Raw genomic sequence first — 103,204 nt, 5'->3', positions numbered from 1 at the left:
TATTATTAGATGCAATAATTCCCCGCACCAGCAATAATAATTTTCATTAATTCTTAAACTCACTTATTTCAAGTTTATTTAAATTAATAAACTCAACATCTTTTTCCTTATCAAGAATTTTAAACTCTCCAGTCGCTCTAGGAGGGGTTCCCTCATATCTAACAGCAATCATTCGCTCTCCATATCTCTTCACAACTGCGAAATCCGGCGCTGCTTTTAGAACAACAAATCCCTTCTGGATTTTTGCATGAGTTGCCCCTGCCGCAAAAGCAATTAATAAAGCAAAATTAATCAATACTATATAAAAAGAAAATTTCACAACGATAGTATTTTTATTATTTTTGTCTTTTAAGTATTCCTCACTGATCATATCTTCCGCCATAGAAATACGATCACGAATTGGTCCGGAAAACAATATCATCGGAAAAATATAATCAAGGAAAGGAATTATTGTAGAAATAATCAGAATAGTCTTTGAAGTCCAGCTAGATAAATCTCCAACCAGTAGCGCGAAAGTCCACATAATAGCAACTACAACAATTCTATTTCTAAGCTTCACCCATGGAATTTTTTTTATCATGGCACTAGGAAATTGACTTAAGCTGAAAATAAATACACTTGCCACTGAGATAATTAGTGCCGACAATAAAACTGTTCCTGTCGAAGGTTCAACCAAGAACCCAGGTATCCCAAAATATTTACAATACCCATATTCAAATACAAAAGTCACCATATACAGCGCGGCAGTTGCACCAGCGACGATCAACCCTTCCGATATAAATGATCTAGATTCCTTCTTTTCATTCAAGGCTTGTATTTTTATACGCTGAAATCTTGCCAAAATATTCTCCTTTATTTAAATTCTAGAATTTAGTCAATTAATTAAACATCCGAGCAGCAAGATCCTCTGCTCTAAAGCTGGCATACCTCTGTGCCATCTTGCTGCCAGATGCCCAACCCATAATGCGATGAATCTCCACCTCGCGGAACATCCAGCCTCCCGTCCGGGTGCGCATCTCGAACCACAGGCACGTCGCTTCATGCCGCAGATCATGTTCTGTGAGCCCGTCGCACTGTGAATAGGCGAATAGACTGGCGAATCGATTGGAGAGCCGTGAGGAGACCTTGGTCAATTCTTGCGCATCCTCAACACCATTCCACCAGGGGAAGACCAGCTGCTGCTCCCCTTTATCTGGTAGGGCCTGCAGATAGACCTCCATCACGCCGAACAACTCTGGCCGCATGGGCACCTCGCGGTACTTGACCTTGCCGTGCCACTGCTTGCTGGCCTTGGCCCGGATCACCCGCGTCGCCAGGCTGAACTGCCCACGCCGGAGCGTGTAGGCCTCGCGCAGCCGCAGCCCTGTGTACAGGATCAGCAACAACATGGCGCGCAGGGCTGGCGCGTCGTCCAGTTTGATCGTGCGCTCGCGGTCCGGTCGGCGTTCGCCCGCCAGCACCCGCTCGATGCGGTCCAGCTCGCCAGGCAACAGCCGACGCTCGCGCTGAACATCTTCCTTGGCCACCTTTGGTTTGGCTTGTTCGCTGGCCGCCGCGTTGAGCGCCTCGATGTCAACGCGATCCTTTGGGGTGTATGTGGCAAACCCCTTAGGCAACAGCCGCAGCGGGTTGCCCACCATGACATCGGGATGCTGCCGCAGCCACCAGTCTAGGCAACGGGAGAGGGAGCCCACGCGTTTGCGAATGGTGCCTGGCGCGAAATTGCGCTCCAGCTTGAGGCTGCGCACCCAGGCCTCGGCCCATTTGTAAGTCAGGTCTGCAATCAGCACCTTGCCCAACTCGGCTACTAGCAGGTCAAGGACAGGAGTATCGGTGGCCGCCGGCTGTCCAGTGTTGATCCAAGCGATAAGCACGAATCGGAGCCGCTCGGTGGGCTTGGGCGCGGAAGCATTCTGCTGCACCAAGCCTGCAGGCACCACGCCGGCAGCGAGCAACTGGTCGACTTGGTGGCCGTACTGCTGGGCCTCGGCCTGATCATCGAACGTCATGTAGACGGGCTTGGGCAGCAGCTTGCTGCGGATGGTCAGCTCATAGCGCCCGCGGGGCGTCTTGCGCACACTCGACACACTCACCTCCCATTGATGCTCGGGCGGAGTGTACTCACCTCATCGACAAACTACGAAGATTAGGCGTGGTTCGACCGCTGTTTCGGCGCGGTTTGAGGTCGATTGAGCCTGTATTGAGGCAGGCCGGAAATGAAAAAAGGCCCCGAGGGGCCTTATAAGTACTTGATTTTCTTTAAAATTCTTGGAGGCGCGAACCAGAGTCGAACTGGTCTAACCGGATTTGCAATCCGGGGCATAACCGCTTTGCTATCGCGCCAAGATCACTATCAAACAACTACAGCATTGCTGCAGCTTTTAGAAACTGGAGCGGGAAAACGGGTTCGAACCGTCGACCTCAACCTTGGCAAGGTTGCGCTCTACCAACTGAGCTATTCCCGCAAAAATTCAAGCAACTACCCGTCACCTGAATCGAACGTACACAAGGCACATTCAAAACTGGAGCGGGAAAACGGGTTCGAACCGTCGACCTCAACCTTGGCAAGGTTGCGCTCTACCAACTGAGCTATTCCCGCTTGAATCATCCATTCTGGCAGCCAACCGCCACCAGAACCGAACACACCCGAAACGGCATGTTCAAAATCTGGAGCGGGAAAACGGGTTCGAACCGTCGACCTCAACCTTGGCAAGGTTGCGCTCTACCAACTGAGCTATTCCCGCATTTCTATCGAAGCCTGACATTCTACAACGTCGTTTGCTGCGATGGGATGAATTGTAGCGTAGTTCTTGGAGGGTTCAGGAAAAACGCTACATTTTTTCATCTTCAGTGCTTGACTGCAGGCTCCACAGCCTTGGTTTCCGCCGGGGCCACGGCGGCGGCCTCCTCGTCGGACAGAGGCTCTGGCACGCGTTCCAGCGCCACCTTGAGGACCTGGTCGATCCACTTGACGGGGATGATTTCCAAGCCGCTCTTGACGTTGTCGGGGATCTCCTGGAGATCCTTGACGTTCTCTTCGGGGATCAGCACCGTCTTGATGCCGCCACGCAGGGCCGCCAGCAGCTTTTCCTTGAGGCCGCCGATGGCGGTGACCTCACCGCGCAGCGTGATTTCACCAGTCATGGCGACATCGGCACGCACCGGGATACCCGTCAGCGCAGAGACGAAGGCCGTCGTCATGGCCGCACCCGCGCTGGGGCCGTCCTTGGGGGTGGCGCCATCGGGCACGTGCACGTGGATGTCCTTCTTCTCGAAGGCCTCGTCCTTGATGCCCAGCATGCGCGAGCGGCTGCGCACCACGGTGCGCGCGGCTTCGACCGATTCCTTCATCACGTCGCCCAGCGAGCCGGTGCGCGAGATCACGCCCTTGCCGGGCATGATGGCGGCCTCGATGGTCAGCAGATCGCCGCCGACCTCGGTCCAGGCAAGACCCACGACCTGGCCGATCTGGTTGTTCAGTTCGGCACGGCCATAGGTGTACTTGCGAACACCCAGGTAGTCAGGCAGGTTGTCGGCAGTGACGACGACGGTGGGCTCCAGCTTCTTGAGCTGCAGGCCCTTGACGACCTTGCGGCAGATCTTGGACAGCTCGCGCTCCAGCGAACGCACGCCGGCCTCTCGCGTGTAGTAGCGCACGATGTCGCGGATGGCGGATTCCTCCACCCGCATCTCGCCTTCCTTCACACCGTTGTTGGTGATCTGCTTGGGCAGCAGATAGCGGATGGCGATGTTGACCTTTTCGTCCTCGGTGTAACCCGACAGGCGGATCACTTCCATGCGGTCCAGCAGCGCGGGCGGGATATTCATGGAGTTGGAGGTCGCCACGAACATCACGTCGCTGAGGTCGAAGTCCACTTCGACGTAGTGATCGCCGAAGGTGTGGTTTTGCTCGGGGTCCAGCACTTCCAGCAGGGCGCTCGACGGATCGCCACGGAAGTCCATGCCGAGCTTGTCGATTTCGTCCAGGAGGAACAGCGGGTTGCGCGTGCCGACCTTGTCCAGGCTTTGCAGCACCTTGCCCGGCATGGCGCCGATGTAGGTGCGGCGGTGGCCGCGGATTTCCGCCTCGTCACGCATGCCGCCCAGCGCCATGCGGACGTACTTGCGGCCCGTGGCCTTGGCGATGGACTGGCCCAACGAGGTCTTGCCCACGCCCGGAGGACCGACCAGGCACAGGATGGGCGCCTTGACCTTGTCCACGCGTTGCTGCACGGCAAGATATTCAAGGATGCGGTCCTTGACCTTTTCAAGGCCGAAGTGGTCGGCATTGAGCACCTCCTCGGCATTGGCCAGGTCGTGCTTGATCTTGGTCTTCTTGCTCCAGGGCAGGCCCGTGAGCACATCGATGTAGTTGCGCACCACGGTGGCTTCGGCCGACATGGGCGACATGAGCTTGAGCTTCTTGAGCTCGGCCTCGGCCTTCTTGCGCGCCTCGGCGGGCATGCGAGCGAGCTTGATCTTCTTTTCGATCTCTTCGATGTCGGCGCCGTCCTCGCCCTCGCCCAGCTCCTTCTGGATGGCCTTGACCTGCTCGTTCAAGTAGAAGTCGCGCTGGTTCTTTTCCATCTGGCGCTTGACGCGACCACGGATGCGCTTGTCGACATTGAGGATGTCGACCTCACGGTCCAGCTGCTCGAACAGGTTTTCCAGGCGCTCCTTGATGTCCACCAGGTCGAGCACGGCCTGCTTGTTCTCGAGCTTGAGCGGCAGGTGCGCGGCGATGGTGTCGGCCAGGCGGCCGGCATCGTCGATGCTGGCGATGGAGGTGAGGATCTCGGGCGGGATCTTCTTGTTGAGCTTGACGTACTGGTCGAACTGCTGCGTCACGGCGCGGCGCAGGGCTTCGATCTCGCTGGGCTTGTGGGTTTCGGCCTCGGGCGCCACGGGCACGACGGAGCCCACGAAGTGGGTCTCTTCATCCATGACCTGCTTGACCAGCGCGCGCTGCTGGCCTTCGACCAGCACCTTGACCGTGCCGTCGGGCAGCTTGAGCATCTGCAAGATGGTGGAGACGCAGCCGACGTCGAACATGTCGGCCGCCGTGGGTTCGTCCTTGGAGGCGGTCTTCTGGGCCACCAGCATGATGCGGCGGTCGCCTTCCATGGCCAGCTCCAGCGCCTTGATGCTCTTGGCGCGGCCCACGAACAGCGGGATCACCATGTGGGGGAACACGACCACATCGCGCAGCGGCAGCAGCGCCAGGTCTAGGGGGGTGGAAGGCAAAGGGGTATGTCCTGACATGGGAATCCTCGGTTTGTCAGCGGAAGATGGTCCGCCCACCGGTGTATTTCAACCCCGCAGCCCGAAAGGATTTCGGGCCACAGGGACTTGCGCTGCCGGACCTTTGCAGGCAGCGGCGCATCAGGCTTTCTTGGCCGCCTCGCGGTAAACCAGCAGCGGTACTTTTCCGTCTTCGATGGTGGACTCGTCCACCACCACCTTCTCGACATTGTCGGCATTGGGCAGTTCGTACATGGTGCCGATCAGCGATTGCTCCAGGATGGAGCGCAGGCCACGCGCACCCGTCTTGCGCGCCAGCGCCTTGCGGGCGATGGCCTTGAGCGCGGCGGGCCGGATCTCCAGCTCCACGCCTTCCATGGCCAGCAGCTTGCTGTACTGCTTGACCAAGGCGTTCTTGGGCTCGGTCAGGATCTGCACCAGGGCGTCTTCACCCAGTTCGGCCAGGGCCGTGACCACGGGCATGCGGCCGACCAGCTCGGGGATGATGCCGAACTTGATCAGGTCTTCAGGCTCGATCTCCTGGAACACTTCCGAGATGGAGCGCTGCTTCTTGCTCTTGACCGTGGCGCCAAAGCCGATGCCCGACGCCTCGGTACGGTTCTCGATGACCTTCTCCAGGCCCGCGAACGCGCCACCGCAGATGAACAGGATGTTGGTCGTGTCGATCTGCAGGAAGTCCTGGTTCGGATGCTTGCGGCCACCTTGCGGGGGCACGCTGGCCATGGTGCCTTCGATGAGCTTGAGCAGGGCCTGCTGCACGCCCTCGCCCGACACGTCACGCGTGATGCTGGGGTTGTCGGACTTGCGCGAGATCTTGTCGATCTCGTCGATGTAGACGATGCCGCGCTGCGCACGCTCGACGTCGTATTCGCAGCTTTGCAGCAGCTTCTGGATGATGTTCTCGACGTCCTCGCCCACGTAGCCGGCCTCGGTCAGCGTGGTGGCATCGGCCATGACGAAGGGAACGTTGAGCATGCGCGCCAGCGTCTGCGCCAGCAGCGTCTTGCCGGAGCCCGTGGGACCGATGAGCAGGATGTTGCTCTTGGCCAGCTCAATCTCGTCCTTGCCGGCCTTGTCCTTGTGACGCAGGCGCTTGTAGTGGTTGTATACGGCGACAGCCAGCGTGCGCTTGGGCAGGTCCTGGCCGATCACGTAGTTGTCCAGGTTGGCCTTGATTTCGGCGGGCGTGGGCAGGTCGCCTCGGCCGTCCTTGGCCTCGGTGCTGGGCTGCTCGTCGCGGATGATCTCGTTGCAGAGATCGATGCACTCGTCGCAGATAAAGACTGACGGACCCGCGATCAGCTTCTTGACCTCATGCTGGCTCTTGCCGCAGAAGGTGCAATAAAGGTTTTTTTCGCTGGAGGAGCCTTTTTTCTCGGCCATGGGGTCGGTGCCTTGTTACAGAAATATGGAAAAGGATGATAACCAAATGGAAAGCGGCGTTTTCCGTAGGGGGAAAACGCCGCCCATTCTCATACAGCCTCCGGGCTTCAGGAGCGCTTGTTGATCACCTGATCGACCAGGCCGTAGTCCTTGGCTTCGTCGGCGGACAGGAAGTAGTCGCGCTCGGTGTCGTGCTGGATCTTTTCCAGCGGTTGGCCCGTGCGCTCGGCCAGGATCTTGTTCAGGCGCTCGCGGGTCTTGAGGATCTCGCGGGCGTGGATCTCGATCTCGGTGGCCTGGCCCTGCATGCCGCCCAGCGGCTGGTGGATCATGACCTGGGAGTTGGGCAGCGCAAAGCGCTTGCCCTTGGTGCCAGCGGCCAGCAGGAAGGCGCCCATGCTGGCTGCAATGCCGGTGCACAGCGTGGACACATCGGGCTTGATGAAGTTCATCGTGTCGAAGATGGCCAGGCCAGCGCTCACGGAGCCGCCGGGGCTGTTGATGTAGAACGAAATGTCCTTGTCGGGGTTTTCGCTTTCAAGGAACAGCAGCTGGGCCACGACGAGGTTGGCCGTCTGGTCATTGACAGGACCCACCAGGAAGATCACCCGGTCCTTGAGCAGGCGCGAGTAGATGTCGTACGACCGCTCTCCGCGGCCGGACTGTTCGATGACCATTGGGATCATGCCCAAACCCTGAGTTTCCAATGCGCTCATGTTTTCTCCAGTACTAGGGGGCTACTTTAGCCGTATCCGGAAAGAAAATGGGGCTTGTGCGCCAAAGCACAAGCCCCGCAGATGCCAACCCGCCCGCCGATCTCACGAAGCGGCAGGCAGGCGGTGCTCAAACCCTCAGGCCTGGCCCATCAGTTCGTCGAAGGACACGGCCTTGTCGGAGACCTTGGCCTTGCCCAGCACGAACTCGGTCACGTTGTTTTCGATGACAACGGCTTCGACTTCAGCCAGGCGTTGGCGGTCGCCGAAGTACCAGCGTGCCACGTCTTCGGGCTTTTCGTAGCTGGCGGCCAGCTCTTCCACGTGGGCCTTGATCTGCTCGGGCGTGGCGTGCAGCTCGTTGGCGCGCACCAGCTCGGCCACCACCAGGCCCAGGCGCACGCGGCGCTCGGCTTGGGGCAGGAACACGTCTTCAGGGATCTCGGCCTTGTCGGCGTCCTTGATGCCGCGCTGCTGCAGCTCGGCGCGGGCGCCTTCCAGCAGACGTGCGACTTCAGCCTGCACCGAGGCCTTGGGCAGTTCCAGCTCGGCCTTGGACACCAGCGCGTCCATCACGGCTTGCTTGTTGCGGCCCTGGACGCGGAACTTGACTTCACGCTCCAGGTTCTTCTTGATGTCGGCGCGCAGGCCTTCGACCGTGCCTTCAGCCACGCCCAGGGCCTTGGCAAAAGCCTCGTCCACTTCGGGCAGGTTGGCGGCCTCGATCTTCTTGACCGTCACCAGGAAGTCTGCGGTCTTGCCGGCCACGTCCTTGCCGTGGTAGTCGGCGGGGAAAGCCAGGGGGAAGGTCTTGGACTCGCCGGCCTTCATGCCGCGCACTGCGTCTTCGAATTCCTTGAGCATCTGACCTTCGCCGACCAGGAACTGGAAGTCTTCAGCCTTGCCGCCGGAGAAGGTCTCGCCGTCGATCTTGCCTTCGAAGTCCACGGTCACGCGGTCGCCGTCCACGGCCACATCGGCCTGGGCGCGCTGCGCGAAGGTGCGGCGCTGCTTGCGCAGGATGTCCACGGTCTTGTCGATGGCGGCGTCGTCCACTTCGGCGGTCAGCTTCTCGACTTCGGCCGAGGTCAGGTCACCGATCTTGACTTCAGGCATCACTTCGAAGATGGCTTCGAACTGGGCCTCGCCCTCGGGAGCGCCTTCCTTTTCGGAGATGCGGGGCTGGCCAGCCACGCGCAGCTTGGCTTCGTTGACGGCCTGTGCAAAAGCCTCGCCAACCTTGTCGTTGAGCACTTCGTACTGCACCGAGTAGCCATAACGCTGGGCCACCACGCTCATCGGCACCTTGCCGGGACGGAAGCCGTCCATCTTCACGGTGCGCGCCACTTGCTTGAGGCGGTTCTCGACTTCGCTCTGGATGGAGTTCAGGGGCAGGCTCAGCGTGATCTTGCGCTCGAGCTTTTCAAGGGTTTCAACAGTAACGGCCATGTTTGTTCCTATGAGGGATTGGACCGTGCCGGCTGCTGTACAGCCCGCACCGTATTGCGCAAAAGTCACGGTGCAACGCGAGCCAAAGCCAGTCGGCCGCGCGGCACCTCAGATTTCAAGGGCTTACATCACATGCGCCTGGCCGCTGGGGACCGCACATGGTTCGCTCAACCCGTGATGTAAGCGAAGCCGGACATTATAAACGAGGCGGTTTTAACCTCCGGACGCACCCACTTGCGGGGAATCCCCCAATCCGTTTGCAAACGGGCCGTCCCTACAGGAAGCGGGCTTGAGCAGTGTTCGCCGCAGTTGAGCGGCGTTGGTGCGTGGTGCGCGGGGGGCGGGTCGTCAACCATTCAAAAACAATCACTTGCCTTCACAGCGCGGGATTCGCGCGGGCCGTTCAAAAGCCTCGAGGTGCACTCTGCACACCCCAGGTCGACATGTACACGACCTGATCAAAACCCCGCTTGCCGTCCTCAATCAGCAGATGAAACAGGGTCACTTCAAATTGAAACATCTGCCCATTCGACCTATACTGTATGCGCATACAGTAGAAAGAAGACGTGATGCAGCACCAGATTGAGACGGTCAGGGACGATGTGGAAAGCGCCAGCGAGCAAGTGGCCGCCATCTGCGAGCTGCTGGCTGCAGCCCGGGGCACGGCCGTGCACGCCTCGGCCATTACCGCATTGCTGCTGCCGGTGTCACGCAAGCTCAGCGCGGCGGCGGGCGACCTGTCCGACCATCTGCATCGCAGCCAGGCAATTGGCAGCAAGCGCAGCTAGCCCAGCCCACCTTCGCCTCGACAAGGCCCCGCCCTGCGGGGCCTTGTCGTTCCTGCACCGGATACGCCGATGGTGTGCCAGGTTTGCGCACAGGCTTCGGCGATTGCCCGGCTGGCGCCCCTGGGCAAACATGGCATTCATCCCCGGCCCGCGCGCCGGACCCGGCATACCGCCTGCCCGGTGCCTCCGTGATCCGGTGGACTGAGGCGTTCCCGGCATCCGCAGCCACATGCATGGCGGGTGCACCAGGAACAGGTCCATGCGGGCCGGCCCACGAGGAGCTTCAGTGAGTCTTGCCATTCCCTTTCCCGCGCCGGATCAGGCGATACCGCCACCGGCCCGTGCCGCCGCTCCCGCCGACCCTGCATACAGGGAGTGCGACTGATGCAGGCCATCGCCCGTGAATACGAAACGCTGGACGAGCTGTGCATGCGCCAGCTGGGCGCCACGCGCGGCGTGGTGGAAGCCACACTGGAGCGCAACCCGGGCCTGTCGGCCCACGGGCCCCACCTGCCCGCCGGCCTGGCTGTCGAGCTGACCGAACCCACCCAGGCGCCCAGCCTGCCCTTGATCAGTTTCTGGGATTGACATGGACCGAGAAACCATCGTCAAGACCGCCGCCCTGGAAGGCGCCAAGGCCGCGCCTCCCGTCACCGTCGTGGCCGCGAACGTGGCCAATGGCTGGACCATGACCCATACCGCCACCGCGCTGACCATCGTCTACGTGCTGCTGCAGGCCGCGTATCTGCTGTGGCGCTGGCGCAATGAACGCGAGGACCGGCGCGCGCGCCAGGCCGAGGACGCTGCGCGCAGGAAGGCGTCTTCGACCGCCACAGACACCGGAGCGGCCCCATGAGCACAGCGCGCATGCCAGCGGCAGGTCTGGGCATTGGCGCGGCCATCGTTGCTGCCTGGATTGCCGCAGAAGGCTTCAGTGCGGCGCCCATCATTCCCGTGCAGGGCGATGTACCCACCATCGGCCATGGCGCCACGCGCTACGAGGACGGCACGCGCGTGACCCTGGCCGACCCGCCCATCACCCGCGAACGGGCGCGCGAGCTGGCCATCAACCTGCTGGAGCAGCAGTACGGCGCCTGCGTGCGTGATTCGCTGGGCGACACGCGGGTGCACCCGGCCGAGTTCGCCCAGGCGGTGGACTTCGCAGGCCAATACGGCTGCGGGGCCTGGCGCGGCTCCTCGATGCTGGCCAGGACGCGGGCTGGCGACTACGCCGGCGCCTGCCAGTCCTACCTGTCCTGGCGATTCATGACCAGCAGCCAGCCTTTGCAGGGCTTCAGCACCTATCGATGGGATGGCGCAGGCCGGCCCACGCGCTGGCGCTTCGACTGCTCGGCTCCCGGCAACAAGGTATGCCGCGGCGTGTGGACACGCCAGCAGGCGCGCCACGCGGCCTGCATGGAGGCCCAGCCTTGATGGACCGCCTGCAAACCCATGCCTGGCAGCTGCTGGCCCTGCTGCTGGCGGCACTGCTGGTCTGGCAGTCGCTGGCGCGGCTGGGTGCCGAGCGCGATGCGGCGCAGGCACGCACGGATCTGGCGACCGACCGCCAGGCCGCTGCCACCGCCGCCCTGCACGCATCCGAACGCTATCGACAACGGGAAGGAGCCTACCGTGAACGCCTCGACTTTCTTGCACGCGACACGGACCTGGCCCTGGCGCGCGCTGCGGCGGATGCCGATGCTGCCCGCGCTGCTGCTGGCCGGCTGCGCGGCGACCTCGCCGACTACATCACCGCCCACCGTGCCGCCGCCCAGACTCGCGCCGCTGCCGGACAGTGCGCGCCAGACACCGGCGCCCTCGATCTGCTCGCCGAGCTGCAGCGCCGCGCTGACGAGCGAGCGGGAGCGCTGGCGCGCATTGCTGACGACGCCCGCCACCGAGGCAGCGCCTGCGAGCGCGCCTACGACGCCGGGCTCGCGCTGACGAGTGAAGCGCGCATTCCCCATATTCCCCGGAATCCATCGGGCCCTGCAGGCGACAGGCATTTGCCGGGCCTTTCAACCAAACCATCTACCCCCTGAAGGAAAACTCTCATGACCATCGAAACCCGAATCGTTGCACTTGCGCAAGCCATCGGCGCCGACGTAAAGGCTTTGCGCTGCGCGCAGGGCAATCTGTGCCTGCTGCCCACAGCGGCAAAGAACAATCTTGTGGCAGCCATTGCCGAACTGCATGGCATGGTTACAACGGGCGGCGTCGTCATTGACGACAGCGTCGGTAACGGCGACACCACAGTCACCTGGTCTGCAGACAAGATCTTCGACAGCATCGAGACAGCCATGCAGGCCTTGAAGAGCGAACTGGTCGATGGTGCCGGAGCCGCCTTGAACACCCTCAAGGAGCTATCCGATGCACTGGGTACCGACCCCAACCTGGCTGCGACGCTGCTGGTCAGCCTTGCGAACCGCGTGCGTTTCGACGAAGCACAGGCACTGACCAATGCGCAAAAACTGACCGCCCGGAACAACATCGGTGCGGCAGCCGCAACCGATCTGGTCGCGCTGGCCGCAGCAATGGGCAATACAGACCACAACTACGCTGCCGCATACGGCGCGGCCAAATGCGGATGCCAATGTGGCAGCAACGGCAACGGCAACGGCAACGGCAACGGCAACGGCAACGGCACGACGCTGCCACGCCAAAACCTGCTCTACAACGCAAGCTTCCAACTGAATCAGCGCGTCGTGGCCCCTGGCAGCTTCGCAGCCGGTGCATACACACTGGATCGCTGGAAGGCCGGTGCCAGCGGCTGCACACTGGCTTTCGCCTCGGACGCAGCGCCCAAATCCGTGGAGATCACTGCAGGCAGCCTGCTGCAGATTCTCCCGACAGAGGACCTGGTATCCGGCAAGGTCTACACGCTGTCCTGGACAGGCTCGGCACAAGCGCGTATCGGCGAGGGGCTCTACAGCGCTTCGCCCATCACCTTCACCCATGCCGGCGACAACCTGCAGCTTGAATTCACGGGCGGAGTGGTGGCCGAGCCCATGCTCAACCAAGGCTCGCTGGCCGGCCTGTACGAGCCAGAACCGCTGCCCCTGAATTTGCACCGCTGCGCACGCTTCTTCTTCGTCTACAGCGGATCGCGCGGCATCAACCCATGGGCCGGACTGTTCTTCCTGCGAGCCAACAGCGCCACGGCAGCGTCCTGGCTTGCACCAGCGCCAACGCTCATGCGGGCCAATCCGACCGTGACCGCCACGGGCTCTCTCGCGTTCTCGTTCTCCGGGGTTGCGACGCTGTTCACGCCGGCAAACATCACCTTTACGGCATACAGCCGTGGGCCCAGCTACATCGAGGGTGATGTGTCTGGCTCAGGATTTCCCGCCAACACCATGGGCTTCATGCGCGGCAACGGCAACGTCAACACTGCCACGCCACGCATCCTTTTCGCGGCCGAGCTGTGAGCCTCTATCAACTGCTACCCAATGGGGCATATCGGCGGATATCAGACCAGGCCGCCATTCCTGTGGATCCGGCAAACCGGGACTACCAGGAAGTGCAGGCCTGGCTTGCGGCGGGCGGCCTTCCACTGCCGGTGGAAAAGCCTACAGCCCAGGCCATGGCTGCTGCTTTGCGGCAAGCCCTGGCCACCGAGTACGCACAGCGCGTGCAGCTCATTGCTGCACCGTACGACGCGTTTGAGCGTGAGAGCTGGCATGTGCAGATCCTGGAGGCCATGGAGCTCCAGGCAACGCCAGATGCTTCCGCGCCCTGGATCACTGCTGCAGCCACCGCACGCGGAGTGGAACGCCTGGAACTGGCACAACGCATTCGCACCAAGGACCAGGCCTACCGCAAGGCACACGGCCTGCTGACAGGGAACCGCCAACGCATCAAAACCGCCATCGATACGGCGGGGACGGATCTGACCAGGCTATCCGGGATCGATGTGACCGCGGGCTGGCCAGCCGCTTCAGGCCTCGCCCCCCACTGACGGTACCAGCCACGGCGGCAAAGCGAATGGCCTCCCCGGCCAGCAGCCGCGCCGCCGTAGTCGAGCGCCCGGCTCGCCCACGGGCATCGCGGCAAATCGCTCCGATGCCGCCTACCCCAACCTTGATGGAGAGCTCTTGCCATGCTCAAGCCCGCTAGCCTGCGCGACGCGCTCGTCGCTGCCCTGCCCCAGCTGCAACAGTCGCCGGGGAACATCCGTTTCACCATCCAGAGGGGCCGTGTGGTCAACACGGGCACGCCGTCCCTTTCCTGGGAATACCGCTACACGCTGAGCCTGGTGATTGCGGACTTCACCGGCAGCATCGATGCCGTGACCGTGCCGCTGCTGGTCTGGGCGCGGCGCCACCAGCCCGACCTGTTCGACCATGCCGAAAAGCGCGAGCAGGCGATCCGCTTCGACATTGCACCTCCTTCCACGGACCCTGCAGCCGCCTCGCAGCCGCTGCAGCTCGCCATCGAGATCGACCTGGTGGAGGCCGTGCTGGCGCGCCCGCGCGAGGGCAGCTCCAGCGCCTTCGACCTGATCTACAAGCCCGAGCCGCCGGGCCAGCTCGACATTGCGCAGCGCCAGTTGTGGGAGCTGTTCCTGTTCGGCGAGAAGGTGGCCGAGTGGAACTACGACCCGCGCTGAGGCGTGGCCCTGCTCCATGCCGGGCTGCATGCCGGGCTGCATGTGGCAGCGTGCGCCACGCCCGGCACACGGCGACACGCAAGGGCCCGGCCGGCACCATGAACGCCATGGATTCGCCCGTCGCACAAACCGAGAGCCCGTACGAGATCATCCGCCGCCTGGAAGGGCTGATCCGCACGGGCACCATCGCCGCAGTCCGCCATGCGCGCCCTGCGCGCTGCCGCGTCAAGACCGGCAACCTGACCACCAACTGGATTCCCTGGCTGGCCCTGCGCGCCGCAGGCGAGAACGCCAGCGTCTGGTGGCCACCGGCCGTGGGCGAGCAGTGCGTGCTGCTGTCGCCCGGCGGCGACCTGCTGGGCGCCGTGGCGCTGACCGGCATCTACAGCAGCGCCGCAGCCCAGCCCAGCGACCGCGAAGGGGTATGCCACACGCAGTGGAGCCCCACCGATTTCATGGAGCACGACAGCACCACGGGCCGTCTCAACATCAACGTGGCCCATGGCATCACGCTGCGCGTGGGCAACTCGGTGATCAGCATCGACGAGCAAGGCATCAGCCTGCAGGCCGGTGGCGGTTCGGCCACCGTCAATGCGCAAGGCCTGGCCGGCGCGCCCGATGTGACCACCGGCCCCATCAGCCTGCTGCGCCACCGCCACGGCGGCGTCAGGGCGGGCGACGCCATCACGCAGGGGCCGCTATGAACCGCCATACAGGCCGCCGCATCGAGGGCATGGAGCATCTGCGCCAGAGCGTGGCCGACATCCTGTCCACGCCCATCGGCTCCCGCGTGATGCGCCGCGACTATGGATCGCTGGTCCCGGCGCTGCTGGACCAGCCCGACAACAACGCCACCCAGGCGCGCCTGCGCGCCGCCGTGGCCAGCGCGCTGATGCGCTGGGAGCCGCGCATCCGGCTGACGCGCATCGTGATCGAGCGCGATCCGGCCACACCCGGGCGCGCCGACCTGACGCTGATCGGCACCTTCAACAACACGCGCCGCCCGGCCCCGCTGAGCCTGCAGATGCCCATCGCCCGCACCCTTTCATGAAGCAAGACATGACCCCTGCACTGGACGCCCTGCCGCCGCCCGGCGTCGTCGAGACGCTGGATTTCGAGCGCATCCTCGACGCCCACCGCGCCGATCTGCTGGCGCGCCACCCCGAGGCCGCCGAGGTCCTGGCGCTGGAGAGCGAGCCGCTCAACAAGCTGCTGGAGGCGCACGCCTACCGCGAGCTGCTGTACCGGGCGCGCGTCAATGATGCGGCGCGTGCGCACCTGATTGCGTTCGCCCAGGGCTCGGACCTGGACCACAAGGGCGCCTTCTACGATGTGGCCCGACTGCCCGGCGAAAGCGACGAACGCTACCGCCAGCGCATCCTGCTGCGCGTGCGCGCGCTGGCCGGCAGCGGCACGGCAGAGCACTACGAGCACCTGGCCATGACGGCCAGCACCAATGTGCACAGCGCCATCGCCACGCAGCCCCAGCCCGGCCGCGTGAGCGTGCAGCTGTGGCTGGTCGAGCCCGCACAGGCCGAAGAGACCCTGGCCATCGTGCTGTCGGCCCTCAATGCGCCAGGCGCACGGCCGCTGGGCGTGCCCGTGTCGGTATCGCTGGCGCGCCCGCACCCCATCGACATCACGGCGCACCTGCTGCGCGAGCCCGGTGCGCCCGTGGACATCGTGGCGCGCCTGCAGGCCGGCCTGGCCGCCCAGATCGCCGCCTACGCGCTGCTGGGCCGCGATGTGCCGCGCTCGTGGATCACCACGCGCCTGCATGTGGACGGCATTGCCCGCGTCACCTACCCCGACGCCCAGGCCCCGGCCGAGCTCACGCCGCTGGCCGCCGACGAATACCCGGTGCTGGGCCGAGTGCAGCTGGTGGACGAGGGCCTGCAGGCATGAGCACCGCCGCCATCGTCCCGACGGCGCCCCGCCGCCACGTGCTGCCGCCCAACGCCACGGCGCTGGAGAAGGCCGTGGACCAGGTCGTCCCGAATTGGGATGGCCTGGCCGGCGCCTTTCCCGCGCCGGCCCAGGGCGAACCCGCGGCCTTTCTGCCCTGGCTGGCGGCCGAATGGGGCATTGCCCAGTTCGACCGCTACTTCGACGATGTGCCCGCCCTCATCGCCAACGGCCTGCCCTGGCTGCGCGAGCGCGGCACGGCCGCTTCCATGCAGCGCGCGCTGGGCTGGCTGGGCTATGACGGCGCGCAGCTCGACGAGGATGGTGCCTGGCTGCACCTGGACCTGGGCCGCATCATCGGCGACGCAGAGCTGGCCAGCGTGGCCCATGTGGTGCGCGCCAGCCTGCCGGCGCATGTGCGCTTTTACCGCGTCTTCCACGGCCACGACCTGCGCCCGCTGCGGCTGGACCACGGCCCGGGCCTGGACGCCGGCATGCTGGACAACGACAGCGGCACCTGGATCGATGTGTCGCCGTATGGCGAACCCGTCAAGCTCAGCCAGGGCCTGCCCCGCCGCACCGGCACCGAGGCACCGCCCTCGGACGGCGTGCTCACGGCCCAGCTGTTCCGCGTCACCACCATCGCCACCTATGCCGACCGCATGCTGCTCGATGCCTGGACGCTGGACAGTGAGATCCTGATCGACGCCAGCCTGGGCATCACCGAAGTCAACGCCACCACCACGGGCGAGCCCGCCTACTACGCGCCGCTGCGGCCCATTCCCGCCCAGGCCATGGCCACCCACAGCGCCTGGACGGCGCCCGCTCCGCTGGCCCTGGCCAGCCTGCACCCCTGGGCCAGCACCGAGCGCCCGCACGACAACACCCGTACCTGGACCGGACGCTGGGACAGCACGCCCTGGCGCCGATCCTTCGAAACCCGCACCACCACCACCGAAGAACCCGAGGAACCCTGAACATGGCAGTTCTGCAGCAAGCGGGCCGCATCGCCCTCGCCAAGGCCGTCGCCGCCCAGACCATCCACATCGCCTGGGGCCGCGGCCTGCCCGCCTGGGACGCCGCGCCCGAGCCCGAACCCATCACCGCCAACGCCCTGGTCGACGAAATCGGCCGCCGCCTGGTCACCGAGGTGCGCTTTGCGCGGCCCGACGACAACGGCGAGATCGAGCTGCCCAGCGGCGCGCGCTACAGCGTCAGCGACACCCCCACCACCTTCGTCTACCTGCGCGCGGCCTTCGGCTTCGACGACGCCAAGGGCGAGGACGTGCGCGAGATGGGCGTGTTCTTCGGCACCCAGGTCGCCACGGACGTGCCGCCCGGCCAGCGCTGGGTGCTGGCCAGCCAGCTGACCGGCAAGGGCGAGCTGTACACGCTGGAGCGCCGCCCCCGGATCCTGCGCAGCGGCAGCGTGCGCCAGGTCGAAGAAATCATCCTCCCCTTCTGAACGGCACCCCATGAGCCAGACCAAGATCTACGACCGCTTCGACGCCGGCAAGCGCTACGACAGGCTGCAGTTCGCGGCCGACCGCGTGCTGCAATCGGCCGAACTCAACGAGCTGCAGAGCATGCAGCAGCACCGCCTGCGCGGCATCACCGATGTGCTGTTCAAGGAGGGCGACATCGTCCGCGGCTGCCAGTGCATCACCTCCGCCGACACGGGTGCCACCACCATCGAGGCCGGCGCGCTCTACGTGGCCGGCGCTGTGCGCGGCATCACGCCGGGAACGCTCACCGTGGCCACCGTGGGCACGGTCTACGTGGGCGCCTACCTGCAGACCGATACCGTCACCGAGCTGCAGGACCCCGAACTGCTCAACCCCGCCGCCGGCACGCGCGGCTATGGAGAGCCCGGGGCGCTGCGCGAGCGCGTGACCCTGGTCTGGGGTGCGCAGGGCGACGGCACGGCCGGCACCTTCTATCCCGTGTGGACCATCATCGACGGCTCCGTCATGCCCAAGGAGCCGCCGCCCAACATCGACGCCGTCACCCAGGCCCTGGCCCGCTATGACCGCGACAGCGCGGGCGGCACCTACGTCGTGCGCGGCCTGGACGTGATCATGGGCGAGGACCTGGCCACCGGCCAGCAGGTCTACACCGTGCGCGAGGGCGCCGCCCGCGTCAACGGCCATCCGCTGGAACTGGGTGCCAGCCGCCGCCTGGTCTACGAGGCCAAGCCCGACCTGTTCTTCGTGGACAGCGAACCCCACACCTCGGCCGGCACGGCCGCCCAGCGCATCCGCTTCGACCGCCAGCCCGCTGTCGGCACGCCCCAGGTGCGCGTGCAGGCCCGCAAGACCGTCACGCTCACGCATGGCGGCTTCACGGGCGCGGCCGACCCGCTGCCCGACAACGCCGTGCTGGCCGTGGACAGCGTGGTCCAGGCCGGCACCACCTACGTGCAGGGAACGGACTGGAAGCTGGTCGGCGGCCAGATCGACTGGAGCCCCTCGGGCGCCGAGCCCGTGCCCGGCAGCACCTACCAGGTCACCTACCAGTACATGCTCAACGCCACGCCCACGGCCGTGGACTCCACGGGCTTCACCGTGGAAGGCGCGCTCAAGGACACCCTGGTGCTGGTCAGCTACCACTACGCGCTGCGCCGCTACGACCGCCTCGTGCTCAACAGCGAAGGCCAACTGCAATGGGTGCCCGGCGTGCCCGCCGCCTGGTCGCCCAAGGTCCCGGCCGCACCCAGCGGCACCCTGGCCCTGGCCTCGGTCTACCAAAGCTGGGACAGCAACCGCCGCGTGGACCAGGACGCCGTGCGCGTCGTGCCCATGCAGACCCTCAAGGCCTACCAGGACCACATCCAGACCATCTACGCCGACCTGGCCGAGCTGCGGCTGTCGGTGGACGTGTCGGGGCGGCACAGCGGGGTCAAGAAGGGGTTGTTTGCGGATCCGATGCTGGACAACGGCCTGCGCGATGCGGGGCGCAGCCAGAGCGCCCATATCCTGGGCGGACAGCTGCAGTTGCCCATGAACGCCGCGCTGCACCAGATCGGCACCGACATCACCGCTCCCCAGACCACGCCCTACCAGCCTGTGGTCGTGCTCGACCAGTTGGGCCGAACCGGCTCCATGCTGGTCAATCCCTATGGCGCCTTCGATGTGCTGCCCAGCGCAGCCACCCTGACGCCGGCCGTGGACTACTGGACCGATGTGCAGACCCAATGGGCCAACCCCATCATCCTGCGCCTGACGCCCAGCCAGGCGCGTCCTTCGGAAACCGAAAAGCTACTGTCCGAATCCACCAAGGCACTGGAGAAGCTGCGCCAGATCGATGTGCAGTTCTGGCTGGATTTTCCGGTGGGCGAAACCCTCACCGAGCTGATCTTCGACGGCATTCCCGTCACGCCCCAGCCCCTGACGGGCGGCACGCTCGTGGCCACGGCGCAGGGACTCAAAGGCACGTTCAAGATCCCGGCGGGCGTGCCCTCGGGCACCAAGAGCGTGCACTTCACTGGACGCGCCGGCAGCCATGCCGAAGCCGTCTTCACAGGCCAGGGCCAGTTGCTCGAGCGCAGCGTGGCCAAGATCACGGTCCAGCTCTACGACCCGCTGGCGCAGACCTTCACCCTGGGCACCACGCGCGAGATCTGCGGCACGCGCCTGTGGTTCGCCGCGGCGGGCGACAAGGATGTGCAGGTGCAACTGCGTGAAGTCACCAGCGGCGTGCCTTCGCGCAGCATCCTGGCCGAATGCGTGCTCAAGCCGGCCCAGATCAACGCCGACATCGCCGCAGCCAAACCCACGCAGGCGCAATGGGCGCCGGTGCTGCTGGAGTCGGGCGTGGAATACGCCATCGTCGTGCTGACCAACGACGCCACCACCGCCCTGGCCGTGGCCGAGCTGGGCGGCTGGGACGCGGCGCGCGCGCAGTGGGTCACCAGCCAGCCCTACAGCGTGGGCGTGCTGCTGTCCAGCAGCAATGCCAGCACCTGGACGCCCCACCAGACACGCGACATGACCTTCGAACTGCTGGCGGCCGAACACACGGCCACCACGCGCACCATCGAGCTGGGCAGCATCGCCGTGCAGGACGCCACCGACCTCATGGTGCAGGCCGGCGCCATGCTGCCCGCAGCCGACGCACAACTGGTCTTCGCCATGCAGCTGGAAGACGGCAGCACGCTGGAGGCCGCACCAGGCCAGGCCGTGCAGCTGGCCAGCCGCTACAGCGGCAACGTGGCCGTGCGCGCCAAACTTTCGGGCAACACCAACCACGCAGCCCACCTGCTGCCCGGCATGCAGCTGGTAGCCGGCAGCCTGCAGGCCACGGGCGACTACATCAGCCCCGCCATCACCGCCGGCAGCAACGTCACGCTCAACGTGGTGGCCGAGGCCGTGCTGCCCGCCGGCAGCGCCCTGGCCGTGCAGATGCAGGCCGAAGGCAGCAGCGCCTGGACCAACGTGCCCTACCTGAGCACCAGCCCCCAGACCGCAGGCGTGCTGGAGCTGAGCTACCGCCTCACCGGCATCAGCACCGAGCGCCTGCGTGTCCGCCTGGTCCTCACGGGCAGCCACGGCGCCCGTCCCCAGGTCACCAACCTGCGAGCCATCGTGATATGACATTGCACGACGACAAGACAGCGCAGGGCTGGCCCCTGCCCCACCCCGACAACCGCCTGGAAGACGACGTGCTGCGCCTGCGCCAGGCCGTGCAGGACGTGGACCAGGCGCTGACCAACGCGCGCCAGCTCATCGACACCAAGGCCAGCTCCCAGGGCGTGCAAGACGCAATGGACGTGGTGGCTCACCGCATAGAGCAACTGGAGACCGCCGTCCAGTCGCTGAGCACCGGCAAGGTGGCCAGCGTCAACGGCGTGGCCGGCGTCAACGTCAAGCTCAACCCCGAGCACCTCGCGCTGGGCCCGGCCAACGGCGCCACCAGCGAAAGCTTCGGCTACGACGCCCAGGGCCGCATCAGCAGCATCACGCGCAGCGTCAACGGCTTCAGCGCCACCACCGCCGTCAGCTACGACGGCGCCGGCCGCGTCTCCCAGCAGCAGACCAGCTACCGCGGGCGCGTGCGCACGGAAACCTATGCCTACGACGCCGCCACGGGGCGGGTGTCTGGGGTCAATGCTACGGAGGTGCAGGGATGAGTTTCGACGCAGTCAACTACGCCGAGTTGCGCCGGCTGGCCGACAGCGTGCAGCAGGCCGCTCAGAAGGTGGACTCCGGCCGCAATGAAGCCGCGGGACACAAGGCCGAAGTACTGGCCGCCATGTCCGGCAAGCTCAAGTTCACGGAGTTCCGGAGCAGCGGCTACTTCTACCCTTCAGCCAAGCTGCTGGCCAACGGCGGCCAGGTATTCATACTGGCCGTTGGCGGCGGGCAAGGTGGAGCCCGTGGGGGATACAACGGCAACAGCGGAGGCGCCGGTGGAGCGGTGCGCTTCGAGATTGGCGGCGTCGGCGGCCCTACCAGCGTAGTCATCGGCGCAGGCGGAAGCGGACAGACTGCAGCCTATATGAGCCAGGCCGCCAATGGTGGAGACACCTCGTTCGGAAACCTGCTGGCCATGGGCGGGCGTCAGTTCAAAAGTCCCACAGGTGTCGGCGACCCGTCCCCGCGCGGCTCGGCTGCCGGCCGCTCTTTCGGCGTCAGTGGATATGGTGGCCCCGGCGGCGCAGGAGGATTCGGCAGTTCGGGAACAGGCAATGCTACCCAGCCGGGCGCCGATGGTGTGATCGGCGGACTGGCTATGGGCAATAGCTCGACCGGGGACTACGGAAACGTCGTGCCCGGAGATCCCGGCTACAGCGGTGGCGGCGCCGGAGGCACGGGCGTCGCCGGCAGCGCGACACGGGGAGGCCACGCAGCACCCAACTCCGGCGGAGGCGGAGGAGGCGGCGGTTCGTCCGGGATCGGTCAGCATGCCGATGGCGGCAATGGCGGAAGCGGCTTTGTACGCGTCTGGTGGTACGAATGAATAAGCAGGACCTGCATTTCGCACTGATCAAGGCCGACCGCGTGCACAACATCATCGTTGCGGACGAGGAATTCATCGCCGAGTTGCAGACGCGCCAGCCATCACTGTGGGACAGCATCGAGCCAGTGGCAGGCGACTGCGCGATCGGCTCCGTCAGAGCAGGCACAGGCTGGCAGATCTCCACCGAAGATCAAGCGCCTGCGCCCACAAACACGCCCATAACCGAACCCGACGAATCGGCCGCAGGGCGCGTGTCGGCGGTCAATGCCACGGAGGTACAGGGATGAGTTTCGATCCCATCACGAATGCAGGCGTCAAGGCGCTGCAGGGTCAGGTCAACACGGTGCAGGCGCAGACGACTGCGCTGACGACGAAGCTAGCGCAGATCGAGAGTACGTTGGCCGGTTTGGGGACGGCCGCTGCGCGAAAGCCGCTCAGGGTAACCATCTACACCTGGGGCGCCGGCACGCATACGTTTCTGCCCGAGAGCAGCTACCAATATGTCTGGTTGATAGGTGCCGGGGGCGCCGGAGCTGTTGGCTACTCGTACTCCAACACAAGAATGCGCATCGGAACGGGTGGAGGTGCGGGCGACGAACTCTATCGGCGAATCACTCTCACAGGAAGTGCGACCTACGAAGTTGGCGCAGGCAGTTCGGGGCGCGGAGGCAATACAAGACTCGGGCAGCTCTCAGTGGACGGGGGGCCTCCAGGCCAGACCGGTGATTTCGACTTTCCAGCCTATCCGACCACGCAATCGACGCGGCGAGGCCATGGCATAACACCCGGCAATGTGGGAGCACAGGCTGGGGGCTCTTCCAGCATGGGAGTTGGGGGCGTCTGCGGCAACAACACCGTCGATGCTACGTATCCCACGGGATACGGCGCAGGAGGAGGCGGAAGCTACCCTACCCGCGCGGCGACCCCTGGTGCTGGTGGCTACATTCGCATCGAGGAGTATTGACCATGGAACGCTATGCAAAAGTCATCGAATCGGTAGTAGACAACATCGTGCTTTCCGAGACTGTTCTACCGGATTGGATCCCGTGTGGCGACGCCTCTCCAGGCTGGCTGCATGACGCCAACACGGGCCTGTTCACCCCTCCGCCCACGGCGGTGTCCACTTCTGCCACACGCCACATCACCCCCCTGGCACTGCGCCGCCGCTTCACCCTCGCCGAACGCTCGGCCATCGAATGGGCAGCCGTGGACCGTTCCGACACCAGCGAGAAGCAGCGCAAGGATGCCGCCATGCTGCGCGCCTGCCTGAAGGATCAGGAGCAGGCCGGCTTCATCGACCTGGACGATGCGGATGTGGCCGCCGGCATGCGGCTTATCGAGGACCTGCAACTGATCGCACCAGGCCGCGCAAGCGAGATCCTCGGGGCACCCGTCCAGCCCGGCGAACGCCCCTGACATATCCACCTGCAAAAGCCCCGGCGCCCGTTGAGTAGCCGGGGCTTTTCCTTTCCTGGTCGGCACCCCGAACCAGCGCCAAACCAAGCCTCTGTGCAGCCCTCCGGCACAGCCAAGGTCGCTGGCGCCCATGCCCATGCCGCGAGAACATCAATGCAACCCGGGCACAGCGCCAGCGGCCGTGCAGGCGGCAGGCGCCAAGCCCTGCAAGGACAACCAGGCCGCCTTCGCTGCATGAACTTCAGCATGACACAAACCATCACTGTCGATCCCGCCAACACCGCAGCTTGCGCGAAGGTGCCTGCATGAGCCTGGATGCCGTCATCAGTGCCGATCTGGTGAAGACGCGAGCGGAGATTGCTGCGTTGAGCAGTGCCGTGGCAAGTGCACGCAGCGAGATTGCAGGCTTGAACAGTCAGGTCAGCAACAGCAGTGTTCTAAAGAGCTTGCAAAGACTTCGCGTTCAGCCTAGCGGCAGTGCGCCTTACTACTCAGACGTTGCTATCGCGGCCATCAACCCTCAGAAAACCACAGTACTAATAAGGCAGGTGAATCCAAATGTCAGTGCAATGGTCTTCGATTGCGAGATCCTGAGTCCAACAGTGCTCCGCTGCTGGAACTACTTAATGGGCTCCGACTACAAAATCTACAGCGCAGGAGTGATAGATATCCAAGTGGTGGAGTTCAAGTAATGCCCCACCACTACGCCCAGCTCACCCCCGCCGGCGTGGCCTTCGCCATCACCGAAACGCACGCCGAGCTCAACGCTCCCGACCTGCTCCCCCTGCCCCGCTACGACACCTCGGTGCTCGGCCGCCGCTGGACCGGCACGCACTGGGAAGACGTGGCGCAGGCCTTGCCTGACGAACAGGCAGCGTCCAACGAATCCGCCCCCCGCCACATCACCCCCCACGCCCTTCGCCGCCGCTTCACCGTGGTCGAGCGCACGGCGTTGGAGTGGGCCGTGGTGGACCGTGCCGAGGCGGGCGAGGCCGATCGGCTCAACGCGGCCACGCTGCGCTCGCTGCTCAAAGACATCGAGCAGGCGCGGCAACTCGATCTTGACGACCCCGAACTGGCCGACAGCCTGCGCCGGTTCGAGGCCTTCGGACTCATCGCCGCGGGGCGTGCCCAGGAAATCCTGGACGGCCCCGTACAAGCCCACGAACAGCCGTGACCACCCCTTTTTGACGACAGCCCCACGGCCCAACCACCCCCCAACCCGGAGAACACCATGGCGACAGCCCCGTTCCATCATGGCATTCGCGTCACGGAAGTGAGCGAAGGCATCAATTCCATCCGCATCGTGTCCACGGCCGTGATCGGCCTCGTGGCCACGGCCAGCGACGCCGATGCGGCCACTTTCCCGCTGAACCGCCCGGTGCTGGTCACCAAGGTCGATGCGGCCATCGGCAAGGCCGGCACCAAGGGCACGCTGGCCCAGGCGCTGAACGCCATCAAGGAGCAGTGCCGCCCGGTGCTGGTCGTCGTGCGCGTGGCCGATGGCGAAGGCGCCACCGAGGCCGAGCGCCGCACCGACCAGGACGCCAAGGTCATCGGCACCACCGCCGGCAACCAGTACACGGGCCTGCAGGCGTTGCTGGCGGCCCAGGCCCAGCTCGGCGTCAAGCCGCGCATTCTGGGCGCACCGGGCCTGGACAGCCAGGCCGTGACCGACGCGCTGGCGTCCGTGGCCATCAAGCTGCGCGGCTTTGCGTATGCAGCGGCCATCGGCAACGATGTGGCCGAGGCCCAGGCCTACCGCGAGCACTTCGGCCAGCGCGAGCTGATGCTGCTGTGGCCCGGCTTCAAGGCGCTGGATCTGTCCACCGCCGCCGTGCAGGACGCCTCGCCCGTGGCCTACGCCCTGGGCCTGCGCGCACGCATCGACCAGGAGCAGGGCTGGCACAAGACGCTGTCCAACGTGCCGCTGTCCGGCGTGCTGGGCATCTCGCGCGATGTGCACTGGGACCTGCAAAGCCCCGATACCGAGGCCGGCATCCTCAACCAGGCCGGCATCACCACGCTGATCCAGAGCCAGGGCCACCGCTTCTGGGGCTCGCGCACCTGCACGGACAGCGAGCTGTTCCGCTTCGAGTCCAGCGTGCGCACCGCGCAGGTGCTGGCCGACACCATGGCCGAGGCGCATTTCTGGGCCGTGGACAAGCCCATGCACCCCAGCCTGGTCAAGGACATCCTGGAAGGCATCAACACCAAGTTCCGCGAGTTGAAGGCCCTGGGCTACATCCTGGACGGCAAGGCCTGGTACGACGAAACGGTCAACGAGACCGCCACGCTCAAGGCCGGCAAGCTGGTGCTGGACTACGACTACACGCCCGTGCCTCCGCTGGAGGACCTGGGCTTTCGCCAGCGCATCACCGACCGCTACTTCGCCGACTTCGCCCTGCGCGTGGGCACCGGCCAGTAAACGGCGGCCGCACCCGACACACCCAATACACCGAACACACCGGATACACAGGAGAAAAGCACCATGGGACTGCCCCGCTCTCTCAAGAATTTCGCCACCTTCGTGGATGGCAACTCGTACATCGGCGACATGCCCGAAGTGGGCTTGCCCAAGCTCACCCGCAAGATGGAGAAGTACCGCGCCGGCGGCATGAACGGCGAGGTCAGCCTGGACTTCGGCATGGAGGCCATCGAGGCCGACCTGACCGCTGCCGGCTACATGAAGGAGTTGATCTCCACCTGGGGCACGCTGCGCCACGACGGCGTGCTGCTGCGCTTCGCCGGCGCCCTGCAGGGCGATGACAGCGAAGGCGTGGACTCGCTGGAAGTGGTCATGCGTGGCCGCTTCTCGGAGTTCGACCCCGGCAAGGCCAAGGCCGGCGACAAGACCGAGATCAAGTACAAGCTGGCCGTCAGCTACTACCGCCTGTCCATCAACGGCCAGGTGCTGATCGAGATCGACCCGGTCAACTTCGTCGAAGTCGTCAACGGCATCGACCGCCTGGCCCAGGTCCGCGCCGCGCTGGGCATCTGAGCCTGGCTCAACTGACCGGGCCGGCCGGCCCGGTCCTCCTCTTTTCTTCACCCGAACGCTGACACATCATGGACACCACCAAGCCCCAGGAAGACCTCCAGAACCAGGCTGCCGCCAACGCGGCCGCCCTCGCATCGGGCGATGCGCGCGAGATCACGCTCGACGTGCCGCTCAAGCGCCCCGGCGGCGACCTGGCCCGGGTGCTGGTGCGCCGCCCCAATGCCGGCGCGCTGCGCGGCCTGTCGCTGGTCGAGCTGCTGCACATGAACGTGACCGCGCTGCAGACCCTGCTGCCGCGCGTGACCGAGCCCATGCTGCACAAGGCCGAGGTGCTGCAGCTGGACCCCGCCGACCTGGTGACCCTCGGTACGGAGGTGGCCTCTTTTTTGGTGCCGAAGGCGCAGAGGGAGCAATTCCCGAGCGCGTAGAGGACGCCATGGCCGACCTGGCCATGGTCTTCCACTGGCGGCCGGCGGACATGGAGGACATGTCGCTGGCCGAACTCGGCCAATGGCATGAACGGGCGCGCGAGCGCTACGAAAGCCAGGACTGAGCCAGGACTGAGCACCACCTCCACTCCATTGCCCGCCTCTCGCCCCTGTCTTGCACGCCCCTTGCCCATGACCTCCACCCAACGCCAACACCGCACCGGCCAGGGAGCCCTCCATGGCCGTTGACACCCTGCGCCTGGACGAGGTGCTCAAGCAGGCCGAGCGCGTGCACCAGCCCCTGGCGCTGCTGGGCAGAACCAGCAGCAACACGGCCCGGGAACTCAAGGAAACGGTCGACCAGTTGAAGAAGCTGCAGCAGCAGCAAGCCCAGCTGGGCGACTACCGCGCGCTGCGCAGCGGCCTGGCCGACACCACAGCACGGCTGCGCGGCGCGCGCCAGCAGATGGCCCAGCTGCGGCTGGAATCGGGCGCGGGCGAGCAGCCCTCGCGCGCCATGCTGCGCGCGCTGCGTTCGGCCCAGGTCGAGGAGGAGCGCCTGGCGCTGCTGCGCGCCACGCAGCGATCGCGCCTGATGGACATGCGCGAAGGCCTGCGCGGCGCGGGCGTGGACACGGGCAACCTGTCCGCGCACGAGCGCAAGCTGCACAACGACATCCGCGCCACCACGGCCCAGATGGAAAAGCAGCGCAAGGTGGTGGCACCGGCCGCCCAGCGGCTGGAGAGGATCGACGCCCTGCGCGAGCAGAGCAAGACCCTGGCCGATCGCGGCCAGGCGCTGCGCGAGACGGGCGGCAAGATGCTGGCGCCCGTGCGCGCCGTGAGCCAGGCCTTCATGACCGACGACCAGGCCGCCGCACAGCTGCGCGCCACCATGGCGGGCAGCAATGGCAAGCCGGGCGCCGATTACCAGCAGGTGCTGGACTTGGCCAAGAGCCTGGGCACCGACATGCCCGGCAGCACGGCCGACTACATCGCGATGATGAACCAGCTGCAGCGCCAGGGCGTTTCCTCGCAGGATGTGCTGGGCGGCCTGGCCCGGCAGGCGGCCAACCTGGGCGCGGTGCTGAACATGCCCGCCAAGGAGGCCGGCGAGTTCGCGGCGCAGCTGCAGCAGGCCACCCGCGCAAGCGCGGGCGACATGGCCGCACTGGCCGACACGGTGCAGCGCACCTCCCACCTGGGACTGGACCCCACAGGCATGGTCAAGGGCCTGGACGCCATCGGCAAGGCCCTGCCGCAGCTGGGGCAGCAGGGCGCAAGGTCGGGACAGATGTTTGCGCCGCTGCTGCTCATGCTCAACGACGCCAGCATCAGCGGCGAGGCCGCCGGCAAGGCCGTCGGCAACCTGGTCAAGAACTCCATGGACCCGGCCAGGCTGGGCCAGGTCAACAAGATGCTCGCGAGCCAGGGCGTGTCGCTGGACTTCAAGGACGCCAGCGGCCAGTTCGGCGGCACCGAGCAGATGATGGCCCAGCTGCAAAAGCTGCAGAGCCTGGGCAGCGACAAGCTGCGCGCCGCTGCGCTGGACAAGCTGGCGGGCGGCGATGCGCAGACGCGCAAGGCCCTGGAGGCGCTGCTCCAGCAGGGCCCTGGCGGCTACCAGCAGATCGCCTCCCAGCTCAAGTCACAGGCGGATCTGGATGGGCGCGTGGCCATCCTGAAGGACTCGGTCTCGGCCCAATACGAGTCCGTCAAGGACAGCTACAACGGCCTGTTGAGCGACATGGGCTCGACCATCGAGTCCGACCTCAAGGCCGTGCTGGGCACGCTGCGCGAGATGACCGAAGGCATGCGTGCCTGGGTCAAGGAGCATCCCCAGATCGTGCAGTGGACGCTGCGCATCGTGGCCGTGCTGGGCCTGCTGATCGCAGGCGTCGGCGTGGTGAGCAGCGTGCTGTTCGGCCTGCTGGCGCCGCTGCTGCTCACGCGCACCGTGTTCGGCCTGCTGGGCGCGGCCATGGGCGCAGGCAGCGGTGCGTTGGGCGTGCTCAGGCGCGGCCTGGCGGCCGTGGTCCTGTCGCTGGGCATGATGGGCGGTGGCGGCAGTGCCATGGGCCTGTTGGCCGGCGGCTTGCGCATGGCCAGCAACGCTGCGGGCGTGCTCAGGCGCGGCGTGGGCGCCGTGGTCCTGTCCCTGTCCATGATGAGCGGCGGTGGCGGAGCCATGGGTCTGCTGTCGGGAGGCTTGCGCATGGCCAGCAACGCTGCGGGCGTGCTCAGGCGCGGGCTGGGAGCCGTGGTCCTGTCGCTGGCCATGATGGGCCGCGGCGCTGCCATGGGCAGCATAGGCACCGCCCTGGCCGGCGCGGGCCGCGCTGCAGGCCGCATCTTCGGCGGCGGTGCAGGCAAGGGCCGTGCGGGCGCCGTCATGGGCCTGCTGGGTGCCGGCCTGGGTGCCGCAGGCGCCGTCGGCGGTGGCCTGGGCGGTAGTCTGGGTGGTGCAGCCGCATCGCTGATGGGCCTGGTGCGCATGACACCCATGGGCCGGCTCGCAGGCGGCCTGATGGGCGCGGGCGGCTCGATCATGCAGAACTGGGATGGCCTTTCCACCGCCTTCAAGGCCGGCGACTGGAAGGGCGTCGGCGGCACGCTGCTGGACGCCGGCAAGGCCGGCCTCGATGGCGCCACGGGCGGCCTGTTCGGCGTGGTCTCTGACCTGGCCGGCAAGGGCATCAGCGGCCTGGCCTCGTCGGTGGGCTCATGGTTCAAGTCCGGCGATGCGTCGGCACCCGACCAGGGCCGCGCCGGCGCACTGCGCCAGGGTGTCGCTGCTGCAGCCACGGCGGCCACGCTGGCCACGGGCGCCATGCCGGCCCTGGCCGACACGGGCGCCGTGCGCATCGACAGCCGCCCGCCGCTGGCCAGCGCTGCTGCACCCGCGCCGGCACCGGCCCCGGTGGCCGGCGCCACCATCCATATCACCGTCAACGCTGCGCCCGGCCAGGATGCGCAGGCCATTGCCCGCGCCGTGGCCGCCGAGCTGGACCGCCGCGACATGGCCAAGCGCTCCAGCGTGCTGTCGCAGCTGTCGGACATCGACTGAGGAGCATGAGCATGCTGATCACACTGGGCCAGTTTGCCTTCGGCATCGACACACTGGCATTCGACAAGCTGGTGCGCAGCAGCACCTGGCGCCACCCAAGCAACAGCCGCGTGGGCGCGCGCCCCGCCCGCCAGTCGCTGGGCCCAGGCGATGAAACGCTGGGCCTGACCGGCGTGCTCGCACCCGAGTTCCGGGGCACGGCCAAGTCGCTGGACGACCTGCGCGAAATGGCCGACCAGGGCAAGGCATGGGCCCTGGTGGGCGGCGAAAGCATCCTGGGCGCCTGGGTCATCGAGAGCCTGCAGCAGACCGGCACGCACTACACACCGGGCGGCAAGCCGCGCCGCATCGAGTTCGATCTCAAGCTGGCCCGCGTGGACGACCACCTGGCCGAAGGCGGCGGCGGCGTCGATCCCTGGCCCGATGACGACTTCTGGGAATGGTGGATCTGATGGCCACACAGGAATACCTGCACGCCAAGCCCCAGTACGAGATCGTCCTGGACGGGCGCAACATCACCAGCCAGGTGGACACGCGGCTGATGAACCTGACGCTGTCCGAATCGCGCGGCGAAGAGGCCGACAAGCTGGACATCACGCTGGACGACAGCGATGGGCGCCTGGCCCTGCCAGGCAAGGGATCCAAGATCGCGCTGAAGCTGGGCTGGGCCGGACATGGCCTGGTCGACAAGGGCACCTACGAGGTGGACGAGGTGGAGCACCAGGGCGCGCCCGACAGGATCGTGGTGCATGCGCGCTCGGCCGAGCTCAAGCGCCAGCTGCGCACGCGCTCCGAGCACAGCTACCACAACAGCACGCTGGGCCAGATCGTGCGCAGCATCGCCCAGCGCAACGGCCTGCAGGTGCGCGTGGACGCGCAGTTCGAGAACCTGCGCGTGGACCACATCGACCAGACCCACGAAAGCGACCTGAACTTCTGCAGCCGCCTGGCGCGGCAGTACGACGCCGTGTGCACGGTCAAGAAGGGCAAGCTGGCCTTCATCGCCATCGACAGCAAGATCACCGCCGGCGGCCAGGCCGTGGAGGCCGCCACGCTCACGCGCGCCGAGGGCGACAGCCACGCCTACCACACGGCCGCGCGCAACGACTACAGCGGCGTTCGCGCGTACTGGAACGACGCGGATCGCGCCGAAAAACGCAGTGCCACGCAGGGCGCCGAAGACAACGAAAAGCGCCTGAAGGACACCTACGGCAGCGAGGCCGAGGCGCAGGCCGCCGCCAAAGCCGAGATGGGCCGCATCAACCGCGCCAAGGCCACCATGGGCCTGAAGCTGGCGCTGGCGCGGCCCGACCTGATGCCGCAGACGCCGCTGAAGCTGCAGGGGTTCAAGGCAGAGATCGATGACACGCCGTGGCTGGTCGTCAAGATCCAGCACGAACTGGGCGACGGCGGCTTCACCTCCAAGCTGACGCTGGAGACACGCGCCAAGTGAGCGAGAGGGGCGGGTAGAGCACGTCCTGGAGCGGCCGGCGCAGGCCGTTCAGCGCGCGGCCAGGGTCGCCACGGCCATGATGGCGGCGCGGCCCGAATCGTCGGCCCGGCCGTAGCAATCGAGCAGCTCGCGCTCGTCGGGCGCCAGGGTCTGGACCGATGCGTTCGCATGCTGGCCCGTGACCACATACAGGACATCCACGCCCAGGCCCGCCATCACGGCCAGGGCAGCCGCATTCGGCGATTGCTCGCCCTTCTCCCAGGTGGCCAGGGTGCCGCGCGAGACGTCGCAGGCGTCGGCCATGGCGAGCTGCGCCACGTCCAGACGCAGACGCTCTTGCCTCAGCCTTTCACCGATGTGATCGAAATTTCTTCTATTCATCAATTGACATGCTCGAAATTTCGAGCAATGATGCAGTCAGCGTGTAACCAAACCATCCAAACCATCCCAAATACTACATGACAGCCATGCACTCCCCCAGAGCCGTGCCCGGTATCCCTGCGGATCCGGTGCTTCATGACAGGCCCGTGCCACTGCGCATGACGGCATCCGAACGCGAACGCCACGCCCGCTATGCCAGCCGTGAAAGCCGCAGCGCCTCCAACTTCGCGCTGAAGCTGTACCGCATGGGCATGCAGCAGTACGAGCAGCAGATGCCGCCGCTGCCCCAGGCCGATCAGGCGCGATAGCCACCAGCGCCGACCTGTTCACCGCCTTGTCTTCGATCCCAACTGCCCCCAGGAGCCTGCCATGCGCATGATGTGCCCCCACTGCAACGAACACGCCTACACCCGCACCAGCCTGCAGCTGACCAGCACCAGCCGCGAGACCATCTTCCAGTGCCGCAACTTCGAGTGCGGCCATGTGTTCTCGGCGGTGACCGAGATCAACCGCACCATCAGCCCCAGCGCCATCCCCAACCCCATGGTGATCCTGCCGATGAGCACGCACATCAAGCGCAAGCTGCTGCAGACCCAGCTGGACGCCATGCCGTCCTCGCAATACGAAGGCGCAGCGCACCGCGCAGCCCAGGCGGCCGAATCCGCCCAATCCAGCGAAGGCGCGCGCAGCTAGCGCGGCCGGGTCGCCTTCGCCGCTCCTGACGGCGCCCCACCCGGCGCGCGGGCAGCCCCGCCTGCACCGCCGCCACCCCACCCCCTTTCCCGCAACCTGCGGAGCCTGCATGAAGGCCCTGCGGGATGCGCTCACCCTGAAACGACCTGGACAGACCATGAAGCTCGGCGACCTGCGCCTTTCCGATCTGATGCGACTGCTGCAGGCAGACGATGCGCCCGCGCCCGAATACCGGCCCGAATACCGGCCCGTGGACCCGCCCGCACTGCCCGAGGCCTACCAGCGCCTGAGCGTCAGGGACTGCCGCACCCGCCTGCGCGAGCTGCAGCGCGAAGCCGCGCAGCGCGCCTCCAACGGCCGCTCGGGCAGCGCCGAAAGCCGCGAATGGGCGGGCCTGGCCAGCCACTACCGCATGGCCCTGGTGCTGCTGTCGGGCATAGACGGCGAGATCGAGGAGCTGGCCCTGCGCGACTGGCGCGAAATGCCGCCGCCCGAGCGCGACGCCATCCGCCGCCAGATCCGAGCGCTGCGCACCTGCCTGCTGCCGCTGCGCGCGCTGGCCCTGAGGACCTGAGCCCATGTCCGTCCTGCTCGCCGCCAAATCCACCGGCCGCAGGCTGCGCACCGCCAGCCTGCAGCAATGGGACCAGCACAAGCCCCGCCCCCACATGGTCCAGCGCGCCATGCAGGCGCTGGAAAAAGCCTTGCCGCCGCAGTGGCTGCAGCCCATGAAGCTGCTGGGCCTGGGCGACTGGCAAAAGGGCGCGCAACACGCCAACGGCCAGCCCGAATGGGCTGCCTGCCACGACGCGCTGGCCGCCATTGACGACTTTGCCAGCCGCCACGGCCGTGCGGCCGAGTGGAATCTGGACGACTACGAGATCTGCCAGATGGCCAGGCGCCTGAGCGACGAAGTCGGTGAGCTCGACGCCGGCGCCCAGGCCCAGAACATGGACCTGGCCGCACGCGTGGACCTGGTGCGGCTGATGCTGCGCATGCTGGGCCTGCAGGAAAGCACGCCGCTGGCCGGCGAGCCCGCCATCCGCCGCGCGCTGGACGCGGCCTGGTGGCGCCGCATGCTGCGCCGCCACGTCACGCGCACCGTGGAGGCCGGCGCCGTCAAGCTGGGCATCGTCAACCGCAGCGCCGGCGGCTATGCCAGCAATGCCACCGTGCGCCGGCGCACCGCGCAGATCGAACGCAACGCCCGCGCGCTGGAGCGCAGCCTCTACCGAAACGAGGCCGGCCAGGTCTTCACCCTGGCCGAGCTGGCCGCGCTGTCGCCGGCCAACCCCGTGATCCGTGGCGGCGAGCTGATGACGCGCATCCGCGGCGCAGAGGAATATGCCGACGCGCGCAGCCACGTCGGCCTCTTTCTCACGCTGACGGCGCCCAGCCGCTTTCACGCCGTCACGCTGGGCAGCGGCGGCCGGCCGCGTCCCAATCCCCATTACGACGGCCACAGCACGCCGCGCGATGCCCAGCTGTGGCTGCGTACCATGTGGGCGCGCGTGCGCTCGCACCTGGGCCGCCAGCGCATCGCCATGTACGGCATCCGCGTGGCCGAGCCGCACCATGACGCCACGCCGCACTGGCACGCCCTGGTCTGGGCCGAGTGCGAGGAGCACGCCCAGCACATCGAGGCCGCCATCCGCAAATGGTGGCTCAGCGAAGATGGCGACGAGCGCGGCGCCCAGCGCAACCGCGTCAACGTCAAGCGCATGACCGGCGGCGGCGCTGCCGGCTACGTGGCCAAGTACATCGCCAAGAGCGTGGGCCATGCGGCCCTGGCCGACCACCTCGACGTGGTGCAGGGCCGCCTGTGGGATGTGGAGCAGGGCGGCATGCCCGGCCACTGCCGCGTGGACGCCTGGGCCGCCTGCTGGGGCATTCGCCAGTTCCAGGCCGTGGGCATGCCCAGCGTCTGCGTCTGGCGCGAGCTGCGCCGTGTCAGCAAGGACCAGGTCGAACAGATCCGCATCGACGGCGACAAGGCCAGCTGGAAGGCCTGGGGCGCCAGCCACCGCCACGGGCCCGACATCCCCGCCGACTGGCGCCGTTACATGGAAGCCATGGGCGGCCACTGCCTGGCCCGCGACCGCTGGCACCTGCGCATGGCACGCCGCCCCGTGCCCGCCGGCGCCGTCAACCAATACGGCGAGGCCATCGCGCCCGGCTGCGGCCGCGTGGTGGGCCTGGAAACCCGGCGCGGCCAGTGGCTGGTCTCGCGCCGCATCGCCTGGCGCAGCGTGGCCCGCGCCACGCTGGAGTTCCAGGAAACCCAAGGTGCAGAAAGCGCCGAGGGCGCCAACGTGGCCCCGCCGACCCTGCCCGCCCGCGCGCCGCTGGCGCGCGCTTGGACTGGTTTCAATAACTGTACGGCCCGGCTCACGGGCCACACGCTGCGCGCCCTCATCGGCCGCGGCGGGCACCAGCGCGAGGACCGTGCCAACCCGGCCGGGCCCGATTCGGGTGCCGATTCAGTGTCCCATTCCGTGCTGCACCGCCCCGCATCCGGCGCCACGCCATCCAACCACCCTTTCTTTTCCAGCTGATCCACCCCAGGAGGACCCACCATGCACCACAACATCACCGCCCTGCGCAGCTACCGCGCCACCCTCATCCCCCACGGCGTGGACGCCGCGCAGCTGGATCAACTGGCCGACGCCCGCCTGCTGCCCGTGCTGCGCCTGAAGGCGGCCAGCGCCAGCCACGCCCAGGCCTGCGCCCTGCTGGCCAGCGGCCGGCCCGTTCTGCGAGTGGAGCGAGTGGAGCGTGTGGAGCGCAAGAAGGCAGGCAAGTCCATCACGCCGCGCCAGGCCTGATCAAGCCCCGGACACGACATCGGAGAACACCGCAATGACGCAACAGAACATGGAACTCTTTCACAGCGCCCCGCGCCTGGACACCCAGGGCATCGCCAACTACCTGGGCCTGAGCCGCGAGCACGTCACCGCGCGCCTGACCAAGCGCCCTGACTTTCCCAAGCCCTTCATCAACGCCAGCCGCCGCATCCGCTACTGGCGCATGGCCGACGTCAAGGCCTGGGCCGAGGGGCGCCGGTGAGCCGGCACCAGGCCATCGCCGTGCGCTCAGTGATCGCTGCCCGCAAGAAAACGGCGTGCCTGGTCGCGCGCCCCGTCGAAGATCTGCCGGGCCATAGGCTGCGGCACGCTGGCCGGCAGGCGCGGCTGCAGCCGGTCGATGGCGCCGTCCAGCGCCTCGACCATCTCCACCATGCTTTCCCACAGGCCTGCGATGCGCGTGGTCTCGGCCAAGGCCTTCCAGTGGCGGCGCTGGATCTCGGCCAGGCGGTAGTGGCGGCTGCGCCCCGGCAGGGCCATGGCCATCCTGGCGCGCTGGCGGGCAATCTTGCCGTGGCCGTGACCGATGATGGGCCAGGCCGACAGCACGTCGTACAGCGGCGTCATCTCATAGCCGCCGCCCGGCTGCAGAAACACAGAGAAATTCTTGGCATGCCCGTCCGTGGCCGCCAGCAGCCAGAACGCCAGCTGGGCCATCACGAAGCGGGCGCAATCCTGGGCAGGCTCGCTGCCATGCTGCAGCACCTGCAGGCACTGCAGCATGCCGGGCCCGCCGTGGGTCTCGTACTTGTTGGCGCTGGCAACGCCGCGCACCTGGCAGAAATCTTCCTGGGGCAGACGCGCAATCCAGCCCTGCGCCGTCCAGGCGCGATCAAAGCGCTCCACGCACAGCACCTGCTGACCGCCAAAGGTCTCGATGCTGCTGTCGGCCACGGCAAAGCCCAGCTCGGCCAGCAGGCGGGCGCACAGCCACTCATTGGCCACTGACTCGCTCAGGTCGTAGTGCCAGTGCGGCACCACGCCGATGGCCGGCTTCAGGATATGCGTGGTCGGCGTCGCACCCAGCGGGCGGCACCACTGGCCGCCATGGCGCAGCACCGCCGTCTTCTCCTGCGCACCGGCAATGGACAGCCGGAACTCCTGGTCCACCTCCAGCGCGCCAAACCCGCCACCCAGGCTGGCCAGGTGCTCTGCAATCTGCGCCTCGCTCAGCGGCTCGAAGCGCACCTGGTCGAACCCTTCGGGCACGGCCCCCTCGGGCAGCAGCTGCACGGCACCCACGCAATCGCGGCCAATGGCCTCCAGCAGCGAGAACGCATCGGCCCCGCGCAGCCCGAAGCGCTGGTGAATGCGCCGGCGAATGCCCTCGCCGTCCGGCAGCAGGTTGTCGAAATAGTGGGCCACCACCTCGCCCGCCACCGTCAGGTCGCGGGTGAAGGGCATGGACAGTGACAGCGGCCGCGCATGCGCGCTCTGCGGCCAGGCCGGGTCATAGGCGAACACATGGCGGCCCGTGCGCGTGACCTCCCAGGTGCCCACCCGCTCCCCATTCATCCAGACGCCCAGCGCCGCCATCACCAGGACCCTTTCGGCTTGCGGTCCTGCCAGTGCGGCGGCAGCGCCTGCGGCTTGAAGGCCACGGGGCGGTCGGCGGGCTTGCGGGGCACGTTGTCACTCGCGTACGGTTGTGGAGCGGGCTCGGCAACCTTCGACGCAGCAGGTCCAGGTCCAGGCACAGGCACAGATGCAGACGCAGGAGAAGCCACCGCATCCGCCCTGGGCCGCATGAGCAGATCGGCATCCAGCAGCTGCAGGATCTCCATCAGCTGGCGCACGCTGATGGCGGCCGGGTCACGCTCTATCGCCGCCACACGCGACTGGGACACGCCCAGCCGCTGTGCCAGTTGGGCCTGGCTCACGCCAGCGGCCTTGCGCAGCGACTTCAGGTGCAGCGCAAGCTGATCGGGCAGTTGCAACAGGTGGTCCATGGTGTTCTCCTGGCCAGGGCATTCAAAATATCATCTCAAAATGATGAATTGAAATTATCACTCCAGAATAATATTGTCAAGATATCATATTGGAGTGATATTTCTGGCAACCACCCTGCCTACAACCGTGCCGCGATGTCCTCGGCCGTCTCTCGGTAATAGGTATTGAACAGCTCGTTGATATCCACGTGGCCGCTGATGCGGGCCAGCGTCATCACATCCACGCGCTTGCTCAGCCAGGTCAGCGCCGTGGCGCGCAGGTCATGGAAACGCAGGCCCTGCACCATCACCCGGTCGCGCAGCTTGCGGTAGAGCGTGTCGCGGCTGGCGTCGCTGATGGTCCAGTAGGCGTCGCGCCCGGCAGCCTCGGCGGCGGCGTCCAGCATGCGCAGCAGGCGCACGGCACGGCGCGTCAGCGGCACATGGCGCTCGCCCACCTTGGCCTCGGTCTTGTGGTGCGGCAGGTGGTAGACCCGGCGCTTGAGATCCACATTGCTGCGGCCCATGCGCAGGATCTCGCCGCTGCGCATGGCCGTGTGCAGGGCCACCAGCATGGTCCAGGCCGTCTGCTCCATGGCGGTGACAGGCGCCAAGCGCGGCGAGACATTGGCCGAGCGCAGCATGCGCCGCACCTCGCTCCACTGCCCCGTGCGCCGGCGCGCATGGGACTTGGCCGGCAGCTTGATCTCGGGCCAGGGGCTCTTGCCCACCCATTTCCACTGCTTGACCGCAAGAGTCCAGATCGGACGGAATTGCTGCGCCTCGCGCAGCACGCTGGCGCCGGAGACCTGCTGCAGCCGCGCATCGCGCCAGCGCGCCAGGTCGTCACCCGTGATCTCGTGGAACACCTTGGCCGCCAGCTCGGGAAACTCGCGCAACCAGGCATCAAAGCGCAAATGGTCGGCCCGCGCCGTGCTGGCCGTCTTTTTGTCGGTGACCTCGCGCCGATAGCGCTCCACCGCCTCGGCCAGCGTGCGCCGCGGAAACTCCCCGCGCGCGCCGGCCAGAATGGCCGCCTCCTCGGCCACGGCCCAGCCCTGCGCCTCGGCCTTGGTCGCCCGCGTGGCGGTGCGCCGAATACCCGCACGCTCCACCTCGGCCCGCCAGCCGTTCTTCACCTTCCGGAAATACGCCATCCCATCTCCTGCTGCACGCGCGGGATCACAAGCGGGATCTGCGCGGGATTGTGATGTGATTTTGCGCTGTTTTGTGCCGGTTTCAACCCGTTCCGTTTTGCAGCGGAGACCCAGAAAAAAAGCCCGCCTCCTCTACAGGAAGCGGGCTTGGGCAGTGTTCGCCGCAGTTGAGCGGCGTTGGTGCGTGGTGCGCGGGGGGGGACTCGAACCCCCACACCATTGCTGGCGTCAGGACCTAAACCTGGTGCGTCTACCAATTTCGCCACCCGCGCTGGTTCTTGAGGGAGCCGCCTGCGCGGCGGCTCCTAGGTCAGGGCGCAGATTCTAGCCGCAATTGCGGGGTGCATTGCCATACCCCGGATTTGAGCGGCGGCCTCCGCGTTTTCGCCGCATCAATGCGTGGGCTCGCGGCGCACGCGGAACACGGCGGCGTACATGGCCGGCAGCGCCAGCAGTGTCAGCACGGTGGCCACGATCAGCCCGCCCATGATGGCCACGGCCATGGGGCCCCAGAACACGCTGCGCGACAGCGGGATCATGGCCAGCACGGCGGCGGCGGCCGTCAGCACGATGGGGCGCAGGCGGCGCACGGCGGCTTCGATGATGGCGTCCCAGGCCGGCACGCCGCGCGCGCGGTCGGTCTCGATCTGGTCGATCAGGATCACCGAGTTGCGCTGGATCATGCCCATCAGCGCCACCACGCCCAGCAGCGCCACGAAGCCGAAGGGCCGGCCCAGCAGCAGCAGCGCCGCCGCCACGCCGGGAATGCCCAGCGGCCCGGTGATGAACACCAGCAGTGAACGGCTGACACTGCGCAGTTGCAGCATGAGCAGCGTGAAGGTGAGGAACAGCATCACGGGCACACCAGCGACGATGGCGTCCGAGCCCTTGGAGCTTTCCTCCACGGCGCCAGCCACATCGATGCGGTAGGCCGTGTCGCCCGCAGCGTGCCAGCGCGCCTCGATCTCGCGCAGGCCCGGCAGCAGCGCATGGGTCAGCGTTGCGCCCTGCAGGCCCTCGCGCACATCGCCCTGCACGGTGATGGCGAACATGCGCTTTTCTCGCCACATCACGCCGGGCTCCCAGACCATCACGGGCTTGGCGATCTGCGTGAGCGGGATCGACTTGCCCGATGCCGTGGGCAGGTAGGCGTTGGCGATGTCGGTGATGGCGTCGCGCTCCGAATACGGCGTGCGCAGCACGATGTCGATGAGCTTGTCACCCTCGCGGAACTGGCCCACGGTGGAGCCGCTGAGCATGACGCGGGCCGCCTGGGCGATGGCCTGGCTGCTCACGCCCAGGGCGCGCGCCTTGTCCTGGTCCACCTCCAGGCGCACGGCCTTGACGGACTCGTTCCAGTTGTCGTTGACGCCGCGCATGTCGGCGTTGGCGATCATGGCCTGCTTGACCTCGTCGGCATAGGCCCGCAGCTTTTGCGGGTCGGTGCCGGAGACGCGGAACTGCACCGGATAGGGCACCGGAGGCCCGTTGGGCAGCAGCTTGACGCGGCCGCGCACCTCGGGGAACTCCTGGGCCAGCAGCGCCGGCAGCGCCTTGCGCAGCCGCTCGCGCGTGGGCAGGTCCTGGGCCACCAGGATGAACTGCGAGACGTTGTTCTGCGGGAACACCTGGTCCAGCGGCAGGTAGAAACGCGGCACGCCCGAGCCTACCCATTCGCTGACCGTGCGCACGCCGTCGAGCTTCATGAAGCGCTCTTCCACGCGGCGCGTGACGGCCTCGTTGGCGGCCAGCGACGTGCCTTCGGGGAACCAGATGTCCACCAGCACCTCTGGCCGGCTGGAATCCGGGAAGAACTGCTGCTGCACGCGCGACATGCCCACCAGGCCCAGCGCGAAGACCAGCACCGTGATGGCGATGGTCAGCCAGCGGTGCGTCACGCACCAGTTCACGGCGCGCCGGAAGCGGTTGTAGAACGGGCTGTCGAAGACCTCATGCTCGGCTGAGGACGCATTGAGGTTGGTCTCCTCGATGGGCACCTCGCCCGAGGCCACCTCGGGCGGCAGCGTGGCCGCGTGCGGCGGGCGCTTGAGCAGCAACATGCCCAGGTAGGGCACGAAGTACACCGAGGCGAACCAGCTGAGCACCAGCGCAATCACCGTCACCGCGAAGATGGCGAAGGTGTACTCGCCCGTCATGGACTTGGCCATGCCGATGGGCAGGAAGCCCGCCGCCGTGATCAGCGTGCCGGTCAGCATGGGCTTGGCCGTGATCTCGTAGGCAAAGGTGGCGGCGCGGTACTTCTCGTAGCCCTCCTCCATCTTGCGCACCATCATCTCCACCGCAATGATGGCGTCGTCCACCAGCAGGCCCAGCGCGATGATCAGCGAGCCCAGCGACACCTTGTGCAGGCCGATGTTCCAGTACCACATGGCCAGGAAGGTCGCGGCCAGCACCAGCGGAATGGTGATGGCCACCACCAGGCCCGGGCGCGGATCGATGTACCAGCGCTTCCACAGCGGCTGGTGGCCCTCGCGCTTGTGCAGGCCCAGGCTGATGAAGCTCACGGCCAGCACCACCACCACGGCCTCGATCAGCACCTGCAGGAATTCGTTGACCGAGTCGGCCACGGCCTTGGGCTGGTCCTGCATGTTGGCCAGCTCCACGCCAGCCGGCAGCGTGCGCGCGATGTCGCCCACGGCGCCGCGCAGGGACTTGCCCAGGCGGATGATGTCGCCGCCCTTGGTCATGGACACGCCCAGCGCAATCGTCTCGCGCCCCTGGTGGCGCACCTTCACATTGGCCGGATCGGCATAGCCGCGGCGGATCTCGGCGATATCGCCCAGGCGCAGCTGCGCGCCCGATGCGCCGCGGATGGGCATGGCGCGCAACTCGTCCACCGCCAGGAACTGGCCGGCCACGCGCACCTGCACGTCCTCGCGCGGCGTCTGCAGCACGCCTGCGCCCTCGATGGCGTTTTGCTGGCCCAGCTGGCCCAGCACCTGGTTCATGTCCAGGCCCAGCTGCGACAGGCGGCGCTGCGACAGCTCGATGTAGACCTTCTCGTCCTGCACGCCGAACAGCTCGACCTTGGCCACATCGGGCACGCGCAGCAGCTGCTGACGCACGTCGTCGGCCATGGTCTTGAGCTCGGCGTAGCTGAAGCCGTCGGCCTGCAGGGCGTAGATCACGCCATAGACATCGCCGAACTCGTCATTGAAGAACGGCCCCTGCACGCCCTGCGGCAGGGTGTAGCGCATGTCGCCGATCTTCTTGCGCACCGTGTACCACAGCTGCTGGACATCGCCGGGGCGCGAATTGTCCTTGAGCTGGAAGATGATCAGCGACTCGCCGGGCTTGGAGTAGCTGCTGATCTTGTCGGCGTAGGGCACCTCCTGCAGCGTACGCTCGATCTTGTCGGTGACCTGCTCGGCCATCTGCTGCGCCGTGGCGCCCGGCCAGTTGGTGCGCACCACCATGGCGCGGAAGGTGAAGGGCGGGTCCTCGTCCTGCCCCAGCTGGAAGTACGAGGCAAAGCCCAGCAGCAGCAGCACGACCATGAAATAGCGCGTCAGCGCCACATGGTCCAGCGCCCAGCGCGAAAGATTGAAGTGCCCGCCCTGCGGCGCCTTGTGCTTGGGTCCGCTCATTGGGCCGCTCCGCTGGACGCAGCACTTGCGGAAGCTGCGGCACCTGCGGCGGCAGGCGCCTGTGCCGGCTGCTGCGTCTTGTCATACCGGTCCTGATAGACCGTGACCTTCTGCCCGGGCGTGAGCACATGCACGCCAGCGGCCACCACCTGCATGCCGGGCGTCAGGCCGGCGGCAATCACGGCCTCGTTGCCATCGGCCGTGGCCAGTTGCACGGGCTGCAGCTTCACCGTGCTGCTGGCGGCATCGAACACCCACACGGCCGTGCCCTGGCCGCCGCCGCCTTCCTGGCGCAGCGCCGTGGTCGGCAGCTTGATCACGGGCTGGCCCGTGGGGCCCATGCCCTCGGGCAGCGCATGGACCGTCGCGCCCAGCGGCGGCACGGCGGCCGCATCCGACGCGGGCAGTGCCACCTTCACCTGGTAGGTGCGCGTGACCGGATCGGCACTGGCCGCCACCTCGCGCACCTGGCCTTGCAGCGGCTGCATGCCGGCCGACCAGGGGCGCACATTCACCTTCTGGCCCACGCGGATGGCGCCGCGCTTGTCCTCGGGCACCACGAACACCACGTCGCGCGGGCCGTCCTGGGCAATGCGCACCACGGGCGAGCCGGCCGACACCACCTGGCCCGGCTCGGCGTCTATGCCGGTCACCACGCCGGGCACATCGGCCAGCAGTTGCGCATAGGCCTCCTGGTTGCTCTGCGATGCCAGCTGCGCCTTGGCCTGGTCCAGCGTGGCCTGGGCGGACTTGAGCGTGGCCTCTCGCCGCTCCAGCTCCGCACCGCTGATGAAATTCTGCGCCTTCAGCTGCGAGTAACGCCTCACATCGGCGGCGGCAAGATCGCGCTGCGTGGTCGCGGCCGCCACCTGGGCGCGCGCGGCGTCAGCTCCCAGCCGGTAGTCGCTGGCATCGAGCCGCGCCAGCAACTGACCTGCCTGCACGTGCTGGCCCAGCTCCACCTCGCGGCGAACGAGCTTGCCGGCCACGCGAAAGCCCAGGCGCGACTCTATGCGCGCGCGCACCTCGCCCGCGTATTCCAGTTGCGTGTCCAGCGCGCCCACGCCTACGGTGAGCAGCTTGACGGCGCGCACCGGCTCGGGCGGCGGCTCGGCCTTGGAACAGGCGCCCAGCGCCAGCGCGGCGGCCAGGCACAGAGGGGCAAGAAGAAGATGGCGCGGCAAAGCGGGCGCGGCAGGGTTCGATGGCAAGTCGGGCATGTGGATCCGGGAGGGCTGGTGCGAAAAGCGGCTGCGGGCTGCAAGATCCGGGCAACATGCCGCGGCAGCTGGCTGGCGCCGTTTACTGACTGACGGGTTAGTAATTTAGGAGAAGCCCTTGAGCCCGTCAAGTGAAATGCATGGCCTTGCGCGCAGCATCGACAATCGGCCACCGTGAAGTCCACCGCTCCCACCCTGCCCGCCTCCCCCGCCCCGGTCACGCACTACGAGAACTTTCCCGTGGCGTCCTGGCTGTGCCCGCCCCGCTTGCGCCCGCCGATTGCCGCGCTCTACCACTTCGCACGCACTGCAGACGATCTGGCCGACGAGGGCGACGCCACGCCGTCCGAGCGCCTGGCCGCGCTGGCCGCCTACCGTGCCGACCTGATGGCGCTGGGCACCGAAGGCGAGGCTTCCATGCTCGCCTGCACGGCCTGGCCTCTTGTCTTTGCAGGGCTGGCACCGCAAGTACGCGCCCACCAGCTGCCGCTGGCGCTGATGGACGACCTGCTCAGCGCCTTCGCGCAGGACGTGCGCAAGACCGAATCCGGCGCCACCTACGCCGACCGCGCCGAGCTGCTCGACTACTGCCGCCGCTCGGCCAACCCCGTGGGCCGGCTGCTGCTGCATCTGTACGGGGTGGATGATGCCGAATCGCTGGCCCGCAGCGACGCCATCTGCACCGCCCTGCAACTGATCAATTTCTGGCAGGACTTCAGCGTGGACCTGCCGCGCGGGCGCCACTACCTGACCGATGCCGACTGCACCGCCCATGGCGTGCGGCGTGAAGACCTGCGCGCCGAGCCCGCTGCACTGACCCCTGCCGTGCGCGCGCTGCTGGCCGAGCAGTCGGCCTGGGCGCGCGCACTGATGCAGTCCGGCGCACCGCTGGTGCACCGCCTGCCGAGCCGCATCGGCTGGGAGCTGCGCCTGGTCGTGCAGGGCGGGCTGCGCATCCTGGACAAGGTCGATGCGCTGCAGGGCGCCAGCCTCTACCGCCGCCCCACCGTCGGCAAGGCCGATGCGCCGCTGCTGCTGTGGCGCGCCCTGCGCATGTGATGGCGGGCCGGCCGTTGCGACACCCAGGCTTTGGCCCCAAGCCGTCCATGGGACAATCCGGCCCCATATGAATCCGGATCAGTACGTCCAAGACAAGGCCGCCGCCTCGGGCAGCAGCTTTTATTACGCCTTCCTCTTCCTGCCGCGCGAGCGCCGTGCCGCCATCACCGCCTTTTATGCGTTCTGCCGCGAAGTGGACGACGTGGTGGACGAAGTCTCCGACCCCGGCGTGGCGGCCACCAAGCTCGGCTGGTGGCAGAACGAAGTGCACCAGGCCTTTGCAGGCAAGCCCTCCCATCCCGTGATGCAGGCGCTCATGCCGCACGCTCCGGTCTACGCCATCGAAGAGCGCCACCTGCAGGCCGTCATTGACGGCTGCCGCATGGACCTGGAGCAGACCCGCTACCTCGACTTCCCGGGCCTGGCGCGCTACTGCCACCTGGTCGCAGGCGTGGTCGGCGAAGTGGCCGCGCGCATCTTTGGCCAGACGCAGGAAGAAACCACGGCCTACGCCCACAAGATGGGCCTGGCCTTCCAGCTGACCAACATCATCCGCGACGTGGGCGAGGACGCCATGCGCGGACGCATCTACCTGCCCATCAGCGAGCTGCAGCAGTTCGACGTCAAGGCGCATGAGATCACCAAGCGCGAATACTCGGACCGCTTCACCGCGCTGATGCGCTTTCAGGCCGAGCGCGCCCACCGCCTCTACGACGAGGCCCTGGCCCTGCTGCCCGCCGCCGACCGCCACACGCAAAAGCCCGGCCTGATGATGGCCAGCATCTACCGCACCCTGCTGCGCGAGATCGAGGCCGACGACTTCCGCGTGCTGCACCAGCGCATCAGCCTGCCGCCGCTGCGCAAGCTGTGGCTGGCCTGGAAGATGCAGGCGCTGGGGCGCATGGCGCGGTGAGCAGAGACAGCGCCAAGGACACGCCGCGCGCCGCCATCCTCGGCGGAGGCTGGGCCGGCTTTGCGGCCGCCCTCACGCTGGCGCGCAGCGGCTGGCACATCACCCTGCACGAGGCCGCACGCGAGCCCGGCGGCCGTGCGCGCGGCATGGACCTCGACACGCCACAGGGCCTGCTGCGCGTGGACAACGGCCAGCACATCCTCATCGGTGCCTACACCGAAAGCCTGCGCCTCATGCGCGAGGTGGGCGTGGACCCTGAACGGGCGCTGCACCGCCAGCCCATGGCCCTGCCCTACGCCGATGGCAGCGGCCTGCGCTTTCCCGACTGGCCTGCGCCGCTGGATGCGCTGGCCGGCATTGCCACCGCACGCGGCTGGAGCCTGGGCGAGCGTGCAGCCCTGCTGGCGCGTGCCGTGCGCTGGCGGCTGGCGGGCTTTCGCTGTGCGGCCGAAGCCACGGTGGCCGACCTCTGCACAGGCCTGCCGCAGCGCCTGGTCAGCGAGTTCATCGACCCGCTGTGCATCTCGGCGCTCAACACACCCATTCACCTGGCCAGCGGCACGGTGTTCCTTCGCGTGCTGCGCGATGCGCTGTTCAGCGGCCGTGGCGGCTCGCATTTCCTGGTGCCGCGCCATGACCTGGGCAGCCTGTTCCCCGCGCCGGCCGCGCAGTGGCTGCAAGAGCGCGGCCACGCCGTGCGCCTGGGCAGCCGCGTGGCCGAACTGCAGCCCCAGGGCCCGCACTGGACGCTGGGCGCAGCCCAGGGCGAAGACGCGCCCTTTGACGCCGTGCTGCTGGCCTGCCCCGCGCCCGAGGCCGCGCGCCTGGCACTCACCGCCGCCGAGCACGACAGCCTGCCTGCACGCGACGGCATAGCCCTGCAGCGCTGGGCGCAGCTGGCCCAGGACCTGCAGCACCGCCCCATTGCCACCGTCTATGCGCACACCGGCGATCCCTCCCACACATTGCCCCCGGGCGCGCCCTGGCTGGCGCTGCGCTCCACGCCCGATGCGCCTGCGCAATTCGTCTTCGACCGTGGACAACTCGGCGGCCCGCAGGGCCTGATGGCCTTCGTCATCAGCGACAGCGCATCGGACCGCGAAACCCTGCAGGCCCAGGTGCTGGCCCAGGCCCAGGCGCAGTTGGGCTGGCATGGACTGGTTGCGCTGCGCACCGTGATCGACAAGCGCGCCACCTTCGCCTGCCTGCCCCAACTTCAGCGGCCCGGCCTGGAGCTGGGCCACGGCCTGTGGGCCTGCGGCGATCATGTGGACGGGCCGTATCCGGCCACCATCGAAGGCGCCGTGCGCAGCGGCATGCAGGCTGCCGAGGCCGCGGCCGCAGCCCATCGCACAGCACACACCGACTGACCCCCGGGTATCTCCGTAGCCTGCGGACCCCGGTTTGACAGCAGATTGACAGCCGCCAGCGCCACCATCGCTGGCGCCGCATCTGCTGCGGACCATCCACTACAACGATATCCAGGAGACCAGACATGCCTTCGCGCGACTTTCTTCACCACGCAGACCTGCCCCCGCTCAGCCGCCGCCAACTGCTGGCCGGCACGGGCGCCATGGCCCTGTCTGGCCTGCTGCCTGCGGCCGCGCTGGCGCAGGACCCCTGGCCCACGCGTCCCATCCGCTTTGTCGTGCCCTTTGCGCCGGGCGGCAGCTCGGAAATCGTGGCGCGCTCCACGGCCGCCGAGCTGTCCAAGACCCTGGGCCAGAACGTCTTCGTGGACAACAAGCCCGGCGCGGCCGGCAACATCGCCATGCAGGAAGTGGCGCGCGCCGATGACCAGAGCACCGTCATCCTGGGCCACATCGGCACGCTGGCCGTCAATCCCTACATCTTCGACAAGCTGCCCTACGACGCCAACAAGGACTTCCAGCCCGTCAGCCTGCTGGCCAAGGTGCCCAGCCTGTACGTGGTCCACCCCGATGTGCCGGTCAAGAACCTGCGCGAACTCATCGCCTACGCCAAGAAAAAGCCGGGCCAGCTCAGCTACGGCTCGGCCGGCAATGGCAGCGCCGGGCACCTGGCCTTCGAGTACCTGAAGATGACGGCCGAGATCTTCATGCTGCACGTGCCCTATCGCGGCACGGGGCCCATGATGACGGACCTGATGTCAGGCCGCCTGGACGCCGCCTCGGTCGGCGCCGCCGCCCTGCTGCCCTTCATCAAGGCGGGCAAGGTGCGCTGCATCGCCACGGGATCGACCCAGCGCCTGCCCCAGTTGCCCGACGTGCCCACCGTGGCCGAGCAGGGCTTCCCGGGCTTCGAGATGACGCAGTGGTACGGCATGCTCGCCCCCTCCAGCATGACCAAAGCCCACGTGGACAAGCTGGCCGCCGAGTGCGCCAAGGCCGTCAAGGCGCCGGACGCGCTCAAGCGCCTGCAGGGCGATGCGGCCGAGCCCATCGGCAGCACGCCCCAGCAGTTCGCGCAGTTCATTGCCTCCGAGCAGACACGCTGGCAGAAAGTGCTCAAGCGCGCCCAGGTCAAGCCGGACTGAGCGCACACGGACTGACACTCCCAGGTACAGGCGCAGGCCCCGGCATCAGCTGGCCGGGCCAGCCTTCTCGGCCATGGCGCGCAACACGCCCTGGCTGGCCTTTTGCACATGCTCGGCGCTCAGGCGCGCGGCCTGGTCCGCGTCGCCCTGCTCTATTGCCGTCACGATGGCATCCAGCTCGGCCAGCGTCTGCGGCAGGCGCCCGGGCTGGGACATGGAGATGCGCCGCAGCACCGTCACGCGGTTGTTCAGCTGCCGCAGCATCTGGCCGGCCACCAGATTGCCGCAGCCCTCGATCAGGATGTCGTAGAACTGGTTCTTGATCGCCAGCAGGGCCACCTTGTCGCTGGCCACGGCGGGCACGGCCAGCTCGCCCAGCTTGGCGCGCAGCGCGGCGCGCTGGCCTGCCGAGGCATGCAGCGCAAAGCCCCGGCTGGCCAGGCCCTCCAGGCTGGCCCGCACCTCGTAGATATCGCGCACTTCCTGCACCGAGATGTCCGTGACCTCGGGACCCCGGTGCGGAACGATGGTGATCAGCCCCTCGGCCTGCAGGTGCTGCAGGGACTCGCGCAGGCACGAACGGCTCACATCAAGGCTCTCGCACAGCTCGCGCTCAGACAGCTTCTGGCCCGGCGCAAACACGCCATCGAGGATGGCCGTGCGCAGGGTCTGCGTCGTGCGCTGGCGCAGCGACGTTTCTTCGCGGGGGACACGCAGCATCTGGTTCATGGGATGAATCCTACCCGCCAATCCAGGGGCCGGACGGACTGACGGATTGTCATACACGCACCTGCCGCGGCAGGCAATCCCGATTTTCATCAAGTAGGATTGTCTGACAATCTGATTAAATCCATTCTACCGAAAGACACCTTCACCGCCTTCCATCAGGAGTTTTCATGACCCGAGCCTACGCCCCCAAGAACCCCGCCCTCTTCGACCAGGGCCTGTCCACCCGCCGCGAGGTGCTGGGCGCCGAGTATGTCGATGCGTCCATCCAGAACGCCACGGACTTCAACATCGACATGCAGGAGCTGGTCACGCAGTACTGCTGGGGCGATGTCTGGAACCGCCCGGGCCTGGACCGCAGGACGCGCTCCTTCCTGAACCTGGCCATGATCACGGCGCTGAACCGCCCGCATGAACTCAAGCTGCATGTGCGCGGCGCCATCAACAACGGCCTGAGCAAGGACGAAATCAAGGAGGTCTTCCTGCAGACCGCCATCTACTGCGGCGTGCCGGCCGCCATCGACTCCTTCCGCGTGGCTTCGGAAGTCTTCAAAGAGATGGACATCTGAGGCACGCAGCATGACCACCATAGGATTCATCGGCCTCGGAATGATGGGCCAGCCCATGGCCCACCTGCTGCACGCCGCAGGGCACGCCCTGGTCATCCGGGACGCCGTGCCCGCTGCCACCGCACGATTCGCGCAGGAACATGCGGGTGTGGCCGTGGCATCCGGCGCGGCCGACTTTGCCAGCTGCAGCGTGGTCTTCACCATGCTGCCCGACTCCCGCATCGTCGATGCCGTGGTGGGCGAACTGGCCCCGCACCTGCCGCCCGGCGCCTGCATCATCGACATGAGCTCTGCCGACCCCAACCGCACGCGTGCGCTGGCCGGCCTGCTGGGCGAGCGCGGCATCGGGCTGCTGGATGCGCCGGTCTCCGGCGGCGTCAAGCGCGCCATTGCGGGCACGCTGTCCATCATGGTCGGGGGCGATGCGGACCTGCTCGCCCAGCACCTGCCCCTGCTGCAGCGCATGGGCCAGGCCATCACCCATGTCGGCCCCGTGGGCGCGGGCCATGCGCTCAAGGCGCTGAACAACTATGTCTCGGCAGCGGCCCTGATCGCCACGGCCGAGGCCATCCATGCAGGCGCGGCCTTCGGCATTGCGCCGGCCACCATCGTGGACGTGATCAATGCCTCCACCGGCAAGAACAACACCACCGAAAACAAGGCCCACCAGTTCATGCTGAACGGCTCCTTCAACTCGGGCTTCTCGCTGGCGCTGCAGGCCAAGGACGTGGGCATTGCCCTGTCGCTGGGCCAGGCCATGCACACGCCCATGGCACTGGCCGAACAGGTCAGCGCCATGGCGGCCGAGGCCTCCAGGTCCCTGGGACCCGCCGCCGACCACACCGAGCTGTACAGGTACGTGGCCCCGGCCTGAGCCTGCGCCGTCTCGCCGTCGTCAAGGGCCGCATGCGACCCTTGCCTTCCTGCCTCACCCCACCAACCACGCCACCGACAACCGGCCGCACAGAGCCGGCGGCCCCTGCACGCGCCTCCAGGAGACAAACCCATGCGCCCCCTCATCCGCAATCCCCTCGCCCAGACCCTTCTCGCCGCCGCGCTGGCAGCAGCCAGCCTTGCCGCCCAGGCCTTCCCCAACAAGCCCGTCACCATCGTCGTTCCCTACGCGGCCGGAGGCTCCACCGACGTGCTGGCCCGCGTGCTGGCCGAGGCCATGACGCGCGACCTGGGCCAGCAGGTCATCGTCGAGAACCTGGGCGGCGCCGGTGGCACCATCGGCACCAGCCGCGTCACACGCGCCCAGGCCGACGGCCACACCCTGCTGCTGCACAACATGGGCATCGCCACGGCGCCCGCGCTCTACAGCAAGCTCGCTTTCGATGTGAGGCGCGACCTGGAACCCATCGCGCTGGCCGGCGACGTGCCCATGATCCTGGTGCGCAGCAAAGGCTTTGCGCCCGCCACGCTGGCGGACTTCATCGCCCACATGAAGGCCAAGCCGGGCGAAGTGCGCTTCTCGCATGCCGGCGTAGGCGCCACCTCCCACCTGTGCGCCATGCTGCTGCTGCAGACCACCTCCACCGAGGCCACCCTGGTGCCCTACCGTGGCACGGGTCCGGCTCTGCAGGACCTGGTGGCAGGCAATGTCGATGTCATCTGCGACCAGCCCGTGGCCACCGGCCCGCACATACAGGCGGGCATGCTCAAGGGCTACGCCGTCGCCACGCGCGAACGCCTGCCCTCCCTGCCCGATGTGCCCACCTTCGCGCAGGCAGGCCAGCCCGGTTTCGAGCTTGCCGTATGGCACGGCCTCTACGCTCCGCGAGGCACGCCCCAGGCCGTCATCGAGCGCCTCAACAAATCCCTGCGCACCGCCCTGGCCGAACCCGCCCTGGTCAAGCGCTTCACGGACATGAGCGTCATCATCCCGCCCGCAGACCGCCTTACCCCCGACGCCCTGCGCCAGCACACCGTCGCAGAAATCAAGCGCTGGGACCCGGTGATCAAGGCTGCGGGGGCCAAGGCCGAGTAACGCCGCACTACGACGACACCGGCCTGCGGGCCACGACATCAAAGCGATGCCAGTGCTTGGGGCCCCGCATGCTGGGGGCCATGCCATCGAACTCATTGAAGGCCAACAGCTCCATGCCATCCAAAAGGCGCAAGACCTGCTCACGCGAATGAAAGCTCATGGACTGCGAATCGGCCCAGGCATCGCGCGGCCCGAAAAAATGACCGGCAAGCACACCGCCCGGACTCAGCGCAGAACGCACCAGCGACCAAAACGCATCGAAGTACTCAGGATGGCAAAAGGGCAGGCTCAGTCCAGCGTGGATCAGATGCGCTGCAGGCAAAGAGGAAAGATCCTCGAAACGGCAAGCCTGCAGCGTCAAAGCGCCGGGCGCCGGCGATGCCAGGGGGCGCAAGCCCTCGATGGCCGCAGGTTCGCTGTCGATGGCGTGGACGCGCCAGCCGGTACTGAGCAGCACGCGGCACTCATGGCCCGCGCCACAGCCCAGATCGATGGCCGCTTTATCTGCCGTATCACCCGCCAACGCGTCAAGCGCCTGCACCAGCAAGGGAGATATCTTGCGTCCCTCGGTAAAGCGGTAGTAGTTCGTCCAGCTCATGGGTGTGACGCCTGCGGCGTCATCTCTCCATCCACCACTGGATGACGATCTTGGCGACGTAGCCGACAAAGCCCACGCCCAGGCCCAGGAAGATCACGAAGGTGCCGAACTTTCCTGCCTTGGACTGGCGTGCCAGCTGCAGGATGATGAACACCATGAAGAGGATGAAGGCCCCCACGCCGTAGGTGAGGAAGAAATGGGCGATCTGTTCTTCTGTATACCCGAATATCACGACAACACCGTCCTACCTCCTCCCCTGCAAGTCCGGTCAGGCCGGGCGGTCCGGCTCAGCGCGCCGCAAAGGTCGACGCATCCACCAGGTCGCGGTACGCATGCCAGCTCGCGTGCCCCAGCAGGGGCATCACGGCCACCAGTCCCAGCAGCCAGCTGCCCAGGCCCAGCAGGGTCAACAACACAATGAGGGCGGCCCACAGTGCCAGAGGCACAGGGTTGGCCAGCACGGCCAACCAACTGGTCAGCACGGCCTGGCGCACCGTCACCCGCCTGTCCAGCATCAGCGGCATGGCCACCACGCTGGACGCAAAAATAGGCGCTGCCAGAAAACTGCCCAGCGCCAGCCATATCGCAAACAACTGCCCGTCGCGGGCCAGCACCACGTGCTGCAGGAAATCCGCCGGGGTGGCAATGCGCACGGGCGAGAGCACGGTGATCAGCGACGCCGACACCAGCACCCAGCCCGTGGCCGCCAGCGACAGCAGCAGCCCGAACTGCACCAGGCACCAGTAGCCGCCCTGCCCCTCGGCCTTGGCCGCATGGCCGTTTTGCCAGCGCGTCCAGGTACGCCGCACCAGGGACAGATCGGCAGCCTCGCCGCGCTCCAGCGCGCGGCTGATGGCGTAGAGGCTGGTCGCCACGACAGGGCCGATGATCAGGAACCCCGACAGGGCCCCGGCCATCAGCCAAAAGCGATTGTGCCCCAGCGTCAAGATCAAAAACCCGATCAAGGTCAAGACCAGGCCATGTGCCAGGCTCAGCCAGGGTGCCCTGGCCATGTCGCGCGCGCCACGCGCCAGCCAGCTCAGGGGGTGTTTCCAGCCGATGCTGCGCACGGCGGGGAGGACGGGGGGGTGGAGGAAAGCTGTGCTGTGGCTGATGGGCATGGCGTGGCGCGGCTTCGCGGGCAAGCAGGGTCAGCTGTCAGCCAGCCCCTGGCACAACTGCGCAAGGCTGGCCACCGTGACGTGGGGCGTGGACCCCTCGTGAGGCCATGCTACGCCCGTGCGGTTGAGCCAGACTGCGTGCATACCCGCATCCATGGCGCCCAGCGCATCGAGCCGCGCGTCGTCGCCAATGTGCAGCACCTCGTCAGGCGCCACGCCAGCCGCCGCCGCTGCCGCGTGGAAAAAGCGCACATCGGGCTTGGCCATGCCGGCCTTGCTGGCGCTCAGCGCGGCATGGAAATGCTCGCCGATGCCCACCACATGCACGCTGGCGTTGCCATTGCTCAAGGCCACCACGGGCCAGCGCGCGGCCAGGAACTGCAGGGCGGGCAGCGCGTCCTCGTACAGGTCCACGCGCTGGCGCTCGGCAAAGAAAAGATCGAAGGCCGGCTCGGCCAGCGCGCCGTCGTCGCCATTGCGCTGCAGCGCCAGGCGGATGGACTCGCGGCGCAGGCCGCTCAGGTCATGGGCCAGGTCGGGACGATCGCGCTCGATCTGCACGCGGATGGCGCGCACGGCGGCCACGTCGCGCAGCGCCGCGGCCGTGGCCGGCGCATGGGTGTGCAGCCAGTCCAGCAGCACCTGTTCGGCACGCGAGATGGCCGGCCACACAGGCCACAGCGTGTCATCCAGATCGATGGATATGGCGCGGATGCGGCCGCTGCGGCGCAACTGCTGCAAGGCGGTCAGTGCAGGGGCAAATGAGGATTCGGCGAGGGGAGCGGTGGTGGCTTGGGACATGGTCCGAGCATAGCGAAGGCAGCCGCTGCAGGCTGCCGCCGGGTCATCGGGCTCGCATGGCAGGCCGCCGCGTCCTGCCACAATCGGGGCCATGCCATCCCGCTTTGCGCCAGAACCCCCATTCCGCCACGACCAACCCCAGCGCACCGCCGTGCTGCTGTGCAACCTTGGAACGCCCGACGCGCCCACGGCCCCGGCCGTGCGCCGCTACCTGGCGCAATTCCTGGGCGACGACCGCGTGGTCGAGATTCCCAGGATTGCCTGGCTGCCCATCCTGCACGGCATCATCCTGCGCACGCGGCCGGCCAAGTCGGCGGCCAAGTACGCCACCGTCTGGCATGAGAAGGACGGCTCCCCCCTGCAGCACTGGAGCGCGCGCCAGGCCCTGCTGCTGCGCGGCTGGCTGGGCGAGGCCGGGCACAACGTGCTGGTGCGCCATGCCATGCGCTACGGCAACCCGTCCATCCCCAGCGTGCTCGATGCCCTCAAGGCCGAGGGCGCCACGCGCATCCTCATCCTGCCGCTGTACCCGCAGTACTCGGGCACGACCACGGCCAGCGTGTTCGACGCGGTCTATGACTGGGCCCGCACCCAGCGCCACATCCCCGAGCTGCGCTTCGTCAACCGCTACCACGACGACGCTTCCTACATCGACGCGCTGGCCCAGCGCATCGAGGCCCATTGGCGCGGCAACGGCCGTGGCGAAAAGCTGGTCATGAGCTTTCACGGCGTGCCCGAGCGCACGCTGCACCTGGGCGACCCCTACCACTGCGAATCGCGCAAGACCGCAAGGCTGCTGGCCGAGCGCCTGGGCCTGTCGCCCTCGCAATACCTGGTGACCTTCCAGTCGCGCTTTGGCAAGGCCAAATGGCTGGAGCCCTATACCGAGCCCTCGCTGATCGAGCTGGCACGCAGCGGCACCAAGCGCGTGGACGTGGTCTGCCCCGGCTTCACCAGCGACTGCCTGGAAACGCTAGAGGAAATCAGCCAGGAAGCGCGCGAGGCCTTCATGCATGCGGGCGGCGAGCAGTTCGAGTACATCGCCTGCCTCAACGACAGCGCACCCTGGATCACGGCGCTGAGCCGCATCGCCCAGCAGCACCTGCAGGGCTGGCCCACGCAGAAGGCGCCGCAGGCCGAACTGGACGCCAGCCTGGAGCGCGCCAAGGCCGTAGGCGCACAGCGCTGAGGCCGTCCTGCATCCTGTGCACCGCGCCATATAACCCTGCCTCATGAGCAGAATGCATAAGCGTCTTTGTATATAGATGCTGCAAGCGGGACAATTGCACCTCTGTTGCTTGTCCCGCCGGTCTTCCATGGCCGGCCCCAGCCATCATGACCAAGACCTTTTCCCCTGCTCTGCGCCTGGCGGCCCCGCTGCTGGCGCTGGGCCTTGCCTGCACCGCCCTGGGCACGGCCCACGCCGCCGAACCCCTGCTCACGCCCGCAGGCGTGCAGGCCGCCGCCGGCCAGGACGCCGTGCGCATCATCGACATCCGCGATCCCAAGGCCTATGGCGAGCGCCACATTCCCGGTGCGCTCAACGCTCCCTACGGCAAATGGCGCGGCCCCGCCACCAATCCCGGCGAACTGCCCGAGCTGCCCAAGCTCACCGAACTCGTGCAGTCCCTGGGGCTGACGCCGGCCACCCACGCCATCGTGGTCTCCACGGGCGCGGACGCCACCGACTTCGGCGCCGCAGCGCGCGTGTACTGGACGCTCAAGCTGCTGGGCCTCAAGGAGCTATCCGTGCTCAACGGCGGCATGAAGGCCTGGAACGAGCAAAAGCTCCCGCAGGACAACGAGGCCGTCAAAGTGGCCCGCAGCAGCTACCAGCCCCAGCTGGACACCAGCCTGATCGCCACGCGCGAGGATGTGGGCCAGCACGTCAGGCTCAGCAACGCGGCCCTGGTGGACTCGCGCCCCGACGCCTTCTACCAGGGCAAGACGCGCGCGCCGGCCGCCAAGCTCTCGGGCACCCTGCCCGGCGCGCAGCAGCTGGACTTCAACCAGTGGTTCGTGCCCGGCACCTCCACCTTTGTCGATACCGCAACGGCCAAGCAGATCGCGGCCAAGGTCAAGCGCGAGCAGGGCCAGGACATGGTGGCCTTCTGCAACACCGGCCACTGGGCGGCCACCGACTGGTTCGGCCTGTCCGAAGTCGCGGGCCTGCCGGGCGTCAAGCTGTATGCGGGCTCCATGGTGGACTGGACGCAGCAGGCCGATGCGCCGCCCATGGCCAACCAGCCCGGCCGCGCCGAATCCCTGGCCTACGACGCCAAGCAGTGGTGGGAAAAAAAGTTCAAGTAAACACCCCCTGAGGCGCTTGCGCGCCTTCCCCCGTGGCACGGCGCCTCTCTACCCGCTTCGCGGGGGAGGGCGACTGCATGGAGAAAAATGATATGAAACGACTTCCTCTTGCGGCCATCCTGGCCGTTTTCTTTGGCTGGCTGCTGTGGAGCGTCTCGGTGCGCCAGGCCGCGCTGTTCGCCGTGGGCCTGGGCCTGGGCGCGGTGCTGGCCGGCAAGCGCTTCGGCTTCACCACCGGCTGGCGCATGCTGATCGAGGACAAGGACGCCAGCGGCGTCTTCGGCCAGTTGCTGCTGCTGGCGCTGGCCGCCGCGCTGGCCATGCCGCTGCTGGGCCACTATCCCGAACTCACGGCTGCCCTGGGCCCGCCCAGCATCAGCCTGCTGGTGGGTGCCTTCGTCTTCGGCCTGTGCATGCAGATCGCGGACGGCTGCGGCAGCGGCACGCTGTACAAGGCCGGCATGGGCATTCCCATGAATGCGGCCATCCTGCCCGTGTTCGCCATCGGCAGCTTCCTGGGCAGCCTGCACCTGGGCTGGTGGCTGGACCTGGGCAACACCCAGCCCGTGGGCCTGGTCACGGCCTGGGGCTGGGCCCCTGCCCTGCTGGCCACGCTGGCTGCGCTGGCCGTGGTCGCGCTGGGCGTGGCCTGGTATGTGCGTGGCGCCAACGTGGCACTCAAGCGCCCCGCCAAGCCGCTGTTCGTGCGCAAGTGGGTGGTGGGCGCCGTGCTGCTGGCCGTGCTGGCCACGCTCAACCTCATCATTGCGGGCCAGCCCTGGGGCGTGGTCTACGGCTTCGGCCTGTGGGCCGCCAAGATCGCCAACGCCACAGGCGCCGTGGACCTGGCCGGCAACTGGTTCTGGAGCCAGCCCGGCAACGCCGCGCGCCTGCATGAAACCGTGCTGCTGGACGTGACCAGCATCACCAACATCGGCATTCTGGGCGGCGCCCTGTGGGTGGCTGCCGCCAAGCCCGTCAATGCCAAGCCGCTCACGGGCACGCAATGGATGGTGGCCCTGGTGGCCGGTCTGGTGCTGGGCTACAGCTCGCGCCTGGCCTTCGGCTGCAATGTGGGCGCCATGCTCTCGGGCATCTCCACGGGCAGCATCCACGGCTGGATCTGGGTGCCGCTGGCCTTTGCCGGCACCATCTTCGGCCTGCGCATCCGCCGCCACTTCAATTTCTGAAAGGACCCGCCATGACACAACAGAACAGCCTGCGCGCGGTCTTCTGGGCCGTGCTGGTCCTCTTCCTGGCCTGGGACCACCTGCACTCGCCCCCCGTGGACCTGCGCTTCGAGGCACCGCTGATCGCGGCCGGCTCGGGCAAGGCCACGCAAGGCGGGCACTGCTCGATGCCGGCAGGCAAATAGACCAAGGCCAAGGTCAGGGGACGCTGGGCGCCGGCCCCTCATCCGCGCTGGCCGTCACGGGCAGCGGCGCGGTTTCCACATCGAAGCCGGCCGCCTGCCAGGCCTTGAGGCCGCCCACCAGCGGGCGCACGTTGGCGAAGCCCGCGCGCTGCAGCTGGCGCGCCAGCCGCGCGGCCGAGATTTCATTGGGACAGTCGCAATAGACCACCACCCCGTGGGGATGGTCGTGCTGGGGCAGCAGGTGCGCATGCGACTCGCCGCCATCGCGCGGGCGCAGCTCCCAGGACTGTGCACCCGGGATATGGCCCTGGCGGTACTGCGGCAGGGCGCGCACATCGATCACCGTGGGCTGCATGCCCTGGGCATGCAGGCCCGCCAGCTCGCGCACCGACATGCGCGGCATGCGCAGGGACCGCACCATGCGATGGCGCTGCCACCACTTGCGCACGATGAACAGCCCCAGCGCCACGGCCAGCAGCAACAGGCCCCACTGGCCCAGCGCGGTGAGCACGCCCAGCAGGTCTTCCACCGTGGAGCTGAACAGCGAGCCCAGGTACACGGCCGAGCCCACCCAGATCAGCGCACCCAGCCCGTCATACAGCACGAAGCTGCGCAGCGGCGTGCCCATCACGCCGGCCAGCGCGCTGGCGATGGAGGCGAAGCCCGGCACGAACTTGGCCACCAGCAGCGACCTTGCGCCCCAGCGGCCGTAGACGGTCTCGGTCTGGCGGATGCAGGCATCGGGTGACAGCGAGATGCGGCAGATGCGTCCCAGCACACGGTGGCCGTAGGCCTTGCCGGCCTGGTACCAGAACAGGTCGGCAATCAGCGCCGCGCTCACGGCCACGGCCACCAGCCACAGCAGGCGCACCCAGTCGGCGCCTTCCAGCGCACCGGTCACGACCAGCACCGGGTAGGCCGGAATCGGCGCGCCCAATTGCTCGACGAACACATTGAGAAAGACGATGCCGAAGCCGTACTCGCGGATCAGCTCCACCAGAAAACCCATGTCAGGCCTCTCTTGCCCAGACGGTGCCCGCACCCGAAAAAGAAGGCGAGGCTGCACCCGTCGCAAATGCTAGCGCGGCTGCAACATCCGCGCCCGGCCCGGGTTGATGCTCAGCCGCGCTGCAGATGCTCCAGCACCCATTGCCAGTGCGCGGGCACGTTCAGCGCCGGCGCATGGCCGCAGCCGGGCACCTCCTGCCAGTGCAGCAGGCCGCGCGCGCCGGGGCCGCGCGTGGTCATTTCCCTGGCCACCTCGGGCAGCACCAGGTCCGAGTCCACGCCCCGCAGCAGCAGCACGGGGATCTCCAGCGCGTCGTAGTGCGGCCAGATGCCGTAGTCGTCGTCATGGGCCGTGAACTGCTCGATCATGGCCGGGTCGTAGTGCGGCGTGACGCGCCCATCGGGCAGGCGGCGCACGCTGGTCTCGGTGAGCTTGCGCCACTCGGCCTCGCCGAGCCAGCCATAGGGCCGGTAGGCCTGGCGAAAGAACGCCTCCAGCTCGCCCACGGTGTCGAAGGCCGGCGGCTCGCCCGCATAGGCCTTGATGCGCGCCAGCGCTGACTCGGCCAGTTGCGGCGCATTGTCGTTGAGCACCAGCGTCGCAATGCGGGCGCGCAGCGAAGGCTCGAACAGGCCCGAGGCGCAGACCGTGCCAATCGCCCCGCCCATGGACGTGCCCACCCAGTGCGCGCGCTCCAGCCCCAGCGCATCGAACAGCCCGCGCGCGATGCGGGCGTAGAAGCTCAGCCGGTATTCCTCGCGCGGCGCGCGGCTCCACTGGCTCAGTCCCCGGCCCAGCGTGTCGGGGCAGACCACGCGCCAGCCCTGCCCCGCCAGGAACTGCGCCAGCGCATCCATATCGCGCCCCGTGCGTGCCAGCCCATGCCAGGCGATGACCGTACCTGCAGGCTCCGCGCCGGGCGCAGGCTGCCAGTCCATGTAGTGGATCTCATAGCCCGAGCAGTGCGCGTAGCGGGAATCCGGCACGGCAACAAAAGGGGATGCGGACGAGGGTGATGCTGTGGAAGCCATGGAAGAAATCTCTGTGCAGGAGCGGCCGGCCGCCGTGGCAGCCGGCCGCCCCGGGGCCTGGCTCACTCAGGGATGCGGATCAGCCCGTCGCTGACCTCGATGGTGTTGGCCGTTGCGGGCCGCGTCACGAAGGGCGGCACCTGGGCCGCCGTGATGGCAGGCGCCGCGCCCGGCTGGCCGCCGCGCGGCGTGGTGCGCACCACCTGGCTGGCCGGCAGCGCGGTGCTGCTGCGCAGGTTGGCCCACACGGCATCCATGGCCTGGTTGAAGTACGGGTGCAGCGGCACGAAGCGCGTGTCGAAGCCGGAGAACGGCAGGAAGGCATCGAAATGCTGGGCATTCACCACCTCGATATAGCGCAGCCGCGTGCTGGAGCCATCCAGGCCACGGTTGAGCACCGTGTAGGCGCGCGCATTGTGGTTGACCGGCACCAGCGCATCGCTGCGGCCCGCCACGATGATGGTGGGCTTGCCGCGCAGCTTGGCTGTGTGCAGCACCTCGTTGATGCCGGCGCGCACGGCGTCGCTCTGGGCGCGCGTGGGCACGCTGCTCTCGGACAGGTTGAAGCCGGTCACCGGATCGAAGCCCGTCACCAGCGCGTGCTGGCACAGCGCGTTGTCCAGCCCGAAGTCGGCCACGCGCGTGGAGGGCGACACGGCAAACTGCCAGGCCTTGGCCCCGCCCACCGAGTCGTTGTAGACCACCGTGGCGGGCGTGCCGTTGGCCGTGCCATTGGCCGTGGCAAAGCTCTGGGCCAGCGCGGCCCCCGTGGCGGGCACCACGTCGCCCGTGGCATTGGCGGCCGCAAAGCTGGTGCGGCACAGGTTGGCATCCACGCCAAACCGGCCATAGGCCATGGTGTACATGGCCGACAGGATGGGGCCGTTGCCCAGCGCGTAGTGGGCGTTGTGCATGCGGTCGTGGTCGCGCGTCCAGCCGTACAGGCGCAGCTTGCTCAGCGCATTGGCGGCGCGGTCGGCCGTGGTGGCGCCGATGACCAGGCCCTTGGCGGCCAGGCTGGTGCAGCGTGCCTCGGCACGCGCCGTCATGGCGGTGAGGCCTATGTAGTTGAAGATGGATGTCTCGGTCAGCGCCGCATCGGGCGCCAGCGCCGCGCAGGGCTGGTAGATGTTGCCGTAGGTGGTGTACTCGGCCAGCGTGCGGCCCGGGTTGGGCATGGTCGCATTGCCCACGGCAATGGTGTAGCCCTGGCGCGTGGGCATCTCGGTCACGGGTTCGGAGGCCACCACGCCGTCGATCAGGCCGTCCGTATCCAGCTCGGCCGCGCGCAGCACGGCCGCGCCGCCGTTGGAAGCCGAGCCCGCCAGCACCAGCGTGTTGTCCTTGCCGAAGGGCACGGGGTCCTGCGTGGTGCCGTAGCGCGCATTGAGCACGTACAGCGCATAGCGGGCCGCGGCCAGCGTGTCGTTGCCCCAGTCCTTTTCAGGGTTCTGCTGGGAATGCGCGTGCTTGATGGCAATGCGGTTGGGAAACGCCGCGTTGTAGGCGGCGCGCGCCGCATCGGTCAGCCGTGCGGCAAAGAAGGACAGGCTGCCCGCATCCGTGCGCGTGGCGCGCGTGCCGTCCAGCTTGTTGACGGTGTCGTCGCTCAGGTTGTGCAGGCCCACGCCCTTGCCCGCGTCGGTCAGCGCCACGGCGCAGCCCTTTTTCAGGCCCCACTCGCCCGCCGTGCCGATGGCGCCATACACGCCGCGCGAGCCCGAGGACGGGCCCAGCACGATGCAGGGCCGGTTGCGGTCAAAGCTGTCCGGCACCTGCACGGCCACCATGGTCTGCTTGCGGCCCGTGCCGTCGTCCAGCACGGCCAGGTACTCGCGCCCGGGGATCAGCCCTTCGCCCGCAGTCACCTGCCCGTCTGCCGTGATGTTGGGGCCGTACAGCGTGCCATAGCCGCCGCCCGCCGTGGGGTCCAGGATGCCCCGGTAGTTGGAGTACAGCGCATTGCGCCGAAGCTCCGCCGCCGTGGGATTGGCAGGGTCCGCATACAGGGGCGCGGCTGCGGCGCCCAGGCCCGTCTTGCCCAGGCCGCCCGTCAGCAAGTCCTGCGTGGCTGCCGTGGCACCCGTGCCGGTGGCCGTGGCCGGATACACCGTGGCGCCCAGCTCGGTAAAGCCCTTGGGCAGGTCGTTGCTGGGCTCACGTCCTTCGGCGCCGCAGGCCGCCAGCGTGGCTACGGCCAGAGCCGTGAAAGCCCAGCGCCAGGGGGCGGACTCCTCCGTTCGCTCATTCAAAAATGCCAACTCTTCAGCCTTGAACATGCCATCTCCTAGTGATAGTTCTCTGATGCACGAATGCGCCAGGGGCCCTGGTCAGGCTCCGGCGCGGGAAGAACGCAGACGCCCCACGACGCCCGTGGGGAAATAGTAGACCGACAACACGAACAGCACGCCCAGCCACAGCAGCCAGCGGTCGGGCGACAGCAGCGCGGCCAGCCAGGGCAGGCTGTGCGCGGCCTCGCTGGCCACGCGCAGCAGGTCCTGCAGATAGCTCTGGGCGATGAGGAACAGCACCGAGCCGATCGCCGCGCCATAGATGGTGCCCATGCCGCCGATCACCACGATCAGCAGGCAGTCCATCATGATCTCGAACGACAGCGAGGTATCTGGCCCGTTATAACGCAGCCACAGCGCCAGCATGGCCCCGGCCACGCATGCGAACAGGGCCGACAGCACGCTGGAGAGGGTGCGGTACACCACCACGCGGTAGCCGATGGCCTCGGCGCGGAACTCGTTCTCGCGGATGGCCTGCAGCACGCGGCCGAACGGGGAATTGACGATGCGCAGCAGCGCCAGCACCAGCACCACAGCCAGCACGAACAGCAGGTAGTAGGTGATGATGCGCCCGTCGATCAGCACGCCCAGCACCTCATTCTCGAAGGGCTCGAAGCTGGGCGACAGCCACTCGGGCAGCTTGAAGCTCAAGCCGTCCTCCCCACCCGTCCATTCCGACAGTTGGGAGGCCAGCGTCTGGAACGCCGCCGCCACGGCCAGCGTGATCATGGCAAAGAAGATGGCCCGCACGCGCAGCGAGAACAGGCCGATGGCCAGCGACAGCAGCAGCGACACCAGCAGCGCCGCGCCCAGGCCCAGCGCCAGCGCACCCCAGCCCGCGCCCATGCGCGACGATGCAATCGCCACGCCATAGGCGCCAATGCCGAAGAACATGGTGTGCGCAAAGCTCACGATGCCGGTGTAGCCCAGCAGCAGATCGAAGCTGGCCACCAGCACCACGAAGATCAGCACCTTGGCCGCCACGTTCAGCGCCTTCACGCCCGGGAACACGAACGGCGCTGCCGCCAGGCCCAGGAAGATCAACAGCAGCAGCACCGCCAGCACGCGGCTGCGCGGCAGGTCACCGGAAAGCAATCGGTTGAGCATGTCGATCACTCCTTCAGCGGTTCGCCACGGGATAGACGCCCTGAGGCCGCCACAGCAGGATGGCCACCATCAGCGCGATGTTGGAGAACAGCGCCACCTTGGGCACCAGGAACCCCGTGTAGTTGGCCATCAGCCCCACCAGCAGCGCGCCGATCAGCGCCCCGCCCGTGCTGCCCAGCCCGCCGATGATGATCACGATGAAGATCAGCACATTCACCTGCGCGCCCATCTGCGGCACCACGCTCTGCTGGTACATGCCCCACATCACCCCGCCCAGCCCCGCAAGCGCCGAGCCCGCCACGAACACGCCCACGAACAGGCGGCGCACGCGGTAGCCCAGGGCCTCCACCATCTCGCGGTCCTGCACGCCCGCGCGGATCAGCAGGCCGATCTTGGTGCGCGACAGCGTCCAGGCCAGCAGGGCAAACACCGCCAGCCCCACCAGCACGGCCACCACGCGGTACTTTTCCACGGCGGCATCGCCCAGCAGCCAGGCGCCCTTCATGCCCTGGGGCAGCGGCAGCGGAATCTGCTGCGGGCCCCAGATGAGCTTGATCAGCTCCTCGCCGATGATCATGCCGCCCATGGTGATCAGGATCTGCTTGAGATGCTGGCCGTACACGGGCCGCACGATGAAGCGCTCGAACGCCAGCCCGATGGCGCCCGCCACCAGCATGGCCACCACCATGGCCGGCAGCACGGCCAGCAGGTTGCGCCACAGCTGGTCCGACCCCGTCCAGTCGCCCATGGCACCCAGCACGCTGGTGGCCACGAAGGCGCCCAGCGCGATGAACACGCCGTGGCCGAAGTTCAGCACGTCCATCAGCCCGAACACCAGCGTCAGCCCCGAGGCGATGATGAACACGATCATCCCCATGGCCAGCCCCGCCACCGTCAGCGTCAGCCAGGTCGAGGCCGAGCCCACCAGCGGCAGCGCCACCAGGGCCAGCACGGGCACCAGCAGCAGCGGCTTGAAATCCACATCCAGCCTGTTCAGCTTGTTCATAGCGAAAGCCCCAGCAGCGACTGCTGCAACGCCGCGTCTGCCGAGAACTCGGCCATGCCGCCCGCGTGCACCACGCGGCCGTTGTCCATCACCGCCACGCGGTCGCCCAGGCGGCGCGCAAAGCCCAGGTTCTGCTCCACCAGCACAATCGTCGTGCCGCCCGCCTTGAGTTGGGCGAAGGCCGCGATCATGTTCTCGATGATGGCCGGTGCCAGGCCCTTGCTGGGCTCGTCCACGATCAGCAGATCACGCGGCTCCACGATGGCGCGCGCCACCGCCACCATCTGCTTTTGCCCGCCCGACAGCTTGCCGGCCGGGTGGTTCCAGAACTTCTCCACGGCCGGGAACATGCCGAAGATCCACTGCAGCCGCTGCGCGTCCATGCGGTCGGCGCGCGAGGCGCCGCGCGCGGCCAGCAGCAGGTTTTCCTGCACCGTCAGGTCCGCGAAGATGCCCATGTTCTCGGGCACATAGGCAATGTTCAGCCGCGCGATCGCGGGCGTGGGCAGGGCCGTGATGTCGGCCCCGCCAAAGGCGATGCGCCCCTGGCTGGCCCGCCACAGGCCCATGATGGTGCGCAGCGTGGTCGTCTTGCCCGCGCCGTTGCGCCCCAGCAGCATGGTCAGCTGCCCGCGCGGCACGGCCAGGTCCACGCCATGCAGGATGTGATAGGCCCCGATATGCGTGTGCACGCCCGACAGTTCGAGCAGGTTGGGGTTTGGGTTGGCGGCAGCGCTCATGCGGCCTCCTTCATGGCGCCCTGCTCCGGCATCACACCCAGGTAGGCCTGCTGCACCACAGGCGAGGCAATGACCTCGGCCGGCGGCCCATCGGCCACCAGCGTGCCATTGGTCAGCACGATGATGCGGTCGGCCAGCTCGCGCACCACATCCATCTTGTGCTCCACCAGCAGGATGATCTTGCTGCGGTCCTGCTTGAGCGTGCGTATCAGGTCCAGGATCACCGGCGCCTCGTCATGGCTCATGCCCGCCGTGGGCTCATCGAACATATAGACCTGGGGTTCCAGCGCCATCAGCAAGGCCACCTCCAGCTTGCGCTGGTCGCCATGCGGCAGCGCGGCCACGGCCTCGTCGCGCCGGGCGGACAGGGCCACCTGGTCGAGGATGTGCAGCGCCCGCTGCGTCAATGCCCGGTGGTCGCTCCAGATGCTCCACAGGTTCAGGCCGCGCCGGTGCGGCCCCTCGTCACGCGCCTGCACGGCCAGGCGCACGTTCTCCAGCACGCTCAGGTGCGGGAACAGATTGGTGAGCTGGAACGCCCGCCCCAGCCCGGCCCGCGTGCGCGCCGAGGGGGCCAGCCCCGTCAGCTCGCGCCCGCCCAGCAGCACGCGCCCGGCCGTGGCCTTGAGCTGCCCCGAGATCAGGTTGAAATACGTGGTCTTGCCCGCCCCGTTGGGCCCCACGATGGCCGTCAGCGTGCCCGGCTCAAAAGCGCAGCTCACGCCGTTGACGGCCACATGGCCCCCGAAGCGGATGGTCAGATCCTCTGTGCGCAACATTGCTCAGCGGCCGTTGCGGATGGGAACCTGCATCTCCTCGGGCTTGATCTCGCGCACCAGCTCGGGCACGCCCCAGGCCAGCGCCGGGTCCACGCGGATCTTGAAGTGGTACATGCTCTGCAGGGCCTGGTGGTCTTCCTTGCGGAAGGTCATCTGGCCCTTGGGCGTGTCGAAGCTCATGCCCTCCATGGCCTTGATCAGCGTGTTGGTCTTGGTGTCTCCACCTGTCTTCTTGAGCGCCGTCACGATGGCCATGGCCGCAGAGAAACCGCCGGCCGTGAAGAAATCCGGCGGCGTCTTGTACTGCTTGTAGTGCATGGACACCAGCGCCTCGTTCACCGGGTTCTTGGGAATGCCGTAGTAGTAGTACGTGGCGCCTTCCATGCCCGGCAGATTCTTGTAGGCCGCCATGGCTGGCAGGATGTTGCCGCCCGTGGCGATCTCGATCCCGTAGCGCTTGAGATCCATGTCCGCGATCTTGAACGGATTGCCCGCCCCGGCCCACACGATCCAGATGATCTTCCTGCCCGGCTGGTCCTTGAGCTTGTCGATCAGCCGCTGCGCCCCTGCCGTGAAATCCGTGGTGGCGGCGGGCAGGTACTCCTCATGCGCCAGCTTGCCCTTCTTGATGGCGTCCTTGAAGGCCTTCACCCCGTCGCGGCCGAAGGCATTGTCCTGGGCCAGCGTGGCAATCGTCACGCCCGCCCTGTCGATGGCCACCGCATTGCTGATGGCGTCCTGGCTGGAGTTGCGGCCCGTGCGGAAGATGTACTTGTTCCACTTGTCGCCCGTGATCGAATCGGCCACGGCCGGCTCCACCAGCAAAATCTTCTTGTACTCCTCGGCCACCGGCAGCATGGCCAGCGCCACGCCGGACGATGTGGGCCCCACGGCCAGATCGGCCTTGTCATCGGAATACGCCGTGGCCAGCAGGCTCTTGCCCAGGTCGGGCTTGCCCTGGTCGTCCTTCTCGATCACCACCAGCTTTTTGCCATTCACCGCCATGCTGCCGCCCGTGGCGTACTCCAGCCCCATCAGCAGCCCGGCCTGGGTCTGCTTGCCATAGGCCTCCAGCGCGCCGGTCTTGCTGTAGACGTGGGCAATGCGGATCTCGCCCTGCTGGGCCAGTGCAGCAGGAGCTGCAGCGGCCATGGCGGCGAGTGCGATGGTGCAATGGAGGAAGGGGCGGCGGTGCATGGTTTGTCTCCTTTGGGGTTTGCGGCTTGATGGCCTGGCTGGGCCTGCCGTTTTGCAAGGGGACCATGCATGCTTTGTGCCAGGCACGCCCAGGCTGCACCCAGGCGGCACCAAGACAGGGACGGCCTTGCGCCCCCCGGGGCCAGGCAGCCCGTGCCAGGGCCGAAAGTGTCTGGCCATTGAACAGATTCAGTGTCTTTTTCCAAGACAGCTGCCTGAATCCGATACAGGGCAAACCATGAATTCCTGGGATGTTCCCCTGCGCCTGGCCCACCATCACGTCCTGGCCGGCCAGCAGCTTCATGAGTTCGGGTGGCCCATGGGCGTGGGGAGAAAACCGTTGTTTTCTTCAGGCAACAGCCGCTGATTCGGCCAGATGGGGCATGGTGCGCTGCCTCAGCTCGACCAGCGGCAATGCCCGCTGAACCGCCAGCGCGGCCCGCTGTAGCAGTGCCTCGTCGTGCAGGCGGTAGTCCACGAAATCCTTGTCGGTCGCGTAGACACCCAGTGGCAGGGTGCGCGCCTGGAAGAAGCTGAACAGCGGCCGCAACTGGTGGTCGATCACCAGGGCATGGCGCTCGCTTCCACCGGTGGCCGCCAGCAGCACGGGTTTGTCGATCAAGGCGTCCTGGTGGACGAAGTCGAAGAAGTGCTTGAACAGTCCGGTGTAGGCGCCGCGAAAGACCGGTGTGGCCACCACCAGCACATCCGCCTGCTCCACCGCCGCAAGCTCCCGCTCCACCGTCTCGGGCAACTGCGAGCGCCACACCGCGCCGGCAAGCTGCGGCGCGAGCTGGCCCAGTTCCACCAGGCGTTGTTCGCACGGAACTTCGTCGGCGATCAGATCAGACAGATGCTCTGCCAGGGCGGCAGACTTGGAGGGGCGCTGCAGTCCGCCGGATACGGCGACCAGACGAAGTGGACGTGTCATAGCTGCTCTCACGCAAGATGGCCGGGGTTCAACGCGGGAGCCGGTTGTGGCGACCATGCGGTCCGAGGTGAAGTGATGGCCATGACTGCTTCCCAAAATGCAAACGAACAATGGGAGCGGATGATATGGAGCCAAATCAATGAAGTAAAATGGTTTTATCTCACAATTACATGATTGAAACTCATATAAAGCCTTAAACCTGCCCCGTCGGTGCTGTTCGGGGGAGCATCCGGGTCACAAGCGAGGCGGGCATCTGCATCGCGCACAAGCGGGCCGTTGCCGAACCGACATTCCCGCTCAGCGGCCCGCTTCCTGGGCCTGCACCAGACACTCCCGCAACGCCTGCGCCACAGGCCCGAGCATGCGATCGCGCCGCTGCAGCAGGCCCAGCGTGCGCCACACATCGGGCGCGGTCAGCGGCACGCCGCAGACCTGGGCATGGTCCTGGCGCAGGGCCAGCTGGGGCACGGCGGCCAGGCCCAGGCCCGCTTCCACCAGGGCCAGGGCGCCCGTGACGTGGTTGCATTCGTGCCAGGCCACGGGCTGCTCTGGCAGGCCGGCCATGACCTGGTCCAGCAGCAGGCGGTTGCCGCTTTGGTGGGAGACGGACACCAGGCGCTTGCCCGCCAGCTCGGCCCATTCCACCTGGCTGCGCCCGGCCCAGGCATGGCTGCGCGGCATGGCCAGCACATAGCGCTCGCGCGTGAGCGCCTCAAAGCGCAGCGACGGCTCCTGGCTGCCCGTGAAGCTCAGGCCGAAATCCGCCTCCCCGCGCAGCACGGCCTCCACCACCTGGTGCGCGCTCTCGTCGATGACGTGCACCTGCACATCGGGCTGCTCCACGGCAAAGGATTTCAGTACCGGGGGCAGCAGATTGGTGGCCACCGAAGGCACGCAGGCAACCGTCACCCGGCCACGGCGCAGCTTGACCTGGTCATCCACGCGCTGCACGGCCTCGTCCAGGCCGGCCAGGGCCCGGCGCGCCTCCTGCAGGAATTCATGGCCTACCTCGGTCAGCTTCACTTGCCGCGTGGTGCGCTCCAGCAGCCGCACGCCCAGCACCGACTCCAGGCGCTCCACGCGCCGGCTCAAGGCAGGCGGCGACAGGAAAAGCGCTTCTGCGGCCAGGCGAAAACTGGCCTTCTCGGCCGTGGTCACGAAGGCGATCAGCTCCCCCATGTCGAATTTGATGCGCTGCATGCAACAGTCCCTCCAAAAGTTGCAATTCACAGAATAACAGCCCCTGCATAGGATGGCGCCCTTGATAACGCTGCCCCCTGCGGGCAGGCAAGACCAACAAACGGAGACGACATGCACCAACGCAGACTGATCGCGGGCGGCGCCCTGGCAGCCCTTCTTTCCCTGGCAGTGGGCACCGCCCAGGCCCAGGACTTCCCCCCCAAGAAACCCGTGGTCATGGTGGTCGGCTTTGCTGCAGGCGGCTCGGCCGACATTGCCGCGCGCATCATCGCCAAGAAGCTGGGCGAGAACATCGGCCAGAGCGTGGTCGTGGAAAACAAGCCCGGCGCGGGCGGCAACCTGGCCCACACGCAGGTGGCCAATGGCCCGTCCGACGGCTCGGTGCTGCTCTTCGGCTCCATCGGCCCGCTGGCCATCGCGCCGCACTTCATGAAGATCGGCTACGACCCGCTCAAGGACCTGGCCCCCATCACCATGGGCGTGAACTTTCCCAACGTGCTCGTCGTGCCGGCCGCCACCGGCATCAAGACCCTGGGCGAATACGTGGCCAAGGCCAGGCGCGAACCCGGCAAGCTGGACTTCGCCTCCACCGGCCCCGGCTCCGCATCGCACCTGGCCGGTGAACTGCTCAACGATGTCGCCAAGATCGACACCCTGCACGTGCCCTACAAGGGCGGCGCGCCCGCCCTGCAGGACGTGCTGGGCAACCGCGTGACCTCCTTCTACGCAGCCCCGCCCACGGCCCTGCCCCACATCGAATCGGGCAAGCTGATTCCGCTGGCCACCACGGGCCTCACGCGCCCGGCCTACCTGCCCAACGTGCCCACCGTGGCCGAAAGCTTCCCCGGCTTCAACGCCACCAACTGGTACGCCTTCGTGGCATCCGCCAAGACGCCCAAGCCCTTGCTGGACCGCTGGAACACCGAGCTGGTCAAGGTGCTGAACACCCCCGAAGTGCGCGACAACCTGCTCAAGCACGGCCAGACCGCCGCCCCCGGCACCCGCGAGGAACTGGGCCAGTTCATTGCCGCCGAGCACGCCAAGTGGGGCCGCATCATCCGCGAGCGAAAAATCACCGCCGATTGATTCCCTCGGCAGCCGTTAGCCGTTCCCCAACCATAAAAAACCAGGAGACAAACCATGACCGCCATCCGTTCCACCCCCCTGCAGTCCTCCGTGCCATCCACCCTGCGCCGCCGCACCCTGGGCGCGCTGCTGGGCGGCGCCCTCAGCCTGGGCCTGGCCCTGGGCGCTGCCGCGCCCTCCACCGCCGCCGCAGATGAAATCCGCGTGGTCACCTCGGGCGGCTTCTCTGCCGCCTATGACCAGCTGATACCTCTGTACGAGCAGGCCACGGGCCACAAGGTCGTCACCTCGCGCGGCGCCTCCATGGGCAATGCGCAGGACTCCATTCCCAGCCGGCTGGCGCGGGGCGAGCAGTTCGACGTGGTCATCCTCGCCGACTCGGCCCTGGACAACCTGGCAGCGCAAGGCAAGGTGGAAGCGGGCAGCCGCGTGGACCTGGCGCGCTCCATGATCGGCATGAGCGTGCGCAAGGGCACGCCCAAGCCCGACATCAGCACCGTGGACGCGCTCAGGCAGACCCTGCTGGACGCCAAATCCGTTGCCTACTCGGCCAGCGCCAGCGGCACCTACCTGGCCAACGAACTGTTCCCGCGCCTGGGCGTGGCCGAGCAGATGAAGGGCAAGGCCACCCGCATCCTCAGCGAGCGCGTGGGCGCCGTGGTGCTGCGTGGCGATGCGGACATCGGCTTCCAGCAGGTCAGCGAACTGCTGCCGTTCAAGGAGCTGGAATTCGTCGGTCCCCTGCCCGATGAAGTGCAGCAGCGCGTGTTCTTCTCCGCAGGCGTGGCCACCGGCGCCAAGAGCCCTGACACGGCGCGACACCTGATCCGCTTCCTGGCGGCCCCCGCCGCCGCGCCCATCGTGCGCAGCACCGGCATGGAGCCGGCGGCCAAGCCCTGACGGCAGGCCCCCGAGCCCTCAAGGCCCTCAAGGCACTCAAGCCCCTCGACACAGAGGGGGCCTTCACCCCTCCCCGGTTCGACCTCCATTCAGCGGCGCTGCAACGGCACTGCTGCGGCATGCCGCTGCCCAGCCCTATCACCCTCGCCACACCCATGAACACCAAAACCCTGGTGCTGATCACCCTCGCCGCCGCACCGCTGTCGGCCCTTGCGCAATCCAGCATCACGCTCTACGGCATTGCCGATACCGGCGTGCGCTACACCAGCGGCCTCACCGCTGCCAACGCGGCCAGCAACACCTCGGGCGCCGCGCTGTCCAGCGGCGTCAACACCACCAGCCGCTTCGGGTTTCGGGGCCGCGAAGACCTGGGCGGCGGCATGTACGCCCTGTTCAACCTGGAAACCGGCCTGAACCTGGACACCGGCACCACCGCCAACTCCAGCAAGTTCTTCGACCGCGCAGCCATCGTGGGCCTGGGCGGCAGCTGGGGCCAGGTCACGGCCGGCCGCCAGACCAACCTGCTGGCAGAGGCCATCAGCCCCGTGGACCCCGTGGGCATGCGGTTTGCCTCCTTCAACCCCAACATCGCCACCGCCGCGCTCAGCAGCCACGGCCTGGGCGTGGAATACGGCAGCGCGGGCGCCACCACGGGCTCGTACCGGCTGGACAACTCGGTCAAGTACACCGGCCGCTTTGGCGGCCTCACCGCCCGCGCCATGTACAGCTTCGGCGAGACGGCGCAAGGCGGCTCCGCCCGCTCATCGGCCGGCGCGGGCCTGGCCTATGGCACGAAGACATGGACCGTCTCCGGCGCCTACCAGCGCTTCAAGACCGCAGACCAGTGGGAGCTGAAAGCCGCCACCCTGGGCGCCAGCTACCAATGGGACAAGCTGCGCCTTGCGCTGAACACCGCGCGCAGCGACGGCCAGACCAACGCCACCACCGCCCGCACCGTGCAGCGCGTGCACTCGCTGGGCGCCACCTGGTCCGCCCGCAGCACGCTGGACCTGACCGCCGCCCTGTACCGCGTGGAACGCGAACGCAGCGGCCGCGCCGCAGACGGCTACACCCGCGCCCTGCTGTTTGCGGAATACAAGCTGTCACGCCGCAGCAAGCTGTATGCGGAACTGGACCGCACGCATTGGAGCGGAGGGTTTCAGGGCGGGCAGAACAAGGATGTGGCTACGGGGGTGGCTGCGGGGTTGATGCATAGCTTCTGAGGGGCGCTGCGAGCACTCGCCCCATTGCCAACTCAACCGCCCAGCTTTTTGAATGGCGTGTCGGAAGTGATCCAGCCCTTGCCCTGGGGGCAGATCACTTCCTTGTAACGCAGCTCCTTTTCAAAGCTCCACTGCTGGCCGAATGCGCAAACGTCCCCTGCGTTGAGGACAAATGCCACTGTCTGCGGGTGGCCATTTTTCAGCAGAACATCGACGCTTTGCGTCGCTTCCTACCGGCCACTCGGCGACTGGCTGCATCCCAGAGTTGCCAGCAACGCCGTGATCGCCGCCCTTCGCAGTAGGTTTTTCATCAACTGCCCTTCTTGTAGTTGTCGCGCGAAGACTTTCGAGCGACGGCTTCGGCTGGTTGACGACGTTCAGCGGCGACAACCCAACGACGGCTATCGACCCGTTGCAGTCGTTCGTCGCGGGCCTGTCGGTGTCGGCTTTGCGGCGGTTGCGGTCTTCCAGACTTCGCCGACGAACGCGCACTACCGGCCATCAGCAGTCGTACCCCACTAAGCCGCGAGCGACCGCTGCGGAAAAGAGCCGCCGCACAGGCCGCCTGCTCCGCACAAGCATCAGCGCGCTTGGTGCATCAAGAGACGCGAATCGAGGCTGAATGCTGCGCGGGTGTTGTCTGTTTTCAAGACCGGACAGCAGTCTCGACCAATACACTCGGCGCCATGCGTCCCCGCCAGGTTAAAGCCGCCCCTCCAGATGCTCAGGCGCCGAGATGGTGCGCATCCACTTCACCGACTCCACCTTCCAGCCTGGCTCACGCTGCATGATTTCCATCACGCCTGGCAGATGCGCAGCGCCATACGTGACGTAGATTTTCGGGCGCTTGTCATCCAGCAATTGCCTTGCAAGGTGGCGATTGCGGAAGTCGAGCACCACCGGGTCCAGGTCACCGCCGCCGCCCTGGCCGGAACGGCGCATCACATAGGTCATGAACCCGCGGCACAGTGTGCCGGCGAGCGTGACCTGCCGCTCATCGCCAGACTTCTGCCATTCGATCACACGCGCCACGACGTCCGATGAATCGTCTTCAGCGTCGGTGGCTTGCTGCTTTTCACGTTGGCGCATCGCTGCCGCGAAGGCTGGGTCGCTCTGCACCAATCTGTCGTATTCCTGCTTCATCGCTCGCGTGTCCACGTCCATGGTCACGTGCCGTTCGGGGTGGGCCTTGGCATCAGCCACCACCGGCCCGAAGTAGTCGATCTGGTAGGCGAGACCGCAGTTCTGGCCAAGCTCTCGGTAGCTGTCGCCAAGGTCTTTACCCTGGGTCAGGACCTTCTTGAACCAGGCGTCGGCTTCCGGATCGCTGTTGGCCACGCCTTCGTAGGCCAACACATAACCGTCGGCTAATGCCTTCTCAAGGTCGTAGACGATGGTCTTGAAGAACCGCTCGGCACCCACGTGCTGCATGCCTTGCAGCACGACGGTGCGGGGTCCGTTGGACATGGTGACGGTGGGCACGATGGCTGGACGTGTCTCGGTCATGACGGCAAGGACATACACCGGTGCTGCCGCCAATCCGCACAACAAAAACCACAATCCGACGGTGCCATGCAGCCAACTTGCAGCCCAGGACCGTGCCCTGGACGAACGCGAGATCCGCCGCCAAGTCCAGACCAGCGGAACCGCGATCAGCGCGGCCGCCAGTAGCAAAGCAGGCAGCGAGAGCCAACTCGCACCGAGAAGGATCGGCAGGCCCGCCACGAAACAAAGCACAAGCACTGCCCACAGCAATGTGGCCAAGCGGATTGACAGCGTGCTGCGCACAGGGCCGCTGTCGGTTGTAGGGGTGGAGGCCTCCATCTTCAGAACTTGCGGCCCGCGCCCCAGTCTCCCTGGTCGCATTTGCCGACGAAGCCGGGCTTGTCCTTGATCTCGACCATGCCGGTACGCCGGTCGATGTTCACGCTGAGCCTGTTGAGGCCGTTGACCTGATAGCGCGCCGTGATGCGGTCGGGCGACATCTGCACATCCTCCAGCTGCCACCAACCGTCGACGCCGCCGGAATTCAGGGGCGGAATCATCTTGTCGCTCAGGTGGATGCGTCCCCGGCCATCGCGGAACTCGAACTGCACGCCGGTCTGGAACTGCTCGTTCGCAGACTCCACGCGCTGCGTGGGCTCGTAGTGCTTGCGCCTGTCGTTCCACTCGTAGCCCGAGTGGCTGGAGAACACTGCATGCTCGCCCTGACCGTAACAGATGAGTGTGAGCGCGTCCGGCTGGTGCGGGCGCGGCGGTATGTCGCCTGCCACGCCTCCAGGACGACAGTTCTGCTCAGGGATGCGGTTGATCGACGCGTAGCGACCATCGTCGGTGGAAATCGCCACGCAGGCACGCTGCGCGTCGCTCCACCAGAAGGTCCAGGATTGTTCCCGCACGCGGGTGGCGCGCACCTGCTGGTAGCCACGCGCCTGCATCTGGGTTTCCCCGCCGGCGCCGCGCGCGCCGACAAGATCGGCAAGGTCCGGCGGGGTCTGTGCCTGTGCTGTCGCAACGCACAGCGTCGCAAGAAGTCCAACCGTCAATATCCGGCTTGTCATATGTCACTCCGTTCTGTCTGCATGATGGCATGCTGACGCGCCATCGGCTGCAATGCCGACACCCACAACCCACAGAACAGCATCACCAAATGGGTCGATATCAGACCAGAAGTTGGACGATCGACCAAGCCGGTTGGCCAGTCCTGAGCAGATGCTCCGTGTCGCATTGCTTTCCAAGCCTTCGTTCCCGCAGCAGCGCAGACTGGCAGATCCTAGACTCAAGGTCGTCGAAACTTCCGCCGCAATTCCAGCATGGTTCCGATCACGGAAAGCCCATGTTCGTCACTGCGCATGACGGGATGGTCTTGATTGAGCGGGATCAGCTCAAACACCTCATTACCAAGCCTATCGTTTCCGTGTAGCCGGTATTTCCGAAACAAGGCTTCGGTCTTTCCAACCTGGGCGGCCACGTAGTCTCCGGGCTGGGGCTTGATACCTGGATCGATCAGCACGCGGTCTCCTTCTCGGAACTCCGGAGTCATGGAATTGCCAGCCAACTGGAGGAAGAACGCATGAACTGACGCATCGTTGGCAGAGACTTCCGTGCCCAGACTCTCCAGGTCCTCGACGGCTTCACTTCGGGCAACGGCCTGGCTGGAAGTAAGCACCGGGTATCGCCGAATTCCGCAGGGAAGCTGAGCAAGCATCGCGGCCTCGTCAGGCGTCATCACCCCCTCGCCGCTTTCCAGCCAAAGAGCGCTCACTCCGCACGCTGCTGCCATCGTGGCAGTCCGCTTGGAACCATGCCCTTTCGACTCAAGATCCCCAATGGAGGACTGCTTCAACCCTGCCTTTGCGGCGAGCTCCTCTTGAGTAAGACCTGCATGAGCACGAGCTGCTTTAAGACGCTTGGCGAAATCTGTGGACATAGCGCCGAAGCTTACGGAAAACCGATAACGATATATCGTTTACCTTTTAACGATTAAACGTTAGACTGCATCCATGCAATGGAAAGACTACCTCGCCAAGCTTGCAGCGAAGGGTGTCAGTCAAAGCCAGATCGCCCGCGAAGTGGGCTGCGGTCAAGCAACGATTTCTGACCTCGCACTGGGCAAGACCAAAGAACCGCGCACATCCCTGGGTATGGCGCTCATGCGCATCGGGGACCGCTGTGGCATCAAGACTCCCTACGGGGCCAGCCCTTCGGCACACGATGACGAGAGGTCCCGTGGCTGAGACCGCGCACGTCACCCACCGCTTCACCCCTGGGTTGCGCTTTGACGGGCTGTGGACGTACGCGGCGCGCATGCCGTCAGGCCGTCGCTATTGGGCGCGACTGCCGGCAACCCGCACAGGCGGCGTGGCTGCAGCAGATCCACAGCGCGCGTGGTGGTGCGTGCGCCAGTGCGTTGCGGTGCTCAATCGCATGCCCTGGCATTCCGTGCATCTGCCCCCGGGCCTGCCTGTGCAGCCGGAATGCGGCGATGTGGCATTGGCCCTGGGCGCAATGCTTGCGGACTGGAACGTCAAGGTGCTCGACGAGAGCACGGCACAGGCGCCGCTGCTGCGCAGCACCGATGCGCTGCTTGCCAATGGCTGCTCTTTGCTGCAGTTGCAGGCCGAAGATTTGAGTGTTGGCGCGCCACCCGTTTTCTGGGCCTGGGTGGTCGGCGTGGAAATGCATGAGAAGTTCAAGCGCGCCAAGCGCACTTCGGCCTTTGACGTGCCCGGGCGTCCTCGCGCCCTGCTGATCTGGCCCTTCGGCTCGAAATCTCCCCTGACAAGGAACCACGCCTTGAGGATGACGGTGGATGGCGAAGGGCTGTGCGGTGTGGATGGCATCGATGCGCGCCGGGGCCGGTACCGGTGCATCGGGGCCATTACCGTGGCGCAGTCGGACAACCACAGCGCCGGCAACGGCGGCCTTTCCGGATCCGAATAATGCAAAAGCCCGACGACGCACCAGAGCCATGTGAGCGGGAGGTTCCGCAGGAAGGCATCCGTCTCGATCACCGCCTCATCTGCGGCCTGCGCTTTGATGAGCACTGGCAATACAGGAGACGCACGGAATCGGGCCACACCAGTTGGACACAGCTGCCAATGGCATCCGACCCCGTTGCCCCGGCCGACCCCTATGGCGTCTGGTGGTGCGTTCGCCGGTGCACCGTGGTGCTGGAGCAGCGAAGCTGGCTGTTCCTGCAGCTTCCCACTCACCTGCCCGCTGTTGCCGGCGTGCAGGAGATGGCGCAGATCCTCGATGTGCTGATGCCCGATTGCAACGTGCAGGCACATGCGCAATGCGCCGAGACACACTTGCTCTGCGCCCATGCGGTGGAGCAGGCAGGAAGTGCATTGCTGATGCTGGAGTCGCCGGAATGTGACGGCCCCAAGCCCAGCATTTTCTGGGCCTGGGTGGTGGGCTACGAGCCGCAACTGCCTTTGCCGTGCACCGAAGATTGCGTTGCACCCGACACGTGGCAGCCACTGGACATACAAGCCATGGCACCGCCCCAGGCCCTGCTGGTCCTGCCCTTCGACTGGACCATCCCCTGGTCCAGCGGATACCCCACCCGGATCCAGGTGCAAGCCGACGGGTCCTGCCATCTGCAAAATGCCGAGGGGCCATGGCACCCATGCCGTTGGCTTGGCACTGTCACGCTTGGAGCCAGGACCGCACCGGCCTGACGGTGGCCCGCCTGCCTCTCAGATGCGCGGCGTGTACTTGAGCGTGAACATGACGTTGCGCGGGTCGCCGAAGTCGTTGTTGCCGTTTTGCTCGGCACAGCCGGGGATCCAGTAGCGCTTGTCGAAGACGTTGTTGAGGTTCATGTCTAGAGCTGACTGGATGTGGTGACGGCGGCGCAGCGGGATGTGTTGTGGGCGGTAGTCCGTATCTACTGGCAACGATGACCTAATTTGTCATTTGCTCAAGAGTTAATCTTGGGCAATCTTGGCACTCCCTTGGAATATTTTCAAATATCACATCATTTCCCACCATGATGCTATTCATTGGCGGTTCAAGATACCAATATATTGAGCCATTCAGCCAAAGATCCACCACAGCGCTTTCAGAAATAAGTCTACCTGTTTTTACTTCATAAAGACGCACAGTCATGGGCATTTTCATCTGGTGATAAATCAGTTTCTGGGCTAATGGCACGTAATAGTACTCAACCCTGTAAACACCGCGCGGGCTGATGCTCTCACCTTGTTTCTTTGGTATCATGAACAGCAAAAGCAATACCGTAAACACTACCATCCCCAGGATGATAAATATCCATTTTTTACTATATTTAATTTTCACAAAATTATCTCCTGAGGATGATTTATTTTTACCCCAGAGCCATTCCCATGACATGACGCCACGCTATTTCGCAGGCGATGCCCTTGGATTCATCAGCATTGCACCTTTTCAAACCCTGCAGATCAGCAATGGTGGAATTCTTCGTCTGCTCAAGACGATCCACCACGGGGGCAGCACCTACCGCAAGTTCCTGTCCTTGTACCCCGAAGTACGCTGCGAGCCGCTGGACTCGCTGTATTTTCTTCGCACCAGCCTCAATGCCTTTGACAGATCGCTGCTACACGATCTGCTTTTTTGCTACGGCTGGCGAGAGTCCAACTGGGGTGCACTCCTAGCGGCGCTGGCCCCAGCCCCTGAATACCGCGCCATGCTGGAGGACCGCCGCCCCAGCCTTCCATACGCAAGCCGGATCGTCGACTTGGCACTGGCAGCATGCGGCCACCCAGTGCCTGAACAATTGGTGGAGCACCAACATCTCCTGACCTCGATCAGGTCCATGCTAGACGAGCTACCTGCTGCAAGAATTCCCTTGCGCCCATCCCTCAATGCCGCCATGGAAAGCCAATACATCCGCGAGGCCGAGCACATCAGAAACATCTACCGGATGCACGGCACGGATGCCGCAAAAAAGCAGATGACGCAAGGAGTCATTGGCTACTATGGAATGAGCCATAGATTGTGGGTGTCAAACGGGGGCCGTGCCTATCAGCCAAAGTAGTACTCCCATCACCATGCCGCAAGAAGCATCTATTGCAACTTCCCTAGGACTCTCACCACCGCAATTGCGCCGTGGAACCTACAGACCCCGGTTGCCCAGAAGCACGCCAAGAAAGCTCTGAACGCCGAATATTCATCGGGCAGCAAGCGGTATGGGCATGCCAGCAAAGCATCGCTCCGATACCTGGCGACGGTACGGCTTGCAGGCGGCGGGTGACTCAGCCCTGCAGCTCCAGCACCGCCATCCGGTCATACAGCGTGGCCCGCGAGATGCCCAGCTGGCGCGCCGTGGCCAGCTTGTTGCCGCTGTTGGCGGCCAGGGTGGCGGTGATGGCCTTGCGTTCCAGCTCGGCCACCTGCTGGGCCAGGGGGCGCAGCAGGTCGGTGTCGGCGGGGCTGTTGTGGGCAGGGGACGGGGCGGGTGCCGTCTCGGGGCCCGGCGCGGGGGCGGCAGGTTCCACGCCGGATGAGCGCAGCACTTCGCGCAGTTGTTCTGCGTTGATGGCGGTGTCTTCGCTGCGCATGGCGGCCTGCTCCAGCACGTTGCGCAGTTCGCGGATGTTGCCGCGCCAGGTCTGGCCGGCCAGCAGGGCCAGGGCGTCGGGCAGCAGTTCGGGCGGGGGCATGTCGTTGCGCAGGGCCAGTTCTTCGGAGAGGACTTCGACCAGGGCCGGGATGTCGCGCCTGCGTTCGCGCAGCGGCGGCACGCGGATGGGCAGCACGTGCAGGCGGTAGAAGAGGTCTTCCCTGAAGCGGCCGTCCCGCACCATCTGCGGCAGGTCGCGCGAGGTGGCTGCCACCACGCGCACGTCAAAGCGCACGAGCTGGTTGGAGCCCAGCGGTTCGATCTCGCCTTCCTGCAGCGCGCGCAGCAGCTTGGCCTGCAGGTTCAGGGGCATGTCGCCGATTTCGTCGAGGAACAGCGTGCCGCCGTCGGCCAGCCGGAATTTGCCGTCGCGCGGCTTGCGGTCGGCGCCGGTGAAGGCGCCGGGGGCAACGCCGAAGAATTCGGCCTCCAGCAAGGCGTCCGGCACGGCGGCGATGTTGACGGTGACGAAGGGGCCGCCGCTGCGGGCCGATGCGGCGTGGATGGCATGGGCCAGCAGTTCCTTGCCGGTGCCGGTCTCGCCCAGCAGCAGCACGGGGCTGAGCGACTGGGCCGCGCGGCGCGCCTGGCGCTTGACCTCCACGGCCGCCGGGCTGCTGCCTACAAAGCTGGCAAAGCTGTACTTGGCGCGGCGCTCGCCCTGCACGGCCACGCGCAGGCTGCGGTTGCGCTGGGCGGCCAGCTCGCGCCGGGCCTCGTCCAGGTCGCGTTGCAGAACGGCGAACTTGCTGATCAGGGGCTGCAGCGTGGTCTCCGGCTGGTCGAACAGCACGATGCCGATGGCGCCGATGACCGCGCCCGCATCGTCCTTGAGCGGGATGCGGCTGACCACGAAGGTGCCGGCGCGGTTGGTGAGCAGGTCGATGAGCACGGGCTCGCCGGTTTCCAGCACGCGGCGCATGCGGGTGTTGGGAATGACGTCCTCGACCATGTGGCCCAGGAACTCATCCACCGAGGCCACGCCCAGGTCGGGCAGGAAGCGCTGGTAGCCCTCGTTGACCCAGACGATGCGCCCCGCCCTGTCGGCCAGGAACATGCCCTGGCTCATGGTGGAGAACAGCTGGAACATGGAGCGCGCTGCCAGCGCGAGGATGCCGTCGGCATCGAGCGGCAGGGGCTGGACCAGGGTGGGTGTGGGCGGCATGGATGGCATCCTAGCCGAGTCGCCCCTGCCAGGCTGCGGCACTCAGCCCTGCTCGATGGCGACCTGGGTGCAGATGGCGCAGCACATCTGCGCAGCCTGCTCGTTGGCGATGAAGTAGTAGATGCTGACGCCTTCACGGCGCCGGCCCAGCACGCCGGCCTGGTACAGCGTGTTCAGGTGCTGGGACATGTTGGGCTGCGTGGTGGCGATGCTGGCGAGCAGCTCGGTCACGTTCTTCTCGCCATTGCACAACACGCTGATGATCTTCAGGCGCACGGGCGCCGCCATGGCACGGAACAACTCCGCAGCGCTCTCGAAAACGCTGTCGTCGCTCAGGTCCATGCTGTCATTGCGGCTGTCCATAGGCGTCTGTCATCCTGGTATACGGCGGGAGGGCAAGGGGGCTGGCATGCTTTGCCGCCCGACCGGGCTAGTTTATAGCCCGCAGGGCGGCAGCGCAGGCTCGGTGCGGCTTGATCCGCCCTGTCATCGCTCAGAAATCAACCGTGGCCGACAGCATGAAGGTGCGCGGTGCGCCCAGCCCGAGGCTGGTCCACAGCGGCGTGGCCCAGTAGGCCTTGTTGGCCACGTTGGTGATGCTGCCGCGCAGCGTGAGCGGATGGCCGGCCGCCGTGGTCACGTAGCGCGCGCCGATGTCGAACACGGTGCGGCCCGGCACGGACAGCGAGTTGTCGGCATTGATGTACTGCCTGGAAGCCGTGGTGGCGTTGGCCGTCAGCGTCAGGCCCTGCACGGCGGGCAGGTCCCACTCCACGCCCAGCTTGCCCTGCAGCCTGGGCACGCCCGCCGCCAGCTTGCCCTGGTTCACGCCGCCTGCCGTGCGGGTGAGCTTGGGCTGTACGTAGGCAATGCCGCCCATCAGGCGCACGCCCGTGGCCACGTTGCCGAAGAAGCCCCATTCCACGCCCCGGTTGCGCTGCTCGCCGCCGAAGGAGAAGACGTTGGAGACGGGATCGGTGTAGCCGTTGGGCCGCTGGATCTCATAGAGGCTGAAGGTGTGGGCGAAGTCGCCCAGGTCCAGCTTCAGGCCCAGCTCCTTTTGCCGGGACTTGTAGGGCGCGAACACTTCGCCCGCGTTGGCCGCCGTCATGGGTGCGGTGGCGCCCTGGCTCAGGCCTTCGATGTAGTTGGCGTAGACCGAGACACGCTCGCTGGCCTTCACCAGCAGCGCGGCGGCCGGCGTGGTGGCGCCTTCGTCATAGCGCGCGGTGCGCGCGCCCGTGGCCACGTTGAAGGTGTCGCTGAGCACCTGCTGGCGGCGCAGGCCCAAGGTGAGCTGCACGCGGTCCTGCGCAAAAGACAGGGTGTCGGCCACGCCGATGCTGGTCAGCCGCAGTTCGGTGCGCGAGATCGGGGGCGCGTTGAAGCTGGTGGCCGGGCCCCAGATGGGGTGGTAGATGTTGGTGATCCAGTCCTGGGCCAGCACGTTGCGGCGGCCGAACTGCTTGTCAGTATGCGTGTAGTAGGTGGCGTTGAGCGCCCACTGGTGGCCCACGCCGGCCGTGTTGAACTTGCCCTTGAGGCCGGCTTCGGCCGACTTCTTGTCCATCTCGAAGCCCAGGTCGGCCAGGTTGGTGCGGTAGTCGCCGGCCGTGTTGAAGACCTGGATCAGATAGGCGCCCGTGGAGCGGTACCGGGTCTTGCTGGTGCCCACGGCGGCATAGGCCGTGACGCGGTCGCCCAGGTCGAGTTCGCCGCGCACCATGGCGCCCTTGTCCTTGGTGTCGTAGAAGGCCCAGCTGGGGTTGAGCAGGGTGTCGGCCTTGGGCGGCCTGGGCACGGGCAGGCCTGCGGCCAGGTTGATGCCGCGGTTCAGGCCGTCGGTGCGGTCCTCGCTGCTGTACAGGTCGGCCGACAGGCGGGCACGGTCGCCGCGCCAGTCCAGGCCCAGCGAGGCCAGCCGGGTCTCTTTTTCCTGGTGGTTCACGGCGCCGTCGCCGTCGCGCAGCACGCCGTTGAAGCGGATGCCGAACTGCTTGCGCTCGCCGAACCGCCGGCCCAGGTCGATGTGGGCGCCCAGTTGCGCATCGGACATGAAGGAGGTGGTCAGCCGTGTCAGCGGCTCGTCGCCCGCGCGCTTGGGCACGAGGTTGACCGTGCCGCCCACCGAGCCGCCGGGCGGCATGCCGTTGAGCAGGGCCGAGGGGCCCTTGAGCACGTCCACGCGCTCGAACATTTCTGGCGATGCGCGGTAGAACGGCGCCACGCCGAACAGCCCGCCAAAGGTCACATCGCCAATGCTGGAGCTGAAGCCGCGAATGGAGTAGTTCTCGCTGATGATGCCGGTCATGCCCGTGCTGAACACGGTGGGGTCAGCGGCGGAGATCACGTCGGTGATGTCGCGGGCCTGGCGATCAGCGATGAATTTCTCGGTGTAGCTGATGGTGTTGAAGGGCGTCTCCATGAAGTCCTTGTCGCCCAGCAGGCCCATGCGGCCGCCCGTGGAGACCTGGCCGCCGGCATAGGCTTCCGGCGCCTGCTGAGCCTGTGCGCGCACGGTGACGGCAGGCATGAGCACGCCGCCGTCCACGGGCGCTGCCGCGTTGCGGTCGCGGCCCAGGGTGTAGCTGCCGTTGGCTTCGCGCAGGGCGCGCAGGCCCTGGCCGCGCAGCAGCTCGGCAAAGCCTTCGGCCACGCTGTAGCTGCCCGACAGGCCTGCGCTGCTGCGGCCTTGCAGCAGGCTGGAATCCACCGTCAGCTCCACGCCGGCCGATGCGGCAAAGGCGTTGAGCGCCTGGCCCAGCGGGCCGGCCGGGATGCTGAAGGCGCGGCGGGCCTCGCCGGGTGCCGCCCCGGAGGCGGCTCCAGATGCGGCCCCCTGGGCAGCCGCCTGCGCCAGCGCGGACGGCATGGCCACGGCCAGGCCCCCCAGTGCCAGGCCCGCCATGCAGAGCATGTGCACGGCGATGGCCGTGTGCCTGCAGGCAAAGGCCGGGTGCGGCAGGGGGCGCGATGCGCCGTTGTGCGCGGGGCGGGATGGATGGCGTAGTGCCATGCGGGACTCCTTTCGATTCGGGTAGGCGTTGGGTGTTTCACCTTGTCTTCCGAACGAGAAAGCCAAACCCTCAATCGAGAATGCGATCAATTTGCAACCGCAGCGGCCACCGGGCCCGCGCCCGCTGCCGGCGCATCGCCGTAGCCCTTGAGCACGTCATCGACCATGAGCTTCACCGAGGTCACGCTGGCCGCCGTGACGTACCAGGCCTCGGAATCGACGAAGACCACGCGGTTGTTCTTCCAGGCGCTGGTCTGGCGCAGCAGCGGGTTGTCCATGCCGGCAGCATCCATGCCCGGGCGGCGCTGCATGATGGCCGTGCGGTCGATCACGTAGAGGATGTCCGGGTTGGCCTGCTGTATGAATTCGCTGGAGATGGGCTGGCCGTGCAGGTCGGCCTCGGCCGCCGTGCTGGCGGGCCTGACGCCCAGCGCGTTGAAGACAAAGCCGTAGCGCGACTGCGGGCCGAACGAGGTGAAGGCGCCGTTGTTGTGCATGACGATGAGGGCCGTCTCCTTGCGCCCTTCGGTGGCGCGCCGGGCCTGGGCCACCTTGTCGTCCATCTCGGCGGCCTTGGCGCGCGCCAGGTCCTGCTTGCCGAAGATGCGGCCCAGGGTCAGCAGATGATCGCGCACGGTGTCCAGGTGCCGGGTGCCGCTGTTCCTGAAGTCCACGTCGAAATGCACGGTGGGCGCAAAGCCCGAAAGCTCCTGGTAGGCGCTGGCCTGGATGGGCGAGATCAGCACCAGGTCGGGCTTGAGCGCATGCACGCGCTCCAGGTTGGGCTGGACGATGGAGCCCAGGTCCTGCACGTTGGCATCGTCCTTGTACCGGGCCAGGAAGTGGGGCACGAAGTCCTTGGGCATGCCGGCAATGGGCACGCCGAGCTGGTCGAGGAAGTCGGCCTCGTTCATGTCCAGCGCGGCCACGCGCTGCGGCGGGCGCTCCACCACCGTGGTGCCCAGCTGGTGCTGCACGGTGACGGGCTTGAACTCGCCGGTGCCCGCCGCCTGCGGCGCTGCGGCCTGGGTCGTGGGTGTGGCGGGCCGGTCGCAGGCCGACAGGCAAAGCGCTGCCGCCAGCGCAAGCATGGGCGCGCGGTGGGGAATGCGGAAAAGATGGGTCATGGGCTTTCTCTCCTGAAAAATGGCATGCATTGCTTGACTGTTTTTGGTGGCGCCGGTGCTCGGCTCAGGCCCGGCCGCGCCCGCGCACCATGAGCGCGAGGAAGTAGCTGCCGCACACCAGGTTGACGAGGATGCCCACCGAGGTGCGGTAGTTGAAGACATGCTCCACCGCCAGCTGCGCCGCGAGGAAGATGGACACGGCCACGGCGCAGCCCAGCGGCAGCGTGACGCGGTGGCGCGCCGTGCCCGCCAGCGCATAGCTGATGTGGGCCACGAAGATGCCCATGAAGGCCGTGGGCCCCAGCAGGCTGGTGGACACCGCCACCAGCGCGGCAATCAGCGCCAGCTGCAGGCGCAGCTGGCGCTGGTAGTGCACGCCCAGCGAGATGGCCTGCTCGCGCCCCAGGGCCAGCACGTCCAGCACGGGCAGGCTGCGCCGCACGATCACGCAGGCCACGGCCACGATCAGTGCCGACCACAGCAGCTGCGCGGGCCGGGCGCGGTTGAACGAGGTGTAGCTGTAGCCCTGCAGCACCGAGAATTCGCCCGGGCTGATGCGCAGCTGCACGAACTGCGTGAAGGTGCCTATCACCATGCCCAGCACCAGGCCCAGCAGCAGCAGGAAGTACACGTTGTCGCGGCCCCCGCCCAGCAGCCAGCGGTGCAGGACCCAGGAGTAGCCCAGCATGCAGGCCACCGACAGCCAGAAGTTGCCGCTGGGGCCCAGCACCACCAGGTTTTGCACGCCCATGGCCAGCACCAGCAGCGCCTGCAGCAGCAGGTAGACCGCCTCGTAGCCCATGATGGCGGGGGTGAGGATGCGGTTGCCCGCAAGCGTCTGGAAGACGATGGACGACAGCGCAATGCAGATGCCGCCGATGACGATGGCCGACAGCCGCGTCAGCCGCCGTGCAATGACGTAGCCGAAGTCCAGCCCCGAGCCCAGCAGCACGAAGCAGGCCGCCAGCGCGACGGCAACCACGGCAACCACGGCAGCCGCAATCCATGCGGTTGTCTGAGGCAAGGCCTTGCGCATCACGGCCTCCTGCGCAGGATGAGCACGAGGAAAAGCACGCCCCCCACGCTACCCGCCGTCAGGCCGATCGGCACCTCGAAGGGGTGCATGATCAGCCGGCCCACGATGTCGCAGGCCAGCAGCAGCGAGGCGCCGCTGAGCGCGACGATGGGCAGGGTGCGGCCCAGGTTCTCGCCGCATCGCATGGCCACCAGGTTGGGAATGACCAGGCCCACGAAGGGAATGGCGCCCACGGTGATGACCGTGGCCGAGACGGTGACCGCCACCAGCACCAGGCCCAGCGTGGCCAGCGCCGGATAGCTCAGCCCCAGGCTGGTGGCCATGCCCTCGCCCATGCCCAGCACGGTGAAGCGGTGCGCAAACGCATAGGTCAGCACCACGACGGGCACGATGAGGTAGATGATCTCGTAGTGGCCCTGCACGATGCGCGAGAAGTCGCCCAGCAGCCAGCCCTGCATGCTTTGCAGCAGGTTGTGGCGGAAGGCATGGAACTCGGCAATGGCGCTGAGCACGCTGCCGTACATCAGGCCGACCACAGGCACCAGCACCAGGTTGCGCAGGCGCATGCGGCGGATGATGGCCACGTACAGCAGGCTGGCGCCCAGGCAGAACACCAGCGCGAACACCATGCGCCAGGCCACGCCCCACGCGCCCGAGGTGAAGGCCGAGGCGGGCGCCACCGTCAGCGACACCAGAATGCCCAGCTTGGCCGCATCCAGCCCGCCGCAGGTAGCAGGCTCCACAAAGCGGTTCTGCACGATCTGCTGCAGCACGACGCCGCACACCGACAGCCCCACCCCCGTGAGCACCAGCGCTGCCAGGCGCGGCAGGCGGCTGGCCGTGAGGGTGAGCCAGGCATCGCCCGACAGCGACAGCAGTTGCCCCCATTCCACCTGCCGCGCGCCGGTGAGCACGGACGCGCAGCACAGCGCGGCAAAGGGCAGCAGCCACGGCGCCAGGCGCGGGACCTGCGTCCCTGTCTTTGGCTTCGCAGGCTCGCTCAACGGAGGTCCTCACCCGTGCCCGTGCCCGTGCCCGTGCCCGCTACCGTGCGCGTTCCCGCAATGCGCCAGCCCTTGGCGGCGTGCCGCCGCGCCAGAAAGCGCGCATACAGGCCTTGCGCCTGCGCCAGCTGCTGCGGCGTACCCTGCTCGCTGACGCGGCCCTGGTCCAGCACGATGATCTGGTCGGCCATGGCCACGGTGGACAGCTGGTGGGCAATCACGATCAGCGTGCGCCGGCCGCGCAGCCGCGCCAGCGCCTGGGCGATGGCGGCCTGGTTCTCGGCATCCAGCGCGGCCGTGGCCTCGTCGATCAGCAAAATGGGCGCATCCTTGATGAGCGCACGCGCGATGGCGATGCGCTGGCGCTCGCCGCCCGACAGGCGCGCCCCGCCCTCGCCCACCGGCGTGTCCAGGCCCTGCGGCAGGCGCTCGATGATCTCGGCCACGCCGGCCTGGCGGGCGGCTTCCATCACCTCGGCATCGCTGGCCTGCGGGCGGCCCATGCGGATGTTGTCGGCAATGGAGCCCTGGAAAAGGTAGCTGTCCTGGAAGATCTGGCTGATCTGCCCGGCCAGCCGCTCGCCCGCGATCTGGCGCACGTCGATGCCGCCCACCAGAACGCTGCCCTGCTGCACATCGAAAAAGCGTGCGACCAGCCGCAGCACGGACGATTTGCCAGAGCCCGAGGCGCCCACCAGCGCCGTCATCGAGCCCGGCTCCACGCGCAGGCTCAGGCCGCGCAGCACCTCGGGCTGGCCCGGCGCGTAGCGGAACACCACATCGCGCAGCTCCACCGAGGCATCGCGCGGCGTTTGGGGCACGGCAGGCTCGGGCAGCGGCTGGACCGCGAGGATGTCGCGCACGGCATCGAGCTGCACGCGCGCGGCGCGCAGCGAGTCGGCGTAGCCGGCCACCTCCAGCAGCGGATCGACATGGCGGCAGGCCAGCAGCAGGGCCACGATCACGGGGATGGCGGCTTCCATTCCCATGCCCTGTGCTGCAACGCCGCCCAGGCGCTCGTCCAGCCACAGCGCGCCGGCCACCAGCAGGGCCGCAAACACGGCCTGCACGGCCCAGCCGTTGAGCACGCCCGACAGCGCCGCCAGGCGAATGGACTGCGCGCCCGATGCGCGCTGCCGGCCCAGGGCCTGCTCCAGCCAGCGCGTGCCGCCGCCTTCGCCATTGAAGGCGCGCAGCACGGACTGCGCCTGCGCAAACTCCACCATGCGCTGGCTGGCGCCGGCCATGCTGCGCTGCAGGCGCTCGTCGGCACGGCGGCCCAGGTGCGCGGTGACCAGCAGCACGCCTGCCAGCAGCGGCAGCGCCAGCAGTGCAATCAGGCCCATGCGCCAGTCCATGGCACACAGCGCGGCCACCACGGCAACGGGCGCCACGGCGCCGCTGAACACGGGCGTGAACACATGGGCCGGCAGCTGGGCCACCTCCATCATTCCCTGCGAAACGACGTGGTTGAGCCGGGCCGTGTTCTCGGGGGTGAACCATCCCACGGGCAGGCGGGCCACATGGTCGCCCAGCCGGTGGCGCGCCACGCGCAGAACGGCGGCGCCCAGGCCCAGGCCGGCCTTTTCCACCTGGCGCTGCCAGGCCCAGCACAGCACCACGCCCGCCAGCAGCACGGCCAGCCAGGCTGCGGCGCCGCGCGTATCGCCTGCCAGCAGGCGCGACAGCACGGGCACCAGGGCCGTGACGACCAGCCCGCTGAGCAGGCCATGCAGCACGGCCATGCAGGCATAGCGGCGGAAAAGCCGGGCGTCGTCGCCCAGCAGTTGCATCAGGGTCTTCAGCATGGGGGCAGCTCCGGGGCCAGGGCGGGGGTGGAAGGCAGGGATTGGGAGGGCTGTGATTCGTACCCGCCCAGCGCCCACAGCCGTGCGTAGCGTCCGCCCAGCGCCAGCAGCTCGGCATGGCGGCCGCGCTCGCGGATGGCTCCGCCTTCCACCACCAGGATCTGGTCCGCATGCATGACGGTGTCCAACCGGTGGGCGATGACCAGCAGGGTGCGTCCGGCGGCCAGGCGCGACAGGGCTTCCTGAATGGCGGCCTCGCTCTCGGCATCGGCAGCGGCCGTGGGCTCGTCCAGCACCAGCACGGGCGCATCCAGCAGCACGGCTCGCGCAATGCTCAGGCGCTGCTGCTCGCCGCCGGACAGCTGGGCGTCTTCGCCGATCACCGAGTCATAGCCGCGCGGCAGCGCCAGGATGCGTTCATGGATGTGGGCGGCGCGCGCCGCCTCTTCCACCTCCTGCGCGCTGGCCGAGGGCCGGCCCAGAGCGATGTTCTCGCGCACGCTGGCGTGCACCAGGCGCACGTCCTGCAGCACAAAGGCCAGGTGGCGGTACAACTGCAGGGTCTCGATCTGCCGCAGGTCCACCCCGCCCAGCGTGATGCGCCCTTCGTTCGGGTCGAAGAAGCGCAGCAACAGCCGGGCGAGCGTGGACTTGCCCGCGCCCGAGGCACCGACCACGGCGGTCACCGTGCCGGGCCTGAGCGTGAAATCCATGCCCTTGAGCACGTCATGCCCCGCCTCGTAGGCATGGCCCACGCCTTCGAAGCGGACTTCGCAGCCTTGGGGCAGCCTGCATTGATGGGCGGCCGGTTGCTCCAGCACGGGCGTGCGCAGCAGCGCCTGCACGCGCTGGGCGGCGCCCGTGGCGTGGTTGAGCGCATGCAGGTTGAAGCTGAGCAGCTGCAGCGGCGCGCTGATGCCCGGCGCCACCAGGGCAAAGGGCAGCACGTCCACGGGCGCCATCCAGCCCAGGGCCGTGAACAGCGTGCCAAAGGCCAGCACCACCCCCAGCACGGCCACGGGCGCGATCAGCGCATTGGCATTGGCGCGCGCCGACACCAGCGGACGCGCAAAGCCGAGGAAGGCATCGGTAAAGCCATCGACGGCCTCGCGGTAGCTGCCATGGGCTCGGCCGCTGGCGCCAAAGGCCTTGACCACGGGAATGCCGTGCACGAACTCCACCACCGCGTTGTTGATGCGCGCCAGTCCCGCGCCAAAGGCCGGCATGTGGGCACTGCTGGCCTGCATGGCGTGGCGCATCACCAAAAAGAAGATGCCGAACGGCAGGGCCGAGACCAGGGCCATCCGCCAGTCCATGGCCACCAGGTAGACCGCAGAAGCGGCCACCGTGCCCGCGCCGCGCCCCACCGTGGTGTAGAAGTGCGCGGTCAACTCGTGCAGGGTGGCCACGTCGTCCTGCATGGCCTGCTTGACCTGGCCCGAGGCCCGCTCGGTGAACCAGCCCAGCGGCACGCGCGCCAGCCGCTGCATGGCCGACAGGCGCAGCCCGTGGGTGAGGCGGTTGTCGGCCAGATGGGCAACCAGCTCGCCCGCCGACACCAGGGCCATGCCCGCGAACAGGCAGACAAGGCACAGCGCGATGACGCGCCAGGCATCGGCCGCCACCATGCCGCCATCGGCCAGCGCCAGCCGCGCGATGTGGGCAATGCCCGCCAGCGGCGCCAGCGCCAGCACGGCGCCCGCAAACGACAGCAGCGCGGCAAGAACAAGCTGCGCGCGGATGGGCTGCAGCGTCTGCGCAATGGGGCCGGGGCCGGCCTGGGGGTCATCGGCATCGGTGGAGTGCATGGGATTTCCTGGAAGGCATGGCGGAACAGAAAACAAGGGCTCTTGCCTGTCTTCCGAACGAGAACGCCAAACCCTCAATCCCCAGGGGCAGAAAGTTAAATCAGTCGGTAACGGGTTCCGAGAAACGAGGAAGGCGCCGCGATGAAAGAAGCCTCAGCCCGCCGCCTGCACCGTGACCCAGTAGCGCGTGCGCGAGACCACCTGCACAGGCAGGCCCAGGGCCAGGTTGTGCAGGGCGCGGTCGGTGTCGCGCAACGAGAACACGCCCGTGACGCGCAGGCCGGCCACCTGCGGGTCGCAGCGCAGCAGGCCCGTGCGGTAGCGCGCCAGTTCGGCCACCAGCTCGCCCAGCGGCATGTTGTCGGCCACCAGCACGCCGCGCGCCCAGGCGGCGGCACTTTCCTGCGCAGGCACAGGAGCCCGGGCCTGCTCGCCAGTGAAGACGGCGCCCTGCCCCGCATCCACGCGCACCACCTGGCCCGGCGCCCTGGCAGGACGCACCTCCACCGCGCCCTCGAACACGGCCACGCGGGACTGCTCATCTTCCTGGCGCAGCGTGAAGCGCGTGCCCAGGGCCTGCACCGTGCCGTGGCGCGAGCGCACGCGCAGCGGGCGGGGTGTGCTTTGCGGATCGGGCGCGGTGGTGACGAGGATTTCGCCGGCGCGCAGCAGGATCAGGCGCTCGGCCTCGTCAAAGCGCAGGTCGATGGCCGAGGCAGAGGCCAGCACCACCTGCGTGCCATCCGGCAGCGTGATCTCTCGGACTTCACCGCGCGCCGTGCCATGGCTGGCGGCGGCGATTTGCCATGCATCGGTGCCGCGCACCACATGGGCAATGCCTCCGGCCGTGGCCATGAGGCCCAGCAACTGCATGGCACGGCGGCGGCCCCGGGACGCAGGCGACGCAGCGGAGGTGTCCGCCAGCGTATGCCGCGCGATGCCGCCGGGCACGCTGCGCAGCTTGTCGTCAAAGGCCTGCAGGCGGCCCCAGGCCAGCTCATGCCGGGGATGCTCGGCCCGCCAGCGGGCGCAGGCGGCTCGGTCTTCATCGCTGGCGTCGTCAGCCCACAGCCGGGCCATCCATTCGGCGGCGCGCTGGACAATGGCCGGCTCCAGCAGCTCGCTGGAGGCGTCGGGCGATGCCGGTGATGAGGACATGCGGGCGGGCCGGCCGTTCAGCACACCGGGCCGTGCAGCGCCTGGTAGCAGGCCAGCAGGCCGGCAGCGATGTATTTCTCCACCGAGGACACGGACACGCCCAGCTCGGCCGCGATATCTCGGTAGGCCATGCCGTCGAGCTTGCACAGCAGCAGGGCCTTGCGCGCCTTGGGCGGCAGGCCGTTCAGTGCGGCATCGATCTCCACCAGCGCCTCCAGCGCCAGGGCGCGGGCTTCCTCGGAGGGAGCCATCTGCTCGGGCAGCAGGGCCAGCGCTTCAAGATAGGCCGCCTCCACGCGGCGGCGCCGGTACAGGTCGATCACCAGGCCATTGGCGATCTGGGTGAGATGGCGGCGGCGCTCATCGGCCGGCGGAACACGTCCCGTGCGCAGCAGTTGCAGGTAGACGTCGTGCGCCAGATCGGCCGCATCAAAGGCATTGCCCAGCTTGCGGCGCAGCAGGCCGCGCAGCCAGCCGTGGTGATCGGTGTAGAGAATTTCGACTTGTTGCTGAAGCGCAAACTCGGCGGCGGCCACAGTACTCCTCCCTGTGCCCCAGGGCGCAGGCACGCCGGGGACGTATGACAAATGAGAACCATTTGCATTTTATATGGAAGCCAGCCCCCGCCGCCGCGACGCACTAGCGCTGCGGCAGGCCGGGCAGTATGGCGTTCAGGTCTACCGCGTTGGCCATGGCGCGGTTGCCTTCGTCGCCAGGATGCAGGTGGTCGCCCGAGTCGAAGCGCGCCGCCATGCGTGCCGGGTGGGCGCTGTCGCGCAGCACGGCGTCGAAGTCGATGACGACATCGAAGGCGCCGCCCAACCGTATCCATGCATTCACCTGCCGCCGCAGGTCGTCCTTGCCGTCCTGGTAGTAGTCGTCCAGCGGCGTGCCTGGCAAGGCGCCCTCGAAAGGCGGCAAGGTGGCGCCGATCACGCGCAGGCCGTGGCTGCGCGCCCTGGCAACCAGCTGGCGATAGCCCTCTGCCATGTCCTGCAGCGTGGGGCGCTGCGCCCGCCGCGCAAAGGCCGTGCCGGGCCAGGAAATATCGTTGATGCCCAGCAGCACGATGAGGCTGCGCACACCGGGCTGGGCCAGCACATCACGCTCCAGCCGCGCCAGGGCATGCTCGCCCATGCCATCGGACAGCAGGCGCGCCCCCGAGATGCCGGCATTGACCACCGCCGCGCCGTGCGGCGCAAGGCGCGCGGCCAGGAAATCCGGCCAGCGGCTGTCTCTGTCCAGGCTGGCCGTGGCACCGTCGGTGATGGAGTCGCCCATCACCGCTACCACGGGCACCGCGGGGTCGGCCTCGACCTGAATACCCGCCAACAGCGGGCGGGCCGTGCTGCTGAGCGTGCCAGGAGCCGAAGTCCGCAGCGCCGCAGCCGCGGACTGGTCGCCCGCCACGATCCAGCCGGTCTGACGCCCATCCCAGTGAAAACTCTGCACAGGCATGGCGCCGGGCAGGTACAGGCTCACGGCCACCTGCGACAGCGCCGCCAAAGGCAAGGCCACAGGGTCGCTGACCAGGGATGCGCCTGCGGCAATGGTGGCTTGCGCGCTGCCGCCAAAAGTCACGGCCTGCAGGCTGCCAGCGTCAATGGCGCCCTCCGGCAACGGCTTTGCCACGGTCGCCCTGCCCACGGTCACAGGCTGGCCGCCGTAGGCGTTGGACAGCACGATGCGCAGGCGCGGCCCGCCCAGGCTGATGCGCGCCACCTGGCGCACGGTCTGGTCCTGCAGCACAGCGGGCAGGTTGGTGGGAAAGAGGAAATCCGCCCCCCAGACCGGCTGCGGGCTGGCCTGCCACGTGGCAGCCCAGTGGGAGGCTTCAGCCGAACCCGCCGGCGCCGTTGAATCCGCCATGGCTGGCGTGGAAATCACAAGCGCCAGAAGGGCCGCGCCCGAGGCCGTGGAAAGCGATGGAAAAAGTTGCAGCATGCAAGGAATCCGATGTCTGTCGATGGCTGGATCATGGATTCAAGGGCTGCGCGGGACTAGACGGTCTGCTGGAACACCATCTGTGAATGGAAGGCATCAACCAGCTGACGAAAAAAGCCCCTGCCTCGAAAGGCAGGGGCTGTCAGGGGCCCGTGGACGCCATGCGTAGCATCGACGGGCCGGCTAGCAACGGGTTGGCGTCAGCCGGCAGTGGCCTGCGGCGAGGGCTTGGGCTGCAGGCGCTTGAGCACGCGCGGCACGATGAGCACGCAGGCCACGATGATGATCAGCGTCAGCGACATGGGCCGCTGCAGGAAGATCCACCAGCTGCCTTCGCCGATGGACACGGCGTTGCGCATCTGCGCCTCGGCCAGGGGGCCCAGGATCATGCCCACCACCACGGGCGCGGTGGGGAAGTCGAAGCGGCGCATGATCACGCCCAGTACGCCGATGCCGTACAGCAGGAACAGGTCGAACGCGCTCTGGCGCATGCCGTAGGCACCCACGGTGGCGAAGATCAGGATGCCGGCGTACAGCTGGGGACGCGGGATCTTGAGCAGCTTGACCCACAGGCCCACCATGGGCAGGTTGAGCACCAGCAGCATCAGGTTGCCGATGTACAGCGAGGCGATCAGCGCCCAGACCAGGGCCGCGGACGAGCTGAACAGCTGCGGGCCGGGGTTGATGCCGTAGTTCTGGAAGGCGCCCAGCAGCACGGCCGTGGTGTTGCTGGTGGGAATGCCCAGGGTCAGCAGCGGGATCAGCGCGGCGGTCACGGTGGCGTTGTTGGCCGCCTCTGGGCCGGCCACGCCTTCGATGGCGCCCTTGGTGCCGAACTCCGCACGGTCCTCGCCCTTGGCCAGTTTCTTCTCGGTGGCATAGCTCAGGAAGGTCGGAATCTCGGTGCCGCCGGCGGGAATGCAGCCGAAGGGCGTGCCGATGACGGTGCCGCGCAGCCACGCGGGCCACGAACGCTTCCAGTCACGGCCGGTCATGTGCACGCGGCCCATCTTGTTTTGCGTATCGACGACCTTGCCTTCGTACATGGCGGCGTACAGCACTTCGGCCACGGCGAACAGGCCCACGGCCACGAGCACGATGTCCACGCCGTCCAGCAGTTCCATCTTGCCCATGGTGTAGCGCGCAGCGCCCGAGATCTGGTCCATGCCGATGCAGCCCAGCGCCAGCCCCAGGAACAGGGCCGTCATGCCGCGCAGCGCGCTCTGGCCCAGCACGGCGCTCACGGTGGTGAACGCCAGCACCATCAGCATGAAGTACTCGGGCGGGCCCAGCTTGACGGCGAAGTCGGCCACCGAAGGCGCGAACAGCGTGACGACCACGGTGGCCACGGTGCCGGCCACGAAGGAGCCGATGGCGGAGGTGGCCAGCGCGGCGCCCGCGCGGCCGCTCTTGGCCATCTTGTTGCCCTCCATGGCCGTGACCATGCTCGCGGTCTCCCCGGGAGTGTTCAGCAGGATGGAGGTAGTGGAGCCGCCGTACATGGCGCCGTAGTAGATGCCCGCGAAGAAGATCATCGAGGCGGTGACATCGACCTTGGCGGTGATGGGCAGCAGCATGGCCACGGCCACGGCCGGTCCGATGCCGGGCAGCACGCCCACGGCCGTGCCCAGGGCGCAGCCGACCAGGGCCCACAGCAGGTTGGCCGGTGTGATGGCGGTGGCAAAGCCCGCCAGCAGTGCGTCAAAGATTTCCATTACAGCCACCCCGTCTCAGTCAGGCCCGGCAGGTTGATCGCCAGGAATTGCGTGAAGGCCCAGAACACGGGCGCCGAGATCAGCAGCCCGGTGACCACGTCCTTGGCCCAGGTGATGGGCTTGCCCGCCTGGGCCTGGCCGCCGGCACGGCGCAGGCCCTGCACGGCCAGCACGTAGCAGACGGTGCAGCTGACGATGAAGCCCACGGTGCCGATCAGCACGGCATTGACCAGCAGGCCCGTCGACACCCAGACGAAGGCGCCGATGTCGGCTCGTGGGTGGCCGCCCCCGCAAGAGGCTTCGCGAAAGCCGCCCGTGCGTGCCTCCCAGACCAGCCAGGCGCCGCAGACTGCGAGCACCAAGGCACACAGCCAGGGCAGGAAATTGGGGCCGACGCCGCCGTAGCCGGCATCGCCAGGGATTTGCAGCGCGCCGAAGGCCAGGCCTGCGGCGACAAGCAGCACGCCGGAGCCGACGATGGTCTGCGCGCGTACCGAGGGAAAGCCGCTGGGCTCATCGGCCTGGGCGGCATCCGTGGCAAGTGGATTGGGTTGTGAGGACTCGGACATGGTCAGTTCCTGGCCGCAGCGGGACCGGCGACCGGGCCGGCCACCGCTGCAGACGTGGGGAAAAAATTAAGCCGCCGGGGCCTGCGAGCCGCTGGCGCGGCGCGCGGGCATCTTCCGCTTCTTGAAGCAGGCGCTGCGACTGACGCCTGCCGAGGCCCGCAGGAGTGCGGGCCTGTTGCTGCACCGACCCCGCAAGAGGCCGGTGCAGCAGCTCGATCACACCATGCCGGACTTGACCATGGTGGCGCGCAGGCTCGCGAACTCCTGGTCCACGAACTCGCCGAAGGCATCGCCGGCCAGCCATGCAGGCGTCCAGTCGTTCTTCTGCAGCGCCTCGGCCCAGGCCTTGCTCTTGGTGGCCTTCTCGATCATGGCGACCAGCGCATCGCGCTGTGCCTTGGTGATGCCGGGCGCGCCGTACACGCCGCGCCAGTTGCCGATCTCCACGTTGATGCCCTGCTCCTTGAGCGTGGGCACGTCCACGCCCTTCAGGCGCTGGCCCGAGGTCACGCCGATGGGCTTCATCTTGCCGGTGCCGATGTACTCGGCGAACTCGCTGTAGCCGCTGCCGCCCACGGTGACGTTGCCGCCCAGGATGGCGGAGATGGCCTCGCCGCCTCCACGGAATGCCACGTAGTTGATCTTGGAGGGATCGACGCCGACTTCACGCGCAATCATGGCCGCCGCGATGTGCTCGGTGGAGCCGCGCGAGCCGCCGCCCCACTTGACGGAGCCCGGGTCCTTCTTGAGCTGGGCGATCACCTCGGCCATGTTCTTGAAGGGCGAGTTGGCGGGCAGCACGAAGACGTTGTACTCGCTGGTCAGGCGGGCCAGCGGCGTGGCCTGCGTGAGGTTCACGGGCGGCTTGCCCGTGATGATGCCGCCCAGCATGACGGCGCCCATGACCATCATGGCGTTGGGATCGCCCTTGCTGCCGTTGACGAACTGCGCAAGGCCGATGGCGCCGGCGGCGCCACCCTTGTTGTCATAGGTGACGGAAGCAGCCTGACCAGCGTCCTGCAAAGCCTTGCCCAGGGCACGGCCCGTGGTGTCCCAGCCGCCGCCGGGGTTGGCCGGCAGCATCATCTTGACGGCTGCCGCAGCCTGCGCAGACAGCGGCAGGCTGCCTGCGGCGGCCAGTGCGGCCAGCGACTTCAGAAAAGTATCACGACGCATGGTTTGACTCCTTGTGTTGTAAGGCTGTCGATGATCGGTTCGCTACCTGTCAAATGGCTGTCCAAACCCCTAGGGGAATCCCTAGATCGCTCTCGCCACGATGGCCTGCATCGCGCCCGGTGCTAACGTCCGGCCCATGCAATTGCTGCTCGTAGAAGATGACAACGCCATGCGCACCACGCTGCAGCGCACGCTGATCAGGCGCGGCATCCAGGTGGAGACGGCGGCCGACGGGCCCTCGGCCCTGGCGCAGTGGCTGGTGCGCGAGCCCGACGCCGTGGTGCTGGACCTGAGCCTGCCCGGCCTGGACGGCCTGCAGGTGCTGGAGCGTGCGCGCGGCCAGGGCCTGCGCACGCCCGTGCTCATCCTGACCGCGCGCGGCACCGTGGGCGACCGCGTGCTGGGCCTGAACGCCGGTGCCGACGACTACCTGGCCAAGCCCTTCGACCTCGACGAGCTGGAGGCCCGGCTGCGCGCCCTGCTGCGCCGCAGCAGCGACAGCTTCACGCCCAAGCCGCCGCCCGAGACCATCGCCATGGGTGCGCTGCGCTACGACAAGGCCAGCGGCGCCATCCACCGCGATGGCGAGATCATGGAGCTGACGCCGCGCGAGCTGGCCCTGATGCACGCCCTGCTGGCACGCCCCGGCCATGCCGTGGCCAAGGAGCGTCTGTTCGCGCTGGTGTTTCCCGGCGAGTCGGACGTGCAGTACGAAGCCGTGGAAGTCGTCGCCTACCGGTTGCGCAAGAAGCTGTCGGGCACGGGCGTGCAGCTGGTCACGCTGCGCGGCCTGGGCTATCTGCTCAAGGCCGAGTCGGCCTGAGGCACTCCACCACTCACCGCAGCCCATGCGCGACCCCGGTCTTCCCCTTCCCGCCCCCGCGCGCACTCGCCAGCCCTGGTCGCTGCGCCGCCAGCTGCTGACGGGCATTCTCGTGCCCGTCATTCTGTTCATTGGCTTCAATACCTGGAGCCTGTACCACCAGACGCTGGCTGCGCTGAACACCGCCTATGACCGCACGCTGCTGGCCTCGGCCAAGAGCATCAGCGAGCAGCTGGATGTGACGGGCTATGACGAGTCCGCCCAGCTGCATGCCATCGTTCCCTACTCGGCGCTGGAGATCTTCGAGGCCGACAACCAGAGCCGCATGTTCTACCGCGTCTCCACGCTGGAGGGGGAAATGGTGTCGGGCTTTGGCGAGCTGCCCATGTGGCACGGCGTCATTCCCCAGCGCCCGCCCTACGCGGCCCTGGTCGACTTCTACGACGCGCAGTTCCGGGGCCGGCCCGTGCGCATGGCCGTGCTGCTGCAGCCCGTGGCCAGCGCCAAGGGGCGCGGCATGGCCGTGATCCAGGTGGCCGAGACGCTGGAGCTGCGTGAAGCGCTGGCCCTGCAGATCCTGCGCACCACGCTGGCGCGGCAGGCCCTGCTGGTGGCCGCCGTGGCGCTGATCGTGATCTTCGTCGTCCAGCGCGCCACACAGCCCGTGCGCCGGCTCAGCAGCGACCTGCGATCGCGCCCGCGCGGCGATCTGAGCCCGCTGTCGGCACCCTCAGCACCGCGCGAGTTGCAGCCGCTGCTGGAGGCCATCAACCAGCTCATGCTGCGGCTGCGCCAGCTGCTGTCGGACCAAAAGCGCTTTGTGCGCGACGCGTCGCACCAGCTGCGCACGCCGCTGGCCGTGCTCAAGGCACAGCTGCAGTCGGCCCAGCGCGGCGATGTGCCAGCCGAGCAGGCCTTTGAGGAAATCGGCGCCACCGTGGACCGCGCCACGCGCCTGGCCAATCAGATGCTGGCGCTGGCCAAGGTCGAGCAGCTGCGCCAGGAAGACAGCGCCGAGCCCGCATCGCCCGCGCCCAGCCTGCTGGACGAAGTGGTGCGCGACGTGGCCATCGAACTGTCGCCGCTGATTGCGGAGCAGGACATCGACTTTTCCATAGACACGGAGCCCTGCCCCGTTCCTGCCCACGAATGGATGCTGCGCGAGCTCACGCGCAACCTGCTGCACAACGCCATACGCCACATGCCTGCGGCCGGCAGCCTGCACATCAGCGTGCACCAGGCCGGCAGCCAGGCCGTGCTCAGCCTGCGCGACAGCGGGCCGGGCATAGACAGCGAGCTGGCGCAGAGGCTGTTCCAGCCATTTTCGGCCGGCAATGCGCGCAGCGGCTCGGGCCTGGGGCTGGCCATCTGCCACGAGATCGTGCAGACGCTGGGCGGCGCCATCGAGCTGCGCAACATCTACCGGCAAGGCCTGGTCTGCGGACTGCATGCGCACGTGGCGATTCCGCTGCAGCCGGCCACTGGCAAGCACCCCGCGCCGCGCGCACAATAACGCCATGACCGATATCGAATCCATGCGTCTGGACAAATGGCTGTGGTGCGCGCGCTTCTACAAGACGCGCAGCCTGGCGACGGAGGAAATCGGCAAGGGCCGCGTCACCGTCAACGGAGCCCTGGTCAAGCCCGCGCGCGAGGTGCGCTGCGGCGACACCGTGGCACTGCGCCAGGGCCAGGTCCCGCGCACCGTGGTCATCCGCGGCCTCTCAGGCATGCGGGGCCCCGCCCCCGTGGCCCAGGCCCTGTACGAGGAAACCGCCGAAAGCCTGGCCGAGCGCGAACGGCTGGCAGAGCAGCGCCGGCTGGCGCCGGAGCCCGCCAGCAGCATCGCCAGCCAGCACGAAGGCCGCCCCACCAAGCGCGACCGCCGCCAGATCGACCAGGTGCGCGAGCGCGGCAGCTGGGACAGCCGCTGGAGCGCCTCCATCGACGATCTGGACCGGCGCTGAATCGCACGGCCCTGCCCGCCTCTTCCAGCAAAAAAGGCCATGCGCAACAACTGCGCATGGCCTTTTTGCATGGATTTGCGGGAAGCAGGCCCTGCGGCGTTCAGACCACCTGGTCCCTGGCCGGGGCGTCGTCATCCTGCGCGCGCGGCAGGATGAGGTTCATCACCATGGCGGCCATGGCGCCCACGGTCACGGCCGAGCCCAGCAGGTACTGCAGCATGTCCGGCAGGCTCTGCACCCAGTCCTTGGGGGCCAGGGTGGCAAAGAAGGAGCAGATGATGGGCACGCCCACCACCAGCATGGCACGCTCGTCCAGGCGCACATGGCGCAGGATGCGGATGCCCGCCATGGCAATGGTCACGCAGACCACGGCGAACATGCCGCCGATCACGGGCGAGGGAATGGCCGCGATCAGTGCGGAGAACTTGCCCAGGAAGCCCAGGCAAGCCAGCACCAGGCCGGCTGCAATGAAAACCATGCGGCTGGCCACGCCGGTGATGGAGATCACGCCGGCGTTGGTGGAGTAGCCGGTGACCGGCGTGGCACCTATTAGCGCGGCCACGCTGCAGCTCAGGCCTTCGCCCACGGCGCCACGGTCCAGCTGGCGGCTGGTGATGGGCTGGTTGATCACGGCCGAGACCGCGAACCACGTGCCCGTGGTCTCCGCCATGACCACGAGGTAGATCACGACGAAGGTGAGCACGGCGGGCAGTGAGAACTGCAGCGGATAGTCGATGCCCGCCAGCTTGGGCAGCGTGAGCCAGGGCGCATCGGCAATGGGCTGCCAGGCAAACAGCCCCATGCCCCAGGCGACGGCCGTGCCGCCAGCCAGCGCGATGATCACCGACGACAGGCGCATCCAGCGGCCCAGCCGGTTGTCGAAGCGCAGGCCCAGCATCATGGCCGCAATCAGCAGCGCCGCCGATACCGATGCCAGCGCAATGGACTGGTTGACCGTCATGCCGCCATGCACCGCGAACACGTTGGCGCTCAGCGCAATCGGCAGCAGCGACAGCCCCACCACGAGGATGATGGTGCCGCCGACGATGGGAGGCACCAGCCAGCGGATCACGCGGTGGAACCAGCCCAGCGCACCCAGCGCGATGACGATGAGCGCGCCCGGAATCAGCGCGCCATAGACCGCTCCCATGCCGCCGAAGCCGCCGCCCGCGCCAAAGGCCACGGCCAGGATGGCACCCAGCGGAATGTAGGAAGGCCCTTGTGCGACAGGCATGCGCATGCACCAGGCGGTCTGGATCAGCGTGCCCACGCCTGCGGCAAGAAAGGTGGACTGGATCATGGACGCCGCATCGGCCTGCGACAGCGCCAGGGCCGAGGCAATAATGAAGGGCACGACATACACATCCATGGCCATCACATGCTGCAGGCCCAGCAACAGGGCCTGGGAGAGCGTGACGCGGTCGTCAGGGCGGGCGATCAGGCGCCCTTCGTAGGAGGAGGTCGGTTCGGTCATGGAGCGGAAAACGCGGGAAACAGCCAGTGCGCAAACGCAGCCGGTCTTCAGGCGGGGCTGGCCGCCTGGCGCCGGTGCACGCACGCGCCCTGCACCCAGGTGCAGGCCACATTGGCACGCGTGGCATGGTGGATGATCTTCTGCAGGATGTCGGCCGGGCCGTCCTGCTCGGGCCAGATCTGCACATTGGAGTCCGGCGCCAGGCAGTCGACGGCCAGGGCATCCATGGCATGGCCGGGCTCGATGCGGCCAATGGGAAGGTCCAGCGCATCGCCACCCGCCGCCGTGGCCAGCCACAGTGCAAAGACGTGGTCGATGCGGGCCTGCACGCCCTGCCCCGCCCTGCCGCGCCGGGCGGCCGTCTGCGCCGGATCCACGCCTTCGTGCAAGGCCAGCGAGGCTGTCATGGCATGGCGGCAGGCGTCGAACATGCTGGGGCTGTAGCCCCCCGAAATGTCCGTGGCCAGTCCCATGCCCAGGCCCTGCTCGCGGCCGCTGCGCGCGGGGAAAACGCTGTTGGCGAAATAGAAGTTGGATAGCGGGCAATGCGCCACCGAGGCGCCCGTGCGCGCCATCAGCGCCACGTCATCGGCCGTGAGGAAGTTGGCATGGGCCACGACCGTGCGGCGCGTGAGCAGGCCGAAATCATGCAGCGCATGCGCATCGGTGCGGCCCTGGCGTTCCAGCACATGGGCGTGGGCCCAGTCGCTTTCGGAGCAATGGGTTTGCACATGGGCGCCGGTGCGTCCAGCCAGGTCGCCCAGGCCGCGCAGCAGCTCGTCGGTGCACGAAGGAATGAAGCGCGGCGTGATCGCCGGCAGCACGCGCTGCTGCGCGTTGTCCGGATGCTGGCGCAGCCAGTCGATGAAGCGCGCCGTCTCGGCAATGCCTTCGGCGGCACTAGCGTCCTTGTAGAACGAAGGGCATTGCGACGGCTCGTCCATGGCCACCTTGCCGACCAGGGCGCGCTGGCCCAGGGCCAGGCAGCGTTCGGCCAGCACCTGGTTGCCCACGGCGTGGATGGTGCCGAAGTACATGGCCGTCGTCGTGCCATTGGCCAGCAGCGTACGCACCACGCTGTCGTACACCGAAGTGGCAAAGCCGGCATCGCCGTAGCGCGCTTCCAGGGGAAAGGTGTACTCCTGCAGCCAGGTTTCCAGCGGCACATCCAGGGCCTTGCCGCTTTGCGGCCACTGCGGCGCATGCACATGCAGGTCCACCATGCCGGGCAAAAGGTACTGGCCCTCGGGCAGGCGCTTCAGCGTGCCTGCGGCCGCATGCGCGGCCTCCAGAGCGGCGCGGCGGGGATCACCGCGCTCCAGCACGGCATCGACCATGCCGCGGCCATCCACGACGATCAGCACGTCCTGCCGGATGCGCAGTGCGTACGGCGTGGGGGCATCGAAGGCCGTGCACAGCAGGGCCCAGCCTGGGCGCGGCTCAGAGGAATTCATCATGGGAAACGACAAGAGAGCTTCACTTGGCCTTGAGCTTGGCCAGGTCCTCGGCCGACAGCCAGCGCCACTGGCCCGGCTGCAGGTCCTCGGTGAGCTCCAGCTCGCCAATCTTCCAGCGGTGCAGGCCTTCGACGCGGTTGCCAACGGCGGCGATCATGCGCTTGACCTGGTGGTACTTGCCCTCGGTCAGCGTGAGGTCCAGCACATGCTCGCTCACCTGCTCACAGGCAGCCGCCTTGACGGGCTTGGGGTCGTCATCAAGCACCACGCCCTCCAGCAGGCGCTGCACCTGCCGCGCATCCACGGCATGCTTGGTGGTCACACGGTAGACCTTGGGCACATGCTTCTTGGGCGAACTCATGCGGTGGATGAACTGGCCGTCATCGCTGAGCAGCAGCAGGCCCGTCGTGTCCTGGTCCAGCCGGCCCACGGCCTGCACGCCCTGCACGGCACCCTTGTTCGGGCGCTGGCGCAGCGGCATGGGCAAAAGCGAGTAAATGCTCGGATAGGTTGAAGGCTTTTGCGAGCACTCCGTGCCCGCCGGCTTGTGCAGCAGCACATAGCCCAGCGCGTGATAGGCCCACTCCACGCCCTGTACGCGATAGCGCAGGCCTTCAGGATCGATGTCCTGCGTGGAGTCGAGGCAACGCACCCAGTCGTTGGCCTCGGTGTCCCACAGTTCCACCCAGCCCTGCTGGACCAGGCCCGAGCACACGCGGCGGATACCGAAGCCTTGGGAATACAGAATGTCTTGCAGTTGCATGTTGGTCTTTCAAGCCGGCGCACCCACCATGGCGCACGCACATCGCGCAGGGCCGGAACAGGTATTCTGCGCAAACAAGCAAAAAACCCCGTAGCTTTGGGCTACGGGGTTTCTTGGGCTGTAAGAGCCTGACGATGACCTACTTTCACACGGGAACCCGCACTATCATCGGCGCAAAGTCGTTTCACGGTCCTGTTCGGGATGGGAAGGAGTGGTACCAACTTGCTATGGTCATCAGGCATAACTTGTTGTCATGCTGCTCTTTCTGAGCAACACAACGAATTCATAGAGTCTGTAATCAGCTTTGTATTTTGACTGCGCCTTAC

General features: G+C 67.2%; 104 protein-coding genes, 5 tRNA genes and 1 rRNA gene. 55 read left to right on the top strand and 55 right to left on the bottom strand.

Going from position 1 to position 103,204, the window contains the following annotated elements; all coding sequences use genetic code 11:
* Window positions 1-46: 46 nt before the first annotated feature.
* The 10 genes from ACF8O7_RS15450 to tig form a co-directional block, all read right to left on the bottom strand.
* On the bottom strand, window positions 47-841 hold the full coding sequence (locus ACF8O7_RS15450) for a hypothetical protein (protein WP_392443738.1): 795 nt from the start codon (window positions 839-841) through the stop codon (window positions 47-49).
* Between the two features lie 37 nt (window positions 842-878).
* A complete protein-coding gene (locus ACF8O7_RS15445) occupies window positions 879-2,078 on the bottom strand; it encodes a tyrosine-type recombinase/integrase (RefSeq protein WP_392443737.1) in 1,200 nt (399 codons plus the stop codon).
* 191 nt (window positions 2,079-2,269) lie between these two features.
* Window positions 2,270-2,343 (bottom strand) — tRNA-Cys (locus ACF8O7_RS15440).
* Window positions 2,344-2,389: 46 nt separating this feature from the next.
* Window positions 2,390-2,465, bottom strand: a tRNA-Gly gene (locus ACF8O7_RS15435).
* Between the two features lie 58 nt (window positions 2,466-2,523).
* Window positions 2,524-2,599: transfer RNA gene (locus tag ACF8O7_RS15430), tRNA-Gly, on the bottom strand.
* A gap of 69 nt (window positions 2,600-2,668) precedes the next feature.
* A tRNA-Gly gene (locus ACF8O7_RS15425) sits at window positions 2,669-2,744 on the bottom strand.
* 103 nt (window positions 2,745-2,847) lie between these two features.
* Entirely contained in the window at window positions 2,848-5,262 is a 2,415-nt protein-coding gene (gene lon / locus ACF8O7_RS15420) for an endopeptidase La (RefSeq protein ID WP_016445089.1), read from the bottom strand.
* Window positions 5,263-5,382: 120 nt separating this feature from the next.
* Complete coding sequence (gene clpX, locus ACF8O7_RS15415; protein WP_126311854.1) at window positions 5,383-6,645, bottom strand: ATP-dependent Clp protease ATP-binding subunit ClpX; 1,263 nt, start codon at window positions 6,643-6,645, stop codon at window positions 5,383-5,385.
* Window positions 6,646-6,752: 107 nt separating this feature from the next.
* The gene (clpP, locus tag ACF8O7_RS15410; protein WP_016445088.1) at window positions 6,753-7,361 is read right to left on the bottom strand and encodes an ATP-dependent Clp endopeptidase proteolytic subunit ClpP; all 609 of its coding nucleotides are present in this window, start codon (window positions 7,359-7,361) and stop codon (window positions 6,753-6,755) included.
* Between the two features lie 135 nt (window positions 7,362-7,496).
* Complete coding sequence (gene tig, locus ACF8O7_RS15405) at window positions 7,497-8,807, bottom strand: trigger factor (RefSeq protein WP_016445087.1); 1,311 nt, start codon at window positions 8,805-8,807, stop codon at window positions 7,497-7,499.
* A gap of 569 nt (window positions 8,808-9,376) precedes the next feature.
* Between tig and ACF8O7_RS15400 the strand changes: the two genes are divergently transcribed.
* From ACF8O7_RS15400 to ACF8O7_RS15265, 28 genes are all read left to right on the top strand, one after another.
* Window positions 9,377-9,595 (top strand): hypothetical protein, encoded by a 219-nt coding sequence (locus tag ACF8O7_RS15400; RefSeq protein WP_016445086.1) that lies wholly within the window; start codon window positions 9,377-9,379, stop codon window positions 9,593-9,595.
* Window positions 9,596-9,979: 384 nt separating this feature from the next.
* Entirely contained in the window at window positions 9,980-10,183 is a 204-nt protein-coding gene (locus ACF8O7_RS15395) for a tail protein X (protein ID WP_209672686.1), read from the top strand.
* Between the two features lies 1 nt (window position 10,184).
* A complete protein-coding gene (locus ACF8O7_RS15390; protein ID WP_074923280.1) occupies window positions 10,185-10,451 on the top strand; it encodes a hypothetical protein in 267 nt (88 codons plus the stop codon).
* Complete coding sequence (locus tag ACF8O7_RS15385) at window positions 10,448-11,029, top strand: glycoside hydrolase family protein (protein WP_275825963.1); 582 nt, start codon at window positions 10,448-10,450, stop codon at window positions 11,027-11,029. Before ACF8O7_RS15390 ends, ACF8O7_RS15385 begins: the two co-directional genes overlap by 4 nt.
* The gene (locus tag ACF8O7_RS15380) at window positions 11,029-11,637 is read left to right on the top strand and encodes a DUF2514 family protein (RefSeq protein ID WP_275825960.1); all 609 of its coding nucleotides are present in this window, start codon (window positions 11,029-11,031) and stop codon (window positions 11,635-11,637) included. The genes ACF8O7_RS15385 and ACF8O7_RS15380 overlap by 1 nt, the downstream gene beginning before the upstream one ends.
* Window positions 11,638-11,649: 12 nt before the next feature.
* Complete coding sequence (locus tag ACF8O7_RS15375; RefSeq protein ID WP_392443734.1) at window positions 11,650-13,023, top strand: hypothetical protein; 1,374 nt, start codon at window positions 11,650-11,652, stop codon at window positions 13,021-13,023.
* Window positions 13,020-13,553: a hypothetical protein gene (locus tag ACF8O7_RS15370; protein WP_047218347.1), complete on the top strand. Its 534-nt coding sequence runs from the start codon at window positions 13,020-13,022 to the stop codon at window positions 13,551-13,553. Before ACF8O7_RS15375 ends, ACF8O7_RS15370 begins: the two co-directional genes overlap by 4 nt.
* 141 nt (window positions 13,554-13,694) lie before the next feature.
* Entirely contained in the window at window positions 13,695-14,204 is a 510-nt protein-coding gene (locus ACF8O7_RS15365) for a phage tail protein (RefSeq protein ID WP_275825955.1), read from the top strand.
* 107 nt (window positions 14,205-14,311) lie between these two features.
* The gene (locus tag ACF8O7_RS15360) at window positions 14,312-14,908 is read left to right on the top strand and encodes a phage baseplate assembly protein V (RefSeq protein WP_202396721.1); all 597 of its coding nucleotides are present in this window, start codon (window positions 14,312-14,314) and stop codon (window positions 14,906-14,908) included.
* Window positions 14,905-15,255, top strand: coding sequence for a GPW/gp25 family protein (locus tag ACF8O7_RS15355; protein ID WP_180317590.1), 351 nt, complete (start codon window positions 14,905-14,907; stop codon window positions 15,253-15,255). Before ACF8O7_RS15360 ends, ACF8O7_RS15355 begins: the two co-directional genes overlap by 4 nt.
* An 8-nt stretch (window positions 15,256-15,263) precedes the next feature.
* Complete coding sequence (locus tag ACF8O7_RS15350) at window positions 15,264-16,109, top strand: baseplate J/gp47 family protein (RefSeq protein WP_275825952.1); 846 nt, start codon at window positions 15,264-15,266, stop codon at window positions 16,107-16,109.
* Window positions 16,106-17,086 (top strand): phage tail protein, encoded by a 981-nt coding sequence (locus tag ACF8O7_RS15345; RefSeq protein ID WP_012204517.1) that lies wholly within the window; start codon window positions 16,106-16,108, stop codon window positions 17,084-17,086. The genes ACF8O7_RS15350 and ACF8O7_RS15345 overlap by 4 nt, the downstream gene beginning before the upstream one ends.
* A gap of 2 nt (window positions 17,087-17,088) precedes the next feature.
* Entirely contained in the window at window positions 17,089-17,574 is a 486-nt protein-coding gene (locus ACF8O7_RS15340) for a hypothetical protein (protein ID WP_012204516.1), read from the top strand.
* A gap of 10 nt (window positions 17,575-17,584) precedes the next feature.
* Window positions 17,585-20,701, top strand: a complete 3,117-nt coding sequence (locus ACF8O7_RS15335; protein WP_392443730.1) for a DUF4815 domain-containing protein — start codon at window positions 17,585-17,587, stop codon at window positions 20,699-20,701.
* The gene (locus ACF8O7_RS15330) at window positions 20,698-21,237 is read left to right on the top strand and encodes a hypothetical protein (RefSeq protein ID WP_230356098.1); all 540 of its coding nucleotides are present in this window, start codon (window positions 20,698-20,700) and stop codon (window positions 21,235-21,237) included. Before ACF8O7_RS15335 ends, ACF8O7_RS15330 begins: the two co-directional genes overlap by 4 nt.
* The gene (locus ACF8O7_RS15325) at window positions 21,234-22,067 is read left to right on the top strand and encodes a hypothetical protein (protein ID WP_392443728.1); all 834 of its coding nucleotides are present in this window, start codon (window positions 21,234-21,236) and stop codon (window positions 22,065-22,067) included. The genes ACF8O7_RS15330 and ACF8O7_RS15325 overlap by 4 nt, the downstream gene beginning before the upstream one ends.
* Window positions 22,064-22,354, top strand: coding sequence for a hypothetical protein (locus ACF8O7_RS15320; RefSeq protein ID WP_250439279.1), 291 nt, complete (start codon window positions 22,064-22,066; stop codon window positions 22,352-22,354). Before ACF8O7_RS15325 ends, ACF8O7_RS15320 begins: the two co-directional genes overlap by 4 nt.
* Entirely contained in the window at window positions 22,351-23,031 is a 681-nt protein-coding gene (locus ACF8O7_RS15315) for a hypothetical protein (protein ID WP_160855527.1), read from the top strand. Before ACF8O7_RS15320 ends, ACF8O7_RS15315 begins: the two co-directional genes overlap by 4 nt.
* Before the next feature lie 2 nt (window positions 23,032-23,033).
* A complete protein-coding gene (locus ACF8O7_RS15310) occupies window positions 23,034-23,483 on the top strand; it encodes a hypothetical protein (RefSeq protein ID WP_392443726.1) in 450 nt (149 codons plus the stop codon).
* A gap of 305 nt (window positions 23,484-23,788) precedes the next feature.
* Window positions 23,789-24,175, top strand: coding sequence for a hypothetical protein (locus ACF8O7_RS15305; RefSeq protein ID WP_160855525.1), 387 nt, complete (start codon window positions 23,789-23,791; stop codon window positions 24,173-24,175).
* Window positions 24,175-24,660, top strand: coding sequence for a hypothetical protein (locus ACF8O7_RS15300; protein WP_047327082.1), 486 nt, complete (start codon window positions 24,175-24,177; stop codon window positions 24,658-24,660). The genes ACF8O7_RS15305 and ACF8O7_RS15300 overlap by 1 nt, the downstream gene beginning before the upstream one ends.
* A gap of 57 nt (window positions 24,661-24,717) precedes the next feature.
* Entirely contained in the window at window positions 24,718-25,911 is a 1,194-nt protein-coding gene (locus ACF8O7_RS15295) for a phage tail sheath subtilisin-like domain-containing protein (RefSeq protein WP_016450710.1), read from the top strand.
* 63 nt (window positions 25,912-25,974) lie between these two features.
* On the top strand, window positions 25,975-26,484 hold the full coding sequence (locus ACF8O7_RS15290; protein ID WP_012204508.1) for a phage major tail tube protein: 510 nt from the start codon (window positions 25,975-25,977) through the stop codon (window positions 26,482-26,484).
* Window positions 26,485-26,552: 68 nt separating this feature from the next.
* Window positions 26,553-26,912, top strand: coding sequence for a phage tail assembly protein (locus ACF8O7_RS15285; RefSeq protein WP_012204507.1), 360 nt, complete (start codon window positions 26,553-26,555; stop codon window positions 26,910-26,912).
* An 8-nt stretch (window positions 26,913-26,920) separates the two neighbouring features.
* Window positions 26,921-27,037 (top strand): GpE family phage tail protein, encoded by a 117-nt coding sequence (locus ACF8O7_RS15280; RefSeq protein ID WP_012204506.1) that lies wholly within the window; start codon window positions 26,921-26,923, stop codon window positions 27,035-27,037.
* A gap of 113 nt (window positions 27,038-27,150) precedes the next feature.
* Complete coding sequence (locus ACF8O7_RS15275; protein WP_392443724.1) at window positions 27,151-29,979, top strand: phage tail tape measure protein; 2,829 nt, start codon at window positions 27,151-27,153, stop codon at window positions 29,977-29,979.
* A gap of 11 nt (window positions 29,980-29,990) precedes the next feature.
* A complete protein-coding gene (locus ACF8O7_RS15270; RefSeq protein WP_012204504.1) occupies window positions 29,991-30,431 on the top strand; it encodes a phage tail protein in 441 nt (146 codons plus the stop codon).
* Window positions 30,431-31,432 (top strand): contractile injection system protein, VgrG/Pvc8 family, encoded by a 1,002-nt coding sequence (locus ACF8O7_RS15265; protein ID WP_392443723.1) that lies wholly within the window; start codon window positions 30,431-30,433, stop codon window positions 31,430-31,432. The genes ACF8O7_RS15270 and ACF8O7_RS15265 overlap by 1 nt, the downstream gene beginning before the upstream one ends.
* A gap of 48 nt (window positions 31,433-31,480) precedes the next feature.
* Here the strand turns inward: ACF8O7_RS15265 and ACF8O7_RS15260 are convergent, their stop codons facing one another.
* Entirely contained in the window at window positions 31,481-31,813 is a 333-nt protein-coding gene (locus ACF8O7_RS15260; protein ID WP_012204502.1) for a helix-turn-helix domain-containing protein, read from the bottom strand.
* A gap of 86 nt (window positions 31,814-31,899) precedes the next feature.
* On the opposite strand from ACF8O7_RS15260, the gene ACF8O7_RS15255 reads away from it, so the two are divergent.
* The 6 genes from ACF8O7_RS15255 to ACF8O7_RS15230 all read left to right on the top strand — a co-directional run bounded on the left by ACF8O7_RS15255 (window position 31,900) and on the right by ACF8O7_RS15230 (window position 35,572).
* Complete coding sequence (locus ACF8O7_RS15255; protein WP_224986487.1) at window positions 31,900-32,121, top strand: hypothetical protein; 222 nt, start codon at window positions 31,900-31,902, stop codon at window positions 32,119-32,121.
* A gap of 61 nt (window positions 32,122-32,182) precedes the next feature.
* Window positions 32,183-32,506: an ogr/Delta-like zinc finger family protein gene (locus ACF8O7_RS15250; protein ID WP_012204500.1), complete on the top strand. Its 324-nt coding sequence runs from the start codon at window positions 32,183-32,185 to the stop codon at window positions 32,504-32,506.
* A 157-nt stretch (window positions 32,507-32,663) separates the two neighbouring features.
* Window positions 32,664-33,080 carry a hypothetical protein gene (locus tag ACF8O7_RS15245; RefSeq protein WP_392443722.1) on the top strand — a complete coding sequence of 139 codons (417 nt, stop codon included), beginning with the start codon at window positions 32,664-32,666 and terminating at the stop codon, window positions 33,078-33,080.
* A gap of 4 nt (window positions 33,081-33,084) precedes the next feature.
* Window positions 33,085-35,061 (top strand): replication endonuclease, encoded by a 1,977-nt coding sequence (locus ACF8O7_RS15240; RefSeq protein ID WP_016449584.1) that lies wholly within the window; start codon window positions 33,085-33,087, stop codon window positions 35,059-35,061.
* Between the two features lie 21 nt (window positions 35,062-35,082).
* Window positions 35,083-35,331, top strand: coding sequence for a hypothetical protein (locus ACF8O7_RS15235; protein ID WP_043825231.1), 249 nt, complete (start codon window positions 35,083-35,085; stop codon window positions 35,329-35,331).
* Window positions 35,332-35,365: 34 nt separating this feature from the next.
* The gene (locus ACF8O7_RS15230) at window positions 35,366-35,572 is read left to right on the top strand and encodes an AlpA family transcriptional regulator (RefSeq protein ID WP_012204496.1); all 207 of its coding nucleotides are present in this window, start codon (window positions 35,366-35,368) and stop codon (window positions 35,570-35,572) included.
* A gap of 26 nt (window positions 35,573-35,598) precedes the next feature.
* On the opposite strand, the gene ACF8O7_RS15225 is transcribed toward ACF8O7_RS15230, so the two are convergent.
* From ACF8O7_RS15225 to ACF8O7_RS15200, 6 genes are all read right to left on the bottom strand, one after another.
* Complete coding sequence (locus tag ACF8O7_RS15225; protein ID WP_016449586.1) at window positions 35,599-36,906, bottom strand: type II toxin-antitoxin system HipA family toxin; 1,308 nt, start codon at window positions 36,904-36,906, stop codon at window positions 35,599-35,601.
* Complete coding sequence (locus ACF8O7_RS15220; RefSeq protein ID WP_016449587.1) at window positions 36,906-37,319, bottom strand: helix-turn-helix domain-containing protein; 414 nt, start codon at window positions 37,317-37,319, stop codon at window positions 36,906-36,908. Before ACF8O7_RS15220 ends, ACF8O7_RS15225 begins: the two co-directional genes overlap by 1 nt.
* Window positions 37,320-37,438: 119 nt before the next feature.
* Window positions 37,439-38,455, bottom strand: coding sequence for a tyrosine-type recombinase/integrase (locus ACF8O7_RS15215; RefSeq protein ID WP_016449588.1), 1,017 nt, complete (start codon window positions 38,453-38,455; stop codon window positions 37,439-37,441).
* Window positions 38,456-38,640: 185 nt separating this feature from the next.
* A tRNA-Leu gene (locus ACF8O7_RS15210) sits at window positions 38,641-38,727 on the bottom strand.
* A 120-nt stretch (window positions 38,728-38,847) separates the two neighbouring features.
* Entirely contained in the window at window positions 38,848-42,063 is a 3,216-nt protein-coding gene (locus tag ACF8O7_RS15205; RefSeq protein ID WP_016449589.1) for an efflux RND transporter permease subunit, read from the bottom strand.
* Window positions 42,060-43,283, bottom strand: coding sequence for an efflux RND transporter periplasmic adaptor subunit (locus tag ACF8O7_RS15200; protein WP_126311867.1), 1,224 nt, complete (start codon window positions 43,281-43,283; stop codon window positions 42,060-42,062). Before ACF8O7_RS15200 ends, ACF8O7_RS15205 begins: the two co-directional genes overlap by 4 nt.
* A gap of 174 nt (window positions 43,284-43,457) precedes the next feature.
* Between ACF8O7_RS15200 and hpnC the strand changes: the two genes are divergently transcribed.
* The 4 genes from hpnC to ACF8O7_RS15180 all read left to right on the top strand — a co-directional run bounded on the left by hpnC (window position 43,458) and on the right by ACF8O7_RS15180 (window position 47,770).
* Window positions 43,458-44,342 carry a squalene synthase HpnC gene (gene hpnC, locus ACF8O7_RS15195; protein WP_392443718.1) on the top strand — a complete coding sequence of 295 codons (885 nt, stop codon included), beginning with the start codon at window positions 43,458-43,460 and terminating at the stop codon, window positions 44,340-44,342.
* A 67-nt stretch (window positions 44,343-44,409) separates the two neighbouring features.
* Window positions 44,410-45,255: a presqualene diphosphate synthase HpnD gene (hpnD, locus tag ACF8O7_RS15190; protein WP_126311869.1), complete on the top strand. Its 846-nt coding sequence runs from the start codon at window positions 44,410-44,412 to the stop codon at window positions 45,253-45,255.
* Window positions 45,252-46,625, top strand: a complete 1,374-nt coding sequence (gene hpnE / locus ACF8O7_RS15185) for a hydroxysqualene dehydroxylase HpnE (RefSeq protein WP_126311870.1) — start codon at window positions 45,252-45,254, stop codon at window positions 46,623-46,625. Before hpnD ends, hpnE begins: the two co-directional genes overlap by 4 nt.
* A gap of 125 nt (window positions 46,626-46,750) precedes the next feature.
* The gene (locus tag ACF8O7_RS15180; RefSeq protein ID WP_126311871.1) at window positions 46,751-47,770 is read left to right on the top strand and encodes a tripartite tricarboxylate transporter substrate binding protein; all 1,020 of its coding nucleotides are present in this window, start codon (window positions 46,751-46,753) and stop codon (window positions 47,768-47,770) included.
* Between the two features lie 45 nt (window positions 47,771-47,815).
* On the opposite strand, the gene ACF8O7_RS15175 is transcribed toward ACF8O7_RS15180, so the two are convergent.
* Window positions 47,816-48,499, bottom strand: coding sequence for a GntR family transcriptional regulator (locus tag ACF8O7_RS15175; protein WP_016449595.1), 684 nt, complete (start codon window positions 48,497-48,499; stop codon window positions 47,816-47,818).
* 167 nt (window positions 48,500-48,666) lie between these two features.
* Between ACF8O7_RS15175 and pcaC the strand changes: the two genes are divergently transcribed.
* From pcaC to ACF8O7_RS15160, 3 genes are all read left to right on the top strand, one after another.
* Window positions 48,667-49,065 (top strand): 4-carboxymuconolactone decarboxylase, encoded by a 399-nt coding sequence (gene pcaC / locus ACF8O7_RS15170; protein WP_016449596.1) that lies wholly within the window; start codon window positions 48,667-48,669, stop codon window positions 49,063-49,065.
* Window positions 49,066-49,075: 10 nt separating this feature from the next.
* Entirely contained in the window at window positions 49,076-49,939 is an 864-nt protein-coding gene (locus ACF8O7_RS15165) for an NAD(P)-dependent oxidoreductase (RefSeq protein WP_126311872.1), read from the top strand.
* Window positions 49,940-50,071: 132 nt separating this feature from the next.
* On the top strand, window positions 50,072-51,055 hold the full coding sequence (locus ACF8O7_RS15160; protein WP_126311873.1) for a tripartite tricarboxylate transporter substrate binding protein BugD: 984 nt from the start codon (window positions 50,072-50,074) through the stop codon (window positions 51,053-51,055).
* Window positions 51,056-51,062: 7 nt separating this feature from the next.
* On the opposite strand, the gene ACF8O7_RS15155 is transcribed toward ACF8O7_RS15160, so the two are convergent.
* The 4 genes from ACF8O7_RS15155 to ACF8O7_RS15140 are packed head-to-tail and all read right to left on the bottom strand — an operon-like array spanning window position 51,063 to window position 53,575.
* Entirely contained in the window at window positions 51,063-51,653 is a 591-nt protein-coding gene (locus ACF8O7_RS15155; protein ID WP_126311874.1) for a class I SAM-dependent methyltransferase, read from the bottom strand.
* 19 nt (window positions 51,654-51,672) lie between these two features.
* Window positions 51,673-51,885, bottom strand: a complete 213-nt coding sequence (locus ACF8O7_RS15150; RefSeq protein ID WP_016449600.1) for a DUF2788 domain-containing protein — start codon at window positions 51,883-51,885, stop codon at window positions 51,673-51,675.
* A gap of 55 nt (window positions 51,886-51,940) precedes the next feature.
* The gene (locus ACF8O7_RS15145; protein WP_126311875.1) at window positions 51,941-52,774 is read right to left on the bottom strand and encodes a DUF2189 domain-containing protein; all 834 of its coding nucleotides are present in this window, start codon (window positions 52,772-52,774) and stop codon (window positions 51,941-51,943) included.
* A 30-nt stretch (window positions 52,775-52,804) separates the two neighbouring features.
* A complete protein-coding gene (locus ACF8O7_RS15140; RefSeq protein WP_016449602.1) occupies window positions 52,805-53,575 on the bottom strand; it encodes an HAD family hydrolase in 771 nt (256 codons plus the stop codon).
* Window positions 53,576-53,666: 91 nt separating this feature from the next.
* On the opposite strand from ACF8O7_RS15140, the gene hemH reads away from it, so the two are divergent.
* The 4 genes from hemH to ACF8O7_RS15120 all read left to right on the top strand — a co-directional run bounded on the left by hemH (window position 53,667) and on the right by ACF8O7_RS15120 (window position 57,260).
* Entirely contained in the window at window positions 53,667-54,764 is a 1,098-nt protein-coding gene (gene hemH / locus ACF8O7_RS15135; protein ID WP_034367489.1) for a ferrochelatase, read from the top strand.
* Window positions 54,765-54,910: 146 nt separating this feature from the next.
* A complete protein-coding gene (locus tag ACF8O7_RS15130; protein WP_017404609.1) occupies window positions 54,911-55,885 on the top strand; it encodes a sulfurtransferase in 975 nt (324 codons plus the stop codon).
* A 92-nt stretch (window positions 55,886-55,977) separates the two neighbouring features.
* Window positions 55,978-57,075 (top strand): YeeE/YedE thiosulfate transporter family protein, encoded by a 1,098-nt coding sequence (locus ACF8O7_RS15125; protein ID WP_016454056.1) that lies wholly within the window; start codon window positions 55,978-55,980, stop codon window positions 57,073-57,075.
* Window positions 57,076-57,086: 11 nt separating this feature from the next.
* Complete coding sequence (locus ACF8O7_RS15120; protein WP_016449605.1) at window positions 57,087-57,260, top strand: hypothetical protein; 174 nt, start codon at window positions 57,087-57,089, stop codon at window positions 57,258-57,260.
* A 13-nt stretch (window positions 57,261-57,273) separates the two neighbouring features.
* Here ACF8O7_RS15120 and ACF8O7_RS15115 read toward each other — a convergent pair whose 3' ends face one another.
* From ACF8O7_RS15115 to ACF8O7_RS15070, 10 genes are all read right to left on the bottom strand, one after another.
* Window positions 57,274-58,269, bottom strand: a complete 996-nt coding sequence (locus ACF8O7_RS15115) for a rhodanese-like domain-containing protein (protein ID WP_016454055.1) — start codon at window positions 58,267-58,269, stop codon at window positions 57,274-57,276.
* A gap of 110 nt (window positions 58,270-58,379) precedes the next feature.
* On the bottom strand, window positions 58,380-59,300 hold the full coding sequence (locus ACF8O7_RS15110) for an alpha/beta fold hydrolase (protein ID WP_126311876.1): 921 nt from the start codon (window positions 59,298-59,300) through the stop codon (window positions 58,380-58,382).
* A gap of 62 nt (window positions 59,301-59,362) precedes the next feature.
* Window positions 59,363-61,579, bottom strand: coding sequence for a 3-hydroxybutyrate oligomer hydrolase family protein (locus ACF8O7_RS15105; RefSeq protein WP_280048022.1), 2,217 nt, complete (start codon window positions 61,577-61,579; stop codon window positions 59,363-59,365).
* Between the two features lie 51 nt (window positions 61,580-61,630).
* Window positions 61,631-62,698, bottom strand: a complete 1,068-nt coding sequence (locus ACF8O7_RS15100) for a branched-chain amino acid ABC transporter permease (protein WP_013803326.1) — start codon at window positions 62,696-62,698, stop codon at window positions 61,631-61,633.
* 13 nt (window positions 62,699-62,711) lie between these two features.
* Window positions 62,712-63,704, bottom strand: a complete 993-nt coding sequence (locus tag ACF8O7_RS15095) for a branched-chain amino acid ABC transporter permease (RefSeq protein ID WP_047474935.1) — start codon at window positions 63,702-63,704, stop codon at window positions 62,712-62,714.
* Window positions 63,701-64,444 carry an ABC transporter ATP-binding protein gene (locus ACF8O7_RS15090; RefSeq protein WP_310637087.1) on the bottom strand — a complete coding sequence of 248 codons (744 nt, stop codon included), beginning with the start codon at window positions 64,442-64,444 and terminating at the stop codon, window positions 63,701-63,703. The genes ACF8O7_RS15095 and ACF8O7_RS15090 overlap by 4 nt, the downstream gene beginning before the upstream one ends.
* On the bottom strand, window positions 64,441-65,223 hold the full coding sequence (locus ACF8O7_RS15085; protein ID WP_310637088.1) for an ABC transporter ATP-binding protein: 783 nt from the start codon (window positions 65,221-65,223) through the stop codon (window positions 64,441-64,443). The genes ACF8O7_RS15090 and ACF8O7_RS15085 overlap by 4 nt, the downstream gene beginning before the upstream one ends.
* Window positions 65,224-65,226: 3 nt before the next feature.
* The gene (locus ACF8O7_RS15080) at window positions 65,227-66,420 is read right to left on the bottom strand and encodes a substrate-binding domain-containing protein (RefSeq protein ID WP_392443709.1); all 1,194 of its coding nucleotides are present in this window, start codon (window positions 66,418-66,420) and stop codon (window positions 65,227-65,229) included.
* A 349-nt stretch (window positions 66,421-66,769) separates the two neighbouring features.
* On the bottom strand, window positions 66,770-67,351 hold the full coding sequence (gene msuE / locus ACF8O7_RS15075) for an FMN reductase (RefSeq protein WP_016454049.1): 582 nt from the start codon (window positions 67,349-67,351) through the stop codon (window positions 66,770-66,772).
* Window positions 67,352-67,648: 297 nt separating this feature from the next.
* Window positions 67,649-68,551: a LysR family transcriptional regulator gene (locus ACF8O7_RS15070; RefSeq protein ID WP_016449615.1), complete on the bottom strand. Its 903-nt coding sequence runs from the start codon at window positions 68,549-68,551 to the stop codon at window positions 67,649-67,651.
* A 111-nt stretch (window positions 68,552-68,662) separates the two neighbouring features.
* On the opposite strand from ACF8O7_RS15070, the gene ACF8O7_RS15065 reads away from it, so the two are divergent.
* The 3 genes from ACF8O7_RS15065 (at window position 68,663) to ACF8O7_RS15055 (ending at window position 71,760) form a co-directional block, all read left to right on the top strand.
* Entirely contained in the window at window positions 68,663-69,637 is a 975-nt protein-coding gene (locus ACF8O7_RS15065; protein WP_013803335.1) for a tripartite tricarboxylate transporter substrate binding protein, read from the top strand.
* Window positions 69,638-69,691: 54 nt separating this feature from the next.
* Window positions 69,692-70,537, top strand: a complete 846-nt coding sequence (locus tag ACF8O7_RS15060) for a substrate-binding domain-containing protein (RefSeq protein WP_047327059.1) — start codon at window positions 69,692-69,694, stop codon at window positions 70,535-70,537.
* Window positions 70,538-70,656: 119 nt separating this feature from the next.
* Window positions 70,657-71,760, top strand: a complete 1,104-nt coding sequence (locus ACF8O7_RS15055; protein ID WP_061289065.1) for a porin — start codon at window positions 70,657-70,659, stop codon at window positions 71,758-71,760.
* A 702-nt stretch (window positions 71,761-72,462) separates the two neighbouring features.
* Here the strand turns inward: ACF8O7_RS15055 and ACF8O7_RS15050 are convergent.
* The 3 genes from ACF8O7_RS15050 to ACF8O7_RS15040 form a co-directional block, all read right to left on the bottom strand.
* Window positions 72,463-73,584, bottom strand: coding sequence for a hypothetical protein (locus ACF8O7_RS15050; RefSeq protein WP_227472536.1), 1,122 nt, complete (start codon window positions 73,582-73,584; stop codon window positions 72,463-72,465).
* A 2-nt stretch (window positions 73,585-73,586) separates the two neighbouring features.
* Window positions 73,587-74,306: a hypothetical protein gene (locus ACF8O7_RS15045; RefSeq protein WP_126311879.1), complete on the bottom strand. Its 720-nt coding sequence runs from the start codon at window positions 74,304-74,306 to the stop codon at window positions 73,587-73,589.
* A 233-nt stretch (window positions 74,307-74,539) separates the two neighbouring features.
* Window positions 74,540-75,190, bottom strand: a complete 651-nt coding sequence (locus ACF8O7_RS15040; protein ID WP_160855995.1) for a LexA family transcriptional regulator — start codon at window positions 75,188-75,190, stop codon at window positions 74,540-74,542.
* Window positions 75,191-75,263: 73 nt separating this feature from the next.
* On the opposite strand from ACF8O7_RS15040, the gene ACF8O7_RS15035 reads away from it, so the two are divergent.
* The 3 genes from ACF8O7_RS15035 to ACF8O7_RS15025 all read left to right on the top strand — a co-directional run bounded on the left by ACF8O7_RS15035 (window position 75,264) and on the right by ACF8O7_RS15025 (window position 76,946).
* A complete protein-coding gene (locus ACF8O7_RS15035; protein ID WP_046240142.1) occupies window positions 75,264-75,497 on the top strand; it encodes a hypothetical protein in 234 nt (77 codons plus the stop codon).
* A gap of 250 nt (window positions 75,498-75,747) precedes the next feature.
* Window positions 75,748-76,203 carry a hypothetical protein gene (locus ACF8O7_RS15030; RefSeq protein WP_227469566.1) on the top strand — a complete coding sequence of 152 codons (456 nt, stop codon included), beginning with the start codon at window positions 75,748-75,750 and terminating at the stop codon, window positions 76,201-76,203.
* Window positions 76,203-76,946: a hypothetical protein gene (locus ACF8O7_RS15025; protein ID WP_392443705.1), complete on the top strand. Its 744-nt coding sequence runs from the start codon at window positions 76,203-76,205 to the stop codon at window positions 76,944-76,946. The genes ACF8O7_RS15030 and ACF8O7_RS15025 overlap by 1 nt, the downstream gene beginning before the upstream one ends.
* An 18-nt stretch (window positions 76,947-76,964) precedes the next feature.
* On the opposite strand, the gene ACF8O7_RS15020 is transcribed toward ACF8O7_RS15025, so the two are convergent.
* Both ACF8O7_RS15020 and ACF8O7_RS15015 read right to left on the bottom strand, forming a co-directional pair.
* Window positions 76,965-77,090 (bottom strand): TonB-dependent receptor, encoded by a 126-nt coding sequence (locus ACF8O7_RS15020; RefSeq protein ID WP_043792724.1) that lies wholly within the window; start codon window positions 77,088-77,090, stop codon window positions 76,965-76,967.
* Between the two features lie 82 nt (window positions 77,091-77,172).
* Entirely contained in the window at window positions 77,173-77,619 is a 447-nt protein-coding gene (locus ACF8O7_RS15015) for a hypothetical protein (protein WP_244160575.1), read from the bottom strand.
* On the opposite strand from ACF8O7_RS15015, the gene ACF8O7_RS15010 reads away from it, so the two are divergent.
* Window positions 77,618-78,283 carry a hypothetical protein gene (locus ACF8O7_RS15010; protein ID WP_392443702.1) on the top strand — a complete coding sequence of 222 codons (666 nt, stop codon included), beginning with the start codon at window positions 77,618-77,620 and terminating at the stop codon, window positions 78,281-78,283. The two genes, ACF8O7_RS15015 and ACF8O7_RS15010, sit on opposite strands and share 2 nt — an antisense overlap.
* A 217-nt stretch (window positions 78,284-78,500) precedes the next feature.
* Here the strand turns inward: ACF8O7_RS15010 and ACF8O7_RS15005 are convergent, their stop codons facing one another.
* The 14 genes from ACF8O7_RS15005 to ACF8O7_RS14940 form a co-directional block, all read right to left on the bottom strand.
* Window positions 78,501-80,033, bottom strand: a complete 1,533-nt coding sequence (locus ACF8O7_RS15005) for a sigma-54-dependent Fis family transcriptional regulator (protein ID WP_016454039.1) — start codon at window positions 80,031-80,033, stop codon at window positions 78,501-78,503.
* A 42-nt stretch (window positions 80,034-80,075) separates the two neighbouring features.
* The gene (locus ACF8O7_RS15000; protein ID WP_016449629.1) at window positions 80,076-80,396 is read right to left on the bottom strand and encodes a metalloregulator ArsR/SmtB family transcription factor; all 321 of its coding nucleotides are present in this window, start codon (window positions 80,394-80,396) and stop codon (window positions 80,076-80,078) included.
* A 130-nt stretch (window positions 80,397-80,526) separates the two neighbouring features.
* Window positions 80,527-83,049 carry a TonB-dependent receptor gene (locus ACF8O7_RS14995; protein ID WP_267178823.1) on the bottom strand — a complete coding sequence of 841 codons (2,523 nt, stop codon included), beginning with the start codon at window positions 83,047-83,049 and terminating at the stop codon, window positions 80,527-80,529.
* A gap of 86 nt (window positions 83,050-83,135) precedes the next feature.
* Window positions 83,136-84,176, bottom strand: a complete 1,041-nt coding sequence (locus ACF8O7_RS14990; RefSeq protein WP_392443699.1) for a siderophore ABC transporter substrate-binding protein — start codon at window positions 84,174-84,176, stop codon at window positions 83,136-83,138.
* A gap of 64 nt (window positions 84,177-84,240) precedes the next feature.
* Window positions 84,241-85,212: an iron chelate uptake ABC transporter family permease subunit gene (locus ACF8O7_RS14985; protein ID WP_392443698.1), complete on the bottom strand. Its 972-nt coding sequence runs from the start codon at window positions 85,210-85,212 to the stop codon at window positions 84,241-84,243.
* Window positions 85,212-86,216, bottom strand: coding sequence for an ABC transporter permease (locus ACF8O7_RS14980; RefSeq protein WP_392443697.1), 1,005 nt, complete (start codon window positions 86,214-86,216; stop codon window positions 85,212-85,214). Before ACF8O7_RS14980 ends, ACF8O7_RS14985 begins: the two co-directional genes overlap by 1 nt.
* Complete coding sequence (locus ACF8O7_RS14975; RefSeq protein WP_392443694.1) at window positions 86,213-88,024, bottom strand: ABC transporter ATP-binding protein; 1,812 nt, start codon at window positions 88,022-88,024, stop codon at window positions 86,213-86,215. Before ACF8O7_RS14975 ends, ACF8O7_RS14980 begins: the two co-directional genes overlap by 4 nt.
* Entirely contained in the window at window positions 88,018-89,832 is a 1,815-nt protein-coding gene (locus ACF8O7_RS14970; protein WP_392443691.1) for an ABC transporter ATP-binding protein, read from the bottom strand. The genes ACF8O7_RS14975 and ACF8O7_RS14970 overlap by 7 nt, the downstream gene beginning before the upstream one ends.
* Window positions 89,833-89,985: 153 nt before the next feature.
* Window positions 89,986-90,990: a FecR domain-containing protein gene (locus ACF8O7_RS14965; protein ID WP_392443688.1), complete on the bottom strand. Its 1,005-nt coding sequence runs from the start codon at window positions 90,988-90,990 to the stop codon at window positions 89,986-89,988.
* A gap of 17 nt (window positions 90,991-91,007) precedes the next feature.
* The gene (locus ACF8O7_RS14960; protein ID WP_043792729.1) at window positions 91,008-91,526 is read right to left on the bottom strand and encodes a sigma-70 family RNA polymerase sigma factor; all 519 of its coding nucleotides are present in this window, start codon (window positions 91,524-91,526) and stop codon (window positions 91,008-91,010) included.
* Window positions 91,527-91,629: 103 nt separating this feature from the next.
* Window positions 91,630-92,934 (bottom strand): SGNH/GDSL hydrolase family protein, encoded by a 1,305-nt coding sequence (locus ACF8O7_RS14955; RefSeq protein ID WP_133074070.1) that lies wholly within the window; start codon window positions 92,932-92,934, stop codon window positions 91,630-91,632.
* A 200-nt stretch (window positions 92,935-93,134) separates the two neighbouring features.
* Window positions 93,135-94,649: a tripartite tricarboxylate transporter permease gene (locus tag ACF8O7_RS14950; protein ID WP_016449639.1), complete on the bottom strand. Its 1,515-nt coding sequence runs from the start codon at window positions 94,647-94,649 to the stop codon at window positions 93,135-93,137.
* Entirely contained in the window at window positions 94,649-95,218 is a 570-nt protein-coding gene (locus ACF8O7_RS14945; protein ID WP_016454030.1) for a tripartite tricarboxylate transporter TctB family protein, read from the bottom strand. The genes ACF8O7_RS14950 and ACF8O7_RS14945 overlap by 1 nt, the downstream gene beginning before the upstream one ends.
* A gap of 216 nt (window positions 95,219-95,434) precedes the next feature.
* Window positions 95,435-96,394 (bottom strand): tripartite tricarboxylate transporter substrate binding protein, encoded by a 960-nt coding sequence (locus ACF8O7_RS14940; RefSeq protein ID WP_016449641.1) that lies wholly within the window; start codon window positions 96,392-96,394, stop codon window positions 95,435-95,437.
* Window positions 96,395-96,494: 100 nt separating this feature from the next.
* Between ACF8O7_RS14940 and ACF8O7_RS14935 the strand changes: the two genes are divergently transcribed.
* The 3 genes from ACF8O7_RS14935 to ACF8O7_RS14925 are packed head-to-tail and all read left to right on the top strand — an operon-like array spanning window position 96,495 to window position 99,184.
* On the top strand, window positions 96,495-97,217 hold the full coding sequence (locus ACF8O7_RS14935) for a response regulator transcription factor (protein ID WP_016449642.1): 723 nt from the start codon (window positions 96,495-96,497) through the stop codon (window positions 97,215-97,217).
* 25 nt (window positions 97,218-97,242) lie between these two features.
* The gene (locus ACF8O7_RS14930; RefSeq protein ID WP_016454029.1) at window positions 97,243-98,730 is read left to right on the top strand and encodes a sensor histidine kinase; all 1,488 of its coding nucleotides are present in this window, start codon (window positions 97,243-97,245) and stop codon (window positions 98,728-98,730) included.
* Between the two features lie 4 nt (window positions 98,731-98,734).
* Window positions 98,735-99,184 (top strand): RNA-binding S4 domain-containing protein, encoded by a 450-nt coding sequence (locus tag ACF8O7_RS14925; RefSeq protein ID WP_016449644.1) that lies wholly within the window; start codon window positions 98,735-98,737, stop codon window positions 99,182-99,184.
* A gap of 100 nt (window positions 99,185-99,284) precedes the next feature.
* Here ACF8O7_RS14925 and ACF8O7_RS14920 read toward each other — a convergent pair whose 3' ends face one another.
* The 4 genes from ACF8O7_RS14920 to rrf form a co-directional block, all read right to left on the bottom strand.
* Window positions 99,285-100,658 carry a uracil-xanthine permease family protein gene (locus ACF8O7_RS14920; RefSeq protein ID WP_126311894.1) on the bottom strand — a complete coding sequence of 458 codons (1,374 nt, stop codon included), beginning with the start codon at window positions 100,656-100,658 and terminating at the stop codon, window positions 99,285-99,287.
* A gap of 47 nt (window positions 100,659-100,705) precedes the next feature.
* Entirely contained in the window at window positions 100,706-102,115 is a 1,410-nt protein-coding gene (gene guaD / locus ACF8O7_RS14915; protein ID WP_126311895.1) for a guanine deaminase, read from the bottom strand.
* 19 nt (window positions 102,116-102,134) lie between these two features.
* Window positions 102,135-102,878, bottom strand: a complete 744-nt coding sequence (locus tag ACF8O7_RS14910; protein ID WP_016449647.1) for a 16S rRNA pseudouridine(516) synthase — start codon at window positions 102,876-102,878, stop codon at window positions 102,135-102,137.
* A gap of 126 nt (window positions 102,879-103,004) precedes the next feature.
* Window positions 103,005-103,117, bottom strand: a 5S ribosomal RNA gene (rrf, locus tag ACF8O7_RS14905).
* Between the last annotated feature and the right edge of the window lie 87 nt (window positions 103,118-103,204).

The organism is Delftia sp. WSY_16 (genome assembly GCF_043104415.1).
GTDB lineage: Bacteria > Pseudomonadota > Gammaproteobacteria > Burkholderiales > Burkholderiaceae_C > Comamonas > Comamonas tsuruhatensis.
The sequence above is the reverse complement of the archived record's forward strand: the minus strand, read 5'-3'. Positions and strand labels throughout refer to the sequence as shown.

Bases quoted from the DNA above. Each gene is read 5' to 3' on its own strand.
- lon (WP_016445089.1), bottom strand. From the start codon at position 5,262: ATGTCAGGACATACCCCTTTGCCTTCCACCCCCCTAGACCTGGCGCTG.
- clpX (WP_126311854.1), bottom strand. From the start codon at position 6,645: ATGGCCGAGAAAAAAGGCTCCTCCAGCGAAAAAAACCTTTATTGCACC.
- clpP (WP_016445088.1), bottom strand. From the start codon at position 7,361: ATGAGCGCATTGGAAACTCAGGGTTTGGGCATGATCCCAATGGTCATC.
- tig (WP_016445087.1), bottom strand. From the start codon at position 8,807: ATGGCCGTTACTGTTGAAACCCTTGAAAAGCTCGAGCGCAAGATCACG.
- ACF8O7_RS15400 (WP_016445086.1), top strand. From the start codon at position 9,377: ATGCAGCACCAGATTGAGACGGTCAGGGACGATGTGGAAAGCGCCAGC.
- ACF8O7_RS15395 (WP_209672686.1), top strand. From the start codon at position 9,980: ATGCAGGCCATCGCCCGTGAATACGAAACGCTGGACGAGCTGTGCATG.
- ACF8O7_RS15390 (WP_074923280.1), top strand. From the start codon at position 10,185: ATGGACCGAGAAACCATCGTCAAGACCGCCGCCCTGGAAGGCGCCAAG.
- ACF8O7_RS15385 (WP_275825963.1), top strand. From the start codon at position 10,448: ATGAGCACAGCGCGCATGCCAGCGGCAGGTCTGGGCATTGGCGCGGCC.
- ACF8O7_RS15380 (WP_275825960.1), top strand. From the start codon at position 11,029: ATGGACCGCCTGCAAACCCATGCCTGGCAGCTGCTGGCCCTGCTGCTG.
- ACF8O7_RS15375 (WP_392443734.1), top strand. From the start codon at position 11,650: ATGACCATCGAAACCCGAATCGTTGCACTTGCGCAAGCCATCGGCGCC.
- ACF8O7_RS15365 (WP_275825955.1), top strand. From the start codon at position 13,695: ATGCTCAAGCCCGCTAGCCTGCGCGACGCGCTCGTCGCTGCCCTGCCC.
- ACF8O7_RS15360 (WP_202396721.1), top strand. From the start codon at position 14,312: ATGGATTCGCCCGTCGCACAAACCGAGAGCCCGTACGAGATCATCCGC.
- ACF8O7_RS15355 (WP_180317590.1), top strand. From the start codon at position 14,905: ATGAACCGCCATACAGGCCGCCGCATCGAGGGCATGGAGCATCTGCGC.
- ACF8O7_RS15350 (WP_275825952.1), top strand. From the start codon at position 15,264: ATGACCCCTGCACTGGACGCCCTGCCGCCGCCCGGCGTCGTCGAGACG.
- ACF8O7_RS15345 (WP_012204517.1), top strand. From the start codon at position 16,106: ATGAGCACCGCCGCCATCGTCCCGACGGCGCCCCGCCGCCACGTGCTG.
- ACF8O7_RS15340 (WP_012204516.1), top strand. From the start codon at position 17,089: ATGGCAGTTCTGCAGCAAGCGGGCCGCATCGCCCTCGCCAAGGCCGTC.
- ACF8O7_RS15335 (WP_392443730.1), top strand. From the start codon at position 17,585: ATGAGCCAGACCAAGATCTACGACCGCTTCGACGCCGGCAAGCGCTAC.
- ACF8O7_RS15330 (WP_230356098.1), top strand. From the start codon at position 20,698: ATGACATTGCACGACGACAAGACAGCGCAGGGCTGGCCCCTGCCCCAC.
- ACF8O7_RS15325 (WP_392443728.1), top strand. From the start codon at position 21,234: ATGAGTTTCGACGCAGTCAACTACGCCGAGTTGCGCCGGCTGGCCGAC.
- ACF8O7_RS15320 (WP_250439279.1), top strand. From the start codon at position 22,064: ATGAATAAGCAGGACCTGCATTTCGCACTGATCAAGGCCGACCGCGTG.
- ACF8O7_RS15315 (WP_160855527.1), top strand. From the start codon at position 22,351: ATGAGTTTCGATCCCATCACGAATGCAGGCGTCAAGGCGCTGCAGGGT.
- ACF8O7_RS15310 (WP_392443726.1), top strand. From the start codon at position 23,034: ATGGAACGCTATGCAAAAGTCATCGAATCGGTAGTAGACAACATCGTG.
- ACF8O7_RS15305 (WP_160855525.1), top strand. From the start codon at position 23,789: ATGAGCCTGGATGCCGTCATCAGTGCCGATCTGGTGAAGACGCGAGCG.
- ACF8O7_RS15300 (WP_047327082.1), top strand. From the start codon at position 24,175: ATGCCCCACCACTACGCCCAGCTCACCCCCGCCGGCGTGGCCTTCGCC.
- ACF8O7_RS15295 (WP_016450710.1), top strand. From the start codon at position 24,718: ATGGCGACAGCCCCGTTCCATCATGGCATTCGCGTCACGGAAGTGAGC.
- ACF8O7_RS15290 (WP_012204508.1), top strand. From the start codon at position 25,975: ATGGGACTGCCCCGCTCTCTCAAGAATTTCGCCACCTTCGTGGATGGC.
- ACF8O7_RS15285 (WP_012204507.1), top strand. From the start codon at position 26,553: ATGGACACCACCAAGCCCCAGGAAGACCTCCAGAACCAGGCTGCCGCC.
- ACF8O7_RS15280 (WP_012204506.1), top strand. From the start codon at position 26,921: ATGGCCGACCTGGCCATGGTCTTCCACTGGCGGCCGGCGGACATGGAG.
- ACF8O7_RS15275 (WP_392443724.1), top strand. From the start codon at position 27,151: ATGGCCGTTGACACCCTGCGCCTGGACGAGGTGCTCAAGCAGGCCGAG.
- ACF8O7_RS15270 (WP_012204504.1), top strand. From the start codon at position 29,991: ATGCTGATCACACTGGGCCAGTTTGCCTTCGGCATCGACACACTGGCA.
- ACF8O7_RS15265 (WP_392443723.1), top strand. From the start codon at position 30,431: ATGGCCACACAGGAATACCTGCACGCCAAGCCCCAGTACGAGATCGTC.
- ACF8O7_RS15260 (WP_012204502.1), bottom strand. From the start codon at position 31,813: ATGAATAGAAGAAATTTCGATCACATCGGTGAAAGGCTGAGGCAAGAG.
- ACF8O7_RS15255 (WP_224986487.1), top strand. From the start codon at position 31,900: ATGCACTCCCCCAGAGCCGTGCCCGGTATCCCTGCGGATCCGGTGCTT.
- ACF8O7_RS15250 (WP_012204500.1), top strand. From the start codon at position 32,183: ATGCGCATGATGTGCCCCCACTGCAACGAACACGCCTACACCCGCACC.
- ACF8O7_RS15245 (WP_392443722.1), top strand. From the start codon at position 32,664: ATGAAGCTCGGCGACCTGCGCCTTTCCGATCTGATGCGACTGCTGCAG.
- ACF8O7_RS15240 (WP_016449584.1), top strand. From the start codon at position 33,085: ATGTCCGTCCTGCTCGCCGCCAAATCCACCGGCCGCAGGCTGCGCACC.
- ACF8O7_RS15235 (WP_043825231.1), top strand. From the start codon at position 35,083: ATGCACCACAACATCACCGCCCTGCGCAGCTACCGCGCCACCCTCATC.
- ACF8O7_RS15230 (WP_012204496.1), top strand. From the start codon at position 35,366: ATGACGCAACAGAACATGGAACTCTTTCACAGCGCCCCGCGCCTGGAC.
- ACF8O7_RS15225 (WP_016449586.1), bottom strand. From the start codon at position 36,906: ATGGCGGCGCTGGGCGTCTGGATGAATGGGGAGCGGGTGGGCACCTGG.
- ACF8O7_RS15220 (WP_016449587.1), bottom strand. From the start codon at position 37,319: ATGGACCACCTGTTGCAACTGCCCGATCAGCTTGCGCTGCACCTGAAG.
- ACF8O7_RS15215 (WP_016449588.1), bottom strand. From the start codon at position 38,455: ATGGCGTATTTCCGGAAGGTGAAGAACGGCTGGCGGGCCGAGGTGGAG.
- ACF8O7_RS15205 (WP_016449589.1), bottom strand. From the start codon at position 42,063: ATGAGCGGACCCAAGCACAAGGCGCCGCAGGGCGGGCACTTCAATCTT.
- ACF8O7_RS15200 (WP_126311867.1), bottom strand. From the start codon at position 43,283: ATGCCCGACTTGCCATCGAACCCTGCCGCGCCCGCTTTGCCGCGCCAT.
- hpnD (WP_126311869.1), top strand. From the start codon at position 44,410: ATGAATCCGGATCAGTACGTCCAAGACAAGGCCGCCGCCTCGGGCAGC.
- ACF8O7_RS15180 (WP_126311871.1), top strand. From the start codon at position 46,751: ATGCCTTCGCGCGACTTTCTTCACCACGCAGACCTGCCCCCGCTCAGC.
- ACF8O7_RS15175 (WP_016449595.1), bottom strand. From the start codon at position 48,499: ATGAACCAGATGCTGCGTGTCCCCCGCGAAGAAACGTCGCTGCGCCAG.
- pcaC (WP_016449596.1), top strand. From the start codon at position 48,667: ATGACCCGAGCCTACGCCCCCAAGAACCCCGCCCTCTTCGACCAGGGC.
- ACF8O7_RS15165 (WP_126311872.1), top strand. From the start codon at position 49,076: ATGACCACCATAGGATTCATCGGCCTCGGAATGATGGGCCAGCCCATG.
- ACF8O7_RS15160 (WP_126311873.1), top strand. From the start codon at position 50,072: ATGCGCCCCCTCATCCGCAATCCCCTCGCCCAGACCCTTCTCGCCGCC.
- ACF8O7_RS15155 (WP_126311874.1), bottom strand. From the start codon at position 51,653: ATGAGCTGGACGAACTACTACCGCTTTACCGAGGGACGCAAGATATCT.
- ACF8O7_RS15145 (WP_126311875.1), bottom strand. From the start codon at position 52,774: ATGCCCATCAGCCACAGCACAGCTTTCCTCCACCCCCCCGTCCTCCCC.
- ACF8O7_RS15140 (WP_016449602.1), bottom strand. From the start codon at position 53,575: ATGTCCCAAGCCACCACCGCTCCCCTCGCCGAATCCTCATTTGCCCCT.
- hemH (WP_034367489.1), top strand. From the start codon at position 53,667: ATGCCATCCCGCTTTGCGCCAGAACCCCCATTCCGCCACGACCAACCC.
- ACF8O7_RS15130 (WP_017404609.1), top strand. From the start codon at position 54,911: ATGACCAAGACCTTTTCCCCTGCTCTGCGCCTGGCGGCCCCGCTGCTG.
- ACF8O7_RS15125 (WP_016454056.1), top strand. From the start codon at position 55,978: ATGAAACGACTTCCTCTTGCGGCCATCCTGGCCGTTTTCTTTGGCTGG.
- ACF8O7_RS15120 (WP_016449605.1), top strand. From the start codon at position 57,087: ATGACACAACAGAACAGCCTGCGCGCGGTCTTCTGGGCCGTGCTGGTC.
- ACF8O7_RS15115 (WP_016454055.1), bottom strand. From the start codon at position 58,269: ATGGGTTTTCTGGTGGAGCTGATCCGCGAGTACGGCTTCGGCATCGTC.
- ACF8O7_RS15110 (WP_126311876.1), bottom strand. From the start codon at position 59,300: ATGGCTTCCACAGCATCACCCTCGTCCGCATCCCCTTTTGTTGCCGTG.
- ACF8O7_RS15105 (WP_280048022.1), bottom strand. From the start codon at position 61,579: ATGTTCAAGGCTGAAGAGTTGGCATTTTTGAATGAGCGAACGGAGGAG.
- ACF8O7_RS15100 (WP_013803326.1), bottom strand. From the start codon at position 62,698: ATGCTCAACCGATTGCTTTCCGGTGACCTGCCGCGCAGCCGCGTGCTG.
- ACF8O7_RS15095 (WP_047474935.1), bottom strand. From the start codon at position 63,704: ATGAACAAGCTGAACAGGCTGGATGTGGATTTCAAGCCGCTGCTGCTG.
- ACF8O7_RS15090 (WP_310637087.1), bottom strand. From the start codon at position 64,444: ATGAGCGCTGCCGCCAACCCAAACCCCAACCTGCTCGAACTGTCGGGC.
- ACF8O7_RS15085 (WP_310637088.1), bottom strand. From the start codon at position 65,223: ATGTTGCGCACAGAGGATCTGACCATCCGCTTCGGGGGCCATGTGGCC.
- ACF8O7_RS15080 (WP_392443709.1), bottom strand. From the start codon at position 66,420: ATGCACCGCCGCCCCTTCCTCCATTGCACCATCGCACTCGCCGCCATG.
- msuE (WP_016454049.1), bottom strand. From the start codon at position 67,351: ATGACACGTCCACTTCGTCTGGTCGCCGTATCCGGCGGACTGCAGCGC.
- ACF8O7_RS15070 (WP_016449615.1), bottom strand. From the start codon at position 68,551: ATGCAGCGCATCAAATTCGACATGGGGGAGCTGATCGCCTTCGTGACC.
- ACF8O7_RS15065 (WP_013803335.1), top strand. From the start codon at position 68,663: ATGCACCAACGCAGACTGATCGCGGGCGGCGCCCTGGCAGCCCTTCTT.
- ACF8O7_RS15060 (WP_047327059.1), top strand. From the start codon at position 69,692: ATGACCGCCATCCGTTCCACCCCCCTGCAGTCCTCCGTGCCATCCACC.
- ACF8O7_RS15055 (WP_061289065.1), top strand. From the start codon at position 70,657: ATGCCGCTGCCCAGCCCTATCACCCTCGCCACACCCATGAACACCAAA.
- ACF8O7_RS15050 (WP_227472536.1), bottom strand. From the start codon at position 73,584: ATGGAGGCCTCCACCCCTACAACCGACAGCGGCCCTGTGCGCAGCACG.
- ACF8O7_RS15040 (WP_160855995.1), bottom strand. From the start codon at position 75,190: ATGTCCACAGATTTCGCCAAGCGTCTTAAAGCAGCTCGTGCTCATGCA.
- ACF8O7_RS15035 (WP_046240142.1), top strand. From the start codon at position 75,264: ATGCAATGGAAAGACTACCTCGCCAAGCTTGCAGCGAAGGGTGTCAGT.
- ACF8O7_RS15025 (WP_392443705.1), top strand. From the start codon at position 76,203: ATGCAAAAGCCCGACGACGCACCAGAGCCATGTGAGCGGGAGGTTCCG.
- ACF8O7_RS15020 (WP_043792724.1), bottom strand. From the start codon at position 77,090: ATGAACCTCAACAACGTCTTCGACAAGCGCTACTGGATCCCCGGCTGT.
- ACF8O7_RS15010 (WP_392443702.1), top strand. From the start codon at position 77,618: ATGACGCCACGCTATTTCGCAGGCGATGCCCTTGGATTCATCAGCATT.
- ACF8O7_RS15015 (WP_244160575.1), bottom strand. From the start codon at position 77,619: ATGTCATGGGAATGGCTCTGGGGTAAAAATAAATCATCCTCAGGAGAT.
- ACF8O7_RS15005 (WP_016454039.1), bottom strand. From the start codon at position 80,033: ATGCCGCCCACACCCACCCTGGTCCAGCCCCTGCCGCTCGATGCCGAC.
- ACF8O7_RS15000 (WP_016449629.1), bottom strand. From the start codon at position 80,396: ATGGACAGCCGCAATGACAGCATGGACCTGAGCGACGACAGCGTTTTC.
- ACF8O7_RS14995 (WP_267178823.1), bottom strand. From the start codon at position 83,049: ATGGCACTACGCCATCCATCCCGCCCCGCGCACAACGGCGCATCGCGC.
- ACF8O7_RS14990 (WP_392443699.1), bottom strand. From the start codon at position 84,176: ATGACCCATCTTTTCCGCATTCCCCACCGCGCGCCCATGCTTGCGCTG.
- ACF8O7_RS14985 (WP_392443698.1), bottom strand. From the start codon at position 85,212: ATGCGCAAGGCCTTGCCTCAGACAACCGCATGGATTGCGGCTGCCGTG.
- ACF8O7_RS14975 (WP_392443694.1), bottom strand. From the start codon at position 88,024: ATGCTGAAGACCCTGATGCAACTGCTGGGCGACGACGCCCGGCTTTTC.
- ACF8O7_RS14970 (WP_392443691.1), bottom strand. From the start codon at position 89,832: ATGCACTCCACCGATGCCGATGACCCCCAGGCCGGCCCCGGCCCCATT.
- ACF8O7_RS14965 (WP_392443688.1), bottom strand. From the start codon at position 90,990: ATGTCCTCATCACCGGCATCGCCCGACGCCTCCAGCGAGCTGCTGGAG.
- ACF8O7_RS14955 (WP_133074070.1), bottom strand. From the start codon at position 92,934: ATGCTGCAACTTTTTCCATCGCTTTCCACGGCCTCGGGCGCGGCCCTT.
- ACF8O7_RS14950 (WP_016449639.1), bottom strand. From the start codon at position 94,649: ATGGAAATCTTTGACGCACTGCTGGCGGGCTTTGCCACCGCCATCACA.
- ACF8O7_RS14945 (WP_016454030.1), bottom strand. From the start codon at position 95,218: ATGTCCGAGTCCTCACAACCCAATCCACTTGCCACGGATGCCGCCCAG.
- ACF8O7_RS14940 (WP_016449641.1), bottom strand. From the start codon at position 96,394: ATGCGTCGTGATACTTTTCTGAAGTCGCTGGCCGCACTGGCCGCCGCA.
- ACF8O7_RS14935 (WP_016449642.1), top strand. From the start codon at position 96,495: ATGGCCTGCATCGCGCCCGGTGCTAACGTCCGGCCCATGCAATTGCTG.
- ACF8O7_RS14930 (WP_016454029.1), top strand. From the start codon at position 97,243: ATGCGCGACCCCGGTCTTCCCCTTCCCGCCCCCGCGCGCACTCGCCAG.
- ACF8O7_RS14925 (WP_016449644.1), top strand. From the start codon at position 98,735: ATGACCGATATCGAATCCATGCGTCTGGACAAATGGCTGTGGTGCGCG.
- ACF8O7_RS14920 (WP_126311894.1), bottom strand. From the start codon at position 100,658: ATGACCGAACCGACCTCCTCCTACGAAGGGCGCCTGATCGCCCGCCCT.
- guaD (WP_126311895.1), bottom strand. From the start codon at position 102,115: ATGATGAATTCCTCTGAGCCGCGCCCAGGCTGGGCCCTGCTGTGCACG.
- ACF8O7_RS14910 (WP_016449647.1), bottom strand. From the start codon at position 102,878: ATGCAACTGCAAGACATTCTGTATTCCCAAGGCTTCGGTATCCGCCGC.